General features: G+C 69.4%; 87 protein-coding genes and 2 pseudogenes (1 of these 89 running past the window's edge). 60 read left to right on the top strand and 29 right to left on the bottom strand.

The window, feature by feature from the left end; all coding sequences use genetic code 11:
• From ABZU75_RS03130 to ABZU75_RS03110, 5 genes are all read left to right on the top strand, one after another.
• Positions 1-1604, top strand: partial view of a DNA/RNA helicase domain-containing protein gene (locus ABZU75_RS03130; protein ID WP_355548926.1) — the 3' portion only. It extends 238 nt beyond the left edge of the window; the window shows 1604 of its 1842 coding nt (coding positions 239-1842); its start codon lies off the left edge, out of view; its stop codon occupies positions 1602-1604.
• A gap of 124 nt (positions 1605-1728) precedes the next feature.
• Positions 1729-3675: a DUF2075 domain-containing protein gene (locus ABZU75_RS03125; RefSeq protein WP_355548923.1), complete on the top strand. Its 1947-nt coding sequence runs from the start codon at positions 1729-1731 to the stop codon at positions 3673-3675.
• 627 nt (positions 3676-4302) lie between these two features.
• Positions 4303-6213 carry a hypothetical protein gene (locus tag ABZU75_RS03120; protein WP_355548920.1) on the top strand — a complete coding sequence of 637 codons (1911 nt, stop codon included), beginning with the start codon at positions 4303-4305 and terminating at the stop codon, positions 6211-6213.
• The gene (locus tag ABZU75_RS03115) at positions 6206-7105 is read left to right on the top strand and encodes a hypothetical protein (RefSeq protein ID WP_355548917.1); all 900 of its coding nucleotides are present in this window, start codon (positions 6206-6208) and stop codon (positions 7103-7105) included. The genes ABZU75_RS03120 and ABZU75_RS03115 overlap by 8 nt, the downstream gene beginning before the upstream one ends.
• Entirely contained in the window at positions 7102-12210 is a 5109-nt protein-coding gene (locus ABZU75_RS03110; RefSeq protein WP_355548914.1) for a DEAD/DEAH box helicase, read from the top strand. Before ABZU75_RS03115 ends, ABZU75_RS03110 begins: the two co-directional genes overlap by 4 nt.
• 309 nt (positions 12211-12519) lie before the next feature.
• On the opposite strand, the gene ABZU75_RS03105 is transcribed toward ABZU75_RS03110, so the two are convergent.
• Entirely contained in the window at positions 12520-12975 is a 456-nt protein-coding gene (locus ABZU75_RS03105; RefSeq protein WP_355548911.1) for an ATP-binding protein, read from the bottom strand.
• 367 nt (positions 12976-13342) lie between these two features.
• On the opposite strand from ABZU75_RS03105, the gene ABZU75_RS03100 reads away from it, so the two are divergent.
• Genes ABZU75_RS03100 through ABZU75_RS03090 form a run of 3 tightly spaced genes read left to right on the top strand, consistent with a single transcriptional unit; the run spans position 13343 to position 14670 of the window.
• Positions 13343-14218 (top strand): helix-turn-helix transcriptional regulator, encoded by an 876-nt coding sequence (locus tag ABZU75_RS03100; protein WP_355548908.1) that lies wholly within the window; start codon positions 13343-13345, stop codon positions 14216-14218.
• Between the two features lie 14 nt (positions 14219-14232).
• Positions 14233-14439 carry a DUF397 domain-containing protein gene (locus ABZU75_RS03095; protein WP_355548905.1) on the top strand — a complete coding sequence of 69 codons (207 nt, stop codon included), beginning with the start codon at positions 14233-14235 and terminating at the stop codon, positions 14437-14439.
• 27 nt (positions 14440-14466) lie between these two features.
• Positions 14467-14670, top strand: coding sequence for a DUF397 domain-containing protein (locus ABZU75_RS03090; RefSeq protein WP_355548902.1), 204 nt, complete (start codon positions 14467-14469; stop codon positions 14668-14670).
• 124 nt (positions 14671-14794) lie between these two features.
• Here the strand turns inward: ABZU75_RS03090 and ABZU75_RS03085 are convergent, their stop codons facing one another.
• From ABZU75_RS03085 to pglW, 6 genes are read right to left on the bottom strand one after another with little or no spacing between them, the layout of a single operon-like run.
• Entirely contained in the window at positions 14795-16933 is a 2139-nt protein-coding gene (locus ABZU75_RS03085; protein WP_355548899.1) for a DEAD/DEAH box helicase, read from the bottom strand.
• Entirely contained in the window at positions 16933-18261 is a 1329-nt protein-coding gene (gene brxD / locus ABZU75_RS03080) for a BREX system ATP-binding protein BrxD (protein ID WP_355548896.1), read from the bottom strand. Before brxD ends, ABZU75_RS03085 begins: the two co-directional genes overlap by 1 nt.
• Before the next feature lie 25 nt (positions 18262-18286).
• Complete coding sequence (gene pglZ / locus ABZU75_RS03075) at positions 18287-21184, bottom strand: BREX-2 system phosphatase PglZ (RefSeq protein WP_355548893.1); 2898 nt, start codon at positions 21182-21184, stop codon at positions 18287-18289.
• Positions 21184-25104, bottom strand: coding sequence for a hypothetical protein (locus tag ABZU75_RS03070; RefSeq protein WP_355548890.1), 3921 nt, complete (start codon positions 25102-25104; stop codon positions 21184-21186). Before ABZU75_RS03070 ends, pglZ begins: the two co-directional genes overlap by 1 nt.
• Before the next feature lie 52 nt (positions 25105-25156).
• Positions 25157-28744, bottom strand: a complete 3588-nt coding sequence (pglX, locus tag ABZU75_RS03065; protein WP_355548887.1) for a BREX-2 system adenine-specific DNA-methyltransferase PglX — start codon at positions 28742-28744, stop codon at positions 25157-25159.
• The gene (gene pglW / locus ABZU75_RS03060) at positions 28741-33393 is read right to left on the bottom strand and encodes a BREX system serine/threonine kinase PglW (protein ID WP_355548884.1); all 4653 of its coding nucleotides are present in this window, start codon (positions 33391-33393) and stop codon (positions 28741-28743) included. Before pglW ends, pglX begins: the two co-directional genes overlap by 4 nt.
• Before the next feature lie 328 nt (positions 33394-33721).
• On the opposite strand from pglW, the gene ABZU75_RS03055 reads away from it, so the two are divergent.
• From ABZU75_RS03055 to ABZU75_RS03040, 4 genes are all read left to right on the top strand, one after another.
• Positions 33722-35353 carry an integrase gene (locus tag ABZU75_RS03055; protein ID WP_355548881.1) on the top strand — a complete coding sequence of 544 codons (1632 nt, stop codon included), beginning with the start codon at positions 33722-33724 and terminating at the stop codon, positions 35351-35353.
• A 78-nt stretch (positions 35354-35431) separates the two neighbouring features.
• Complete coding sequence (locus ABZU75_RS03050) at positions 35432-35572, top strand: hypothetical protein (RefSeq protein WP_355548878.1); 141 nt, start codon at positions 35432-35434, stop codon at positions 35570-35572.
• A complete protein-coding gene (locus ABZU75_RS03045; RefSeq protein WP_355548876.1) occupies positions 35554-35697 on the top strand; it encodes a hypothetical protein in 144 nt (47 codons plus the stop codon). Before ABZU75_RS03050 ends, ABZU75_RS03045 begins: the two co-directional genes overlap by 19 nt.
• 395 nt (positions 35698-36092) lie before the next feature.
• Positions 36093-40829 carry a histone-like nucleoid-structuring protein Lsr2 gene (locus ABZU75_RS03040; protein WP_355548873.1) on the top strand — a complete coding sequence of 1579 codons (4737 nt, stop codon included), beginning with the start codon at positions 36093-36095 and terminating at the stop codon, positions 40827-40829.
• Positions 40830-41162: 333 nt separating this feature from the next.
• On the opposite strand, the gene ABZU75_RS03035 is transcribed toward ABZU75_RS03040, so the two are convergent.
• Entirely contained in the window at positions 41163-41990 is an 828-nt protein-coding gene (locus tag ABZU75_RS03035) for a class I SAM-dependent methyltransferase (RefSeq protein WP_355548870.1), read from the bottom strand.
• A 75-nt stretch (positions 41991-42065) separates the two neighbouring features.
• On the opposite strand from ABZU75_RS03035, the gene ABZU75_RS03030 reads away from it, so the two are divergent.
• From ABZU75_RS03030 to ABZU75_RS03015, 4 genes and pseudogenes are all read left to right on the top strand, one after another.
• The gene (locus ABZU75_RS03030; RefSeq protein WP_355548867.1) at positions 42066-42668 is read left to right on the top strand and encodes a TetR family transcriptional regulator; all 603 of its coding nucleotides are present in this window, start codon (positions 42066-42068) and stop codon (positions 42666-42668) included.
• A 64-nt stretch (positions 42669-42732) separates the two neighbouring features.
• Positions 42733-43110, top strand: a pseudogene (locus ABZU75_RS03025) (DUF6879 family protein); the annotation flags it as partial.
• A gap of 530 nt (positions 43111-43640) precedes the next feature.
• Positions 43641-44135 (top strand): hypothetical protein, encoded by a 495-nt coding sequence (locus ABZU75_RS03020; protein ID WP_355548864.1) that lies wholly within the window; start codon positions 43641-43643, stop codon positions 44133-44135.
• 14 nt (positions 44136-44149) lie between these two features.
• Positions 44150-44941, top strand: a complete 792-nt coding sequence (locus tag ABZU75_RS03015; protein ID WP_355548861.1) for a hypothetical protein — start codon at positions 44150-44152, stop codon at positions 44939-44941.
• Between the two features lie 371 nt (positions 44942-45312).
• On the opposite strand, the gene ABZU75_RS03010 is transcribed toward ABZU75_RS03015, so the two are convergent.
• Positions 45313-45912: an RNA polymerase sigma factor gene (locus ABZU75_RS03010; protein WP_355548858.1), complete on the bottom strand. Its 600-nt coding sequence runs from the start codon at positions 45910-45912 to the stop codon at positions 45313-45315.
• Positions 45913-46184: 272 nt separating this feature from the next.
• Between ABZU75_RS03010 and ABZU75_RS03005 the strand changes: the two genes are divergently transcribed.
• On the top strand, positions 46185-47873 hold the full coding sequence (locus ABZU75_RS03005) for a hypothetical protein (RefSeq protein WP_355548855.1): 1689 nt from the start codon (positions 46185-46187) through the stop codon (positions 47871-47873).
• The gene (locus ABZU75_RS03000) at positions 47870-48646 is read left to right on the top strand and encodes a hypothetical protein (RefSeq protein WP_355548852.1); all 777 of its coding nucleotides are present in this window, start codon (positions 47870-47872) and stop codon (positions 48644-48646) included. The genes ABZU75_RS03005 and ABZU75_RS03000 overlap by 4 nt, the downstream gene beginning before the upstream one ends.
• Positions 48647-48903: 257 nt before the next feature.
• On the opposite strand, the gene ABZU75_RS02995 is transcribed toward ABZU75_RS03000, so the two are convergent.
• Both ABZU75_RS02995 and ABZU75_RS02990 read right to left on the bottom strand, forming a co-directional pair.
• Complete coding sequence (locus ABZU75_RS02995) at positions 48904-49623, bottom strand: ABC transporter permease (protein WP_355548850.1); 720 nt, start codon at positions 49621-49623, stop codon at positions 48904-48906.
• A 35-nt stretch (positions 49624-49658) separates the two neighbouring features.
• Positions 49659-50543, bottom strand: a complete 885-nt coding sequence (locus ABZU75_RS02990; protein ID WP_355548847.1) for an ABC transporter ATP-binding protein — start codon at positions 50541-50543, stop codon at positions 49659-49661.
• A gap of 162 nt (positions 50544-50705) precedes the next feature.
• Between ABZU75_RS02990 and ABZU75_RS02985 the strand changes: the two genes are divergently transcribed.
• The 3 genes from ABZU75_RS02985 to ABZU75_RS02975 are packed head-to-tail and all read left to right on the top strand — an operon-like array spanning position 50706 to position 52685.
• Positions 50706-50918, top strand: coding sequence for a hypothetical protein (locus ABZU75_RS02985; protein WP_355548844.1), 213 nt, complete (start codon positions 50706-50708; stop codon positions 50916-50918).
• Between the two features lie 26 nt (positions 50919-50944).
• The gene (locus ABZU75_RS02980; protein ID WP_355548841.1) at positions 50945-52063 is read left to right on the top strand and encodes a histidine kinase; all 1119 of its coding nucleotides are present in this window, start codon (positions 50945-50947) and stop codon (positions 52061-52063) included.
• A gap of 19 nt (positions 52064-52082) precedes the next feature.
• On the top strand, positions 52083-52685 hold the full coding sequence (locus ABZU75_RS02975; RefSeq protein ID WP_355548838.1) for a response regulator transcription factor: 603 nt from the start codon (positions 52083-52085) through the stop codon (positions 52683-52685).
• 310 nt (positions 52686-52995) lie between these two features.
• Here ABZU75_RS02975 and ABZU75_RS02970 read toward each other — a convergent pair whose 3' ends face one another.
• The 3 genes from ABZU75_RS02970 to ABZU75_RS02960 are packed head-to-tail and all read right to left on the bottom strand — an operon-like array spanning position 52996 to position 55516.
• Positions 52996-53181 carry a hypothetical protein gene (locus ABZU75_RS02970; protein ID WP_030913265.1) on the bottom strand — a complete coding sequence of 62 codons (186 nt, stop codon included), beginning with the start codon at positions 53179-53181 and terminating at the stop codon, positions 52996-52998.
• Positions 53178-54203 carry a methyltransferase domain-containing protein gene (locus ABZU75_RS02965; protein ID WP_355548834.1) on the bottom strand — a complete coding sequence of 342 codons (1026 nt, stop codon included), beginning with the start codon at positions 54201-54203 and terminating at the stop codon, positions 53178-53180. Before ABZU75_RS02965 ends, ABZU75_RS02970 begins: the two co-directional genes overlap by 4 nt.
• Entirely contained in the window at positions 54200-55516 is a 1317-nt protein-coding gene (locus tag ABZU75_RS02960) for a cytochrome P450 (protein WP_355548831.1), read from the bottom strand. Before ABZU75_RS02960 ends, ABZU75_RS02965 begins: the two co-directional genes overlap by 4 nt.
• 250 nt (positions 55517-55766) lie before the next feature.
• Here ABZU75_RS02960 and ABZU75_RS02955 point away from each other — a divergent pair, with 250 nt between their 5' ends.
• From ABZU75_RS02955 to ABZU75_RS02910, 10 genes are all read left to right on the top strand, one after another.
• A complete protein-coding gene (locus ABZU75_RS02955) occupies positions 55767-56153 on the top strand; it encodes a hypothetical protein (RefSeq protein ID WP_350912396.1) in 387 nt (128 codons plus the stop codon).
• A gap of 108 nt (positions 56154-56261) precedes the next feature.
• The gene (locus ABZU75_RS02950) at positions 56262-57215 is read left to right on the top strand and encodes an ABC transporter ATP-binding protein (protein WP_355548826.1); all 954 of its coding nucleotides are present in this window, start codon (positions 56262-56264) and stop codon (positions 57213-57215) included.
• Entirely contained in the window at positions 57212-58063 is an 852-nt protein-coding gene (locus ABZU75_RS02945; RefSeq protein WP_355548823.1) for an ABC transporter permease, read from the top strand. Before ABZU75_RS02950 ends, ABZU75_RS02945 begins: the two co-directional genes overlap by 4 nt.
• Before the next feature lie 31 nt (positions 58064-58094).
• The gene (locus tag ABZU75_RS02940) at positions 58095-59285 is read left to right on the top strand and encodes a cytochrome P450 (RefSeq protein WP_355548820.1); all 1191 of its coding nucleotides are present in this window, start codon (positions 58095-58097) and stop codon (positions 59283-59285) included.
• A complete protein-coding gene (locus ABZU75_RS02935; RefSeq protein WP_355548817.1) occupies positions 59275-60477 on the top strand; it encodes an FAD-dependent oxidoreductase in 1203 nt (400 codons plus the stop codon). The genes ABZU75_RS02940 and ABZU75_RS02935 overlap by 11 nt, the downstream gene beginning before the upstream one ends.
• Positions 60477-61382 (top strand): Rieske 2Fe-2S domain-containing protein, encoded by a 906-nt coding sequence (locus ABZU75_RS02930; RefSeq protein WP_355548814.1) that lies wholly within the window; start codon positions 60477-60479, stop codon positions 61380-61382. The genes ABZU75_RS02935 and ABZU75_RS02930 overlap by 1 nt, the downstream gene beginning before the upstream one ends.
• Positions 61379-62173, top strand: a complete 795-nt coding sequence (locus ABZU75_RS02925; RefSeq protein WP_355548811.1) for an alpha/beta hydrolase — start codon at positions 61379-61381, stop codon at positions 62171-62173. Before ABZU75_RS02930 ends, ABZU75_RS02925 begins: the two co-directional genes overlap by 4 nt.
• A gap of 75 nt (positions 62174-62248) precedes the next feature.
• Entirely contained in the window at positions 62249-63097 is an 849-nt protein-coding gene (locus ABZU75_RS02920) for a hypothetical protein (RefSeq protein WP_355548808.1), read from the top strand.
• The gene (locus ABZU75_RS02915; RefSeq protein ID WP_355548805.1) at positions 63031-63738 is read left to right on the top strand and encodes a VOC family protein; all 708 of its coding nucleotides are present in this window, start codon (positions 63031-63033) and stop codon (positions 63736-63738) included. Before ABZU75_RS02920 ends, ABZU75_RS02915 begins: the two co-directional genes overlap by 67 nt.
• A 91-nt stretch (positions 63739-63829) precedes the next feature.
• The gene (locus ABZU75_RS02910) at positions 63830-65221 is read left to right on the top strand and encodes an NAD(P)/FAD-dependent oxidoreductase (protein ID WP_355548802.1); all 1392 of its coding nucleotides are present in this window, start codon (positions 63830-63832) and stop codon (positions 65219-65221) included.
• Positions 65222-65232: 11 nt separating this feature from the next.
• Here ABZU75_RS02910 and ABZU75_RS02905 read toward each other — a convergent pair whose 3' ends face one another.
• Positions 65233-67671 (bottom strand): AAA family ATPase, encoded by a 2439-nt coding sequence (locus ABZU75_RS02905; protein WP_355548799.1) that lies wholly within the window; start codon positions 67669-67671, stop codon positions 65233-65235.
• A gap of 252 nt (positions 67672-67923) precedes the next feature.
• On the opposite strand from ABZU75_RS02905, the gene ABZU75_RS02900 reads away from it, so the two are divergent.
• Genes ABZU75_RS02900 through ABZU75_RS02880 form a run of 5 tightly spaced genes read left to right on the top strand, consistent with a single transcriptional unit; the run spans position 67924 to position 77504 of the window.
• Positions 67924-70173, top strand: coding sequence for a TOMM precursor leader peptide-binding protein (locus ABZU75_RS02900; RefSeq protein WP_355548796.1), 2250 nt, complete (start codon positions 67924-67926; stop codon positions 70171-70173).
• Positions 70174-70188: 15 nt separating this feature from the next.
• On the top strand, positions 70189-71550 hold the full coding sequence (locus tag ABZU75_RS02895) for a SagB family peptide dehydrogenase (RefSeq protein ID WP_355548793.1): 1362 nt from the start codon (positions 70189-70191) through the stop codon (positions 71548-71550).
• A gap of 6 nt (positions 71551-71556) precedes the next feature.
• Positions 71557-72369, top strand: coding sequence for an HlyD family efflux transporter periplasmic adaptor subunit (locus ABZU75_RS02890; RefSeq protein WP_355548790.1), 813 nt, complete (start codon positions 71557-71559; stop codon positions 72367-72369).
• Positions 72370-72384: 15 nt separating this feature from the next.
• Positions 72385-74628: an NHLP family bacteriocin export ABC transporter peptidase/permease/ATPase subunit gene (locus ABZU75_RS02885; RefSeq protein ID WP_355548787.1), complete on the top strand. Its 2244-nt coding sequence runs from the start codon at positions 72385-72387 to the stop codon at positions 74626-74628.
• Positions 74625-77504 (top strand): NHLP bacteriocin export ABC transporter permease/ATPase subunit, encoded by a 2880-nt coding sequence (locus tag ABZU75_RS02880; protein ID WP_355548784.1) that lies wholly within the window; start codon positions 74625-74627, stop codon positions 77502-77504. The genes ABZU75_RS02885 and ABZU75_RS02880 overlap by 4 nt, the downstream gene beginning before the upstream one ends.
• A 44-nt stretch (positions 77505-77548) precedes the next feature.
• Here ABZU75_RS02880 and ABZU75_RS02875 read toward each other — a convergent pair whose 3' ends face one another.
• Positions 77549-77767: a hypothetical protein gene (locus ABZU75_RS02875; RefSeq protein ID WP_355548781.1), complete on the bottom strand. Its 219-nt coding sequence runs from the start codon at positions 77765-77767 to the stop codon at positions 77549-77551.
• Positions 77768-77770: 3 nt separating this feature from the next.
• A complete protein-coding gene (locus ABZU75_RS02870) occupies positions 77771-78163 on the bottom strand; it encodes a hypothetical protein (protein ID WP_355548778.1) in 393 nt (130 codons plus the stop codon).
• 368 nt (positions 78164-78531) lie between these two features.
• Between ABZU75_RS02870 and ABZU75_RS02865 the strand changes: the two genes are divergently transcribed.
• From ABZU75_RS02865 to ABZU75_RS02840, 6 genes are all read left to right on the top strand, one after another.
• Positions 78532-79275 carry an MBL fold metallo-hydrolase gene (locus tag ABZU75_RS02865; protein WP_355548775.1) on the top strand — a complete coding sequence of 248 codons (744 nt, stop codon included), beginning with the start codon at positions 78532-78534 and terminating at the stop codon, positions 79273-79275.
• Positions 79276-79577: 302 nt separating this feature from the next.
• Entirely contained in the window at positions 79578-80723 is a 1146-nt protein-coding gene (locus tag ABZU75_RS02860; RefSeq protein ID WP_355548772.1) for a damage-control phosphatase ARMT1 family protein, read from the top strand.
• Between the two features lie 260 nt (positions 80724-80983).
• The gene (locus tag ABZU75_RS02855; protein WP_355548769.1) at positions 80984-81406 is read left to right on the top strand and encodes an Rrf2 family transcriptional regulator; all 423 of its coding nucleotides are present in this window, start codon (positions 80984-80986) and stop codon (positions 81404-81406) included.
• Positions 81407-81471: 65 nt separating this feature from the next.
• Positions 81472-81840, top strand: coding sequence for a hypothetical protein (locus ABZU75_RS02850; RefSeq protein ID WP_355548766.1), 369 nt, complete (start codon positions 81472-81474; stop codon positions 81838-81840).
• On the top strand, positions 81837-82529 hold the full coding sequence (locus tag ABZU75_RS02845) for a formylglycine-generating enzyme family protein (protein WP_355548763.1): 693 nt from the start codon (positions 81837-81839) through the stop codon (positions 82527-82529). Before ABZU75_RS02850 ends, ABZU75_RS02845 begins: the two co-directional genes overlap by 4 nt.
• Positions 82530-82878: 349 nt before the next feature.
• A complete protein-coding gene (locus tag ABZU75_RS02840) occupies positions 82879-83298 on the top strand; it encodes a PPOX class F420-dependent oxidoreductase (RefSeq protein ID WP_355548760.1) in 420 nt (139 codons plus the stop codon).
• Between the two features lie 69 nt (positions 83299-83367).
• On the opposite strand, the gene ABZU75_RS02835 is transcribed toward ABZU75_RS02840, so the two are convergent.
• From ABZU75_RS02835 to ABZU75_RS02825, 3 genes are all read right to left on the bottom strand, one after another.
• Entirely contained in the window at positions 83368-83739 is a 372-nt protein-coding gene (locus ABZU75_RS02835) for a type II toxin-antitoxin system PemK/MazF family toxin (RefSeq protein ID WP_355548757.1), read from the bottom strand.
• Positions 83736-84380 carry a hypothetical protein gene (locus ABZU75_RS02830; protein ID WP_355548754.1) on the bottom strand — a complete coding sequence of 215 codons (645 nt, stop codon included), beginning with the start codon at positions 84378-84380 and terminating at the stop codon, positions 83736-83738. The genes ABZU75_RS02835 and ABZU75_RS02830 overlap by 4 nt, the downstream gene beginning before the upstream one ends.
• Positions 84381-84680: 300 nt before the next feature.
• Positions 84681-84848, bottom strand: a complete 168-nt coding sequence (locus ABZU75_RS02825) for a hypothetical protein (RefSeq protein WP_355548751.1) — start codon at positions 84846-84848, stop codon at positions 84681-84683.
• A 221-nt stretch (positions 84849-85069) separates the two neighbouring features.
• Between ABZU75_RS02825 and ABZU75_RS02820 the strand changes: the two genes are divergently transcribed.
• On the top strand, positions 85070-87091 hold the full coding sequence (locus tag ABZU75_RS02820; RefSeq protein WP_355548748.1) for a hypothetical protein: 2022 nt from the start codon (positions 85070-85072) through the stop codon (positions 87089-87091).
• A gap of 9 nt (positions 87092-87100) precedes the next feature.
• Here ABZU75_RS02820 and ABZU75_RS02815 read toward each other — a convergent pair whose 3' ends face one another.
• Positions 87101-88105, bottom strand: coding sequence for a helix-turn-helix domain-containing protein (locus ABZU75_RS02815; RefSeq protein WP_355548745.1), 1005 nt, complete (start codon positions 88103-88105; stop codon positions 87101-87103).
• A 52-nt stretch (positions 88106-88157) separates the two neighbouring features.
• On the opposite strand from ABZU75_RS02815, the gene ABZU75_RS02810 reads away from it, so the two are divergent.
• Entirely contained in the window at positions 88158-88553 is a 396-nt protein-coding gene (locus tag ABZU75_RS02810) for a cupin domain-containing protein (protein ID WP_355548742.1), read from the top strand.
• Between the two features lie 24 nt (positions 88554-88577).
• Here the strand turns inward: ABZU75_RS02810 and ABZU75_RS02805 are convergent, their stop codons facing one another.
• Entirely contained in the window at positions 88578-89213 is a 636-nt protein-coding gene (locus ABZU75_RS02805; RefSeq protein ID WP_355548739.1) for a class I SAM-dependent methyltransferase, read from the bottom strand.
• Between the two features lie 367 nt (positions 89214-89580).
• Between ABZU75_RS02805 and ABZU75_RS02800 the strand changes: the two genes are divergently transcribed.
• Entirely contained in the window at positions 89581-92484 is a 2904-nt protein-coding gene (locus ABZU75_RS02800) for a hypothetical protein (protein ID WP_355548736.1), read from the top strand.
• A 122-nt stretch (positions 92485-92606) separates the two neighbouring features.
• Positions 92607-94004: a S41 family peptidase gene (locus tag ABZU75_RS02795; protein WP_355548733.1), complete on the top strand. Its 1398-nt coding sequence runs from the start codon at positions 92607-92609 to the stop codon at positions 94002-94004.
• An 11-nt stretch (positions 94005-94015) separates the two neighbouring features.
• Here the strand turns inward: ABZU75_RS02795 and ABZU75_RS02790 are convergent, their stop codons facing one another.
• The 7 genes from ABZU75_RS02790 to ABZU75_RS02760 form a co-directional block, all read right to left on the bottom strand.
• Positions 94016-95227, bottom strand: a complete 1212-nt coding sequence (locus ABZU75_RS02790; RefSeq protein WP_355548730.1) for a HAMP domain-containing sensor histidine kinase — start codon at positions 95225-95227, stop codon at positions 94016-94018.
• 73 nt (positions 95228-95300) lie between these two features.
• Positions 95301-95954: a response regulator transcription factor gene (locus tag ABZU75_RS02785; protein WP_355548727.1), complete on the bottom strand. Its 654-nt coding sequence runs from the start codon at positions 95952-95954 to the stop codon at positions 95301-95303.
• Positions 95955-96158: 204 nt separating this feature from the next.
• Positions 96159-96551, bottom strand: a complete 393-nt coding sequence (locus tag ABZU75_RS02780) for a VOC family protein (protein WP_355548724.1) — start codon at positions 96549-96551, stop codon at positions 96159-96161.
• A gap of 206 nt (positions 96552-96757) precedes the next feature.
• Entirely contained in the window at positions 96758-97753 is a 996-nt protein-coding gene (locus tag ABZU75_RS02775; RefSeq protein ID WP_355548721.1) for a TIGR04500 family putative peptide maturation system protein, read from the bottom strand.
• A complete protein-coding gene (locus ABZU75_RS02770) occupies positions 97750-98739 on the bottom strand; it encodes an MvdC/MvdD family ATP grasp protein (protein WP_355548718.1) in 990 nt (329 codons plus the stop codon). The genes ABZU75_RS02775 and ABZU75_RS02770 overlap by 4 nt, the downstream gene beginning before the upstream one ends.
• 53 nt (positions 98740-98792) lie before the next feature.
• A complete protein-coding gene (locus tag ABZU75_RS02765) occupies positions 98793-98948 on the bottom strand; it encodes a hypothetical protein (protein ID WP_355548715.1) in 156 nt (51 codons plus the stop codon).
• Positions 98949-99152: 204 nt separating this feature from the next.
• On the bottom strand, positions 99153-99278 hold the full coding sequence (locus ABZU75_RS02760) for a hypothetical protein (protein ID WP_355548712.1): 126 nt from the start codon (positions 99276-99278) through the stop codon (positions 99153-99155).
• Between the two features lie 521 nt (positions 99279-99799).
• On the opposite strand from ABZU75_RS02760, the gene ABZU75_RS02755 reads away from it, so the two are divergent.
• The 14 genes and pseudogenes from ABZU75_RS02755 (at position 99800) to ABZU75_RS02690 (ending at position 115142) form a co-directional block, all read left to right on the top strand.
• Positions 99800-100618 (top strand): DUF692 domain-containing protein, encoded by an 819-nt coding sequence (locus tag ABZU75_RS02755; protein WP_355548709.1) that lies wholly within the window; start codon positions 99800-99802, stop codon positions 100616-100618.
• Positions 100618-101391: a hypothetical protein gene (locus ABZU75_RS02750; protein ID WP_355548706.1), complete on the top strand. Its 774-nt coding sequence runs from the start codon at positions 100618-100620 to the stop codon at positions 101389-101391. The genes ABZU75_RS02755 and ABZU75_RS02750 overlap by 1 nt, the downstream gene beginning before the upstream one ends.
• A 564-nt stretch (positions 101392-101955) precedes the next feature.
• Positions 101956-102294, top strand: coding sequence for a hypothetical protein (locus tag ABZU75_RS02745; protein WP_350966070.1), 339 nt, complete (start codon positions 101956-101958; stop codon positions 102292-102294).
• A 461-nt stretch (positions 102295-102755) separates the two neighbouring features.
• Positions 102756-103106: pseudogene (locus ABZU75_RS02740) on the top strand (transposase); the annotation flags it as partial.
• Positions 103096-104094: a sulfatase-like hydrolase/transferase gene (locus ABZU75_RS02735; RefSeq protein ID WP_355548702.1), complete on the top strand. Its 999-nt coding sequence runs from the start codon at positions 103096-103098 to the stop codon at positions 104092-104094. The pseudogene ABZU75_RS02740 and the gene ABZU75_RS02735, both read left to right, overlap by 11 nt.
• Positions 104095-104252: 158 nt before the next feature.
• Positions 104253-105128: a formylglycine-generating enzyme family protein gene (locus ABZU75_RS02730; protein WP_355548699.1), complete on the top strand. Its 876-nt coding sequence runs from the start codon at positions 104253-104255 to the stop codon at positions 105126-105128.
• A gap of 260 nt (positions 105129-105388) precedes the next feature.
• Complete coding sequence (locus ABZU75_RS02725; RefSeq protein WP_350966217.1) at positions 105389-106186, top strand: DeoR/GlpR family DNA-binding transcription regulator; 798 nt, start codon at positions 105389-105391, stop codon at positions 106184-106186.
• A 181-nt stretch (positions 106187-106367) separates the two neighbouring features.
• A complete protein-coding gene (locus ABZU75_RS02720; protein ID WP_355548694.1) occupies positions 106368-107837 on the top strand; it encodes an amino acid permease in 1470 nt (489 codons plus the stop codon).
• Positions 107834-109267: an FGGY family carbohydrate kinase gene (locus ABZU75_RS02715; protein ID WP_355548691.1), complete on the top strand. Its 1434-nt coding sequence runs from the start codon at positions 107834-107836 to the stop codon at positions 109265-109267. Before ABZU75_RS02720 ends, ABZU75_RS02715 begins: the two co-directional genes overlap by 4 nt.
• The gene (locus ABZU75_RS02710; protein WP_355548688.1) at positions 109264-110682 is read left to right on the top strand and encodes an NAD(P)/FAD-dependent oxidoreductase; all 1419 of its coding nucleotides are present in this window, start codon (positions 109264-109266) and stop codon (positions 110680-110682) included. Before ABZU75_RS02715 ends, ABZU75_RS02710 begins: the two co-directional genes overlap by 4 nt.
• Positions 110679-111938, top strand: a complete 1260-nt coding sequence (locus ABZU75_RS02705) for an NAD(P)/FAD-dependent oxidoreductase (RefSeq protein ID WP_355548685.1) — start codon at positions 110679-110681, stop codon at positions 111936-111938. Before ABZU75_RS02710 ends, ABZU75_RS02705 begins: the two co-directional genes overlap by 4 nt.
• Positions 111939-112007: 69 nt before the next feature.
• Positions 112008-112328: an endolytic transglycosylase MltG gene (locus ABZU75_RS02700; RefSeq protein ID WP_355548682.1), complete on the top strand. Its 321-nt coding sequence runs from the start codon at positions 112008-112010 to the stop codon at positions 112326-112328.
• A gap of 78 nt (positions 112329-112406) precedes the next feature.
• On the top strand, positions 112407-113372 hold the full coding sequence (locus ABZU75_RS02695) for a D-isomer specific 2-hydroxyacid dehydrogenase family protein (RefSeq protein ID WP_355548679.1): 966 nt from the start codon (positions 112407-112409) through the stop codon (positions 113370-113372).
• A gap of 84 nt (positions 113373-113456) precedes the next feature.
• Positions 113457-115142, top strand: coding sequence for a protein kinase (locus tag ABZU75_RS02690; protein WP_355548676.1), 1686 nt, complete (start codon positions 113457-113459; stop codon positions 115140-115142).
• Positions 115143-115343 lie beyond the last annotated feature (201 nt).

Below are 115343 nucleotides of genomic sequence, written 5' to 3'. Positions count from 1 at the left end.
GCCGCACCGGCGACGACGCCTACCTGGTGGTGGAGCTGAAGCAGTGGAGCCAGGCCGAGCTGTTCGAGGACGATCCCCAACTCGTGCTCGTCGGAGGCGTGTCCGGCGGCCCCCGGCTGCACCCGGTGCTCCAGGTCGAGGGCTACTGCGACTACATCGTCGACTTCGTCGCGGCCCTGGAGGGCCGGAGCGACGCGCTCGGAGGTGTGGCCTACCTGCACAACGCGGCCGACCTGGACGTCCAGGATCTGTACGCGGAGGTGCGGAGCGAGCGGAGCCGCATGTTCACCAAGAACCGCCGCGGCGCCTTTCTCGACTACCTCCGCGAGCGGTTCGCCCCTCAATCGGGTGCCGCCGCGGCCGACCGGTTGCTCGCCAGCGCCGTCCGCCCCTCCAAGCAGCTCCTCAAACTCGCCGCCCAGGAGATCAGGGACCGCGAGCAGTTCGTCCTGCTCGGCGAGCAACGGCTGGCGTACGAGATCGTGCTGAACTCCGTCGGCAGAGCTCGCGGGGCGGACTCGAAAGAGGTCGTCGTCATCACCGGCGGCCCCGGGAGTGGCAAGAGCGTCATCGCGCTGTCGCTGCTGGGCGAGCTGTCACGACAGGGCCGCGCGGTCCTGCACGCCACCGGGTCCCGCTCGTTCACCGAGACGCTGCGCCGGGTGCCGGGCAAGGGCTCCTCAAAGGTGAAGGGTCTCTTCAAATACTTCAACAGCTTCATAAAGGCCGAGCACAACGGTCTCGACGTCCTCATCTGTGACGAGGCGCACCGGATCCGGGAGACCTCGCAGAACCGATACACCCCGGCCCGGCTGCGCAGCGACCGCCGCCAGGTCGACGAGCTGATCGACGCCGCCAGGGTGCCCGTCTTCCTGCTGGACGAGCACCAGGTCGTGCGGCCCGGCGAGATGGGCACCGTGGCCGAGATCAGGGGCCACGCGGAGGCCCGCGGGTTCCGGGTGCACGAGATCTCCCTCGACGAGCAGTTCCGCTGCGGCGGCAGCCGTGCGTACGAGGAGTGGGTGCTGCGCCTCCTCGGCCTGCGAGCCGGCGGCCCCGCGCCGTGGCTCGGAGACGACCACTTCTCGGTCTCGGCGGCCGAGTCTCCGCAGGAGCTCGAGGCCCTGCTGCGCTCGAAGCTCGACAAGGGCTACTCGGCCCGGATGACGGCCGGCTTCTGCTGGCCGTGGAGCGAGCCCCGCCAGGACGACACGCTCGTCCACGACATCCGGCTCGACGGCTGGTCCCGCCCGTGGAACGTCAAGGGCGACCGGGCGGTGGGTGACGCGCCCGCGAGCGCGCTCTGGGCGACCCAGGAAGGCGGCTTCGAGCAGGTCGGCTGCGTCTACACCGCCCAGGGCTTCGAGTACGACTGGAACGGCGTGATCATCGGCCCGGACCTGGTCTACCGCGACGGCAGGCTCGTCACCGTTCGAGCGGCCAGCAGAGACCCTGCCCTCACCCGGGGAACCACCGACGAGCAGGCCGACCGGCTGATCCGCAACACCTACAAGGTCCTGCTCACCCGCGGAATGATCGGCACCTTCATCTGGTCCGACGACGCGGAGACCCAGGAGTTCATCCGGAAGCTGATGCGGGCCTGAGTGCCCGAAGAACACGACAGACAAGCAGCAACTTCTTCACCGTATCGACATCGCGGCCCGACGGGCTTCCGGCGACGGACACGCCCCCACACCGCACGAATCCTTCGTGCCCTGGGGGTAACGCATGCTCAAGCAGTTCGGGCCTGCCTACAGAGCTTCCGCCGGAACGCTCTTCACGACGCTTTCCACGCCGACCTCCGAGATGGAGAAGGCGTTCACCGCGGCACTCGCCGAATCGACGAAGCGGCAGACGGGAAGAACCGCGGGGAAGAGCCAGCTGCGGGCGTGGACCAACAGCCTCTCGGCCCTCGCAGGTGATGTGAACGACGCGGGACTCGACAGGATCGAGGTGATGATCGAGTTCCCCATGCCGCACAACAGGAGGAGCTCGGCGGACGTGATCCTCGCCGGGGTCAACCGTCACACCGGGAAAGACCTCTTCGTCGTGGTCGAGCTCAAGCAGTGGAGCGAGGCGGAGCTCTACGAGGAGGACGAGAAGCTCGTGACGGTGCCGGGGAGCCGGAACGACTACGACCCCCATCCCGCCATCCAGGTCTCCAACTACTGCCAGCAGCTCGTCGAGAACTGCAGCGCCGTCGACGGGGAGCCCGACGCGGTGGAGGGGGTGGCGTATCTGCACAACGCGACGCGGCAGAGCGTTCGGGGTCTTTTCGACCTAGCGCTGGACAGCAACGTCCGGCTGTTCACCAAGACGGAGCGGAGTGCGTTCGTCGACTACCTCAAGGACAGGTTCGAGAACACGGACGGGCGCCATGCGGCCGAACGCCTTGTCAACGGGCGGGTCCAGCCGAACCAGCCTCTTCTCAAGAGGGCCGCGAACGTCCTCAAGGGGCGCGACAAGTTCATTCTCGTGGACCAGCAGCAGAAGGCCTTCGAGATCGTGCGGCACGCGGTCGAGGGCTCCTTCGCCGCGAACACCAAACGGGTCGTCACCATCACCGGCGGTCCCGGCAGTGGGAAGACCGCCGTGGCCATCGAGCTCCTGCACTACATGGCCAGGGCCAAGCGCCGTACCTGGTACGCCACCGGCTCCCGAGCCTTCACCGAGACGATGCGCCGCTTCGTCACCGGCAGCGACAAGGAGCTCAAGAACCTCTTCAAATACTTCAACGACTTCGCGACCGCCGGGCCCAACGAGGTCGACATACTGATCGCCGACGAGGCGCATCGTGCCCGACTGAAGTCCTTCGACCGGTTCAACGCGAGCAAGCGCAGCGACCGCCCGCAGATCCAGGACCTGATCAACGCGGCCCGGGTGCCGGTCTTCTTCCTCGACGAGCACCAGGTGGTGAAACCGGGCGAGGTCGGCACCCTGGCCGCGATCAAGTCCTACGCGCAGCAGTTGAACGTCATCCATCACCACATCCCGCTCGAAGGCCAGTGGCGGTGCGGTGGGAGCGTCGCCTACGACCTGTGGGTGCGCAGCCTGCTCGGCCTCGGCGTCGAGGACGGTGAGTGGGACGGCGGCGCGGGGCCGCAGTCATGGGAGAGCGACGAGAACTTCGAGGTGGTCATCGCCGAGTCCCCGGCGGACATGGAGGCCATCCTGGCCAGCAAGCTCTCCGAGGGCTGGACGGCCCGGATGACCGCCGGATTCTGCTGGCCGTGGAGCAAGCCGAATCCTGACAAGACCCTCCACCCCGACGTGAAGATCGGCGACTGGGAACGCCCCTGGAACGCGAACAGCCCTTCCAGGGTCGGTGAGGCGCCCCCGAGCCAGATCTGGGCCAGCGCTCCCGGCGGGTTCGGCCAGATCGGCTGCGTCTACACGGCCCAGGGCCTGGAGTTCGACTGGGCCGGGGTGATCATCGGACCTGACCTGCTGGTGCGCGGCGGCAGGATCGTCACCGAGCGCGCGGGCAACCAGGACAAGGACCTGACGAAGTCGTCGGTCACCCCCGAGCAGTTCGACCGCCTGGTTCGCAACACCTACAAGGTGCTGCTGACCAGGGGGCTGGCAGGGGTGGTCCTGTACTCGACGGATCCCGAGACCCAGGAGTTCCTCTCTGGACTCGTCAACGGCTCCGTGCCCCGGTCCCCGCAGGGGTGAGCGGACCGGGGCGGCCTCCGGCAGGGATGACTCGCCCGGAGGCGTCTCCGTTCGGAGCCGCGGTTATCCGGCCTGATCCGCAGGAGACGGCCGGGCCACCGGCGCGCACCACACGATCTCGCCGCCCGAGGTCGGCCGGGAGCAGGCCGACGAGATGGAGGCCACATCCGTCCTCGTCGTCCAGGCCGGAGGTACTGAGCAGTGGCGGGGGGGGCGGCAGGTCTCCCAGAAGCGCGGCACACTCAATCAAAGGAACCTACTGTCGGACATAACCACGCATCAGGCTACAAATAGCTATGCGTGCCGCTTATCTCTCAAATAACTCAAATGATCCGAAAGATTCTCGTGTGGCGCCCTTTCGCATAGATCTTTCTACTCAAAAGCCTCACAGGTAAACCAGAACACCGCTCGCCACGTCTGTTGGTCATGGGGTCACCTACCAAAGCGGTCACACGACTACCGCTACCGATTGGCTTAGCCGAACCGTTCAACACAACTCAGCTCAGCCAATGCGCGGATCAGGCGAAGAGCGTTCTGACGTGACCTCACTGAATCCAAACGTATATCAATCCGATGGTCTCCCCAAGAGGGTGATCACATGCCATCCACGCACTACGGATAGCCCTCATGCGCTCCTATAACTGGTGGCAGAGGCGCCTCACCCAGGAGTTCTTCGGCCCCGACCAGAACGGTCACCCACTACTGTTCTTCGTCGATGACGAGAAAGCCGTGCAGTTACACGGCGATGCCAAGGCCACCGATTCCATTGATGACTTGTGCGCTGCCGTCGCGCAGGAGGCCCTCGACTGGCATAGCCACGCATACGAGCCGATCCTCCAAGAGTACTTCACCTGGAAACGGTCCACACGAGAAGATCCACCGCCATGCCTGCCGCTACTCGCGGTGTGCGTTCTGGCCGCGACTCGGATGCGCGGTGAAGGCGGAAGGGGTGCTCACCACTACTACGCTCGGCTGGCCGACTTGCTCCCTCCGCCGAGTTGGTCACACCAGACCAACCACGGGAAATATCTCCAGCGTGATTACGGAACGGTGAGAGACCTCTGGACGTATCTCCACAAGTGGCTGGAGGAACGCGGAGGAACGCGGGGGGTGAGCACGTTGCGCACTTCCACGGGACAGAAGCTCATTGGATATGCCCGCTCGCAGGCCCTCATCTGCGCCGCCGATCGACAGCGGCTGACTCCGTTCTTCGAAGAGTGCACGGTACGTGACGAGACCGCCCTCCTGCAGGGGCTGCGGATGTGGAAGAACAGGTCGCGTCTCTCCGCCCGACTCCGAGAGGCCCTGAGCAAAGGCGACCTCGACGATTTCCTCGGCCCGCTACTGGTCGCCCTCGCCACATCTGACGATCGTCCCCCTCCGGTTCCAATCGGATTGCGCCGACTACCGTTGCGGATCACCGCAGCCGACGACCCACGGGACGGCTGGACACTGCGGTGGCGGGCAGAACGCCTCGTTGGCGTCGGCGGGGACGTGCTGACACACCCCGGTGGCAGTCTCTCGGTAACCGCAGAAGGCGGAGGATCTCTGTACGCGCTCTCAGGCGACCTACCGGAAATCGGCCAGAGCCTCACCTCCGGGTTTGTCGCGCGTGGCGAGCATCTGGAAGTCAGCCTTCCATCCCAGATGAACCCGATCACCCTCCAAGAGGATCCCCTTGGCGGATGGACGGAGGTCGAAAAGGCGGCTCCCCACTTGCCCTCACTTCTCCTCTTCGATGCGCGAGGCGAGAAGAAGGCCAGAGACCTTCTGACAGAGGCAGGTATCACCTGGGAGGACCCTGAGGAGAGTTCCGTAGACGGCTGGTTCGTGGCGGCCGACGTCGAGTTCACCGAAGGTGCCGGAGCGGTGGCACGACGGCCCCGGTTCGCAGGTGGATTACGTGTCCAACACTTCGGCGAACGGCGGCACTACCTCGTAGGGGGTGAGCCGGACCTGATGGTGCCGACAGGGGTGGGCAACGTGCGGCTTGACGGTGAGCCCATCTCTTGCGACGGAGAGCGGACGGAGCTCAGAGGCCGAGGACTCACCGCCGGCAGCCATGTGATCGACACCGAGAGCGGACGGATTACCTTCCACCTGCACACCCCTCGGCAGGGCAACGTTCCCAGAAGTCTGGACCCACCGAAAACAAGTTCCCAGCATCCCCCGGTGAAAAGAGCCACGGTGATCGACGCCGAAGGTCACCACACCGACCTGAACACGGCGGAACCGCCTGCCTGGTGGCACGTGCGGCACACCGGACTGTCCGGCAGCCCTAATGCGATGGAGATCCCCGACTCCGCCGTCTGGCTCGTGATCGACCGCCCAGACGGCACTATCGAGGCCCAGATGCTCCGCCCAGAAGAACCACGGATCAGCCAGGTCACCCCGGAGATGTGGAAATTCTGGACAGTCATGTACGTGATCGAACATCGGCCATCAGCGAAACTCTGGACGCGATATTTAAAGAAGGTATGGGAAGTCCATAAGAGATATCTGCAGACGGCGTCGGTGAACGGTCGCGGCCATGACTGACAGTCTCGCTGAATTCGACCCGGATCTCTGCGTGTCCTGGCTCGCCGAGGTCGGCTCGGGGCGGCTGGACCGACTCCGGCGCGACATCGCCTGGGCTGCCTGGACCACCCCCGGCGATGCCTCCCAATGGATCGAGTTGCTGGAGGCCATGGGTTTTCTCCGCCTCGACCGGACCGCTCGCACCTGGCAGGCCCGGCCGTTGGCCCTGACGCCCCTCCCCGGTGAGACCCAGGTGACCCTGATCACCGGTGCCCGTCCCACCCTGGAGAACTGGACAGATCTCCCGGGACTGGTCGTGTGCCAGCACCGACAGGAGACTCCGATCCTGCCGCCATCGACGGTGTGGTTTCAGGGGCATGAGGAGCAGGCACAGAGCGCACTCGGCGTCGAACTCGCACGGTGTGCCGCCGAGCAAATCGCGGATGAGCTACCTCCTCTGAAACTCGGGCAGCCTGGGTCCGGTCCTGCCCGTAACACCGAGTTGACCGTTTTCGACAAGTTCTCTGGACAGTTCAGGAAGTCGCGACCGGACCCGATTCCGTCTCCGGGGCTGTACAGATATCTCCTGCACGGGCGTATTCCCCAGTACGTTCTCCTCCGCGACCGCCACTGGTATCCCATCGGCAGGGACGAGGGAATTCATCTGTCCCTGTCCTCCACCACTTACCCTCTCCGTTGGCAGGCGGATCAAGCCGAAGGCACCCGGCAGGGCACAGGACGGCTCACCATCGATCATCGGACTCCACTGCCCCGCCGTCACAGAGAGGCCGCGGTCCTGTGCACGGGTCTGCCACCGCTGCGAGTGACGGGGGGCTTGGCCTATGACGGGGTGCCGCGACAGATCGCGGAGAAGATCGCCACATCGCTGCACCGGAAAGTGGAGATTCAATGAGCGGGCTCGACGTGACGCAGACCTTCGATGCGCTGCGTGAGGCGTACCTGCGGTACTACGACACGGCGTTCCGGCTGCGGGATCCGCAGCTGCAGGCGGAACGGCGGTCGTTGCTGGACACACCGGGCGGGATGTACACCGAGCCCTATGTAGAGGTGCGGCCGGAATACACGACCACAGGCCGCTCTCTCGCCGATTCCACAGCGCTAGCCGGTGCCCCTGCGGAACTCGCCGACTTCGCCCAGTTGGGACTGCTCGGCCCAGGTCAGGAGCTGTACACCCATCAAGAGGAAGCACTGATCCACTCTCTGACCTCCGGCCGGAACGTGGTCGTAACGGCGGGAACCGGATCGGGGAAGACCGAGGCGTTCCTGTTGCCGATCATCGCAGACCTTCTCGCGGAATCCCGGTCCTGGGGTGGCACGCCAGGGACAGTGAAGCACTGGTGGGATCATTCCGGCGCGCCGTACGTGCCACACCGAGAGGGAGAACGAGGACGTCCCCGGGCTGTACGGGCCATGATCCTGTACCCGACGAACGCCCTGGTCGACGATCAACTGGTGCGGTTACGCCGGGCGCTGGACGGCGAGACGGCGAGGGCGTGGCTCGACGCGAACCGGGGCGGGCACCGCTTCTACTTCGGCCGGTACACCGGGGCGACCCCGGTACTGGGCCGACCGGACCAGACGGGTGCGGTCAAGCAACTACGGGATTTCCTTCGGGAGGCGCAGGACCGGAGCCGTCAGGCGGCGAAGGCCGACGGTGACACCCGGTATTTCGCGCCCCGGCCCGGCGGCGCCGAGATGCTGTCGCGCTGGGACATGTACCACACCCCGCCGGATCTGCTCATCACCAACCATTCGATGCTGAACATCATGCTGCTGAGGGATCGCGACGAAGGATTCTTCACGGAGACCCGGCGCTGGCTCACCAAGACGCCGGGGGCCCGATTCACCCTGGTCGTCGATGAGTTGCACATCCACCGGGGTACGGCCGGAACGGAGGTCGCCTACCTCCTCCGGAATCTCCGGCAGCGGCTGGGCATCATGGACCGTCCGGAACGGCTGCGGATCATCACCACATCGGCGTCGCTGGATTCCGAGCGGGACCGGTCCTTCCCCGAGCAGTTCTTCGCCGTCAACCAGAAGTCATTCGAGTTCATCCCGGGGAAGCTGGCGGTGGGCGGTGGCCGCACGGTCCCTCTCCGGGACGCCACGGTCGCCGCCACCGAGAAGATTCGCGCGCACCTGTTCTTCCGCAATGTCTCGGGCATGTGGGCGTGCTCGGATCCGGCATGCCCTCAGATCCCAGGCGGCGCGTACGAGGGGCGGGGCATCGGCCGTATGTACGCCCGGCCACGGACGTTCTGTGTGTGCGGCGCCCGCGTGCTGGAACTGCTCTTCTGCCGATCCTGCGGGGACGTTTTTCTCGGTGGATACGCCCCGTGGGAAGCGTTCGACCGTCCCGCCTTCGACTCGCACCTCCTTCCAGACACCCCGGACCTGTCGAGAATCCCGGACCTGGCCAGGCCGGATCGCACGGCCCACAACTATGTCGTGTACTGGCCCCGGACTCACCGGCAGCAGGCGGGCAACAACGACAGCTTCCAGCGAGGAGGCGGCGCGGTGACCATGTCCTTCCGCCGCTCCGTCCTCAATCCTCGGGCCGGCACACTCACTAACCAGGAGGAGGGCACGACCGGCTGGAGCTTCCACATCGAATCCAGCAAGAACCCGGAGACCGGTGCGTCTCGGGTCGACCTCGACAAACTCTCCCCGTTCCCGACCCGCTGCCCCTCGTGCGCCGCCGACTGGGAACGCACTAAGAACAGCACCATCGGTGTTCTCCCTCTGACCCACCCTGACCGGCAACTGTCTCCCATCAGCGCCATGCGAACCGGGTTCGAAAAAGTGAACCAGGTTCTCTCAACGGAGCTCGCGACCCAGTTCGATGATGCCGCAGACCGCAAACTCATCGTCTTCTCCGACAGCCGGCAGAACGCCGCGAAACTCTCCGCGGGCCTCGCCCTGCGCCACTACCAGGACCTGGTGCGGATCTTCGCACTACAGGGAACCAAGGAGCAGACCGTCAGCGGTGACGACATCGCCCGAGCCAGGACCTCGGGCAACCGGGCCGACCTCGATCGGCTCGCCGCGAAAGATCCGAACGCGCTGAAGGACCTACGTCTGGCCTGGCTCGACGAGGACGAAGAGGCGGCCGCGATCGCCGCGGCCAAACTCACCGCTCCACTCCGCCTTGAGCTGCTCGCGAAGACCGTCATCCACCGACGACTGATGGCGCTCGGCGTCAACCCGGCCGGTCCCCGGCCCTCCGTGCAGCAGCCCGGCGGGGCCGACTGGCACACTCTCTACGATTGGACGGTCACGCCCCCGAGGCTCATTCCCGCACTCTCCGACGCGCTGCTCGGCACCGTGCAGAGCGCCGAAGGCGATCTGCTGGAGAACACCGTGGAGGCGCTGTTCTCCGGCTCGAACCGCGACTTCGAATCGCTGGGGATGGGCTGGATCGACGCCGCCGACCAGCGGATCGACACGAAGCTTGCCGGGCTCGGCCGGGGCAGCCTGCGGATCCTCGCCGAACTGCGGCGCTTCCACGACCTCCGCGACCCCTACGTCTCGAGTGTCCCCAAGCGGCTGAACAGTTACTGGAAGAAGGTCGCCGAGGTCCACGGCCTCGATTTCCATGACGTACGCGACCAGGCGGAGACCTACTGGCGGGGGATCGTCACCGACTTCCTCCTCGATCCCGCGAAGGTCGCGATCCGCCCCGCAGGGGACCGCGCCTGGCGCTGCGGGATGTGTGGCCGACAGCATCTCGCCCCGAGCGCCCGCGTGTGCACGGGCTGCCGGGGGCGGCTCCCAGCGGAACCGGAGCCGCTGAGAGCAGCCGAAGACGACTACTACGCGTGGAAGGCCGCGACCGCGTCCGGAGCGTTCCGGCTGAACTGCGCGGAGCTGACCGGGCAGACCGGCCGGGTGGAGGCGCAGCGACGGCAGGCCCGGTTCCAACGGGTCTTCCTCGACGAGGAGGAGCGGCCTCTCGTTCACGAACTGGACCTGCTCTCGGTGACGACCACGATGGAGGCGGGAATCGACATCGGACCGCTGTCCGCCGTGGTGATGGCGAACATGCCGCCCACCAGGTTCAACTACCAGCAGCGGGTCGGTCGCGCGGGTCGTCGGTCATCGCCGGTCGCGGTGGCCCTCACTGTCTGCCGGGGGCGGAGCCACGACGAGCACTACTTCCGCAATCCGGGAGCGGTGACCAACGATCCCGTTCCCCCGCCCTACCTGGCATTGGACCGCTTGGAGATTCTGGAGCGGACCGTCGCGAGCGACACCCTTCGGATGGCGTTCGCGGCCACCGGCCTCGCCGCCGACCGCACCGGCGGTGTTCACGGCCAGTTCGGCAACGCGGCGGAGTGGCCCGAGGTCGAACCCGTCATCCGTCGGTGGTGCCGCGAGAACCCGGGCCTGATCGTTTCGAGCGCCGCCGCCTTCACCGCCTTCACGGCATTCGCCCCTGAACGATTCGATGAGGAATGGGCGGAACGGCTCCTCGACCGTATCGGAGAGCTCGCCGCTCTTCCCGGGGAAAGCGAGGACCTCGGCGAACGCCTCGCGCATCTCGGGATACTCCCCATGTTCGGGTTCCCCACCCGAGTGCGGCAGCTCTATCTGAAGGAACCCAGCCGCTCGTATCCATGGCCACCGGATGCCACCGTCGATCGGGATCTCGCACTCGCGGTGTCGTCCTTCGCCCCCGGAAGCGAGATCGTGAAGGACGGCGAAGTCTTCACGGTGGTGGGCGTCACCGACTTCGTCCCCAACTCCTACGGCAAGCCCAGGCCGATTCCCGAACCGCTTACGAACCAGCGGATGATCGGGCTGTGCTCGGCATGCAACCATCTGGGACCGGGGAAGGAGGGGCCGTGCCCACTGTGCGGCTTCGAGCGGTTCCGCGTTGTGGACCTGCGGGAGCCTGTGGGATTCCGGGCCAGCCCGCCCCGAGATTTCGACGGGAACTTCTCCTGGTCGGCCCGGATGGTGACCGCCCGTGCCACCACCGATCTGGATGCCTTGCGCCCTACGTCGTGGCGCGCCGCGAAACTCTACTCGGGGCCAGGGAAGCGCTACATCGTCAACGACAACGACGGCGAGGGGTTCGCGTTCCGGAAGGCCTCCGGCAACTGGGGCGGTTACGTCGTACCGCAGGACGTCGATCCGACGGCGAAGGGCTTCGGGGAACCGGTACGGGCCGCGCTCGGTGCCGTACTCCCCACGGACTTCCTGTTCGTCGGTCCGCGGGCGACCACGGATCCCGAGCAGGGCCTGCGGCTCGGCCTTGACCTGCCCAGGCCCCGGTTCCGCGCCGATCTCCATCAGGGGCGGCGCGCCGCCTGGTACTCACTGGCGTTCCTGCTACGCACCGCCGCCGCGGAGTTTCTCGACGTCGACCCGCGAGAACTCATCGCGGGCGTGCACCCGGGACCTCATCGTGAGGGAACGGCGCTGTACGCCTTTCTCGCGGACGCGCTGGAGAACGGCGCGGGGTTCAGCACTCATCTCGGCGAGGTCGCCGAGGAGTTCACCGGGCATGTCGCCCGCTTCCTCGCGGATCTCACCGACCCCGCGCACGCCGACGCCTGTGAGACGTCGTGCTACGGCTGCCTGCGGGACTACGACAACATGGTGTTTCACCCTTTGCTGGACTGGCGGCTCGGCGCTGATCTGTTCACAGTGCTTTCCGACGCTCCGCTCGCCCTGACCGCCTCGTCGGCGAGACGTGAGCGGGTGTCGCTGGGAGGACTGCAGGCGCTGTACGACGGCACCTTCCTGCTGCCGGACATGGGTGTCATGGGGATGAAGGCGCGGCGCGCACCGTACGCCATCGTGGTCCGCCATCCTTTGGAGGCATGTGAGGAGGACCTGACAAGCCCTCGCCTCAAAACCGCGCTCGAAGCGGCACTCACCCATGCGGGTGATCCCTCACGGGTCATCGTCACGGACTGGTTCACCGCCGAACGCAGTCCTCTCCTCGTCGTCCAGCAGGTGAACTCCCGCCCCAGACGGATCCGTGGCTGAACAGTGGCCGGTGACCGCCCGCTCCTTCCCCGAAACCGTGTCCGCCAGTGGACGCGATGTTCTTGGGGGGTTGAGTCGCTCCTGCCATATGGCTGCCGATCGGCGCGATCTCCAATAGCGGTTGGACAGGAACGACGACGCAACTACGATGCGTAGTGCGCGGTCGGGTACGAATCGCGAAGTGAGGCCGGGCTTCCCGCCGCATGACGGGCACCCGGCCATCGCGTTTTAATCACCCTCTTCGGGCCTGTCGACACTCACCGACCTCAGCACCTCTCCCAGCATCCCCACGTAGTGGGAGCGTGACGATCACTCAATCCGCTCCCCGGGAGGTGGCGGGGAGGCCAGGGTGCACCAGACGATTTTGCCGCCGGGGGTGGGGCGGTAGTAGCCCCAGTCGGTGGCGAGGAGGTCCACCAGGTGGAGGCCGCGGCCGTGTTCGTCGTCGGGGGTGGGGTCGCGGACGACCGGGGTGAGGGGGCTGGCGTCCCAGACGCGGAGTACGACGGTCTCGCCCATCCGGTAGAGGTCCATCCAGATCTGGTCCGGGTCGGCGTAGCGGATCGCCTTGGCGGCGTCAGGGCACGCGGTGTGCGCGGTGATGGCGTTGGAGACCAGTTCGGAGACGATGAGCTGGGCGGTCTCGATCAGGTCGTCCCGGTGCCAGCTCTCCAGTACGCGCCGGACGTGGACCCGGGCGTAGTAGGGCGAGGTCGGGAAGACGGAGAGTTTGAGGTACTGCGTGCTGCTGGTGGCACCGGTCATTTCACCCGCTCCTGGTCGGTACGTCGGGCATAGGACCGGCACCGTTCGCAGCCGGGGACGCCGCTCTCCCCCACGGGGGACGGGGGCACGGTGCCGGTCCTACGGGAAGTACGGCCGGGGAGCGTCGCAGATGTATCGCCGGTCGTACCGCTGGGGCCGGACGGACACCCGATACAGGGTGGGCCGCCTCGGGAGGGAAGATTGTCCGCCCGGCCGTCTGGGGAAATCATGCGTTTCGCCTTCCAGGGGGGCACCCACCTGGAATGCTTACGGAGAGAGCATGCACCATCACTCTTGGTTAATGCAAGGGACTTCATTTGTTCTCACACATGATCCAGAGATGCACCAAATGCGGGAGAGGTAGGGAATGAGCGAAAAGACACCCCCGTCATCCGGCAAGCGCCAACCTCCTACGGTGCGTCTGCGCCGCTTGGCGTCCGAGCTACGTCGTCTCCGCCAGGCCGCCGGACTCTCCCAGGATGACGTCACAGAGAAAACCCACGTCAACATCGTCACGCTCTACCGAATCGAGACCGCCAAGACCAAACCGCAGCTCAGGACACTCCTCGCCCTGCTCGACATCTACGGCGTCACCGGCGACACCCGTGCAGATCTGATAGCCCTGCAGAAGGAAGCTAAGCAACGCGGCTGGCTACACAGCTTCGAGGCGAGTCTCCCCGACCAGTACACCGCCCTCATCGGTCTGGAGGCAGAGGCCGAACAGGCCATCAACTACGAGTCACTGTTCATCCCCGGCCTATTGCAGACCGAGGACTACATCCGGGCGATGATCCGCGGTGTACGGCCGACCGCCACCGACGAAGAGATCGAGAATCGCGTCAGCGCCCGGCTGCAGCGGCAGGCTCTTTTGGAGGGAGACACCCCTCTCCGCCTGTGGGCGATCCTGGATCAGGCCGCCCTGCTCCGGCAGGTCGGCGGTGCCTCTGTCATGCGTGCCCAACTCAAGCACCTGGCCCAGCAGGCTCGACGCCCGCACATCACCATCCAGGTCATCCCGTTCTCCGCCGGAGCCCATCCGGGAATGCCCGGCAGCTTCATCGTCCTGAAGTTCGCCGAGGACAACTTCGACGTGGTCTACATCGACAGCATGGCTGGCGACCTATTCCTTGAGAAGGAATCGGATATCGAGATGTATAACCATATGTGTCAGCATCTTCGCGCGGTAGCGCTCAGCCCAGCCGACACAACCGCGCTACTCGCATCTCTACGCGAAGATCATTAGCGGAAGGAACCGAGATGCAGCCAGATCTATCCGGTGCACGCTGGCGCAAGAGCAGCCTCAGCGCTGACGGAGCAAGCTGCGTCGAGATGGCATTCGTCGGCAACGACGTCGCCGTCCGCGACACCAAGAACCGCGACGGCGGCACCCTCATCTTCCACCGCACCGAGTGGACCACCTTCATCAACGGCATCAAAAACGGCCACTACGACAACCTCGTCTGACCACCCCAAAAAGAGCGAGGAAACAGGATGCGGAAACCCGACCTCTCCCCTGCGCGCTGGCGCAAGAGCAGCCTCAGCGGCCAAGGCAGTTGCGTCGAAGTGGCGTTCACCGACGACACCGTCGCCGTCCGCGATACCAAGAACCGCGACGGCGGCACCCTCACGTTCCACCGCGACAATTGGACCGCCTTTATCGGCGGGATCAAAAACGGCCACTTCAACGGCATCTGACAGTTCCCCGGAAAACAAGGTCGTCTTCCGAGGGACTCGCGCTTCCCGGAAGACGATCCAGGGGGTATCTCGCAGTCGTCGACAGTCCGGTGTCCTGGGCCTGCCGGAGCCCCGGATGCCACCGTCAGGAGGACGAAGCGAGCTGCAGGCGCACCGGCTCGGTCAGCGCGGCGCGTGCCCCCTCGAAGTCGGCCAGCCGGGCCGCGACCGTCGCCACCGCCAGCCGTTCCGGCAGAACGGCGGAGAACTTCAGCCCTTGGACGGCACGATGGTCGACGTCCGGCAGCACCAGTAGTTCGCCGTCCCCTGCGCTGGCGCGTGCCTCGCGCCAGGCAGCGGGCGTCAGGTCCTCCCGCAACCGTACGGAGAAGTCCGTTGGCCGCTGCACCGGATCGGCGATCGACGGCAGCGTGGCGACAAGCGTCGCGTTCGCGCGATAACCGGCCCAGGTCCACCACCGCACGTCGTCGCCCGCCCGGGTTATCAGCGTCCCCCCGGGATGCACGATGTCCGGCGCCTCCTCCTCCCGCCATTCGGCGAGCCCGGCCTGAGCCCTGCGGGTCAGCGACACCGGGGGATCCGCCCCGAGCAGTACCTCCCGCATGGCTCGCGTCAGTGTGTAGGACAGCCCGGCGATGCCACCGCTCGTCCACTTCGCGATCCCGCCGCCGTCGGCAGGCTCGACGAAGGCCCTCTTACGCGTCCAGTCGATGAAGGTCACCCGCCAGCTCCGGCCGCCGAGCAGCAGCAGCCGGGGCCCCGGCCTCTCCTCGGTCAGCACCGAGGCGTCGGTCTGCCCGATCTCCTGGCGTCCGGCCAGCACGGTGAACTGCGGCGGGGCGGTGAAGGAGGCGGTCAGCTCGATGAAGTGGCGCCGTCCGAATCGCCGCTCGGCCTCGGGTCCGATGAACAACATCCCGCCGTCCTCGTTGAGGAATCCCGCATCGACCATGTGCCGCAGGATGGGGGCCGCCGAGCGGTCGAAGGGTTCCAGCCCGTTCCATTCCTCCGGCCACAGTTGATCGCCGATCGTGTGTTGCTGGAGGGTGGCGGCGAGCAGTTGCTGCGCCACCAGATGACGCGGTTCCGGCGGTGCGATGACCGGTTCCACCCAGCCGCGCCCCCACAGCAGCAGCAGACCCGCGGCCTGGAGCAACGTCTCCTTCCTCGTCGTCAGGAACAGGCAGTTCCGTACGCTGCCGGACCGCCGCCCGGTGCGCCCGATGCGCTGCAGGAACGACGCGACGGTGCCGGGCGCGTCGATCTGGATGACCCGGTCCAGGTCACCCACGTCGATACCGAGTTCGAGCGTCGAGGTGGAGACGATGACGCAGTCACGGGCCTCCGCGAAGGCCCGCTCCGACCGCGCGCGTTCCTCGGCGGACAGCGAGGCGTGGGACAGGAAGACGTTCACCTCGCGGGTTCGCAGGGCCGCACCCAACTGCTCCACCTGCCGCCGCGAGTCGCAGAACACCAGCCGCTTCTCTCCCTGGTGCAGTGTCGCAATCAGCTTCGCGGCGTTGTCCAGCGAGCCGACGTAGTCAAGTTCGACGTCCCCGGCCGGGCTGGGGCCGTCCGCGACGGCGAGCGCCAGGTCGGGCGCCACCACCTGTCCGGGCCGCTTTCCTGCACCGGCTCCCTGTAACCACTCAAGGAGATGCTCCGGGTTTCCCACGGTCGCCGACAGGCCGATCCGCTGGATGGCGTGCCCGGTCACCCGCTCCAGCCGTTCCAGCACGGCCAGCAGGTGCCAACCTCGGTCGTCGCCCGCGAAGGCGTGCACCTCGTCCACGACCACCGCCCGGACCCGACCCAGCAGGTGTGCGTGATCGGTCTTCACGCCGATCAGCATCGCTTCGAGCGACTCGGGGGTGGTGAGCAGGATGTCGGGCGGGTCGGTGCGGATCCGCCGCCGCTGCGACTCCCGGACGTCTCCGTGCCAGAGCGCGGCCCGGCGCCCGAGCCACTGGGCGTACGTGTCGATCCGGGTGACCAGGTTGTTGAGCAGTGCCTTGAGCGGACAGAGGTAGAGCACCGACGTTCCGGTCCAGTGCTGTCGCGCCATCGCGGACAGCAGCGGGAAGCAGGCCGCCTCGGTCTTGCCGCCCGCGGTCGGGGCGAGCAGCACCGCGTCCTCGCCGTCCATCAGCGGCCCGATCGCGGTCCGCTGCAGCGGGCGCAGGTCGGGCCAGCCGAGGCTGTTCACGATGTGGTGCAGGACGACCGGATCGAGCCGATCCAGGGGATCGGCACGGTCCGCCATCACAGGTCCAGGTCGACGTCGTCGGCCGAGACGGCGAGGTTCCGTTCGAGGTCGGTGAGTTCACTGCCCTTCACGGTCAGCGTGTAGTGCTGCCGGGGGTCGAAGTCCTCGAACTGGTCGATGCGGTCGAGCACGTCACCGACGAGCTTCTTCAGGAACAGCCGGGGAGCCACCCCGACCTTGCCGCCCAGTGCCCCGCCGACCGCCCCTGCCAGATCGGTGACGTACGCGTCGTCGGCGAGGGCCTCGATCCGGTCGGACGCCCTGGCCCCGGCGGCATAGAGGTCGCGCACGGTCATCCCCAGGCCCACCAGCGATTCCAGGGTGAAGCCGGACAGCCGGAGCTGCACCGCGCGCGGGTTGTCGAAGCGCGGGTCGGTGGTGAAGTCGGTCGCCAGCCGCTGGGCCAGCGGTGCGAGGCGTTGCACTCCCTGCTGCCCGTCGTAGAACGCCGGAGTCCCGGTGATCACCAGATACAGGCCGGGGAAGCGGCCCGAGTGCACCTCGTCGATGAGCTGCCGCAGCGCGTTGAGCGCCTTGTCACGCGCGTCGGAGCGCACCCGCTGCAGGGTCTCGACCTCGTCCAGCACGACGAGGAGTCCCGGGTGCCCGGAGTCGCGCAGCACGGTCAGGAGCCCCTGCAGGAAGCCGAGCGCCCCGAAGTGGTCGAGGTCCCCGCGCACACCCGCAAACCGGCGCGCGGCGGCGGCGACGTGCGGCTGCCCGCCGAGCCAGGCGAGGACCGCCGCGGCGGTCGTCTCGTCCTCCTCGGCGAGCGCGGACCGGTAGCCGCGCAGCGCGGTCGCGAAGGACGGCGCGTGCCGGGACACCTCGGTGAGCCGGGCGGTCAGCAGCCTCTCCACCCTGGCGGCCAGCTCGTCCTCGCCCGCTCCGGCGGCGAGCGCGTCCTCCTCCAGCGTGTAGAACCACGCGTCCACCACCGAACGCAGCGCGCTCGGCGGGAAGCTGGCGGTGGTGAGTCGCTCGGTCAGCCGCCGGTAGACGGTCTCCAGCCGGTGCAGCGGCGTCTCGGTCTCCGAGATCTGGATCTCGGAGACGGCGAAGTTCCGCCGTTTGGCCCGCTCCCCCAGCCAGCGGGTGAAGAACGTCTTGCCGGACCCGTACTCCCCCCGCACGGCCTTGAAGACCGAGGCGCCGGAGGCGACCGCGTCCAGCTCGGCGTCGAGTGCCGACTCGAACCGGTCGAGGCCCGTGGCGAGCAGGTCGAGCCCGCTCTCGGGTACGGCGCCGCGCCGCAGCGCGTCGATCACGGCACGGCGGCGTGCCACGCTGACCTGGATCGGACGGGACGATCGAGCGGTACTCACAGCCACCAGTTTTCCATCGTGCCGCCTATCCCAGTTCGAACTGATCGCGGAGCAGCCCCACGTTCAGCCGCAGCGTGCGCCCGTCCGGAAGGGTCTCCAGCACCTGCACCCCGTCGTAGTTGAGGAGCTGGCCCAGGACGGCGGCGAAACCGTCGGCGCGGGTCGCCGGGTAGTCGACGCGCTGAGCCAGGGCGGTGGCGGGGAGCGCACCGGTGTCGAGCAGGGCCCGCACCGCCTTCTCGACCTTGTCCATGGGGGGCTTGCGGGCCAGCAGACCCACCTGGGCCTGGAAGATCTCCGATGCCAGCAGGCCGCTGACCAATGCGTCGTCGGGCGAGACCGGCCGAAGGGTGAGAAGGGCGTCATCTCCCCCGGGGGCCAGCACCACGTCGAAGAGCGCGTCGTGCGTCTCGGCGTGAGCTCTCGCCGCCTTCGACGGTTTGCCGCGCCGCTTCGGCTCGGGCGCCGCCGGGACGACCGGGAGGACCGGGGCGGGGCGGACGGCCTCCGCTTCCAGGGACCACCATGCCGGACGTTGGTCACCGAGTTCACGCCAGCCTCTGGGCGGCTCGGCGCCGAAGGGCAGGAACGCCAGAACTGGGATAGTGAACTCGGCGAGCGAGGCGCCGCCGTGGTAGCCGGCCTTCTGCGACGTGTAGCGGGAGTCGGCGTCCCACAGGGCCACGATCCCGGTGCCCGCCTCCGCCCCCACCACCCGCGGGCCGGACAGGGCGATCTCGGTCTCACCCAGCGGTCCGCCGGGCGTCCGGTGCCGGGCGGAGGCGATGCCGTCGCCGCCGACCTTCACTCCGTGGCGGTCCACGACATGTCCGTGATCGCTGGTGAGGATCACCGCCATGCCCTGGGCCGCGGCCACCCGCAGCAGCTCCCGCAGCTTGCCGATCTGGTCGAGCCGCCAGGCGCCGTCACCGAGCTTCTGCTCCTTGGCGAGCCGGTCGTCGACGGTGTTCAGCACGACCGCGACATGCGTGCGTTCGTCGGCGAGGGCTTCGGTCAGTTCCGGCCCGAACGGGTCGCCGACGCTCTCTCCCCGCAGGTCGTCCTTGTGGAAGACGGCGGCCCCGGCTCCGCCCCAGAACCGGTGCGCGGGGAAGAGCCGCTTCTCGTCGGCCTGCGTACCCTTCATCAGTTTCCCGGCGAACAGCGACGTCCGGGAGACCGCGGTCAGCGTCGGAAGGGCGGCCGCCATGGCACGCCGCCTCGGCGGCCGATCCGCCAGGTCCGGCACCGGATCGTATTCGGCCCACTGCCGGCGTAGCTCCTCACCCAGCTCGGCGGCGATCGCCGCGCTCATCCCGTCCAGGACCAGCAGGAGCACCCGTCGTTCCGTCTTGGAGGCCACGACCGGTTTCACGACCCGCGTGAGGAAGGACTCCACGGTCAACATCGAACCGGGAGCCGTGCCCGCCGCCGTCCATCCGGCGAGTGCCCTGGTGAAGGACCGGTCGATCTCACGTCGTTTCCTGCGAACCCGGCCGCCCAACGCGTCGTACGCGGCTCTCAGCACGGGTTCGGAATCGCCACCCGCCTCGATGTGCTCCAGCGCCTGATCCACCCAGCCGGTCTCGGCGCTGTGGCGTTCTATCGCCGCCGCCACCGTCTCGCTCTCATCGGCCGGGTCGGTCGCGAGCCACTGTGCGAGCCGCTGCCCCATCCGTGCCCGCTCGATCCGCACCCGCACGTCCGGATCGGCGGCCATCTGGTGCGCGGCCAGGGCTCGTACGGCCTGCGCGATCCCACGGGGCTCGTCGCCGGCCAGTGCCTGCCCGGCCTGCGCGAACCGCGCCTCCAGTCCGGCTGCCAGCACCGGGCTGGCCTCTGTCGCGGTCTCGGCGCCGAACTGCCGCGCCAGGGCCCCTGCTCGGTCCAGCACCGTGCTGATGATCCGCCACGCCTCGCGCGCCGCCTCCTCGTCCCCGTCGGCACGGCTCGCCTCAAGCAGCGCGGTGACGAACTCCTCGCAGGATCGCCCGAAGGTGGCCACCAGCGTGTCCAGGGCCTCGCCGACCGCGGGCGACTCCTCCCCGAACCACCGCTCGGCCCGTCCTCGCACCCGGTACGTCTGGGTGTCGTCCTCGGCGTGCAGCCACAGGGCCGCGCACACCAGCCCGAACGACACCGCGTCCGCTCCATGTTCGGCTCCCACCAGCGCGAGCAGTGCCCGCCCGGTGAGCCCGGCCTGGTCCTCCTCACCGAGGAACGCCGAGAGCCCGGCGCGTTCCGGTCCGCGCAGGGCGAGCAGCCTTTCGGGCCCACCGGGGGTGAGCGACCAGCGCAGCAGGGTGTGCGTGTCGAGACTGTCTGCGTCCCGCGCCCGGTCGGTGCCCTGCTTCCCGTCGGCGTCGTAGCGGCCGAGGCGCATGCGGCGCAGCGCGAGTGCCGACAGCGCGGTACGGCGGGACAGCACTCCTCCTGCGAGCGGCGGCCAGCCGCCCGGCGGGGTGGCGTCGAGAAGTGCTTCGGCGGCCCAGCCCGCGGCCCTCAGTCGCGGGTCGACCTGCTCGGCGCCGAACGCGTCCCGCACCACGTTCCAGCTGTCGACGGTCTCGATGCGCGGTCTGTGGGCGCGGGCGAGGATCGCCGGGTCGAGTTCGGTCTGCTCCCGGTCGGTCAGCACCACCAGCACCTCGGGTCCTGCGGCCGTGGCGGCCAGATGACCGAGCACCAGCTCATGCACGGCCAGCGGCGACGGGGCCGCCGCGACCCGGGCTCGCCGCCCCTCGCCCCAGGTCAGTTCCCCGGGGCCGTCCCACTGGGGCACGGATCGCAGTAGGACGACCCGTCGCCGCCCGTCGCCCGTGAGGGAGCCCGCCAGCGACGACTGGGACGACAGGAACTGGGTGACGGTCGCGGCGGTCAGCCGCATCGCACCCGTGCCCCCGATGGTGACCGCTGTGCTCATCAGTCCGCAACCTGCCAGGTGATCTCGATGGTGACGCCCGGTTCGCTGGCCGCCAGTTCGGCCAGCTCCGCCTGCAGATCCTCGACCGCCCTGGCCGCCGTCGTACGTCTGCGGCCTGAGCGACGCACTCCGTTGGAACCGGTGCCGACGCCCTGTCCGCCCTCCTCGCGCTCGGGCAGGCGCGGGTCGCTGGTCGGCGTGTTCAGGCTCACGTCCCCCGCACCCCGGACCGGCAGTGTGGGCGCAGGCGGGGTGGGTGCGGGCGGCGCCGGAACGGGACGCTGGTTGCGCTTGACCAGCGCGGTGACCTCGCGGCGGGTATGGCTCAGCGCATCGATGAGATCGGCCGTCCGCTGGTCGGCCTGCGCCACCCCGCGCAGGGATTCCAGCAGTGCCCGGCCTTCGACCCCCTGTCCCTCGGCCAGTTCCAGCGTGTCCCAGGCCGCCGCCACCAGCGCCTGCGCGACATCATGTGCCCGCTTGATGGAGGTCCCGTACCGGTCGGCGCTCACCGATCCGAGGTCGAAGCGGGCCAGAGCCTCGACGGTCTTCTTCGCTCCGCTCGCCCCGGCCGCGCCCTGCCCGGCGGCCACCAGCGTCTTCAGCAGGTCAGACGAGCGCCGGGCGAGCGCGAGACGCCCGGCCTCGTCGGTCTCGTCCAGACCGAGGAACGCGGCATGTGTCTCCAACCGGCGGACCAGTTCCGCCGCCTGCTCCTGGTGGGCGCGGGCGGACTCGATGATCTGCCTGGCGAACTGGTTCACCATCCGCCCGCGCCGCAGCACCGGCGGCTTGGCCCCGAAGACGGTCTCGTACCGCCGCCGGGCCTCGTCCCAGTCGTCCTCGCCGGGCAGCGGCTGGCTGCGCAGCGCGTCGCCCGGCTTGATCTGGGACAGCTCGGGCGCCGGATCGAGCGGGTTCCCGCCGCGTACCCACACCCGGTCGTCCATCTCCGCGAACGCGGCGACGACCAGGTGGGCGAGGAACGGCTCCAGGCCACGACTGTCCGGCCGGTCCGTCCAGCCGACGAGGGTGACCAGGCTCAGGTCACCGGTGACACCCTCCGTCTGCGCCATCCGCCGGAAGTGGTCGGCCCAGCGGGTGGACAGCTCGAAGTACGCCTCCTTCTGCTGCCCAAGCCCGAGCGGCTGGGCCACCCGTTCCATCAGCTTGCGGTCCTTCTCCGGCACCTCGACCCGCCTGTCACGTGCCTCGGCCGCCGCCCGCAGGTGACCGAAGACGACCTTGGCGTCGGCCGGTCTGACCGCGACGCCGGTGCCCTGCGGGTCGAGGTCCGGATGCGCGGGGAACTGGTGGGCGAGTAGCTTGCCCGCGATGTCCCTGATGGCCTCGTGCATCGGCTTCGCGAACGAGACGTTCAGGCCGCTGATGTCGGGCAGCGGCGCGAGGTGGTCGTCAAAGCCCAACTCGACATCGGACGCCTTCTTGTCCGCCAGACCGTACGCCTGCTTGAAGGCGGTCTTCACCTGCTTGAGCAGGGCTCCGCACTGGGTCTCCAGCAGTCCTTTGGCGCGTGCCCGGTTGTCGGCGTTGAGATGGACCGCGTACTGCGTGGCGAACCGGTTCTCGTCGGCGAGCGCCTTGTCGATGACGACGAGCTTGCGGAAGTCCGCGAACCGCTGGGCGGAGAGGTGGGTGGGCACCCACGCGACCGTGCGGGACCGCTCGCCCTGCCGCTCGCGCAGGGCACGGATCCGGTTGACGTCGTCGACCGGACCGTACGCTCCCTCGTCGAAGGGCAGGTCGATGACGATCCGCCACCTACCGTCGATCTGCGGCTGCAGGTCGTGGTCGAGCAGGTCGTCCTCGTCGGCGATGTTGCCGAAGATCACTTCTACCGAGCGGCTGGATCCCTTCCAGACGAAGTTCAGATCGTCGGCGCCGAGCCTTCCGTCCGAGAGGTCCACCACCAGTTCCTTGGCGAGCAGCCGCCTGGCGAGCGCCATCCGGTTACCGGGGTTGTCGTTGACGGCCGCGTTGGCGATGACCGAGTCGACGTCCACACCGGAGAGTTCCAGCCGCACGCCCGCGTTGGCACCGGTGCCGGTCTCCTTGATCTCGGGGAAGCGGGCGGCCCACTCGGCCACCTTGCTCTTGATGATGCCGACCTCGCTACCCGGGATCGGCGCCGTCACCGAGCCGTGGTTGAGCGCGCCGAGCCGGCGGATCGTCAGGTCGCTGAGGGCGGGCACGCTCGGTGCGAGCGCCGAGAGCAGCAGCGTGCACACGAGGCGGTTGTCGCCGACGAACGACTTGCAGCGCTGGGCCAGCTCGGGGTCGGTGACGGTCTCGGGCCGATGTAGGTACTGCTCGACGTCGTCCTCGCTGACGTCGTAGGAGGTGAGCAGGTAGTTCCGGAGCTTGGTCCGGTACAGCTTGTCGGCGGCGTCGAAGACCACCTTCAGGCTGTCCACGAACGGTTTGTCGCCGCCGTCGGCGATCACCGGATACAGGTCGCCCACCGGGACCAGATCCCCGAGCCGCAGGTCGTCCCGGTGCTCGGCGAGCAGTTGCCCCATCAGCTTCAGGCCGGTACGGGAGCGCTGCAGCGCGGAGGAGATGTGCACCAGGGTGTCCATGAAGGCGGGAGAGAAGGGATACGTCAGCCGGAACGCCTCCTCGTCCGTCCCCGTCGTCCCCTGGTCCGAACCGAGCAGCGTGTCCCACACCTGCGGGCCGACCTTCTTGGTCTGCTCGAACGCCGCAGCGACCAGCGCCTCCTTGCCCTCCTTCGGCTTCAGGAGACGGGCGTGCGCGATCTGCGGGAGGTTGCGGTCCTCCAGTGTGATCTTGTCGAACCGTCCCGAGGCGAGGTTCAGCGTGTCCTGGATCGACGCCTCCGCCGCGCCCGACACCTCCTCGCCGACCAGTTCGCGCAGGTCGCGCTGGCGCGCGATGAACGAGACGATGGGGATGGCCCGCCGGGCGTCCCCGCCCTCCACGAAGTTCGTGATCTTACTGGCCTCGCGGGCCACGAACCTCTGGTCGTGGATGAGCGTCGCGAGCCACAGGATCAGCTCATCCATGAAGAGGATCAGGCCGTCGTAGCCCAGCGACTTGGCGTGCTCGGCGATCACGGACAGACCGGCGTCGAGGGAGACGAACCCGTGCTCGTCCTCCGCCGCGTTCCTCGCGAACCCGGGCAGCAGGTTGGTGCTCGCGTCCTGCACGAGCTTGGCCCGCAGCTCGGTCGGGGTGGTCGGGTGCACCAGGTTCAGCGACCTGCCGGTGTCGTGTGTCTCCTCGGCCGCGAGTGCCGCGTCGAGTAGCTCGGGCGTCCAGGTGAACGAATCGCCCCACTCGTCGTCCTCGTCACCGTCCCCGCCGCCGGAGCCGACGTCGAGACCGAGGCCGTTGATGACCGCCTCGTCCCCCATCCGCGCACGCATGGCCCGGATATCGGTGAACAGGGAGTCGGTCCGGTACACCTGCGGCGTCGGCGCCTGCGGATGCAGCTTCTTGACGTGGCTGACATAGCCGCCCAGCACCCGCTGCTCCAGGGCTTTCGCACCGAGCATGTGATACGGCACCAGGAGGAACCTCTTGCCGTCGGTGTCCAGCCATTCGTGCTTGGTGAGCACGGGATCGAAGTCGCGGCGCGCACGAGCCGCCGGGGCACCGCTGAGCAGCGCGTACAGCACCGCCATGAAGTGCGACTTACCGGAACCGAACGAGCCGTGCAGGTAGGCCGCCTTCGACGTGCGCCCGTCGAGAGCGGCCTTGATCAGATCGAGCGCCTCTTCGAGGTTCTTCCGCAGCCGGTCCGTGACGACGTAGTCCCTGAGCGCGTGCTCGGTCCCCTCGGGTGTCACCGCCTCGGCGAGGCTCAGCACGAAGTCCGAGGTGGAGATGGACTCCTTGATGTCGATGACATCCCGGAGGAGGGGCTGCTCTGCCATGAGGTCTCTCGCTCTCCTTCGCTTCCCCTGCGTCTACGTCGTCTCGGTCCGGCTACTTCTTCTTGGCGGTACGGCGTCCGCGGACCGGCGCGGACGGGCCCCAGTCCCGCAGGGCGTCATCGGTCAGGCCATGCTCGCCCTGGATCTGCTGCCGGTAGCTCGCGAAGAAGTCGGCGGGAGAGCCGCTGTACATCGCGTCGAACTCGTGGTGCCACTGCCGCAGCCACGGCTGAAGTTCCAGCAGACCCGCGAGGAGCGGGGCGATCTCCTCGGTGGACAGGGCATGGTTGGTGAAGTAGGTGGCCAGCGCCTGCGCCTGCTCCCGGTGGTCCCAGCCCGCCCAGCCGTACAGGTCGGGGACGCCCGAGGTGGTCGCGGGGTAGGAGATGAACCGCTCCTTGGGCACGTCGAGCTTGCCGCGCGCCCGCCAGTAGGAGGGCTTGACGAAGTCGGCCGAGGTGTACTTCGGCGGTACGGGGATCGAGTCCCGGATCTTCCGCTTGGCGGGCTCGTCCTGGGCGGCGTCCTCCTGGCGCTGGAGGTCCCAGACGTGCTCCCAGTCGGCGCGTTTCTTCAGCCCGCTCGGCTTGTAGCGCAGGGCGGCGAGGAACGGGACGTGCTCGTCGGCGAGGAGGTCGGCGACCACGGCCGCCAGCTCCCTGCGGGGGGCGTAGAGGGCCACTACGGAGACGAAGTCCTCATCACGGGAGAGGGCATCGGCGAGCCGGGCGAGCGTGACGACGGCGGGCTGGCCATTCTCGTCGTACCAGTGCTCCCGAGTCTCGACCCGGTCCAGTAGCCAGGACCGGAGAGCCTTCTCCTGGAGCACGTCCCAGCCTTCGGTCGCCCACCGGCGCTTGTATTCGGGGCGCTCGATCATGCCGATGGCGCGGGAGGACTCGATGGCGTCGATGCGCTTCTGGACAATGTGCTTGTACGGCTCGGGCCAGTGCGCAGGGATCTCCATGATCGGTGTGGACCCGTGCCGCTTGAACCATTCATCAGGCGCCTCCCCTTTGGCAACCCGGCGGGAAAGCACGATCTCAAAGGCCCGCTCCCCGAGGGCGAGTTCAGGCACGTCGACCTCATCCGGCGTACGCAGGTCCTCAGGGTGGAGGTTATAGAGCGAATAGACCTGCCAATCCAACTCCTCTTGGCGGGCGATCATACGAGCGTGGATAGATTCCCAGGCGACCTTCGCTTCACGAAGGGTAACTGCAGTGGGGACTCCCGTCGCTATGACAGCAGAAGGACTGTTGGTGGCAAGCTGCTGGGCGAGGCCGTCCAATGCCGAACCGAGGGCGATGGGGTAATCCACCGACAGAGGAAACACAGCAACATTAGTACCGTTAAACTGATAGAAACGTTCCCACATCTCGGTCTTGATGCCGGACTGATATCCTTCGCTCCCCTTGCTGTGGCAGGTCATCTTGAGCCAGAGACAAGCGGTAGAGCTGTTGAGCAGCCCGAGCAGCCGAAGGTGCTCTTCTTCGGTCGCGTTCTTCCTCAGCTTAATTACCGGCGCGGTCTGCTTGAAAACCTTCCCACCTCGGTCTAATACAAAGTGATTGTGTGTTGCCACCTCAGCGAACGAGATTGACAGCGGTGTACGGTAAGCCGAGGCGGTGTACTGCATGTAGTGCCACCACTCGAGACCGGCATCAGCCATGTCCCCTTGGAAAGTACGTCGCGTTTCAAGCACGCGGCGCAGCGGCCAAAGCTCAGTTTCTATGTCGCCGGGCTGAAGTTCTTTCGCGTAGGGGAACCAGATTACTTCATCAGGTCGAGCACCCCAATCACGGACGGCTTCGCCCACCATGAGTGGACGCAGTCCTTCCCTACTGGCAATAGTTCGATAGCTGCTGCGAAACGGCCGAATGTATGCCTCATCGGCGCCAGCCCGAATCGCACGACCAATAGGCGGTTCGATCACACTGTTCATGCAAAGCACACTGGCTTGATCGAGCTGCTCAACCATCTCAAGCCCACCGTCGACAAGAATCCAGGGCTGCTTTCCAAAGTAGCGCTCACGATCAAGGTCATCGACAGATACCCACTGGCTGACAGATTCGGGTTTGTCAATCTGATCCGCTATGGCGTTCCAGACCAGTCCGTCCTCACCGTTCTCCGGCACGGACAACTCGCCCTGAATGCTCCGGACCGTACGAACGGTCTCCGACCGCATCTTTCCTGCGCGGCACGTGCCAACAAGGATCACCGTCGGCGTCCCATGCCCGGGGATATAGGCACCCGATGTGTCGATGACCTCGGTTAGCTCGACTTTGTGCGCGAAAAACTCCTCGATCAGCTTGGTACCGAACTCCCGCTTCATGAAAGAGTTTGCCGTGATCTGTCCAACCATGCCGTACCGGCGCCCGTCGGTGTCACCCTGTTTGGCCAGTTCGAAGAACCTCTGCGCAAACGGCACCGACAACGCGTACGTTCCCGCACATGCGTCATACAGCCCCCGGTACAGCTCGTTGAGCTTCTTGTCCTTGACCGTGATGTATGGAGGGTTCCCCACCACCACGTGATAACGGCCCGACTCCAGGATGCGCGGGTGCTCGTGCACGTCCTCTGTGGCGTACGCGAACTCCGCCAGCGGGTCGTGCGACGCCTCGTCGCCCAGTTTCAGCTCAAGCTGCCGCTCCTTGATCAGCGAGTCGCCCACCGCGAGGTGGATCGGCCAGTCGTACTTGGCCGCCTCCGCCATCGTCCGCACGCCCGAGGCGGCCATCGCGGCGACCAGCAGGCGGAAGCGCGCGATCGCCACCGCGAACGGGTTCAGGTCCACCCCGTGCACCGAGTCCAACGCCGCCCGTACCCGCTCGTGCCGCTCAACGTCCGGCCGGCGCTCGGCCCAGAGCCGCACCAGCCGCCGGAACGCACCCAGCACGAAGTGACCAGACCCGCACGTCGGGTCGATCATCCTCAGCTCTTCGTAACCGAACTCCCGCACCGCCGGGTTCATCGTCCGGTCGAGGATGAACTCCTCCACGAACTCCGGGGTCTGGAGCAGCGCGTACGTCTTGCGCGCCGCCTCGGACAGGTCCTGGTACAGATCCCCCAGGAAACGGGTGTCCCAGCCTGCCGTGCCGTCCTCGTTCAGCCGGTCGGTGAAGTCGTGGACGAGCACGCCCGCCTCGTCCCGCTCGCGCCAGAACTCGACCAGCCCGCGCGCCCCGTCATGCGAGAGCGGGATCTGGAAGAGCGGGTTGTGCGCCGGGTCGAACAGCAGCTTTCCGGCCTGGCCCGCGCCCAGCTCCGCGAAGGCACGTTCCAACCAGCCTCGGTAGGTCGGGTCGGGGTCCTCCTCGACGTACGCCTCGTACCGGGTCTGGGCCAGGTCCCGGCGCTCGGCGTCCGGAGCCGTCAGGTAGGGCTCGGGGACCAGCTCGTTGTCCTCGCAGAAGCGCACGAAGACCGTGCCCAGCACCCATGCCACCGCGACCTGGGTGACGCGCTCGTCGAGCCAGGAGGTCCAGGTCGCCGCCGTACGCCCCAGCTTGCGCGCCTGGTCGTACTCGGCGCGCAGTCGCGTCCCGACCTCCGGCAGGGCTTTGACCTGCTTGGCGAGATCGGTCTCGACTGCCTTGACCTGCCGCTTCAGGTCGTCCAGCAGAGCCTTGCGGTTGATCACCTGATGTCTCCCAACGCCTTCTGCCTCTGCTCGCCGGCCCGGTGCGTGTTGGTCACCCACGAGTCCGGAAGCTCGATCCACTCACCCAGGCCCGCCTGGTACGGCACGGCGACCGCGCCCAGCCTCGGCTCGCGCGCCGGGTCGCCCTGCGGGCAGAGCAGCCACAGGCCGCGCCTGCCCTGCCGGGCCGCCGCCGCCAGCCCGTCCAGGACGCCCATCGCGTCGTACCGGGCGAACGCCGCGGCATCGATCAGCAGCACCGGGCCGGTACCCGTCTCCAGCAGGTCGCGCACCTTCGGCTCGATCCGCCCCCAGGCCGTGCGGGCGTACTCGGCGAACTTCAGTGCCGCCCTCGTGCCGGGCTCGGCGATATCCGCGCGCAGCAGGGTGTCCCAGGTCGGCTTCGTCCCCGGCGGCACCAGCTCGTGCATGACCTGAAGGAAGAGCTCGGTCACCGAGACCACCTCGGCCTCGAACCTGCCGGACTCGGCCGCGAGCTCGGCGACCGCCTGCCGGCTCAGTCCCGCCCGCACGGTCAGCACCCGGAACCCGTCCCTTCGCACGGAGGCGGAGAGCCGCTCCTCCGTACGGACCGCACCCGCGATCTGGGGGTCGTCGGCGTACCTGGTGGCCCCGCTGCTGTACGTGGTGTGGCGCCAGGCGCGCACGGTCAGGTAGCTGGAGGCGATGTCCATGCGGGTGGGCAGGTAGCGCAGGGTTCCGGTGTCGTCCCGGGTGAACAGGGTGAGATCGAAGCCCGCGTCGCGGAGTGCCTTGGTCAGCGCTCCCCCGGTGGGCAGAGCGCGCCCACCCCGGCCGTCCGTCAGCTCGGGGAACCGGGCGCGTAGCCGCTCGTGAACGTCCTCGCCGGTCAGGCCCGGCTGCCGCCCCTCGGGCACACCGGGGATCAGCCGCACCAGCCCCGCCTGGGTGAGCCGCAGGGCCCGCACCAGTGGCAGGTCACGGGGGTAGATCTCCAGCCTCGGTGTGGCGGCGGCGTTCCTGGACGCGGTGACGGCGAGCTCGACCATGCGCCGCTCATCCCACTCGATCGCGCCCGGCGGCGGAGTGATCGCTCCCAGCTCGGCCAGCACGGTCGTCGCGGTCGGCAACGTGTCGAGCTTGGCGAGACGGTCGGCGACCCGCCCCAGGCGGTGCGCGTAGTCCAGCAGGCCGGGCGCGGACGGGGTGTCGGGCGCGTCGTTCTCGCCGACCTCCAGGGCCAGCAAGCCCGCGCCGATCACCTCGTCCCTGGCCTCGCGGTTGGCTGCGTGCCGGAACTCGCTCTCCTCGGGGACGAGCTGTTCCACCTCCACCACGGCCCGTACCGCGGCCAGGGCGAGTGCCCGGCGCTGCTCGTGCCCCTGCAGGCGGGTGCCGCGCCGTACCGTCAGCGCGTCGGCGATCTCAGCGGCGGAGGCGACCCGGCCAAGCCCAGCCAGGAGATCCAGGATCTCCTGCCGCAGCGTCCGCACCGCCGGGAGCTTCTTCCAGCGGGTCCGCTGGGTCTTCAGCATCTGCGGGATACGACCGGCGCTGAGGCCCAGCGTGTCGGCGATCTTCCGCTGCTTCGGCCAGACGTCGATGTCGGGCAGTTCGCCGCGCTCGTCGGGCAGGCGCAGCAGCAGCCGCACCATCTCGACCTCGTTACGGTTCGACTCGTTCTTCCTCAGCTCCGGCACCAGCAGCGTGACGAGGGTGTCGAGGCTGACGGAACGCAGGGCGCGTCGCGGTAGGTCGTCCGCCCCCTCACCGACGGCGAGGGCGTTCACCAGCGCGGACTCCGCGGCACCGAGCAGGCCCAGTTCCTCCGCGGCGGCGCGGCGGCCCTCCGGGGTGAGCGGGGAGACGGGTGCCTGGCGGAGGCGCTCGCCCCACTCACGCTGGCGGCGCTGGATCTCGTTACGGGTCTTGGCTCCGAGACCGGGGGCGTTGACGAGATTGCGCTGGCTGTAGTCCAGCAGCTCACCCACCGTCGTCACGCCCAGCCCGTACAGGAACGACTCGGCGGCCGGGGTCAGACCGGCGGCCGACAGATGGGTGTCACGGGTGACCTCCGCGGCGAGCCGGTCGCGCTGCCGCTCTGCGGACTCCGGCTCGGCATCGGCGATCGCCGGAGCGACGTCCGCCGAGTCGGCCTGCTCGGACACGGCGGGTGCCGGGTGCCGGGAGACGCGCGGTCCGGACGGGACCGTCTCCGCCATCTCCAGGAAAATCCTCTTCCAGGCATCCCGCATCGGCTTGAGATCGCTGAAGCGCCGCGCGACGTCCCGGTGCAGAGCCTTCCTGAAGAAGGCGACAAGCCCGTCCCGGACGGCGGGGTCGAACGCGTCGGCGGCGACCGCCGGGACCGGCCATTCCTCGGGGTCGGTCTGGCGGGGCGACACCTTGCCGTCGCCCCACTTGGGCAGCTCCCCCGAGGCCATCTCGTGCAGGGTGACCGCGACCGCGTACCGTTCGGCGTGGGCGTCGTACACCGAGCGCGTCAGCGTCCCGATGAACGGGTCGAGGTAGCCGTCCGTGCCGGCCTCCGTCTCCTGCACCGGGTATCCGGCCAGCGAGAAGTCGATCAGCACCAGTTCACGGGTGCGGTTGGGGCGCACCCGGATCGCGATGTTGTCCGGTTTGATGTCGCGGTGCCAGACTCCCTCGCCCTCCAGGAAGTCGACCGCCCCGAACAGGTAGTCGCCGTACGCCTCCAGCTGGTCGACCTGGAGTCTGCCGCCCTCGCGCAGCTGCCGCGCCACGGTCTCCGCCCGGCGGCGCGTGCCGTTGCCCGGCTCCCCCTGCTCGTCGGTGTCCCGTTCGTCGCCGACGTACTCCAGGACCAGGACCGTACGGCCGCCGATGACCAGCGGTTCCGGCTCGACCAGCCGGATGACGCGCGAGTCGGCGCGCAACTGCCCCATCACCTCGGCCTCTCGGGCCAGGACCTCACCTCGGCTGTCGGAGAAGGCCACCTTCAGCACAGCGAGGGAGCGGGCACCGCGCACCGTCGGATCGGCCCGCAGGTCCCGTACCAGGAAGGCGCGGCTCGTCGATCCGGTGGCCAGCCTGCGCCGCACCTCCCACCGACCGGCAAGCACGTCACCCGCGACGGCTTCCAGGCAGTCCTTCTCCGGTGCCTGCGTCGGCGCCGCACCGATATCGGCCGGGTCGGAGGCCGGGGAGGTCAGCGAGTCCTCGACGCACTCCAGCATCTCCAGGAACTCGTCGACCGTGGCCAGTCGCCGGGCCGGCTGGTAGGCGGTCGCGGCCTGCACCAGCTCGTCGATGTCCTCCGACAGACCGTCCACGATCGCACTGGGGCGCAGCCCTTCGCCGGCCTCCAGCCGAGCCAGCAACTCGGCCTGGCTCGCGGCCGGGGCCCGGCCCGTCGCCAGGAGATAGGTGAGCACCCCGAGCCCGTACACGTCGAGGGCGATCAGGTCCGGGTTCACCGCGGTCAGCTCGGGGGCGAGATAGGGATCCGAGTCCTCCGCCAGATGGATCGCCGACAGACTCGTCGGGGCGAACCGCGCCGTGCCCTGCGGCTGGACACTGCCACTGCGCTGCGTGGCGATCTGCCAGTCCGATATCTGCAGGTGCGGGGTGAGCCAGGCGGCCTCCTCGCCGACGGCCTGGCCCTCGCGTCCTCGGTTGCGGGGAATCACATGCACGGAGCGGGCGGCCAGCGCACGGTGGTGGATGCGGCTGGAGTGCGCAGAGCGCATCGTCTCGGCGAGTTGCCGCACCATAGCCATTCGACCAAGAATGTCTAGTTTGTTCCCATATTGGACTAGATATTCGTCGAGGCGCAGGGTCTGCGGGTGATAGTCGAAGATAAGGGCGGGACCGGCCGAGTGCCCGGAGGGGTGGTACTGCTTCAACTGGACGACGCCGGGGTGGGGGAATCGGCGCAGTACGGCCGCCTCACGCCGGGCGGCATTCTCCACCGATTTACGGACAGAAGCATCCGAACCTCGCTCCCGCAGATAAATACGGACACGGGCCGATTCGGGTAACTCGCTGTGGCGGGCCAGATAGTCGGCCCAGGTCGGACCGGTATCAAAAGACTTACGCTCCAGTAAATACGGGCCGACCATAAACTCGGCATCGCTACGCCGAATACCGATCCGTTCCAGCGCGGCCTTGATCTCCCGGGAGTCGGTGGGGGTGATCCGACGCCGCTCGTCACGCGCGGGCCGCCGCAGCATCTCCACGAGCTCGTCCACCGTGTGGACACCGTTCTGGTCGTGGACCGGCAGGCGCACCCGCAGCGAGGAGTCGGTGAAGCAGACGGCCGCGCCGACCCACACGCGTTTGCCGTTCTGCTTCAGCAGCCCGGCCAGCTCCTTCGCCTTCTTGTTCACCAGGTGGAGCGGGTTGCCGTGCGGGATACGGCGACCGCTTGGAGTGGTCTGCACCCAGGTGCCGTTTTCGGTGGTCACACTGCCGTGCCAGGCCTTGAGCTCGACCATGCACATGCCGCCGGGGCTGATGACCAGCAGGTCGACTTCCCGCACGTGACCGGTATGAGCGGTGAAGGTGAAATTCGACCAGGCCCGCCAGGGCTCGGCATCCGGCAATTGTTCACGGATGGCTTCCAGGCCGCGGCGCTCGTGGTCGAATTCTGACTCGGTGACCGTTTCCCACCGGCCTTCACGCATGCGCCTACTCCGCCTGTCACCACCGCGTCTCATCGGCCGCTGATCCGAAGCCGAACTCTCCGCACCAGATCGTATCGGCGAGATGCGATATTTGGACAACTTTTAACCAACAAGGGTTGCGAGGTGTACGGTTGGAAATTTTCCGTCAGATCGGGGCTCCGGTAGAGGTGACCAAGAATTTCCAAAAAATGCGGTCGATCAGCGCGATGCCGGGTATCTTCGAGGAGTCGCGAAAGCGAGCACAGGCTTATCCGGGGCTTCATGCCCCCGAGGGCGCGGTCTTCGGACCGCGCCCTCTTTACTTCCCCCGACCCGAGGCTGCGCCGCCATGAACGCGATCCCCATCGGGCGTGACCCCCGATCCGCCTACTCCCGGCACGTCACGACCCGCCTGCTCGACTTCAGCAGCGTCACCACCCCGTGGACCCGCCGGCTGTGGGACGTGAGCTCCATCCTCGCCCTGGAGGAACTGCACGAGGCGGGAGTCTGGGTCGACCGCAGGGTGCTGTCGCAGAGCGCGGTCGACTGGCAGCGCCACACCATGGAGCGGCTCCTCGGCAACGACCCGGCGATGGGATCATCGACCTACCGGCGCGAACTACAGGAGTGCGTCAAGACCACCCTGACACTGGCCAGCGACGGCCGCCGCAAGCTGCGCCACCTCATCGACCTCGCCCGCCCCGGCTACCTGAACCGCTGGGCCGACTGCGTCGCCGTCGACTCCCCGCCCCCGCCGGAGCGGGTCGCCAGGGCCGTCGCCTCCCACCTGCTCGACAGCGGGCACAGCCTCTCCGGCCTGCAGCGCTGGCTTCGCGACGGGCGGCAGAACCTCGCGGTCACGGACCTGCTGTCGGAGGCGGCGGCCCTGCTCGCCGCGCCGCCGCAGGACTGGAGCGTCGTCGTCCCGTTCCAGACCCTGCACCGGCACGAGGAACTGGCCGGGCACCTGCCGCACTGGCGGACGGTGGCCGAGACCCAGATGCTGATCGCGGAGGCAGGGCTCAAGCCCCCAGAGCGGATCGTGGGCTCGCTGATCTTCACCGTGGAGGCGCGAGACTCCACGCTCGCGGTGGAGATCGTCTCCGACCTGGTCGAGCGGATGCAGGCCCGGGCCAGGTTCGCCACGAGCGGACCGGTGCTCCCCCTCGGGGACGCGTACGTCATCGGAGAGGCCAAGCCCGTCCCGCTGCGGCCGCCCGCCCGGGGAGCCCAGGTGCTGTCGCTGGCCGCCGAGCGCCAGCTCTACGTGGTCGGTGGTGAGGTGCAGCGCTTCGGCGAGCAGTCCCGGAGCACGGTCGACGACGCCCTGGAGATCGCCTCCGCCCTCAACCAGGGGCCGCTCGCGCCCGCGATCGCCGGGGGCTGGGCAGCCCTGGAGTCACTGCTCACCGAGGCCCGCGACCCCGACGAGCGGGAGAAGGTGGTGGCCGCCGCCCGTGCCGCCGCCCTCGTGGCCGCCTCCTGGCCACGCGCCGAGCTCACCGCACTCTCCTACCGGATCCGCGAGGTGAAGGACGGCGATCTCGTCGCCCGTCTCGAAGCGTGCGAGTCCAACCGGGGCCGAGCCTCGGTGGTCGCCACCGAGTTGAGGGCCGAGGGTTCCCTCCCCCTCGTCCGCTCCTGGCGGACCGGCAGCGACGCCGCCTCCATCCTGCGCCTGCGTGAGCTGCTCGCCGACCAGAGGCGCGTACTGGATCGGGTGCGGTTCTACCTGGAGGTCTCGCTCCGGCGGCTGTACCGCTGCCGCAATATCGTGCTGCACGGCGGCTCCACCGGGGGCGTCGCGCTGCCCGCCGCTCTCCGCGTGACCGCTCCACTGGTCGGAGCGGCCCTGGACCGTCTCACCCACGCTCACCTGGTCACCGGGGTCTCGCCCATCGCCCTCGCCTCCCGTGCCGAGACCGCCCTGCGCATGGTCGGCGACGACCTGGGGCCGGACCTCTGCGACCTGCTCGAATAGCCTCGGCCAGAGGCTACGAGACGGCATGGACTGCTCATCGGACCGGAGGCCGAGCAGCGCTTCGGGCACCGCCACTTCATGGACCTGACCGCGGGGTTCGCCGCACCGCCGGAGTTCACCGTGCTGCACGGCAGCGTCGAGATCGGCCGTACCGACCACGGTCTGCCGACCTCCGGGCTCTCCACCTCCGGCACCCGCAGGTGGACGACAGGGCGCTGAACGGACTCAAGTTCAACACCGCACTACCGCGCGAACTCGCCGTCGAGACGCTGGCCGCTCGCTTGGCCGACTTCCCCGCCGCGGTCTCGGTCCTCGCCGAACCGACCCGTCTCCTGGTCCGATGACCGAGGCGGTCGTTCTGACTGCTTGAACCTGCCCACACCGGGGTGCGGCAACACACGCGCTCCGGCTACACGACTCCCCCTTCTCCGGCGGTGTCACCGTCGCCCTGAACGACTGACCACGCGCCCCTTTTCCGATCGAACCAAAGGAGGCCGCTCGGCGGTTCAGGCGCGAGGCCCGGATCATCGGCGTCCGTACCGCGCGGAGCCGCGGAGTCATCTCATTACGGGAACGATCCATTCCTTCACCACCCGGCGACCACTAAAGTCTCGTCCACTCGGAATCGTCCCTCCGAGGAGAAGCCTTGCTCGCGCCCGACCGCTGACGTCGCTCGTATTCCCAGGCGCCCATCACCTCGACTCAAACTCCCCCACGACTCGCAGGAGAAGGAAACCGCGTGAGTGCGCAGCAGTCCCGGGCACGTGATCCGCAACTGGTCGACTCCAGCACGCGCCTGGTGGAGTTTCTCCGCCACCTCGCGTCGGCCCGCCGGGCCCCGATCCGGGATCTCCGCCACCACAGTCAGGTGCTCTGGCTGGCAGACCTGCCGAACGAGGTCAAGCCGGATCGCGAGGCCGGGCTGGGCGAGGTCTTCCTCTCCGTCGATCCCGTCCGGAGCGCGCCACACCCGGCTCCCCCGGACAGGCTAGACGGCTGGCTGCGCCACGAGGAGCTCATCGACGCCGAACTGGACGCTCCGGAGCTGTCCGAGACCGGTCCGCGCCGCATCGAGGAAACGGACGAGAACGGGCAGACGACGTCCCGCCGGGAGACCCGGCAGGACCGGCCCGAGGTGGTCAGGGCCTATGGCGACTGGCTGCCTTCCTGGCAGGCCTGGGCGGAGGCGGAACGGGAGCGGCAACGGCAGCAGCACTGGTACCGCGACCTCTACTCGATCTCCAACCAACTGGACCAGGTCGAGGACCAGTTGGAACTGGTGCTGGCGACCGGCCTGCTCTCCTGGGAGGTGCCTGGCGGCCCGCGCGTCCGTAACCATCTACTCGCCACCCGCCTCCATCTCCGGGTCGACCGGCACACCCAGCGGGTGGACGTCCTGCTGGGCGAGACGGCGACCGTACTTCAGGACCGTGAACTGCTGGCCGACCTGGATCGGTTCGCCCCGCAGCGGACCGACCACCTCCGCCGGCGTGTCCGGGAGGGCGAGGGCGTCGGCCTGCGGGATTCGATGGCAGAGATCCTGGAGTCCTGGTGTGACCGGGGCCTGGACACCAACCCCGGCCCTCGATACCGGCACGACTGGTCTCCGGGCGACATGTCCGCCAGAGACGCCGAGGTACGGCCGGCGCCCGCGCTCGTGCTCCGGAAACGGGACCACGGTTCCCTGATCTCCTACTACGACCAGATGATCTCCACGCTGACCGGACCGGCACCCCAGACGCCCCTTGGGCTGGCGCAACTCGTCAGCCCTCTCGAACCGGCGGAGCGGATGGCCTTCATGCGGGACGAGGGGATCGCCTCAGCGGATACTCTCGGCCAGGATCCGCTCTTCCCGCTGCCCGCCAACCCCGAGCAACGCACGATCATGACTCGGCTGCGCTCGGACAACGGCGTCGTCGTACAGGGTCCACCGGGAACCGGGAAGACCCACAGCATCGCCAACCTGCTGTCGGCGTTGCTCGCGCAGGGACAGCGAGTGCTGGTCACCAGCCAGAAGGCGCAGGCACTGCGCGTCCTGCGGGATAAACTCCCGCAGGAGATCGCCGCGCTCTGCGTCTCCATGACCGACATCGGCCGTGGCGGCTCCGCGGAACTCGAAGGCGGCATCAAAGCGCTGTCGAGCCGTTTCTCCTCCTTCGACCCTGCCCGGCAGGCCAGGGCCATCACCGAGAAACGGCACCAACTCGACTCCGCTCGTCGTGCGACCGTCGAACTGACCGAGAAGATCCGGGCGCTGCGCGAGTCCGAGACTTACCAGCATGCCGAGATCGCGGCCGGCTACTCCGGCACTCTCGCCTCCGTGATCCGGCGCCTGCGGCAGGAGGAGCCGGAGTGTTGCTGGATCCCGACCCCTCTTCCCGCCTCGGCGACGGCCATGCCGCCCATCTCAACCGGTGAAGCCGCAGAACTCATCACCCTGCTCGCCGGAGAGACCCCCAGGCGCAGGGCGAGGCTCTCCCAGCGCCTCCCCGACGTGGCCGCACTGCCCGGCACGGAGACGCTCAAGGCCCTGATCGCGGCGGAGAGCAGCGCGCACAGTATGGCCCGGCACGCCCAGACGAGCATCTCCGCACGCCTTGAACATCTTGGCCTCGATCTGCTCTCCCGGCTTGAGGTGGCGGCAACCGATGTCACCCTCCGGCTGCGACAGCTCGGCATGCCCGAGGAGCCGTCGGTTTGGGATCCGGCCGACTGGACGGTCCGTGCGCTGGCCGATGGATTCGGCGGTCGTGAGACGGCCGTATGGAACCAACTGGCGGCGCACACCCACCGCCTTGACGCGGCCCAGGACGCGATCAGCCGCATCGGCTTCCGTGAAATCCGGTACCCGTCGCTGGACGCGCCGGGCGCGGCGGGTTCGTACCTCCAGTCCATTCAGGCATTGCGCGACTACCTCGCTGCGGGCAACCAGCTCAAACGCGGCCTGTTCAGGCCCGCCGTGCAGAAGCAGGCCGAGCCGTGGCTGGCCGGCACGTCAGTCGACGGAATCACACCGTCCAACGCGGAACTGCTGTCACTGGTCATCGCCGAATTCGAAGGCCAGGCCGCCGTCGGAGAACTCCTGCGCGGCTGGCGGCTGGTCGGAGTGGAATTCCCGCAGGACCAGCCCCTGCAGCGTACGGTCGCACAGCTCGCCGATGCCTTCGATCGGCTCGATCAGGTGCGTCAGATCGTGTCGGCGGTGACGGAGACGGCCCACCTGCTCGCCTCGACCGGCGCGTACGTCGCCCTCGGCACTCCCGCGCAGTGGGCGTCGTACGTGGCGGCTTTGCACGCCGTACGGCTCCAGGTCGAAGCCGAACAGGCCACCTCGGAACTCCAGGGCCTGTACGAGAGGATCCAGCGGGAATCCCAGCTTGGCCCTCCGCCCCCCGAGCTGCTGGAGGCCGGACACGCGGTGAAATCACGTGACGGCACCACCTACCAGCTCTGTCTCGGCATGCTTGCCGACGCGCACCGCGAGCAGGCCGAACAGCGACGCTGCGACGAGCTCGCCAGCCGGGTACGCGACGCGCACCCGGCGTTACTCGGCCTGCTCGCCGAAGCAGGAACCTGGCAACCACACTTCTCCACTTGGGACCGTGCCTGGGCATGGGCCAAGGCACGGACGTTCTTCACCGAGCAGCGTCGGCCGGGCCTCGAACAGCAGCTGGAGTCCGACCTCGAAGCCGCGACCGCCCGGGAGATGCGCCTGACCGCGGAACTCGCCGCCGAACAGGCCTGGCAGGCGGCGCTGAGCCGGATGAGCTCCCGCCAGACGACGGCGCTGCGGGCCTACCAGGATCACATCGGCAAACTGGGCAAGGGCACCGGACGGTACGCCGACAGGTTCCAGTCCCGCGCACGCGAGGCCATGCACGACGCGCGCGACGCCGTCCCCGCCTGGATCATGCCCATCCAGCAGGTGCTGGAGACGATCCCGCCGACCCGCGACTCCTTTGACGTCGTCATCGTCGACGAGGCCAGCCAGGCCGGTATCGAGGCGCTCTTCCTGCTCTGGCTCGCGCCTCGGGTCATCGTCGTCGGCGATGACAAGCAGTGTGCGCCCTCGACCGTGACTCACGGCGAGCTGGAGCCGATCTTCGCGAAACTGGCGACCTATCTCCCGGACATGCCCGCCTACCTCCGGGACGCGTTCACCCCCAAGTCCAGCCTCTTCGACCTGCTGGCGACGAGGTTCGGCACGGTTCTGCGGCTCAAGGAGCACTTCCGCTGCATGCCGGAGATCATCGACTTCTCCTCCCGGCAGTTCTACGCGGACGAGCCGCTGGTGCCGCTCCGGCAGTTCGGCGCCGATCGGCTACCGCCGCTGCGGGTGGTGCGCGTCACCGGCGCGCTGAGCGAGGGAACGGCGACCCGGCTCCGTAACGTCGCGGAGGCCGAGGCGATCGTGGATCGGATTCTCACCTGCGCGGAGGATCCGGCGTACCACGACAAGACCTTCGGCGTCGTGGTCCTGCAGGGCACCTGGCAGACCCAGCTGATCCACAACATGCTGCTCGATCGGCTGGACACCAAGGAGTGGGAGCGGCGGCGCCTGCGGGTCGGCACACCCCCCGACTTCCAGGGCGACGAACGTGACGTGATGTTCCTGTCCATGGTGATCGCCGAGAGGCGTTCGGCGGTGACGAGCACCGAGTGGCAGCGCAGGTTCAACGTGGCCGCCTCCCGGGCCAAGGACCAGATGTGGCTCTTCCACTCTGTCAGCCCCGACCTGCTCTCCTCGTTGTGCCTGCGCCGATCGCTCCTCGGCTACATGCTGAACCCGCCGACGACACCGCTCAGCAGCTCGTTGAGCGATGTGACCCCCGACAGCCGTCATCCGGAGTTCGACTCGCTCTTCGAGCAGCGGGTGTTCCTCCGCATCCAGGAGCGCGGGTACAACGTCGTTCCCCAGGTGGAGGTCAACGGCCGCCGGATCGACCTCGTGGTGAGCGGGGCCGAGGGGCGACTCGCGGTCGAATGCGACGGCGACTTCTGGCACGGCACCCCCGAACAACGCGAGGCTGACCTCGACCGGGAGCGCGAGCTCAAGCGCGCGGGGTGGCGGTTCTGGCGCATCCGCGAAAGCGAGTTCTACTTCGATCCGGCGACGGCCATGGAGTCGCTCTGGGCCGAACTCGACCGCCGAGGCATCTCACCGGGCACGACCGTCGACGAGGGGAACGGCTTGCCAATGTCCTGGAGCGCCCTGGCCCTGTCGGAGAAAATCGGCTGGGACGGGCTTGAAGACGGAGACTTCAATGAGATGGACGAATCACCGATCAGGATGGTGACGGCGGCCCGTCTCGGTAGCCCCTCCTCAACCGGGGTGCCCACCGCGCAGATACGCACCTGGGCCCGCAACCAGGGGTACTCCATCGGCGACCGCGGCCGCCTTCCCGTAGAGGTGATCGAGGCATACCGGCAGTCGATGAACCCGGAACGGGCTTTCCCCGTTTCAGAACATGGCTGACACTGAACGCATGTCGAGACGCACACTGGTCTGGTTGGGCGTGACTGGGGTGCTACGAGGGTCCCGGACAGATCCGGATGATGAGGGAAGATCTCCCGGTAGACGAGGGGTGTGGAACCGGCGTCGAAGAATATGGTCGCGGCCCATTTGCTCTGCGCGTTGGGCGAGTCCAGGTCGCGTTGGCCACCGTGCTGATCGGATTGGCGGCTTCGTGTTCCATTGCAGCAACCGCGTTTTCAGCCTGGCCACAAGGCGAGCGTCCTAGGGCAGGCCTCGGCGTCCGGGTCTGGGCCGGCGTCCTGCCCGCGGCGCCGGATACCCCGGAAAGCCGGGTCAGACGGCGCTGGTTCGCGCCGCGGTGACCGCCATCGTGGTGTAGGGCATCGTGAAGCCGCCCCCGATCGCGTCGATGGCGGCCCCGACGCCTGCCAGCACTTCGGCCAGCTTGTCCGCCGGGAGCCGGGTGAGGCCACCGGTCGTGGGCAGCAGATCCAGCCACTCGTCGCGGGTGTAGAACTGCTCCCAGTCGAATCGCCACTGCTCCGGGTCGCCGAACTCATCCGCCTTTCGGATTCCGTCGGCGAACATGGCGAACATCGCCTGGTAGATGTCCTGGGTCTGCTTCGGCGGTTGGCCGTTGAACGGCGAGTCGGGCACCACCCGCCGATAGACCGTCGTGAAGGCTTCAGCGATGGCGGGCGGAGGCTCGAAGACATGCGCGAACACCGCCAGCCGGCCGCCGGGCCGCAGGACCTGGGCCGCCTTCACGGCGCCCGCGACCGGGTCCACCCAGTGCCAGGCCTGGCCCGCGATGACCGCGTCGAACGTTCGACCGGCCGGATCCCAGGCCTCGAACGTCGCCACCTGCACCTCGACCCCGCTGCGCCGCGCGAACTCGGCCATTCGCTCATCGGGGTCGACGCCCAGCACCGTGCAGCCGGCCGCCTGGAACTGCCGGGCCTCTATGCCGGTGCCGCAGCCGACGTCCAGGACGTCAGGCCCGGGGCTGGCGGTGACGATCCGCTCCACGAGGGCGCCGGGATAGCGGGGCCGGGCCCGGTCGTAGCGTTCGGCGTCCGCCCCGAACGACTCCGCCACCTGTCTGGCCTTGTGCGGCTCATTCTCGGAAGGGTGCGATTGTCCCTGCGGTATAGTGGGCATGCGCCCACCATAGTGGGCACGTGCCCACTCGCCAACAAGGTAGCGATTCGCGATGAGCGTAAGGAGGAACGCACGGTGCCGACCGGGGTGCACATCCGTGACGCCCGCCGGCAGTTGTTCGACGCCGCCGAGCGCGTCCTGCTTCGGGACGGGCCGAACGCGTTGACCAGCCGTGCGGTCACCACCGAGGCCGGCGTCGCCAAGGGCGTCCTGCACCGGCACTTCGCCGACTTCGACGCCTTCCTCGCCGAGCTCGCGCGAGACCGTATCGCCCGGATCGACGACCAGGCCGCCGCCTTGCGCGAGTCCGCCGGGACCGGCACCGTCGCCGGCAACCTCACCGGCGCGCTGATAGACCTGTTCGACCCGGTCGCGGTGGCGATCGTCAGTCTCGTCATCTTCCGGGACGAGCTGCGCGTCCGGCTGCGCCACGCCAGGCCGGGCCACGGTATCCCGGTCATGACGGAAGCCGCGGCCATGATCGCCTGCTACCTCAACGACGAATGCGAACTGGGCCGTATCGCGGTCGACGCCGACGTCGACGCGCTCGCGCTCTCGCTGATCGGGGCCGGGCACCTGCTGTTCGCCGGCCGGGAAGGCGTCCCGGTGGAGGCTGGAGCCGTCGGCAAGGTCGTGACCACGGTCATCGCCGACGTCGTGCAAAGACGGCTGCTGTGAACCCCCAGCATGCAAGGCGTCACGGGGGGGCGGTTCCGCGAAGCCCGCGTCCCTTCGTCCGGACAAACGTCGCGGTTCCTTCTTCCATCGGGTACGCGTGGTCGAGACGCCGCTCACGCCATATATGCGGTGGGAGCTGCACTCGCTGCGGCTGCGTGCCGAATGCGGTGAGCGGGTCCGCGTGATCGGCGTGGAAAAGGTGGCGGCCTCGGAGAGGACCGCTCCACTGCCGGAAGTGGTCATCCTCGGCGGCCGAACTCTCTACCACGTTCTCTACACCGAAACCGGCGTCCCGAACGGTGCGGTTCGCTACACCGATCCCGGCCTCATCGGCGGTTGGGAAAAATACATCAAAAGCCTCTACGAGGCCGGTGAAGATGTGATGTCCTACTTCGATCGCGAGGTGGCCCCCCTTTCCTCGCCCACGACGAAGACGGAGTAGGCGGCAAAAAGCCCGGAGAAGACGAGAAGCGCCCCGGCAGTTCGCATTCCGAACTGTCGGGGTCTTCGCGTGATGTCGTACAGGCCAGGGACGTCAGTGCCGGCACCAAGCCACCCCTCAAGGTGGTACGGCCCCACCGCCTCCAGATCCGAGGGCAGCAGAGCCGTCCACTCCGGCACATGTCCTCCAGCGTCGAGCAGGCGAGATGGGCCATTGGCGGATTTTGGTGAAAAATAAATAATTATTCGATGAATTGTCCACCTATGGTGGTGAATCGCAGATCGAGTAGCCATCGAAACGCCGTCAATAATTCTTTTTCCGTTGACACGGAAGAGCGGAAATGACACGTTTATCAATGCCTGGTGCCATTACCTGAGATCAGCACCGCGCACATTTCCAACCGCCAGACAGGATTCGCACGACAGCTCCTGCCCCTGCTCGACTCGACTCAGCACGGAGGTACGATCATGCGTCAATCACTCCGCAAGATCTCCATGACGGCTGGCATCGTAAGCGCAGCGCTCCTCGGGATGTCGCAGACCGCGGCGATCGCGGTTCCGTCGGCGTCCGTCCTCGCACCCCCTCCCACCCCCGCTCCGGCTCCCGATACCGGCCGGGCTCCCGCGGGGAGCGAGGCGAGCCTGGAGAACACCGGTTCCGCGACGAACACCCGGGCGCTGTGCGTCTTCAACACCGCGGGGGACTACGTCCACGTCTCCTCGTCCGCCTTCGAGGCCTCCGGGCACGGCTGGTGGGTCAACGGCAACTGCAACGCCACCCTGGCGGTCGTCACGGTGCAGCTGCAGCAGTACTACTCCGACGGCAGCTGGAGAAACGCCGGCACGGCGGGCAGTGCGACGGTGCGGTCCGGCGGCGGCGCCGGCAACCGCGCGACCGGACGCGGCGGCTGTAACAGCAACAGCCTGACGGGATGGCGTAGCGTCGTCGACGTGGACCTGGTCGGCCTGGCCGACGACCCGGGCAAGCTCTACACACCGAGCCGGAACATCTACTGCAGGCGATAGCGGAAGAGGGCGACGTGAGCATCAGACCCGACAGCACCATGTTCGCGGCTCTGCACGGCGAGCTGGCGTTGCATCCGTGGCGAGATCCTCGCGTCGCCTCCTCGGACGCGTACAGTCTGTTCGTCGCGAGGTCGTCCGCGATGGGATGGCTCACCGAGGCCATCGAGAACGCGTCCGGCGGCCTGTGGGGGATGAACGACGCCGGGCAGGGCCCGGAGCCGTCACGCATCGCGTGGTTTCAGGTGTCGTTGACCGAACCGGTTCCCGACCGCCGGCCGTTGCCGGTTCAGGCGTTCCTCTCGTGTGCGGGCGACGTGGTGGCGCGTATCGGCACTCCGCGCCTGCGAGCGGTTCAGCTCCTGCTGCCGGTGCAGAGCCTTGACGCCTCGTCGCGGGTGAGCGCTGTGCTGCCCCTGTTCCAGGACGCCGGCTGGTTCGCCGACGTTGACCCGCGGTGGAGAACACCGGTGCGGGTGACGTTGGACGGCGGACAGGATCCGTCCATCCACTCGGCGGCGCCCGAGATGCTCCGGTGGATACGGAGTTTCACGCAGGACGTCTTCGCGTGCGACTCGTTCTCCCTGACCGACGACGGCACGGTCCTGGAACCCGCCGTCATCGACGAGCTGTGGCGCGGGCCCGCCCGGCACCGGGCCACATTCCACGGTGTCCTCACCGAATGGTCGTTGGACGCGCTGGGGTGGCTGGCCGCCTTCCTCGCCGAGGCGGCCTCCCGGAACGGGGTCGGCACCCCATTGATGCTCACGGCCGACCGACCTGAAGGGTCGCGCTCATACGTTGATTGAGTCCGGTGGCGCTTCCCCCGGGTCTGCCCGGGGGAAGCACCGTCGGGTCGGCCGGGGAGAAAGCCGTGAGCACGACCTTTCCACCCCGATACCGGGCCGACGTTGTCCGCCTTGGCGCCTGAGGAGCCTGTTGTGCGATTCAGGCCCGCTGATCGCCCCCTTCGCCCCTGCTGACAGAGCCCTTAGTGCTCCGTTTCCCAACGGAGGTTGCGAACGCGCTGCAGGGAAACCGAGATTGTCGGGCCTGTCTTCCTGATGCCGGGACCGGGGTGGAGCCGTACTTCCGGCATCAGGGGATCTGTCCGGGTTCGTCGACGACTCCCGCCGCGACCTCGGCGGTCGCGAAGAAGCTCCCCTCCGGGAAGACCACCTCACCGTTGATGAACTGGTCCCGCAGGTAGTCCGTCCGCGAGCCGAGATAGCGATAGGTCGTGCTGTCGAGGATGACGTAGGACCGCTCGGTGACCTGACCGTTCTCGTCGCGCCGCGTGCCGAAGCCCGGAGCGCCGACCTCGTAGGCGATGCCCCTGCCCGGCCTGCCTCAGCATGACCTCGCGATCCTTCGACGCCAACGCGGCGAGTGCCCTCACCAGATCGCGCTGCGCCGCCGAGGCCGTCACCCGGGCCTCCACCCGGTCGGCGTAGCTCTCGGCCACCTCGTCCACCCCGGTCCTGGCCAGCGAGAGGTACGCCCTGACCTCGGCGCGGTGGTGCTTGCCGATGAGGTTGGCGGCGATGCCGTACAACCAGGGGCGGGCATCGCGGTAGTCGGTGTCGTAGCGCCCGAGCCGCCGGAAGGCGGTGAGGAACGTCTCGGCCACGATGTCGTCGGCCATCGAGTCCCCCAGGCGCCGCGTCACGTAACGGTGCAGGGCGGGGGCATGTCGGTCGAACAGCACCGAGAAAGCGGCGGAATCACGCCGGGCACGCCTGATCACCTCCGCGTCGTCCAGATCTGTCTCCGCACTCAAGCGTGAACTCCGTTTCCTGGGTCCGGTCACTCCCTTTCACCCGATGCCGCGGATCGAGTTCTCCACACCTCCGTTTCACGGACCTGACCCACCGTGCCGCACGGCACCGTCCGCGCCCGCCGTCGTCGGTCCGGCGTGCTCTCCTCCGCAGTGGACCGTTCTTTCCGCCGACATGCGCGCCATATGCCAAAATGATCACGCCTCTCGGAGGCGTGAATCGGTCCATCCGGATTGCCGAAAAGGCGCTCGGCGCCATCAGGAGAGGATGTCGGTTGTCCGTGACGGATCTGGAGCTTGCCGGCGAGCTTCGCGAGCTTGCCGATCACCCCCACCTGGCGGCCCGTCAGGACCAGCTACGTGATCTCGCGGACGCGGTCACCGATCCCGACATGGCCGGACACTGGTGCGAGGTCGATCTGTTCGCCGCCTTCTCCCCCGACGACACCATCCTGGTGGACGGGGAACCGGCGGGAACCACGTCCTCGCCGAGGAGACCGGGATGGCGACGAGGGCTCAGCGGCGCCATCGGTCCCGCCCTCGTCTTCGTACCGATCTTCATCACCTGGCTCGGCCTGATGATGGCCACCGGTGCCTACGGCGACGTCCTCGCGGCCGGCGGCCTGGACGCGGCCCGACGGCCCTTCCTGGAGATGTGGCAGCAGGGCTTCGACGGCAGGTTGCCCGGGTTCTTCGAGTTCGACAACATCGCGCTCTGCACCCTCGCGGCCATCTTCTGCCTCATCTGCTGGACCGTGTTCGACAACATCACGCAGAACAGCAGGGAGGAGGCCGCGGAGCGGGAGCTCCGCGGCCTCCGCGTCCGGCTCCGCGGGGCGCTGACCGAAGCGAGCCTGGTACTCGGCCAGGTCCGGCTCTCCTCACCGGAGCGGTTCGGCGCCGAGCTCAACAAGGCGGCGGCCGACATCGGCTTCGTCGGGACCACGGCGCGCAAGGTGCACACCGAGCTGGTCGAGGCGCTCACCCTGACCCTGGAGGCCACCCGCAAGACCACGGACGCGCTGGCCGGCAGCGCGATCGACGTGCGCGACGCCGTCGAGCATCTGGGCGGGCACCTGGCGGCCGTCAACAACACCTGTGACGACCTCGCCTCGGCGGTGGCCCGGTTCTCAGCCATGATCGACACCGCGGGCTCCACGACCGGCCAGGCCGTCACCGATGCCGGGAACCAGTTGTCGACGACCATCTCCCGGACCACCCTCGACATGCGCCAGGCGTTCAACGACGAACTCGTACGGTCCATGAAGTTGGTCCAGGGCAGCGTCTCCGGCCTGGACCTCCGGATCAACGAGCTGGTCGGCGCGACGGCGGGCATCGGCCACGCCGTCGACCGCGCGGCCATCTCGATCGATTCGGTCGGCTCGTCGACGGAGAAGGCGGTCGACCTGCTCGGCGCACGGGTCACCGACACCATCGCGGGCACGGCCAGGGAGTTTCACCGGACCTTCGAGGGCGCCGGTACGGAGATCCGGGAGGCCCTTGAGAGCTGGTCCGCCGCCACCGGGATGCACGCCTCCCGGATCGACACCACCGTCGAGACGGTCGCCTTGCTGGAGCGGACGCGGGAGGTGCTCGACCGGCTGCCCACCACGCTCGCCGGCGCGCTGGCCGACCTGCCTTCGAAGGAGCTCGCCGAGCGCGAGGCCACCGACTCGGAGCGGGCGAGCACCAGGCTGCGGCTTCCGGCCGACGGCCTCTGGGCTCTCCCGGCCGGCGGTCCCGGCAAGGACGGGGAGAGCGACAAGGGCAGCGGCGACGGCGAGGGCCCCAGCGGCGGCGGGGACAGCGAAGGCGTCCGGGCCGACGGCGGCGACAAGGACCAGGCCAACGGCAACGGCAACGGCAACGGCAACGGCAACGGCAACGGCAACGGCAACAACGAAGCAGACGACAGCGGTGACGACGAGCCGGACTCACGCCGGAGAGCTCGGACCCCGCTGTGACCGCCCGCCGAAGAACCTCCAGCACGACCATGATGGCCGGCTGGCTCTTCGCCGACCTGCTGCTCGGGCTCACGATCATCATGTTGGGAGCGCAGGCACCACCCCCCTCACCCACCGACCCCGTGACGGACACCGCCCGGTTCCAACCGGACCCCTTCCAGCCTCTGCCTGACTCCACCCGGCCCCCGTCCGAAGAGCCCTCGACCGAAGAGCCCTCGACCGAAGAGCCCCCGGCCGAAGGGTTGCCGGCCAAAGAGCCCCTGGCCGAAGAGCCTTCAACCGAGAAGCCGCCGGGGAAGAAGGCCCCGGAGAAGGAAACCTCGGAGAGAGAACACCGGCCCGAGGAGCCCACGGAGAAGAAGAGCCCGGTCAAGGAAAAGCCCGGCCCCTCGCCGTCCCCCTGCACCGGCCTCGTCGGAGGCGTCCGGGCGAAACCGGTCACGCTCTCGTTCCGGGTCACCCCCGGCGCCGCTGACGGCGTCCTGGCCGCACGGGTCCGCCAGGAGCTGCGCAGGCACAAAGGCAACCTGGCCGGACGGCGCGTCGGCATGGTGCTGACCTTCGGCTCCGACTCCGACGGCGGCGCCAGCGGCGGCGTTCAGCTGGCCACCCGGGTCAACACGACCATCCGCGAGACGTACCCGCGCATCTTCGGAACGGCCGTGACCCGGAACTTCCACGACCTCTCCGCCCCGAGCGGGTCGATCTCCATGGAGATCTACTTCGTCACCCACGGCTGCTCCGCCACGTCTCCGGGGACACCCGGTCACTAGAACTCAAGCTACGTGACTGCCGTGATCACGGAGACACTGACGGCGGCGGCGAGAACGGTTATGAGGATTTCCGCATCTGTTCTCCTCCTCGGGGAACGATGTTGAACAGGCCACAGACGCTGTCTCGCTTCTGGCCGAGCTCGTCTGGATAGGAACCGTGCCGCCACGGCGCAGCCGAATCGAACGACACATGATCCACAGCACTCACCCAGTCGGTTGCGTCCTCCGCACCCATGGATGACCCACGCCGGGCGTCGTCATCGGCGCGGCTCCCAGCGGAAGATCCGGGAAGCCAGCGCGACGGCGACAACGACCCAGCTCAGCGTGGGCGCCAGGAGCACCAGGGACTCCGTGACGGGAACGCCGCCGTTCCAGGCGTTGACGACCAGTTCGGTGGCCGAGCCGCCGGGAAGCAGCCGCTTGAGCAGGGTGAGCTCCTCGGTGCCGGTGATCCCCACCCAGCTGGTCACGGCGATGGTGCCCAGGCTGATGGGCAGCGTGGTCACCTGGGCGTGCTCGGGGGAGTCCGTCAGTCCCGCCGTGGCCAGTCCCAGGCCGAGCATCATGATCACCATCGAGAGGACGGCCGCCGCCAGGAGGAGAATGTTGTCCGGCCGGCCGGTGACCACGGCCAGCACGGTCATGATCACGACCACCTGGACCAGCGAGATGACGGTGACCGGGAGCAACAGCCCGGAGAGGATGCCGGCGTCGCTCGCCGCGGTGGAGCGCAACCGCTTGAGGAAGAGGTTCTGCCGGCGGGAGGCCAGCGTGGTCACCGCGGTGGTGTAGAGCCCGAACGCCCCCACGGTGAACATCACCACCGCCGCGATGTATCCGAGGCTGCCCAGGGCCGCGAAGCCCTCGTGCTGGTAGATGAAGAACGCGCTGACCACCGCGGGCATGACGACACTGGTGACCAGAACCAACCGGTTCCGGAAGATCTGGACCAGCTCACTGAGAGCGATCGAGAGCATGGCGAAGGTCCTTTTCCTGGAAGTCGGGGAGTGGTCTAGTCGCTGTCGAGGGCGCGGAAGACATCGTCGAGCCGGGTCGGTCCGGCTTGGAGTTCCCGCAGCTCCACCGCGTGGTCCTGCGCCCAGCGGAGCAGGGTGTACAGGTCCTTCTGCAAGCCGAAGGTCTCGATGAGGAACTTCCCGTCACTCTCGCGCGTGGCCTGCAGCGGCAGCGCCGGTGCGGGGGCCACAAGGGAGAAGCGGATGGCGGCCGGCAGGGTCCGCGTCAGTTCGGAGACGGTCCCCTCCCGGTGGAAGGTGCCCTTGTGCATGAGACCGATACGGTCGGCGTACTGCTGCGCCTCTTCCAGGTAGTGCGTGGTGAGAACGACGGTGGAGCCGTCTTCGCGCAGCTTGTTCACGGTGTCCCACAGATCGTCGCGGGACTGGATGTCCAGGCCGGTGGTGGGCTCGTCCAGGAAGATCAGCTCAGGCGTCCCGTACACGGCGGTGGCGAAGTCCAGACGCCGCTTCTCGCCGCCGGAGAGCTGGGACACCTTGATGCCGGCCTTGCGAGTGAGATTCACAACGCTGAGCACGCGTTCGACCGTGTCCGTGCGCTGGGTGAGTTTTCCGATCAGCCGGACCGATTCCTTCACCGTCAGGTCCGGGGAGAACCCGCTGTCCTGCAGCATGATGCCCATCCTGGGCCGCACGGCGCGCCGGTCTCGTGGGCTCTGCCCGAAGACCCGCACGGTGCCCGAGGTGGCCGTACGGTGGCCTTCGATGGTCTCCAGGGTCGAGGTCTTCCCCGCCCCGTTCGTGCCGAGCAGAGCGTAGAGCTCTCCGCGCTCCACCTGGAAGGACAGATCCTTCACGGCATGGAAGTCGCCGTAGGTGAGGTTCAGACGTTCAACGTCGATGACTGGTGTCGAGGACATGCTGTTGATCCCAGCAGCCGCCGCGCTCACCGGGCAGTGCGACCACGTCATGACCTCGCCATGACATTTCTTGGGTGAACGTATGACGCAGCGTCACTGGTGCCGCCACGAGACCGGAAGAATACTGGACAGACTCTGCTGTTCGATCCCGGAGAGCCACCCATGGGCACCGAACCCCTGCGCCTGGTCTGCGCGGCGTTCTTCCTCCACTACCTCGGCGTCGGTCTCTTGCCTGACGGCGGGGAGTCGTGGTTGGAGAACAACCAGTGGCTGATGTGGACGGCCGCGGTCCTCACTGTGGCGAGCGCTGTGGCGAGCGCTGTGGCGGTCCCGCTGTTCAGCCTGACGGCTCGGCGGCCAGGTGAGGACCGGTGAGGCCGGCCCGGGCAGCGGCACACCCGATGTCCGAGCACACCGAGGCGACGCGGAGACGGCTGCGCAGACTCAATCTCACCATGTTCCTCCCGCTGCTCGCTGTCGTAGGGGCGCTGCGGGTGGCGACCGATGCCCAGACCTGGTGGCACGTCATCGTCCTGGGTCTGGGCGTGGTCGCGGCCCTGGTGGCCTTCGTGTGGTGGGCGGCGCGCGACATCTCCCGCGTCGCGCTCCCCTGCCTGATCATCGCTGCGGCCGTGTGGCTTCTCGGAGTGCTGGTGATGGACAGCAACTCGGCGTTCTACGGCATTTTGATCGTGGGCTCCCTCGCCGTCCCCCAGCTGCCGCGCCATCGAGGCTGGGCAGCCCTGGGGCTGATCGCCTACGTCGCCGTAGTAGGCGCGGCGAGGCTGTTGGTCACCCAGGAAGATCTCTCCGGTGTTCTGATCGGATACGTCATCGTTCCCGCGGGCGCCACAGCGGTGCTGACCGGCCTCATGTTCCCCAACCAGAGGTTCTACGGCCTCGTTGCGGAGCTGGAGGAGGCACGAGAACGCGAAGCGGAGCTGGCCGTCATCCGGGAGCGCATGCGTTTTGCCAGTGATCTGCACGATATCCAGGGCCACACGCTGCATGTGGTGAAGCTGAAGATCGCGCTGGCCCAGAAGCTGGTGCACAGCGACGCCGAACGAGTGGAGCAGGAACTGCGCGAGGTGCATGCCTTGGTCAGCGACACCATCACCCAGACCAAGGAGCTCGCCTACGCGCAGCGGCGGCTCAACCTGTCCGCTGAGCTGGAGAACGCGAAGAACCTCTTCGAGGCCGCGGGCATCCGCGTGCGCGTCGACCGTGAGGCCGAGGTCGACGCGCACGCAGGCGAGCTGCTCGGCCAGGTCCTGCGGGAGACGACGACCAACATCCTGCGGCATGCGCAGGCCGAGCAGGTGCGCATCACCCTGTCGGAGTCGGGCATCACCATCGTCAACGACGGCGTGCAAGAGGGTCCGCTGCCCGAACTGCGGGGGCTCGCCACGCTCAAGGAACGAGTGGTGGGCAACGGAGGCGAGCTGATGGTGGAACAGAAAGACGGGCGTTTCCTGACGGCTGCGGCATTCCCGCACGGTCGTTCGGACGCTGCCCTCTAAAAGCGGGAAAGGACGACTGATGACCACCGTGGTACTCGCCGACGACGAGGCACTCCTCCGCAAAGCGCTGGCGTCGTTGCTCCCACTCGAGGGCGAGATCACCGTGCTCGCCGAAGCGGAAGAGGGTGCGGCGGCCGTCCAGGCCACGCTGCGACACCGGCCCGATGTGCTCGTCATCGATCTGGAGATGCCCGGCGTGGACGGACTCGGCGCCGTCGCGGAGATCCGCCGCGAGCGGCCGGAGCAGGTGATCCTCATGCTGACCCGCCATGCCAGGCCCGGCGTGCTGCGCAGGGCACTGAAGCTCGGAGTCCAGGGTTTCGTCAGCAAGTCCGCGGAACCGGCGCACATCGTTTCGGTCATCAAAACCCTGCACGAGGGCAGGCGATGGATCGACCCGGATGTCTCCGCACTCGCCGTCGTCGACGACTGCCCGCTCACCGACCGCGAGATCGATGTGCTGCGGGCGACCGGCGAAGGCTATTCGGCCGCCGACATCGCCACCCGACTTCACCTGGCAGAGGGCACGGTGCGTAACTACCTCTCGAATGCGATGCAGAAGACTCAGACCCGGACCCGGCACGAAGCGGCGCGGTACGCGCGTGAACACGACTGGCTGTGAGCGCCGATGGCGGGGATTTGGAGATCGAGCAGTGGGTCTTCCTGGAGCGCTTTGCGGGAAAGGGGTACGCGTCCGTGCTCGATATCGACGTCGAGGATTTCGGCGGTGACCTCTTGGCCGATGGCCGATATCAGGCCCCTCGGCGGCGAATCCGACGCGTCCGTGACGGAGCGCGAACTCGCCGCCGATCCCCACCTGGCGTCCCGTGGAGATGAGCCGGGTGACCTCGCGATCACCCGCTCCGGCAGGACGGCACACCGGGACACCTCCCTGCTGCCGGCCGCCGGCCGCAGAGAGGTGTCGTACGCGGCTAGTAGCGGGGTTTGCGGCTCAGGGCCACGCCGGCTACCAGGAAGATGCCGCCGACGACTCCGGAACCGATGGCTCCGGGGGTGTTGGCGGGGGTGGTGCTGGCCTGGATGACGGCGGTGACGAGGCCCATCACCGCGCTGATGTAGCAGAAGATCGTGATGAAGATCTTGACGTTGGTGTTCACTGGATTCCTTCGGTGGGGTGACGGCCGTTCTGAGAGGCGTCGGGGGCGGTACCGGCTGCGGTGAACCCGAGGAGCATCACCCAGGCGTTGGGATCTGCGCGGAACCGGTTCCAGCGGTCGGCGGCGAGGGCGAACTCGCGGAGCGACAACACTCCGGCGGTCACGAGCGGCTGCAGCCGTCCTGGGCCGAGGTGGGGGGCGAAGTCATCCGTGGGCCGGGTGTCGTTGGTGGTGGCGAACGGGCGAAGGGCGACCTCCGTGAAGCCGGCGTCACGGAGCAGGCGGGTGAGACGGCGGCCGATCGTGCGATCACCGCCGGCGGCCTGCTGGGTCGCCGCCATCTTGGCGTGCACTCCCACCAGTTCCGGGTAGACCGGGTCGGCCAGCCCCCAGCAGGAGGCGTCCACCTCGGTGACCAGGATCCGGCCACCGGGGCGGAGGATCCTGCGTGCCTCGGCGAGGGCCGGTCCGGGATCGGGAAGGTGCTGAAGGACGTACCTGAGGAGTACGTACTGCGCGCTCGCCGTCTCCAGGGGCAGGTCGGCGGCATCGGCGACGATCAGTTCGGCGTCGGCGCCCTCGGCATGGGCGAGCAGGTCCGGGTCGATGTCCACGGCGACCAGTGACAACTCGGGCAGCGCCCGCCGCAGCCGCCTGGTGATCGCGCCGGACCCCGCGCCGATCTCGACCAGCGGGCCGCCCGACGCGGTCAGGCCCAGTTCGCGCAGCAGGCTCAGCTCCTCGTCGAACGAGAGCTCCGCCTGTGCCTCCAGCCGCGCCAGCTCTCCCGCCAGCCCACCCGCGGTGGTGGTGGCGGGGTTGTACGAACCGGCGTTCGGGGTCGGGGTGTTGGGATCCGGCCGGTCGGCGGGGCCGGGCGGACCCGCGTACGGCGGGGTGGCGGGGTCGTACGGACCGGCGTACGACCTCGGAGTACCGGAGTCCGGGGCCGGGGTGTCGAGAGCGGCGCCACGGCCGGTGACGGTGGCCGGGGGGTGCGGGGGTGTGGGGAGAGTGGTCATCGGGGGCTCACGATCATGTGCATGCCGTGCTTCGGCCGTAGCGTCACCAGCGCCTCCGGTTCCACCGGGAAGCCGGGTTCCAGCGTCAGCCGTACCGTCTGAGACAGCATCGCCAGGACCAGCGTCGCCTCGATCAGCGCCAGGTGCCGGCCGATGCAGACGCGCTCGCCGCCGCCGAACGGCAGGTACAGATGACTCGGGAGGTCGACGCCGTCGAAGCGGTCGGGTACGTACGCATCCGGGCGGTCCCAGTAGCGGGGGTCGCGGTGCAGGACCCACTGGCTGACGCAGACGAGCGTGCCCGGCCGTACCGGATGGCCGTCGAGCTCGTCGGGGCCGGTCGCACGGCGGGAGATCAGCCAGACCGGGGGGTACAGGCGCATCGCCTCCTGTACGGCCCGGCGGCAGAGCGGCAGGTCGGGCAGGTCCGCGGCCGTGGGCGGGCGTCCGCCCAGCACCCGGTCGACCTCGGCCCGGACCCGTTCCGCCTCTTCCGGATGGCGGTCCAGTAGATAGAAGGTCCAGGTCAGGGCCTTGGCGGTGGTCTCGTGACCGGCCATGATCAAGGTCAGCACCTGGTCGCGGAGGTCCGCGTCGGACAGGGCGCCGAGCATGGTGTCGAGCAGGGTGCCGGTGGCGGTGGGAGCGGCCCGGCGGGAGGCGATGACGGTGCGCGTCATCATGTCGAGCAGGGCGCGGGCGCGTGCGTACTCCCGCCGGCGGCGGCTCGTGTCCGCCGGGTCGGGGTCGGGGTCGGGTACGTAGTGGCCGATGAAGCGATTGACGGCGTCCACCGCGCGGCCGAACCCGTCGCCCGCCGCGCCGAGGTCCACGTCGAGCACCGCGCGGGTCAGGATCGACAGGGTCAGCGAGGTGAGGTGGTGGTCGATCGGCTGGGGTGCGCCGGTCTCCGCGGCGGCACGCCAGCGGGCCAGCAGCGCCGAGGTCTCGTCGGTGATGATCTGGTCGAAGGAGGCGACCGCGCTGCGGCGGAAGGCCGGGGCACAGAGCCGGCGCTGCCGCGCCCATTCCGCGCCGTCGCTGGTGAGCAGGCCGTTTCCGAGTAGCGGGCGGAGCATGTGGTCGTCGGGCGTGTTCTCCTTCGTGTAGTTACCGACGTTGTCCTTGAGGATGTGCCGGGCGAGATCCGGGCGATGCGCCATGAACACGGTCTCGCCGTTCGCGTGGTGGCCGGTGACGTCCCCGTAGCGACGGGCCAGGCCGGTCACGAACCCCAGTGGGTCGCTACGCATGCGTTCCATGTCCACCGGGCCGGGCGGTCCCGGGGGCAGCTGCGTGCTGGTAGTCGTCACCGACGCCTCCGCTTAACGGTGCTTAAGTATCTCTGATACGTATTCACGAGTACCGGATATACGTATTGAATGTCATTGATGAGCACATCCGTACTGTGGCATGCTGCTAATGTAACACTGCGTTGATGAACGTATCAATACTTACATCAATGGCGAATAACTTAAGTCTTGGTATGTGCCGTGCGCCATGCGACAGTCCTTTCAGTTGCCGACGCAGAAAGCAGCGGTAAACAAACAGAGGGAGAATGACATGGCGCTCGAACCGCAGGAGCGGGCGGAATTCATCAACGCCTACACCCGCACCCTCATCACCGCCTGGTCGGACGAGGAGTACGCGGCCCGGCTGAACGCGGACCCGCGCGCCGCGCTGGCCGAGTCCGGTCTGACCATCCCGGAGGACGCCGAGATCGTCATCGTGCGCCACATTCCCGAGGGGCACGAGGAGGGCAACCTGGACGTCCAGGTCGGCCTCTGGGAGGTCGGTCTGGCGACCGGCCAGTACGAGCTCCACATCCCCGAGACCCCGGTGGTCGACGCGGCCGAGCTCAGCGAGGGCGACCTGTCCGACATCGCGGCCGGCGCCGCCGACGCGGCCGCCTGCTACTACTGCTGCTGCCCGTGCTGCTGCTGCACCTGATTCACCGCATCTCCAGCATTCACTGAATTCACTGAATTCACTGAATTCACTGGATTTCCAAAATCGCCATGCCGTTCCCGTTCCCGTCTCCATCGGAGGAGTAAGTCGATGCTTTCCGCCGCCGCGGAAAACGACCCGGTCGCCGTCACCGGCCTGAACAAGCGTTATGGAGAGCACCTGGTGCTCACCGATCTGAGCCTGCGGGTACACCGCGGCGAGGTGTTCGCCTTGCTCGGGCCGAACGGCGCGGGAAAGACCACGACCGTCGAAATACTGACGGGAGTACGGCGGCGGAGCGGTGGAGACGTGGAGGTCCTCGGCCAGGATCCGGCCAGGGACCCACGGGAATGGCGGGCGCGTATCGGGGTGGTCAGCCAATCCACCGGCGCCTACCCCGATCTCACCGTGGGTGAGGTGGTCAGGCAGTTCGCCGCCATGTATCCCAGGCCGCTGCCGCCCACGCAGGTGCTCGACATGGTCGGTCTGGGAACGTACGAGAAGAAGAAGACCACGGAGCTCTCCGGCGGCCAGCAGCGCCGTCTGGACGTGGCCGTCGGCGTGATCGGCGACCCCGAGTTGATCTTTCTGGACGAGCCCACCACCGGGCTCGATCCGGTCGCCCGCCGCGAGGCGTGGGACCTGGTGCGGTTCTTCGCCGCGCGCGGCTGCACCACGGTGCTCACCACCCACTACCTGGACGAGGCCGAGACGCTGGCCGCGCGGGTCGGTGTGATCGCGGGCGGCCGGCTGGTGGCCTGCGGACCGCCGAGCGAGCTGGGTGGGCGTGCGACGACCTCGGCCGCCGTGTCGTTCCGGCGCTCCGAGTCGCTGGCCGGCCGGGAACTCCCCGAGCTGCCCCGTGGAGCGGTGCTCGAACCGGGACCGACGGGCGCGGGTGACCTGGTCACCGTGCTGACCTCGGAGCCGACCCGGCTGGTGAGCCTGCTGGCGTCCTGGGCCGAGGCCGAGCTGCCCGAGCTGATCGTGCACCGTCCCACCTTGGAAGAGATCTACCTCAACCTCATCGACCGGCATCGACAACAGCCGGAGGAGAACAAGTGAGCCTCACCGATTCCGTTCGCGCCCCCGGCCGGGAACTCGGGGAGGGGTTGCTGCCCGGGCTGTGGCGGGCCAGTGTCGCCCGGTCGTCGGTCGAGCTGAAGTCGTTCTTCCGCAACAGGCAGTCCCTGGTCTTCACCCTCTTCTTTCCGGTGATCCTGCTTGTGGTGTTCGGCGCGATCTTCACCGGCAAGGTGGAGGGCACCCAGACCGATTTCCGGCAGGTCTTCATGGCGGGCATCGTGGCCGCCGGTGTGATGAGCACCGCCTTCTCCGGGCTGGCCATCAACATCGCCATCGAGCGGGACACCGGCCTCATCAGCAGGCTGGCCATGACGCCGATGCCCAAGCCCGCCTACTTCATCGGCAAGCTGGTCAAGGTCGTGGTGACCACCGTGGTGGAGACGGTGCTGCTGCTCGGCATCGCGGTGACCGCGTTCGGGTTGCCCTGGCCGAGCACCGCGCACCGCTGGTTCACCCTCGCCTGGGTGCTGACGCTGGGTACCGTCACCTGCGCGCTGGCCGGGATCGCCTACAGCGCGGCCATCCCGAACAGCCGGTCCGCCGCGGCGATCGTGACGCCGGTGTTCATGGTGCTGCAGTTCATCTCCGGGGTCTTCTACCCCTTTCACCAGCTTCCCGAGTGGATGCAGAACACGGCCGCGCTCTTCCCGGTGAAGTGGATGGCGCAGGGGTTCCGTTCGGTGTTCCTGCCGGACGGCTTCACCGTCGTGGAACCGGCGGGCGGGTGGGAGCTCGGCCGCATCGCGCTGGTCCTCGGACTGTGGGCGGTCGGCGGCCTGCTGCTGACCGCGCTGACGTTCGGCTGGCGCAACGCGCGTGTGCGCTGATCAGGTAAGCGATCGCAAGGGAGACTGACGCGTGACGGTAGGCACCCAGATCCGGTTCCCTGCCCACCTGGCTCACCCCTTCTCCCCCGCGGGACGGGCCGATCCCTATCCGGCCTACGACTGGCTGCGCGCCCGCGCTCCGGTCCACTACGACGCGGCGTCGCGGCTCTGGCTGGTGACCGGGCACGCCGACTGCGCCGCCGTACTGCGTGACCAGGGTTTCTCGGCGAGTGCCGGGCAGCAGGGGCGGGCGCGCGACGAGGAGTTGCCGCCGTCGATGCTCACCACGGACCCGCCCGATCACACCCGGTTGCGCGCGCCGGGGCTGCTGCTGCTCGGACCCGCGGCGATCGCGTCGGTGGCCGAGGCGATCGCCGCCGACGTGGACGGGCTTCTCGACCGGCTGGCGGAGCGGACCGTGGTCGACGCGGTCACGGAGATCGGGAGCCCGCTGGCCACCTCGGTCTTCCTGCGGCTGTTCGGGCTGGCGGAGAGCGGCCGGAAGGTCTTCGCGCAGCTCGCCCAGGCGGCCTCGATCAATCTGGATCCGCTGGCCGGGCCGCAGGTGGCGGCGCTGGGCAGGTCGGCCATGGGAGAGCTGACCCGGTTCCTGGACGCGCACTGCGCGTCCGCGCCGCCCAGCCCGCTGGCCCGGCTGGCCGCCGACGACCGGCTGAGCAGGCGGGAGATGCTGGGGGTGCTCGGGCTGGCCGTGGTGGGCGGGTGGCAGCCGCTGGCCGAGGCGATCGGCAACGCGCTGTACTGGCTGCTGCCCCGGCCCGAGGCGCTGGCCGTACTGCGCGAGGGCGGCCGGGAGCCGGCGCGTACCGCGATGGATGAGTTGCTGCGGCTGGAGGCGCCCATTCCGTTCACGGCCAGGGTCGCGATCCGGAACGTGGCGCTGCCCGGGGGGCAGGTGCCCCAGGGGGCCAGGGTGCTGGCGATCGTGGCCGCCGCCAACCGGGATCCGGCCGTTTTCGAAAAGGCCGGGGAGCTGGTGCTCGACCGGACGCCCAACCCGCATCTGGCCTTTGGCGGAGGGCCGCACTTCTGCCTGGCGGCGCAGCTCGTCCGGCAGACCGGGGCGGTGCTGCTGGCCCGGCTGGCCGAGCGGTTCCCCGCCGCGTCGCTGGCCGATCCGGAGCCGGTCTGGGCCGCCACGCTGATCCCCCGGCGGCTGCGCGCCCTTCCGGTGCGGCTGGGAGGCGGGGATGCGTGCTGAGGTCCTCGTGATCGGCGCCGGCGTCAGCGGGCTGACCTGTGCCGACCGCCTGGCCAGGGCCGGGGTGCGCACCGTGGTCCTTGAGGCCAGGTCACGGATCGGCGGGCGGATACTGACCTTCCGTCCCGCGGACGGCGGACCCCCGCTGGAGCTGGGCGCGCAGGTCGTCCACGGTGACCGCAACCCCGTCCACGGGCTGGTGGAGACCGGGACGGCGCCGCGGCCGACCGCGGCCCGGGTGATCAGCGGGCGGGTGGGCCGTCCCATGGGGGCGCTGGCCCGCACACCGCATCCGCCCTGGCTGCTGGAGGCCAGGCTGAACGCGGAGGGCGCCGAGGCCGGCGGGTCGGTGCACGGCTGGCTCGGCGACGTCGGCGGGCCTTACCCGGTGGCGAGCGAGTGGTTCCGGCAGAGCTGGGCCGCGGACCCGGAGCGGCTCAGCGCCGCCGGTGTGGCCGCGGCCCAGCGGGGGGACGACGCCGGGCAGGGAGAGTACGTCGTGTCCGGCGGGTTCGACCTGCTGCCGCGACGGCTGGCGGCGGGGCTGGAGGTGCACACCGGACACCCGGTCCAGGTGCTCGGCTGGTCGCCGGGACGGGTCGCCGCGCTGACGCAGTCCGGGACCGTGGAGGCGGAGCGGGTGGTGGTGACCGTGCCGCCCGCCGTGGTGACCCACGGCACGCTCACCATCAAGGATCTGCCCGAGCACAAGATCGAGGCCGCCCGGGAGCTGGCGGCGGGTGACGGCTGCTGCGTGGTCGCGACCCTGTCGGTGCCCGCGCCGGAGACCGCGTCGGTGTTCGACGCGGACGGGGTCAGCGGCTTCGTGAGCTGCCGCGAGGGGCGCCCCGAGGCGTTGATCGTGGCCAAGGACGCGGCGGCCGCCTGCGTGCGGGCCGCCACCGGTCCCGACCTGTCGGCCATGCTCACGGTGGCGCTGCCCTGGGCGGCGGGGGCCCGGGTGCTGGGCAGGCGGATCGCCGACTGGGGGGCCGACCCGTGGAGCCGGGGCGCGTTCACCGCGCCGCTGCTCGGCGCCGAGCGGGCTCCAGCGCGCTGGGCCGAGCCGGTCGCCGACACACTCTTCTTCGCGGGCGAGGCCACGGTCTCGGGAACGCGGCTGCCGTGGGTTCAGGGGGCGATCGCCAGCGGGGTGCTCGCCGCCGACCGGCTCCTGGAGGCGATGGGCTGATGACAGCGCAGTTGGGGACACCGCATTCCGGCTGGTACCTACCGGCCTTCACCTCCGAGCTGACAGCCGAGGTGACCCCTCTGGAGATCGGGACCCGGCGGCTGGTGGCCGTGCGGGACGAGACGGGGATCCGGGTCTTCGACGCCGACTGCCCGCATCGGGGCGCGCATCTCGGCTACGGGGGACGGCTCTCGGGTGACTGCCTGGTCTGCCCGTTCCACGGCCGCCGGATCGCGCTGGGCGACACCACCAGGCGGTGGTCGGTACGCGAGCACCACGTGATCGTCTCCGGCGAGGCCGTGTTCGTACGGCTCGCGGACACCCCTGACGACGACCGGGGACTCACCCGGGCGATCAAGGAGCTGGGCGGGACCCACCCGCTCACCGCGGCCGTGGTCAGGCCGGTGGACGTCGATCCGGCGATGATCGTGGAGAACGCCTTCGACATCGACCACTTCACCGAGGTGCACAAGGTGCCGCGGCTCCGCGGGATGGCGCATCGGGACGGGGACGAGGGCGAGCTGGTCATCGAGGGCGAGTTCGTCATGGGGGCCAAGCCGGGGAGCACCTCCGGTCCTTCGGTCACCCGGGCGCGCTTCCTGGCATGCGCCTACAGTCCCGGGGTGGTCGTCACCCGGTTCGGGCCGCCGGGGTGGGAGCAGGTCATCGTCACCGCCGCCGTGCCCCGGGAGAGCGGCGGGTGCGTGGCGCGGGTGGCGATCGGCGTCCGCCCCGAGCAGCAGGGCGAGCTGCCGCTGCTCATCAGCGGCAGCGAGCGGGCGCTGGCCGAGGACGCGGTGGTCTGGGAACGGTTGAATCCGCAGGTGGTGCCCCGCTTCGACGGCGGGGACGCGGCCGTGGTGGCCTACCGGAGGTTCTGCGCGGGCTTTCGGGAGCCGGCGTGAGCGGGCTGCGCGTGGTCGAGTCGGGGACGGGTCCGGCGGTGCTGTGGGTGCACGGCTACACCATGGACCTCACCCTGTGGGAACCGCTGTGGAGGCTGCTGCCCGGCTGGCGGCACATCGGCGTGGATCTCCCCGGTCACGGCGGCTCCGAGCCGCTGCGGCCCGGTGTGACGCTGCCCGCCCTGGCGGTACGGCTGGCCGAGATCGCCTCGGCCGAGCGGGCGGACCGGGTCGTGGGGCTCTCCTTCGGCTCCTGCGTCGCGCTGCAGATGGCCCTGGAGGCGCCCGAGGTGGTGCGGCACCTGGTGCTCGCGGCGCCGACGCTCGGCGGTGCGCCACCCGACCCCGCGGCCAGGCGGCGTTACCTGGAGCTCATGATGTTGCGCAGGGCGGGCGGCGCGCGGGAGCAGATGGCCGAGCTGTGGATGAGCTCCCCGCCGGACATCTTCCGCGGCACCGAGGCTCATCCGGAACTGCGTGCCCGGCTACGGGAGGTGATCGGCAGGCACTCCTGGGCCGAGCTGGACAGCGGGGCGATGGCGGGGCTCACCACGCATCGGCACTCGGCCGAGGATCTGATCCGGATCAGGGCCAGAACCACGGTGATCATCGGAGATTCGGACATGCCGGTCTTCATAGACAATGCCAAAATGCTGGGAAAGATGGTGGCACAATGCGATATTCGTACGATTCATAACTCCGGACACCTCCCCCTGCTTGAGTGTCCGAAAATGTCGGCAAAAGCGGTATTTGCGGGGCTGGCGTTATCTGAGAGAGTAGACACTGCTTGACCTGATTGTAAGAATTCCTAGATTAGGACACCCGTAAGGGGGGGATAGTTGCCCCTGTTATTGAGTTTCTTCGGTATGACCATCATGGTGCTGACCAAACTCGACCCCACCGACCTGGCGTTCCTGTTCGGCCCCCATCTGGTGGAGGCCGGCGAAGCACAACTGGTCGTGAAGCTTCTCACCAATAAGGCCGCAGAGGGAGAACTGCTGGTCCAGCGTCCCGACGGGATGTTGCTGCAGCGTCGCGTGTTCCGGGGATGGAGCACCATGCCGCCACCGCTTCCTCCGTTCGCCGTACTCGACCATCTCTACCTGGTGATGCGTGCCGTCGTCATGACCAAGGACGACGTGACGGTCGCGCTGATCGGCAGTGCCTGCTCGCCCGGCGCCGGCGTGGCGGCCGCACTGGCCGGCCGGTCCTGGCGGCCGGTGTCGGGGCAACTCCTCGTGGTCGACCGGACCACCGGGCACACGCTCCCCTTCCACATCCCGCTGGACCTGCGCGGCGGCGCCCTGGAGTCGGCGAGGAGCGGCGGGCTGATCGGCCAGGAACCGGACCCGGCGACCTGGCGGCAGGCTCATCCCGCACTGGCCGGGGAGTCCGTTCTGGTCCGCCCCGAGCGGCTGGGCCCGCCCGTCCCGATCACCGCCAGGCTCGCCCCGCCCACGCTGGTCAGGCTCTGCCAGGGAGACGACGACCGCTGCAGGCTTGAGCCCTGGTCGTTCCAGCCGCACATCTGGCCGCCGGCCGCCACGGAACTGGCCGACGCGCCCCGCTACCGGCTGCTCATGCCGGAGTTCGGCGGCGCGGAGGAGGCCGCGGCACTCATCGACGACAGGATCCAGAAGGAGCCCCCATGCCCCGGCGGACCGCGTACGGCCCGGGAACACCGTGCTGGGTTGATCACATCACCGTCGATCTGACCGGCGCGAAACAGTTCTACGGCGACCTCTTCGGCTGGGAGTTCACCAGGGAGAACAGTCGCGGCTACCACCTGATCACGTTGCGCGGAGAGATCATCGGCGGCCTCGGCCCCAGCCCGATGGGCCCGGCCTTCGGCTCGTCCTGGAACGTCTACCTGGCCGCCAAGGACCTCGGCCACACCCGGGCGGAGGTCGGGCGCCTGGGCGGCCGGATCGTGATGGGCCCGGTGCCCGCGGGCGGGAACGGCCGCCTCTGCCTGGCGGTCGACCCCTCAGGTGCGGCGGTTGGCTTCTGGGAGGGCGGCAGGGACGAGGGCGTGGTCCTGGTGGACGAGCCCGGCGCCCTGTGCGCCTGCGAGCTGCACACCTCCCGCCAGGAGGCGGCGACGGAGTTCTACCGGAGCCTGTACGGCGACGCGCCCCTGGTGATCCGCCCCTCCGCCAGGACCGGCTGGGTGCCGTTCTTCGGCGCCGGTGCCGGTGCCGGTGCCAGTGCCAGTGACGGCGACGGCGACGGCGACGGCGACGGCGACGGCGACGCCGCCGTCGCGGCGGCCCTGGCGGCCGGGGCCCGCCCGCTGGAAGGCGGCCTGCTCGCCGACCCGCTGGGCGCGGTCTTCGGCCTCACCAACCTGAATTAATCCATAAATGCGTATAAATACGTATTAACAATATTCGCTGCACTTTGCGAGGATTCAACGGTTAGCAGTTTTCCTGCGGGAGGGGTATTCCATGGCGCCTGACGTGGTGGTCATAGGAGGGGGCCCGGCGGGAGCGATCTCCTCGGCGCTGCTGGCCCGGGCCGGCGCCCGGGTGCGCCTGCTGGAACGGGACTTCTTCCCCCGCTACCACATCGGCGAGTCGATCTCCTCCTCCTGCCGGGCCATCATCGACCTCGTCGGCGCGCGGGAGAAGGTCGAGGCCCGCGGCTACCAGGTCAAGGAGGGCCTGCTGCTCCGCTGGGGCGCGGAGCGCGACTGGACGATCAACTGGCCGGACCTCTTCGGCGACCAGGTTCGATCCTGGCAGGTGGACCGCGCCGACTTCGACGACGTCCTGCTCAAGCACGCCGCCGAGCAGGGCGTGCAGGTGGTCCACGGGGCCCGCGTGCGGAAGGTCGGCTTCGACGACGGCCGCGCCGTGGGCGTGGAATGGGTACACGAAGGGCACCGCCAGGAGACCGCGGCCGACTTCGTGGTGGACGCCTCCGGCCGCGCCGGCGTGCTCTCCGCACAGCACTTCCGCAACCGGCGGCCGCACGACGTCTTCCGCAACGTCGCCATCTGGGGCTACTACCGGGGCGGCGCCCTGCTGCCCAGCACTCCCAGGGGCGGCATCAACGTGATCTCCTCCCCCAACGGCTGGTACTGGGTCATCCCGCTCAGCGGCGACGTCTACAGCGTGGGCTTCGTCACCCACAAGGACCAGTTCCTGGCCCGCAGGTCCGGGTTCTCCTCGCCGGACGAGATGTTCCTGACCCTGGTCGCGGAGTCGGAGACGGTGACGGAACTGGTGGCGAGCGGCGACTTCCAAGGCGAGGTCCGCGTCGAGCAGGACTTCTCCTACTCGGCTGACAGCTTCTGCGGCCCCGGCTACTTCCTGGCGGGCGACTCCGCCTGCTTCCTGGACCCGCTGCTCTCCACCGGCGTGCACCTGGCCATGTACAGCGGCATGCTGGCGGCCGCGACCATCCTGTCCGCACACGCGGGGGAGGTCGCCGAGCGCGAGGCGCTGGGATTCTACGAGTCCCACTACCGCAACGCCTACGGCCGGATGTTCTCCATGGTCGCCGGCTTCTACGAGCAGTACCGGGGCAGGAACAGCTACTTCTGGCTGGCGCAGCGCCTGGCCAGAGGCCAGTATCCGGAGCTGATGAGGAAGCGCGTCAGCGGCGCCCAGGCACCCCCCGACGGCGCCTTCGCCTCGATCACCGCGGGCCTGACCGACCTGGACGACGCCACCCGCGTCGGCGGTGCGGCCCCGCTGGACGCGATGGTGCTGGCCGGCGAGCTGACCGCGGGCCAGGACCGCGAGAACACCGACGGCACCGCCGACAGGCTGTACCTGGTCACCGAGCCGAGGCTGGGCATCGGACGGTCCACCGAGCCGGTGTCACCGCACTGATCAGGGGCCGGTCACAGTCCGAGGGCGGCGGCCAGCTGGTGCCGTCCCCGGATACCGAGCTTGCGGTAGATGCGGCCCAGGTGAGTGTCGATGGTGCGCTTGCTCAGGCAGAGCCGCTCGGCGACCTCCATGCTGCTCATGCCCTGCCGTACCAGCTCGACGACCCGCTGCTCGGCGGGGGTGAGCAGGATCTGGGCCTGCGGCGGCTGCGCGTCCGGCGCGTGCTCCGGGCTCGCCGACGGTTCGGCGGCGATCGTACGGGCCGCGGTGTGCTCGCCCAGCGCGTTGTACGCCTTGGCGGCGTGCGCGCGCCAGGGCAGGCAGGCGGGGTTGGTGATGCCGCGGGCGGAGAGCCGGTGCCCGCAGTCGAGGAACAGGCTCAGCGCGGTGACGTGGTCGCCCGCCGCCGCCGCGATCAGTCCCTGAACCTCCAGGATCAGGCTCTTGATCAGCGGATGGGCGTCCGCGGGCATCGTCATCTCACGTACCAGCTCCGCGGCGTCCTGCGCGCGGCCCATCCGGATCAGGGCCCGCGCGCCACAGGCGCGCGCCGCCGTGGTCAGCACCCGCGCGCCGATCCGCTCGGCCCCCTCCCGCGCGTCGAGCGCGTCCCGCAGGCTGTCGGCCGAGTCGCCCCGCCGGTGGCCGATATCGGCCCGCAGGAGCAGCCCGAGCGCGTGCAGATCCGGCTGGTCCCAGGTGCGGGCGTCCTGCAGGATCCTGCCGCACACGGCCAGCGCCTCCTCCGGCTGCCCCGTCCAGCCGAACGCCAGCGCGGCGCCCACCAGCCCGGTTCCCGCGGGCCGATCCCGGCGAGAGCGTTCCCGGGTGGCCCGCGTCGCCAGCCGCCTGGCGGTGCCCGGGTACCGCCCGCTCGCCGCGACCATCGCCGCCAGCGCGCCGGCGAGCTCCTTCGCGGCCGAGTCCGGCACGCCCGAGGAGGCCATCCGCACCGACCTGCGCAACCCGGCGCGGTACCCGGACAGCACCCCCTGCGCGGTCAGCCGGAGCAGCGGCTCCCTCGGCGGGTCCGCCATGGCCGCCAGCTCGTGGGCCACGGTGACGAACGGCCGGACCCCCACCGTGCTGGCGACCAGCGCGGGGCTGGCCAGGTTCAGCAGCGACCTGGCCCGCCTGACGGGGTCGGGCGCGGTGCTGACCAGTGTCTCCGCGTGCCGGACGCAGGCGTCCAGGTCATGGCGGAGCTCGACCGTGCCGAGCTGCAGGGTCAGCTCGTGAATGGTGGCCGGATCGTCGGAGCAGGCCAGCGCGCGGCGCAGGTAACGGGTCGCGTCGTCGTACTCGCGGGCCGCGACCGCCTCGGTGGCCGCCCTGCGCAGCACCGGAACGCCCCAGTCGGAATCGGTGAGCATCAGGTGCTCGGCGGTCTGGGCGGCCGGCGCGCCCAGCCTGGCCAGCAGCGCGGCCCCGCGTTCGTGCAGGCCGAGCCGGGTCTGGTTGTCGATGCGCGACAGTACGGCCGTGCGGATCAGGGGGTTGTGGAACCGCACGGGCGACCCCGCCGTGATCAGACCCGCCTGGGCGAGGGCCCGGCGGGCCTGCCGGATCTGCGGCTCGCCCTGACTCAGCAGGATCGCCGCCACGGTGACGTCGGTGTCCGGTCCCATGACGGCGAGCTGGGTGAGCAGTTCGTAGGCCACCGGGTCGTGGTCGTGCAGCCATTCGAGCACGGTGGCGGACAGGGCCGCCGTGCCGATCTCCAGCACCTGGTCGGGGTCGGGCTCGCCCGGGCTGATCCTGGCCTGCCGCATCCGGCTGGTCAGCTGGCGCAACACCAGCGGGTTCCCCTGCGAGAGCGTGTGACAGAGCGCGGCCAGCTCCACATCGGGCGGCGCACCCAGCGCCTCGGCGACGAAGTCGGCCGTGCAGGTGGCGCAGAACGGTCTGAGCTGGACGAACCGCGCGTACGGCAGCTTGGCCAGATCCGTGCCCAGCCCGGCCGGGGGGCTGCCGGGCAGCGTGGCGATCATCATCACCGGCAGGTCGTCCAGGCGGCGCGCGATATAGGAGAACCAGCGCAGCGACGGCATGTCGGCGAAGGACAGGTCGTCGATCGCGATGACCACCGGCTGCTCCGCGACCAGGTCGCGGGTCATGTGGAACAGGCTGATCAGCAGGTCCTGGGTGGCGGCGCCGTCATCGTCGGCGGCGCGGTCGAACTGCCCGCGGGGCCGCTCGCCGGCGGACATCACCGGGTCGAAGAGCTGGCGGACCATACCGTAGGCGAAATGGCTCTCGCTCGGATGACAGCGTGCCCGCAGCACCAGACTGCGCGGGGGAAGCATTTCAGTCATGGCGCCGAGCAGGGAACTCTTGCCCATTCCGTTTCCGCCCAGGATCGCCGCGACGGTAGGGCGGCCGGCCCGTAGTTCGTCGAGAGCCTCTCGGAAGACAGCCAGTTCTCTGTCTCTGTGAAGAAGCGGTGCCATGCTTCATCGTCCCATTCTCCCGATACGGATCTCAACGGGTTCGGTGCCCGTCTTTCTCGGCGGTACCGGTTCAGAAGTGGGCCACGGGCGCCGATCCCGGGCGTCCGGCGTGGTGATACCGAGGCGAATACGTCGGCGCCCTAAGTATCGGCCGCGCGATGCGTACGATTTTTTGCGCATTCACCATCCGGGTCCCCCCGTGTTTAAATCCGCACTGAAGAGGGTTGTCGAGAGCTTGTTATAAAAAGGCGGATGCTGATGGAGAGTCCACGACTAAAGGCCCATTTCCATGTCGAGGTCGTGGACGGATCCCGGGTCTTCCTGTTCGCCGAGGGGAAGGACTTCCTGGTGCCGGGGAAGGCCGCCGTGGCGGTGCTCCCCTACCTTGACGGCCGCAGGAGCGTGAGTGAGATCGTCCAGGAGCTGTCCGGGAGCGTTCCATTCACCACGGTGCTGACCACGCTGCGCCGCTACGAGGCGGCGGGGCACCTCGCGGAGGGCAGGCCGGACCTGCCGGAGAAGGTGCTGGCCTACTGGGACGCGCTGGGCATCGATCCGGCGGCCGTCACGAAGGGCACGCCGGTCACCGTCGCGGCCGCCGAGGGGGTGGACGCCACACCGGTCACGGCCGCCCTGACCGAGCTGGGGTTGAAGGTGCTCACCGGCGCGATCGACGAGGTGCCCGCCGAGGGGGTCTCGGTCGTGCTCGTGGACGACTACCTCGACCCGGCCCTGGAGCGCCGCAACGCGTCGCAGCTGGCATCCGGGCTCCCCTGGCTGCTGGCCAAACCGGGCGGTGTCAGCCCGTGGCTCGGCCCCTTCCTCGATCCCGACCACACGGGCTGCTGGTCGTGCCTGGCGCAACGGCTCAGCGGCAACCGCCAGCTGGAGCGCTACCTGGCGGGGAAGCGGGGCGAGCGGACGCCGTTCCACCCGGTGCGCGCGCAGATCGCGGCCGGACCGCTGGCGCTGGCCGGGATGCTGGCGGCCGAGGTCGCCAGGATCGTGGCGACCGGCGAGCCGGGTGCGCTCTGCGGTCAGATGGTCGCCCTCGACCTGGCGACCATGGAGACCAGCAGGCACATACTGATCCGCCAGCCGCAGTGTCCCTCGTGCGGCACGCCGTCCGACGGCAACCCCAAGATCGTGCTCGCCCCGCGGCAGGCCAACCACGTCACCGACGGCGGTTACCGGGTCAACCAGCCACAGGAGACGTTCGCGCGGCTGGAGCGGCACATCAGCCCCCATCTGGGCGCGATCACCAAGCTGGTCTCGATCGGTGCCGACCCCAGTGGCCTGACCTACAGCTACGCCGCCGGCCACAACTTCGCCATGGTCAACGACAGCATGGACCTGCTCCGCCGCAACCTGCGCGGGCAGAGCGGCGGCAAGGGGCGCTCGGAGATCCAGGCGAAGGTCAGCGCGGTCTGCGAGGCGATCGAACGGTACTCGGGGGTCTGGCGGGGGGACGAGGTGGTCATCCAGGCCGCCTACGCCGACCTGGATCCGGCGACCGCGGTGCACCCCGACCGGTTGCTGCTCTTCTCCGACGAGCAGCGGGCCGGGCGCAAGGAGTGGAACGCCGACCCGGCGCACCGGCTGCAGCAGGTGCCCGACCCGTTCGAGGAGAACGTGCCGTTCGACTGGTCGCGGGCCTGGTCGCTGACCCGCGACGAGGAACGGCTGGTCCCCGCCGCCTACGCCTGGTACGGCCACCCCGACCTCTACCGCCACTTCTTCTGCATCGCCGACTCCAACGGCAGCGCGGCGGGCAACACCCTGGAGGAGGCCATCCTGCAGGGCATCTGCGAGCTGGTCGAGCGCGACTCCGTGGCGCTGTGGTGGTACAACCGGCTGCGCCGCCCCGCCTTCGACCTCGACTCGCTGAACGACCCCTACGTGGGCGAGCTGCGGGACTTCTACGGGGCCATGGACCGTGACCTGTGGATGCTCGACCTCACCACCGACGTGGGCATCCCGGTGTACGCCGCGGTCTCCCGGCGCCGCCACGAGGTGGAGGACATCATGGTCGGCTTCGGCTGCCACCCCGATCCGCGCATCGCGGCGTTCCGCGCGCTCACCGAGCTCAACCAGTTCCTGCCGACCGTGGAACGGCGTGACGAGCAGGGCAACACGCTCTACCGGGTGGACGACCCGGAGATGCTGGCCTGGTGCAAGGAGGCCAGGCTGGAGGGGGAGCCCTGGCTGCTGCCTGCGGAGGACCTCGCGCCGGTCACCGTCGGCCCGCCCGCCCCCACCGACCTGGCCGTGTGCGTGCGCCGATGCGTGGACTCGATCGAGGCGGCGGGATCCGAAGTGATCGTCCTCGACCAGACCCGTCCCGACCTGGACCTGAACGTCGTCAAGGTGATGGCGCCCGGCCTGCGGCACTTCTGGCGCCGCCTGGCACCGGGCCGCCTCTACGACGCACCGGTACGGCTCGGCTGGCTCGACCGGCCGACCCCCCAGGACGAGATCAACTCCTGGAACGTGTTCTTCTAAGTGAACGGTCCCCCCATGAACCCCATCATCGTCTCCCGGCTGCGCCGGGACGCGTCGTTCTCCGGTGAGCGCATCCAACTGACCAGCACGGCTCTCGAACTGAGGAACCTGTCACCGGGACAGGGCACGGCCCTGAAGCTGCTGGCCGAGGGCGACCACGATGACGCCGCCCTGGCAGGCGCGGTGACCACGGCGGACGGCGAGGCGGGACTGCTCCGCTGGCACCTGCTGTTCCGCGGGCTGAACACCTCCGGACTGCTCGAACACGCCGCGGCGGTGGACGGCACCGTGGTGGCCAGGCTCTTCTCCGTCGGCCGGGGCTCGACGCTGCCGGCGGCGGCCCCCGCGGGCCCGGTACGGCTGTCGCGCTTCGCCGAGGCGCGGGTGGTGGACGGCACGCTGACCCTGCAGACCCCCGGCCGGCACCTGGCCGTCGAGCTGACGCCGCAGGCCGCCGGGCTGCTCGGCGAGCTGGCGACCTGGAGCACCTCGGTGCCCGCCCCGGTGCTGCGGCTGCTGGCCACGGCCGGCCTGCTGGCGCCGGGCGGTCCCGATGAGGACGTGGAGGTGGCCGAGCGCCCCTACGCCCAGTGGCACCCCGCCGACCTGGCCTTCCACTCCCGTACCCGCTTCCCCGCCTCGGTCGGCGGATACGGCGGGACCTATCCCATCAAGGACCGCTTCGCACCGGAACCGGTCTCCCCGCCGCCAGCCGGTACCCGGACCGTCGCGCTGCCGGTGCCCGACCTGGACGAGATCGCGGCCGGGGACCCGTCGCTCACCGAGGTGCTCGAACGGCGCCGCTCGATCCGCGCCCATGACCAGGACAGACCGATCACCCTCGCCCAGCTCGGCGAGCTGCTCTACCGGAGCCTGCGCAGGCGGGGCACCATGACCGGCGGCGACGGCCAGGAACTGGCCGACCGGCCGTATCCGAGCGGCGGCGCCGTACACGAGCTGGAGGTCTACCCGCTGGTGACGGCGTGCGAGGGACTGCCGCCCGGCCTGTGGCACTACGCGACCGACCGGCACGAGCTGGAGCTCGTCGCCGAGCCGGGCAAGGCCACCGAGGCGCTGGTCGGCCAGGCTCGGGGCGCCGCCATGCTGGAGGCGGATCCACAGGTGGTGCTGCTGGTGGCGGCCCGGTTCGGCCGGGTGATGTGGAAGTACGAGACCGTCGCCTACCCGCTGGTCCTCAAACACGTGGGCGTGCTCTACCAGACCCTCTACCTGGTGGCCACCGCGATGGACCTGGCCGTGTGCGGCCTGGGCGGCGGGGACGCCGCGGCCTTCGCCACCGCCTCGGGACGCGACCCGCTCCTTGAGGGCACGGTCGGGGAACTCGTACTCGGCTCCCGGCCCCGGACGGAGGAGTAGACCGCGATGAGATTCCGCTACCAGGCGCTGCAACGGATGCGCGAGCCCGACGAGCTGGACTCCCCCACCCTGCTGGCCACCCCCCGGGGCTGGATCGCGGTCTTCGTCGTGATGATCGTGATGGCGGGCGGGCTGGCCTGGGCGTTCGTCGGCGAGTTGCGCATCTCGGTCGCCGCCCCGGGTGTCCTCACCCACCCGGGCGGTACGGCCCGCATCCAGAGCCACTACTCGGGGCTGGCCCGCCGCGTGCTGGTCCGGCCGGGCGACCGGGTGATCGTCGGCCAGTCCGTCGCCGAGCTGCAGGACGCCGACGGCAAGACCCAGGAGGTGGCCAGCCCGTTCACCGGCCAGGTGGTCGGCACCACGGTCAGCGACGGCCAGGTGGTCGCCGTCGGCACCACGGTCGCCACGGTCGAGCGGACCGACCTGCCCGACGACCGCCTGGTCGCCATGGTGTTCGTACCCGCCGACCGGGCGGCGTGGATCGCCCCCGGCCGCCCGGTCGACCTGGAGGTGTCCACCGCGCCCGCCGCGGCCTTCGGACTGCTGCGCGGCCAGGTCACCTCGGTCAGCCGCTACCCCCTGACCGGTGAGGCGCTGGCCGGGCTGGTCGGCGGCGAGCTGGCCGCCAAAAGATACGCCGCGGTCCAGGCCCCCCTGATGATCATCGTGGACCTGATCCCCGACCAGAACTCGCACTCGGGATACACCTGGTCGACCGCGCAGGGACCGCCCGTGCAGCTCGACTCCCAGGTGACCGTGTCGGCCTCCATCCACCTGGGCGAGCAGACGCCGTTCGACCTGGTGCTCGGGCGCTGAGCGGAGGAGGCACCGATGACGAACACGACATTGAACCCCGCGGAGCCCGCCAAGCCCGCGCCCAAGAACCAGCCACGCCCCCCGCGCCCCCGCAGGAAGAACCGGCACCGGGTGCCGACCGTGATCCAGATGGAGTCGGTCGAGTGCGGCGCGGCCGCGCTGGCGATGGTCCTGGGCCACTACGGCAAGCACGTGCCGCTTGAGGAGCTGCGGGGCCGGTGCGGGGTGTCCAGGGACGGGTCCAAGGCATCCTCGATGCTCGCGGCGGCCCGCTCCTACGGAATGATCGCCAAGGGGTTCCAGCTCGAGGCCGAGCTGCTCCGCGACCAGAGCGGGCCGGTGATTATTTTCTGGGCGTTCCAGCACTTCATCGTGGTCGAGGGACTGGTGACCCGGTTCGGCCGCACCATGGTCGCGATCAACGACCCCTCCTCGGGTCCGCGGCTGATGGAGTGGTCGGAGTTCGACTCCGGCTTCACCGGGATCATGCTGACCTTCGAACCCGGCCCCGATTTCAAGCCGGGGGGCGAACGCGCCAAGCTCAGCAAGGCGCTGCTCCAGTGGCGGCTGCCGTCCGGACGCGCCCTGCCGCTGGTGCTGCTGGCCAGCGCGCTGCTGCTGCTGCCCGGCATCGCCGGGCCCGCCTACTACCGGGTGTTCATCGACCGGGTGCTGAGCGGCAACTCCCCTGACATCCTGCCGCCGCTGCTGATCGTCATGGTGTTCACCGCGGCGGCCACCTTCGTGCTGACCTCGGTGCAGCAGTACTACCTTCTGCGGCTGGAGATCAGGGTCGGGCTGGTCGGCTCCGCCCGCTTCTTCCGTCACCTGCTCCGGCTGCCCATCGAGTTCTTCCTGCAACGCCGACCGGCCGAGGTCGCCAAGCGGATCTCCACCAACGACACGGTGGCCGAGATCCTCTCCCGCGACCTCGCGCTGACGGTGATCAACATGGTCCTGGTGGCGTTCTACGCCGCCCTGCTGGTCCGCTACGACGTGCTGCTCGGCGTCATCGGCGTCGGCATGGCGGCGCTGAACATCCTGGTGCTGCGCTGGGTCGCCCGGGCCCGCAAGGACGCGGTCACCGCACTCCGCACCGACCGCGGCAACCTCACCGGCACCACCTTCGCCACGCTCAGCATGATCGAGACGGTCAAGGCCACCGGCGCGGAGCCCGACGCCTTCACCCGCTGGGCGGGTTTCCTGGCCAAGGTCGTCTCCGCGCAGCAGCGGCTCGGCGTGCCCACCGCGGTGCTGGTCGTCGTCCCGCCCCTGCTGGCCACGGTGAACACCGGCCTGATGCTGCTGATCGGCGGGCTGCGGGTGGTGGAAGGCGTGCTCAGCATCGGCATCCTGATCTCCTTCCAGACCCTGCTGGCCGCGCTGAGCAGGCCGGTCACCCAGCTCACCAACCTCGGCGGCCGCCTGCAGGACCTCAGCGCCGACGCCAAGCGCATCCACGACGTGGAGCGGCACCCGATCGCCCGCTGCTTCGAGCGTGCCGGCGGCGGGGCGGAACTCGGCACCCGCCTGGAGGGCCGCCTGGAGTTGCGGGAGGTCACCTTCGGGTACGGCCCGCTGAGCGATCCGGTCATCAAGAACCTCTCGCTGAGCATGACACCGGGCAGCCGGGTCGCGATCGTGGGCGGTTCCGGCAGCGGCAAATCCACCCTGGGCCGCCTGCTGACCGGCCTGTACGAGCCACGCGCCGGCCGGATCCTGCTCGACGGCCACCCGCTGGACGAGATCCCGCGCACCGTGCTCGCCAGCTCGATGGCCTACGTCGACCAGGACATCGTGCTGTTCGCCGGGACCGTACGCGACAACCTGACCCTGTGGGACGAGGCGGTCCCCGACGAGGTGGTGCTCGACGCGCTCCGCGACGCCGCCGTCTACGACGCCGTGCTGGCCCGTCCCGGCGGGATCAACTCGTTCGTCCGCGAGGACGGCCGCAACTTCAGCGGCGGCCAGCGGCAGCGGCTCGAACTGGCCCGCGCCCTGGCCGCCGAGCCGACCCTGCTGATCCTCGACGAGGCCACCAGCGCCCTGGACCCGGAGACGGAGTACGTCATCATGGACAACCTGCGCCGCCGCGGCTGCGCCTGCCTGCTGATGGCCCACCGGCTGTCCACCATCCGCGACGCCGACGAGATCATCGTCCTGGACCGCGGCGAGGTCGCCGAGCGCGGCATCCACGAGGAGCTGCTCGCCGCCGACGGCATCTACACGCGGCTGTTCAACACCGGAGGAGGACTGTGAGCCCCGCTGCTCTCGCCGGGATCGCCATCCCGCTGGACCTCGGCACCGAGCGGTTCACGATCCTCGACAACCCCGGGCGGATGCTGCTGGTCGAGGCCGGCGCGGTGGACCTGTTCGCGGTCCGGACCGCCGACGACGAGCTGGACGGCCGCTGGAACTTTCTGGGCCGGGCCGAGGCGGGCACGGTGCTGGCCTGCGGGGTGCGGTCGGGGCCACGCCACGTGATCGTGGCCCGCCCGGTGCCCGGCGCCGTACTCTCCGACGTCCCGGTCGCGGTTCTGCACGACCTGCCCGCCGAGGCCGCCGCCTGGCTGGTCAAGGGGCTCAGCCGCGGCATCGAACTGCTGGCCCAGGCGCTGCCCGCTCCCCTGCCGCCCCGCCAGTTCGTCCCGCTGCCCGGCAACGGGACGGCCGAGCTGGACGCGGGCCGCGCCGTGCGATCGGTCGACGGCGTGCGCTGCGTGCGCGTCGAGGCGGGTGACGTGGAGGTCGGCGGCAACGATCTGGTGCTCGGCGCGGGCAGCGACATCTGCCTGACCGAAAGGGACTGGCTCGTCGCCCGCACCAGGACCCGGCTGCGGACCCGCTCGCTGCACTCGGTCTTCGACGAGGGCCTGCTCTGCGAGTTCCTCGCCGCCCACGCCGTCCGGCTGCTCGACACCGTCGACGAACGCCTCGAACGGCGGCGCGAGGAGGAGCGCGCCGCCCTGACCGGCCTGCGTGAACGCGAGAGCACCGTGCTGACGCAGGCCGTACGGAGCTTCGACGCCGTGCTGCGGGACACCGAGGTCCAGGTGAAACTGGCCGACGTGGCCAACGATCCGCCCGCGCTGGCCGCGGCCCGGCTGGTGGCGGCGCACCTGGGGTTCGAGGTCCGGCCGCCGGTGCGGCGCGGCAGCCAGGACCGCCCGGTGGGCGACCTGCAGGCGATAGCGCTGGCCTCCGGCGTCAGGACCCGGCTCGTACGGCTGGACGGCCCGTGGTGGACGCAGGACCTTGGGCCCATGGTGGGCAGCAACTCCGCGGGCCGCCCGGTGGCGCTGCTGACCATGGGTCGCGGCTACGTCATGGTGGACGACGGCGTGCTCACCCCGGTCACCGCGGCCGTCGCCCGCAACCTGGAGAACCGGGCGCACGTGCTGTACCGGCCGCTGCCCACCTCGATCAAGACCGTCGGCGCGCTGCTGCGCCTGGGGCTCCTGGACAGCGGCAACTACCGTGACCTGCTGCGGTTCGCCGCCATGGGGGTGCTGGTCGCGCTGCTCGGACTGCTCGTCCCGATCATGACGGGCAAGGTGCTCGGCGTGTTCACGGTCCGGGCCGAACTCGACCTCATCGTGCAGGGCTCCCTGGTGGTGATCGGTTCCGGGTTCGTGATCGCGGCCCTGTCGGTGGTGCAGAACATCGCGGTGCTGCGGGTCGAGAGCCGCACCACCTCGGCCCTGCAGTCGGGCCTGTGGACCCGGCTGCTCTCCCTGCCCGCCGGGTTCTTCGCCCGCTACTCCACCGGTGAGCTGGGCACCACGGTGCTGGGCATCAGTTCGGCGCAGGAGATGCTCTCCGGGATGCTGACCACGGCCACGCTGGGGCTGCTCACCGGATCGGCCAACCTGGTCCTGGTCTACTTCTACGACGTGCGCCTGGCCCTGGTCGCCACCGGGCTCATGCTGTTCGGGCTCGGGTTCGCCATCGTCGCGGGGCGGATGCAGCTCCGCTGGCAGCGGCAGTCCTACGAGCACGAGCGGACCATGTCGGCCCGGGTCTTCCAGATGCTCACCGCGATGCCGAAGCTGCGGGCCGCCGCCGCCGAGGAACGGGCGTTCGCCGAGTGGACGCGCGAGGTCACCAGGGGCCGCTCGCTGACCGCCTCGGCCCGTCGCATCCAGAACGCGGTGACCACGTTCAACGCCGGATTCCCGCTGGTCTGCACCGGGGTCGTGTTCGCGGTGGTGGCGGGACCGATGGCGGGCCAGGTCTCGGTCGCCACCTTCCTGCCGTTCTTCACCGCGCTCAGCCTGCTGCTGGCCTCCAGCCTCCAGTTCACCGCCGCCGCCGTCACCGCGATGGGCGTCGTGCCGATGATGGAGAACATCAAGCCGATCCTGGAGGCCCGGCCGGAGACCGACGGCACCAAGGCCGACCCCGGCGACCTGTCCGGACGGCTCGCGCTCAGCCAGGTGTCGTTCCGCTACGGCCAGGACGGTCCGCTGACCCTGGACGGGGTCGCCCTGTCGATCGAGCCCGGCGAGTTCGTGGCCCTGGTCGGCCCCTCGGGCAGCGGCAAGTCCACGGTGCTGCGGCTGCTGCTCGGCTTCGAGATTCCGCTGTCGGGCACCGTGCTCTACGACGGCCAGGACCTCGCCGAACTCGACGTCTCCGCCGTCCGCCGCCAGTGCGGGGTGGTGCTCCAGAACGGCGCGCTGCAGGCGGGCAGCATCCAGGCCAACATCGTCGGCAGCAGCATCCACACGGTGGACGACGCCTGGGCGGCGGCCGAGATGGCCGGGCTCGCCGACGACATCAGGGCCATGCCGATGGGCATGCACACCGTGCTCTCCGAGGGCACCAGCACGCTCTCCGGCGGCCAGCGGCAGCGTCTCATGATCGCTCGGGCGCTGGTCGCCCGGCCCCGCATCGTCTTCTTCGACGAGGCCACCAGCGCGCTGGACAATCCCTCCCAGAGCCGGGTCGCCGAGAGCACCCGCCGGCTCAACGCCACCCGGGTGGTGATCGCCCACCGGCTCTCCACGGTGGTGGCCGCCGACCGCATCGTGGTCATGAACGAGGGACGGATCGTCCAGCAGGGCACCTACGACGAACTACTGGCCGTGAAGGACGGCCTGTTCGCCCAGCTGGCCACCCGTCAGCTCTCCTGAGTGCGGCTCGGCGAGGATCGGCGAGCCGCCGCGGCACCGTGATCTCACTGATGGGCGGCCGGGCCGTTCTCCGCGGGTTCGGCCAGCGCGTCCTCCATCTGGTCGTGCAGGGCGTCCCAGACCGGCCGGTGGTACTTCCGGAACCACCCCAGCGTCCCCTCCTCGAAGGCCGCGTCGAAGCGGGCGAAGGCGTCGCGGTCCGACGCGTCCAGGTAGCGCAGGACATAGTCGTGAGAGCCGGGGAAGTCGTCGATGACGCCCATTCCTCAGCCCCCGACCAGCGGAACGAGCTTGATGAAGGACACCACCGGGTCGACGGTCAGGTCGATCATCTCGGACAGGTCGTCGATCTGACGCTCCCCGACGAGCAGCAGGAACCCGTTGCGCTGGAACGCCCGCTCGGCGGTGTCCGCCTGCCGCTCCCAGTCGATCCGCCGCTTCGCACCCATCCGGTAGCCGTTCAACTCCACCTCGGCGTCCTCGGGACGGACCAGGCCGTTGAACCGGGCGGCGGGGGCCGCGTTGTACCGGGCGACCTCCTCGCGGACCCTGAGCCGGACCAGTTCCCGCGCCGAGATTCTCTCCGGCAGGTCGGGGAGGGTGAACTCCTCTATCGGCTTTCCCGTCGCGGTCTCATCCCTGAAGGTGACCGTTGCCATCTGGCAGCTCCACAAGTAATTGGAATCACTGTGATGGCCATCAGTAGCATTTCAATCCGACAGAAACCGATGTCACCGAACCGGGGGCCCGCCCGGTCGGCCGTGTCCAGCCTGATCCCGTCGGCCCTGAGCACCTCGTGGGTGTCGCGCGTGTCATTCGTTACGCGAAGCGGCAGAGATCTGAATTCATCGCGGATGACGGGTGACCGAAAAAGCGGAACTCGGTGAGCCGGTGGAGCAGGGGGCCACTGCCATGCGCGGCCCGTTACGGTATCGCGATCAACGACACCATGTGTCGGCGTACGGGCTGACGTGCACAGCTCGTACGGGCGCGCCATGATTGGTGAGCCGGCCGTTAGGGTTCATGGATGCTGCTGACAATCCTTGGCGGATGCGGTGCGTGGCCGGGGGCGGGCCAGGCCTGCAGTGGTTACCTCGTGGAGCACGGTGTGTTCAGGCTACTCGTCGACCCTGGATATGCGACGGTGCCGCGGCTGCTGGAACGGATCACCGCCGATCAGGTCGACGCGGTGTTCATCAGTCACGGACATCCCGATCACTGTGCCGACCTGAACCCGCTGTTGCGGGCGCGGGCATTGCGTGATGACCCGCCGGCACCGTTGCCGGTGTACTCGCTGCCCGGCGCCCTGGATGCGGTACTCGCGCTGGACCGCCCGGGGATGCTGACCGACGTCTATGTCCTGCACGAGTTCACCGCCGGCGACTCGCTCGACATCGGCCCGTTCCGCGCGCGGACCCGTCTGCTGCCGCACTCGGTGCCCAATGCCGGCATACGGCTGACAGCGGGCGAGCGGGTGCTCGCGTACACCGGTGACACCGGCCCGAGCCCCGATGTGGTGGACCTGGCACGCGGCGCTGATCTGCTTCTGGCCGAGGCCACCTATGTGGACCGGGTTCCGGAGGATTCGCGGCGCCACCTGTCGAGCGCCCGCCAGGCAGGCCGGCAAGCCAAGGAAGCCGGCGCCCGACACCTGTTACTGACTCACCTGCAGCCAGGCACAGACGCCACAGCCGCGCAAGCCGCCGCCGGGGCCGAATACGACGGCGAGATCGGCATCGCCACTTCCGGTCTCGCCATCGATCTTTCCTGAGCAAGGCCTCCTCCGGCTTCGACCGCGTTTACGCCGATGCGGCATGAGGTGCGCGTCTACGATCGCATCGATCCTCGCGCGCATGGCGGCCGGACTGCTTCGGTGATCGACCTCGACCGACATTGCAGGGGCGAATCGCTGTGCATGTCAGCCTGTACACCGGCACCATGTGTCCGAAGCTCTCGATCTCACCCTGAGTCGCACGATCATCGAGGGTGGATCAGAGCCCACTCTCGTGTCGCTTGGCACGACGCGTACGGTTGTCATACGGACGCCCGCCGACGAGGAGCCAGAGAACTTCCGTGAATGACGAGCTACCGCCCGAGCTGCTGAACAGCGATCCGAAGGGCTACGCCTGGCAGGTCTGGCACGATCGCACTCCGAAGCTGGTAGCGAAGATCAAGGACACGAATTCGTACGGTCCGAAAGAGCACGATGCGCTGGACGCGTTGCTCGCCGAGATCTTCTCCGGGGTGATGGAGCCGCTCGGCGCGCAGGCCCATGATCGGGAGGTGTGGGCGGGCTGGGGAGCCGAGCATTTCGGAAAACCCTGGTCGGAGGCCCCTTTTCTCTGGTCGGAGTCGTACTTCTACCGGCGGGTGCTTGACGCGGTCGGGTTCTTCGAGCCGGGACCGTGGCGGGGAGTGGACCCGTTCGCCCCTCTCAAGCGGGCCGAGCTGGCATCCCTCGACGACCTTGAGTGGCCGACGGCCGGCGCGTCCGGTCAGGCGAAGCTGCTGGCCGCGCTCTGGGGCAACCGCGCCGACCTGAGTTTCGCAATGGGCACCCTCACCGAATCGTCGAGTACCGAGCTGGTCTGCGACGACAGCACGAAGATGTGGAACGCGCTCGCTCCCGGGGCCGAGGTCGTGGTGGTGGCCGACAACGCCGGGCGCGAGCTGCTCGCGGACCTGATCCTCATCGACCATCTCCTGGAACACGGGCACGCGGCCTCGGTCGCTCTTCATCTGAAGCCGCATCCCTACTACGTGTCCGACGCGACCACCACCGACCTCGCGGACACCCTGGACCGCCTGGCCGAAACAGACGGCGCGCCCTTCCACCGGCTCCGGAAGGCGACCGCGGACGGGAGACTCTCGCCGTACGTCCACGACTTCTACTGCGCGCCCTGGTCCTTCCGCCGGCTCCCCGCCGACCTCGCGGTTCTGTTCGAGCGGGCATCGCTGACCATCATGAAGGGCGATCTCAACTACCGGCGGCTGGTGGGTGACCGGGCCTGGCCGGCCACCACCCCGTTCGCCGACACGGTCGCGTACTTTCCCGGCCCGGTCGCCGCGCTCCGCACCCTCAAATCCGACGTGGCCGTCGGCATCCCCCCGGCGACCCTGAGAAACCTCGACGCGGACACCCCGGACTGGCGCGTCACCGGCGGCTACGGGCTCCTCCAGGCCGACCTCCGGGAAAGGGTGCCCGGGAGCGGTTCCTGACGTGCTTCCCGATCCGGTCCTCGACATTCCCGCCGTCCATCGTCACGGCCCTGAGCAGTTCCCGACGGCCTCGACAGGTGTCGTTGTACCGCGCCCCGTCACCCCGATCCGCCGGGCGGGGCCGCGCTGGTTTCGGACCGTAAACCCCTCCCGAACCCCGCGAACGAAGAAGTTCCTGCCCGCGCCTGGCTCCTTCGCCCGGCATCGGTTCGGTGTCGGCCGTCTGGATGTAACATACATTGTTACAGGCAAGGAGGACGATGGCTGCGAACAGCCGGCTGACGATCGCCGTACACGCTCTGACCTGGATCGCGCTCGCCCAGCGGCGCGGGCAGGAGTGGCTGACCTCGGAGCAGGTCGCCGCCAGCGTCAACACCAATGCGGTGATCATCCGGCGCAGCCTCGGCGATCTGCGCCGGGCGGGCCTGGTGGAGGTCCGTCACGGGGCCGGGGCCGGCTGGAGCATGGCCCGCGCACCCGAGGACATCACCCTGCTCCAGGTGTACGACGCCGTGGAGCGAGAACCGCTCTTCGCCATGCACCGCACCGAGCCCAACCTGGAGTGCCCGATCGGCAGGGGCATCCGGCCCGTGCTGGGCGTGGTCTACGAGCAGGCCGACCAGAGCCTGCGCCGCGAACTCGGTCGCACCTCGATCGCCGATGTGCTGCGGGACTGCCTGTAGGCGCGATGACGCACGCCTTCAGTAGTAACAATGTTTGTTCCAGCAACACGGAAGGATCTTCGCCGGTGAAGGACAGCCGATGCCCGATCGTCGAGCTCAGGCAGTACACCCTGCACGAGGGGGGACGTGATGTGCTGATCGACCTCTTCGAGAGGGAGTTCATCGAGTCCCAGGAGGCGGCGGGGATGACCGTCATCGGCCAGTTCCGCGACCTCGACGCTCCGAACCGGTTCGTTCGGAAACGCTCACCGGCACTCCCCAGCGGCTCCGGCTGGCGCCCACCGCGCGATCACTGCTGCGTTGAGACGCGGTCGCCCTCGGGTCAGGCTCAAGCAGGACACGCGTGTGACGTGGGGCGCCTGGTAGCGTTCGCGAACGGGTGTGTCCGCATGTCGTTCACCCGGACCGATCGAGTGGAACGGGACCTGCGATGAGCTCCGAGTCGACGCTGCGCCAGGCGGTCGCCGAGCACCTGGTCGAGATTCCCGCCGGGAGCATCTTCCTGCGGGACGAGGGCACGAAGGCGATCTGGAAGGTCGAGGTCGGGGCCTTCTGTCTGGCGCCGTATCCGGTGACCCGCGAGCTGTACCGCGCCGTTCGAGGCGAGGTGCCCGCGAGTCCGGCGGGGCCGTGGACGCCGGTGACCGAGATCTCCTGGATGGACGCCGTCCGGTTCTGCAACCTGCTCTCACGGACGACGGGGCTCGAACCCTGCTACGCGATGGGCGACGACCCCGACGGCCAGGACGTGGTCTGCGACTGGGCGGCCGACGGCTACCGCCTCCCGTCCGAGGCGGAGTGGGAGTACGCGTGCCGGGCCGGGACCTCCGGCGTGCGCTACGGGGAGCTGGACGAGATCGCCTGGCACCGCGGGAACTCCGGCGGCGAGGTGCACGACGTCGCGACCAGGGCGCCGAACGCGTGGGGCCTGCACGACATGATCGGCAATGTGTGGGAGTGGTGCTGGGATGTCTACGATCCCGAGGTCTACGGCCCGTACCGGGTGTTCCGGGGCGGCGGTCTGTACGATCACCCCCGAGGATGCCGGGCGTCGTGCCGCCGCAAGAGTCACCCGACCTTCCGCATCGACGACCTGGGGTTCCGGCTCGCCCGATCGCGGTGAGTGGGCGCCCCGCTCGCCGTCCATGTCCTGAGGGCAGGGCTTGCCCTTTGTGACGCCGCGGCGGCTTGGCGAGAAGCCGCTCCCTTCGGGGAGCGGAGGAGTCACGAAGGACAGGTATTGCCCTTGATGAGCCCCGCACCGGCCTTGGTCCGGGAAAAGTCCCAAGGTCGAGGGTTTGCGGCTCGACCCGAGATGGGCACTCTCACTCCTGCGGCCGGTTGTCCGGGGCCGGGGATTCCGGCCTCGACAGGCGTTCCCTCGGTGTCCCAGCACGGAACGGACCGCGTACGGAAGGTCGCGTAACCGTCACCGTCCGGGACGTGAGACGCCGACGCGAAGAGGAGAGATCATGTCGAACCCGCCGCTTCCCGAGGAAGCAGTCGCCATGCTGAAGAGGCCGAATCCGGCCGTCATCACAACGCTCCAGTCCGACGGCCGGCCGGTGTCCACCGCCACCTGGTATCTCTGGGACGACGGCCGGATCCTGGTCAACATGGACGAGGGCCGCAAGCGGCTGAACCACCTACGCGACGACCCCCGGGTCGCCCTCACCGTGCTCGAAGAGAACAACTGGTACACGCACATCAGCATCATCGGGCACGTCTCCGACATACACGACGACAAGGATCTGACCGACATCGACCGGCTGGCCCAGCAGTACCTCGGGAAGAAGTACCCGCAGCGGGACCGCGGCCGGGTCAGCGCCTGGATCGAGATCGACCGCTGGCACGGCTGGGGCAAACACAAGGACAGCAGCCAGCCCGGCTGACACCCGCAATCGACCCGGAGTTCGGCAACGCCCCCGTGCCGGTGAGTGTCCAGATGGACGGCCTTGCCCTTAGTCGGTTGTGCCCAGGTAGGCGAACAGGTTCTCCTCGATCAGGAGGAGGACCTGGGGTGACAACTGTCCGAGGTAGTCACCGAGTTCCTCCTTGAGGAAGGGTTGGGCGCAGATCGCCCTCGCCCAGCATTTGCTCGGTAGGTTGCCGGTGCCCTGGGCGAGCTTGACACAGTATTCGGTCCTGAGCGTGGTCGACGTCGATGTGGGGACGACGTAGACCAGAGACCAGGTGGCCTGCTCGTTCTTCGCGTCGCCGCTGAGAATGATTACCGGCCGTTTGATGTGGTAGTTGCGTTGATCGTTGGGGGGCATCGTGAGCGACCGGTCGGAGACGAGGTAGACGCCACCCTTGCGGATGGATCCCTTCATCGATCATCCAGCGTCTTCGTGTTGGCCCGTCGGAGACTGGCCCTCATCTCCAGAAACTCCGCCCTGAGCGCGTCATCCACTCCGGGATCGTCCTCCACCGGAGGCCGTGCCGCACGCCGCGATCGGAACCGCTCAAGACGCGCCCTCACCTGCTGACGGCGCCGTGCCCGGTTGAGATCGAGCAGCACCCCCCGATCCCCCGCCACCTGGGCCTCGATCACGGGCGCGGTCTCGGCGGACGACTCTTCCAGGTCAGCCGCGCTCTTGCCCCCATGGAGGCGCAGCACACTCCGGACGCACTCCATGTCCGCCGCGCTCAGCGGATCCTCGATGTCGACGGTCACGGTGAGCACGTACGAATCGCGATCACCATACGGCGCCTCTCCTCGCTCCACCAGCTCGCTCTCGACCACCCAGTCCTCGGCACGGGTGAGCGCGTGATCGTAGAGACCGGAGTCGTCCCATCGCCAGGTGGCCCCACTGAACTGCGTCCGCCCCGACTCGATGGCATCCAGGTCCGCGAGATAGAGGAGCCTCGCCAGCGTCTCCGGGGTGAGCTCGACGTCCGTCTCACGAGCCGCCTTCAGCATCGCGAGGATCGCACTGGCCAGGGGATTGGGCGACTCAAGGGGTCTGCTCATCACGGCGCCTCCCCGAATCCGTCCCAGTACCACGCTACTCCTATCAGTCGTTTTCAGCTCTTATCGTTGTTCGCCCGCCACCAGGGATAGTTAATGGCGGTACGTGAGGCCATCATTACACTCGGCTATGACAATGTCAGCGGATCACGACAACGCGTCCCGTTCAGAACGGCCAGTCCGCGTTACGGCCGGAGTCCAGCAGCGGGATCACTCGGAAGGCCGCATCGGTCAGGCCACCGAAGGTGTGCCGGTTCTCCTTTCCCGACGGAGTGGCGCCGTGCCGGATCGACGGCGACCGGTCTACCAGCACAAGCGTGCGGCCAGCGAGTGCGCCAGTGCCCGCTTCAGCGGGTAGGCCCAGCGCAGCGAGGGCGCGGCCCGGTAGGCGGCCAGGAACCGGAAGGGGAACTGGCGCGAGCGGGCCACCGGCTCGGGATCCGCCGGCTGGGCGGCGACGCGCGCGGCCACCTCTGAATCCGTGAGGGCCGGAGATTCCGCATCGCCGAAACATCCAATACCACCCTATTAACCACCGATATTGCGGAACCCCCTCCCAAATAAGCGTTCATGCCGCACTATGCGCACCTGCGGGAACCTTCGGGCCTCGCTGACATCCAACCTCGTACGCGCCGACGTCCATTCACCGGACGCGAGCCGTACTCCCCGATGTTGATGAAGGTGTCGTGATCATGACGTCGAATGTGACGCGGTTATATCAGGCGGTGCTACGCGACCCCACCCCTCCGATCTCGATCCGGCTGCGCCGCAGCTTCTCCGACTGGGTCGTACGGAAGGGGTTCCCGCCGCCGAGCGCCGCGGTGGTGAAGGACGAGGCCGAGGCCGGCGGGGCCCGGCTGGTGATGGAGCGGCGCGGCGACTGCGGCCGTTACACGCTGGACGAGCCGTACGGGCAGGGGCGCCTGCGGACCCGGGTGACCTACACCGAATCGACGCCGAACATGACCGGATGGGTGGTCGTCACCGTGGAGCAGCACGGGGGAGCTGACCCGGTCGCGAGACGGGAACCGGACCGGACCGGGAGACGGAGCGCGAAGCAGCGCGGGAAACAGGGAGCCGAACAGCAACCGGAACCGGCGATGGTGAAGGCACCGGGTTTCCTCCCGGCGTACCTGAACACCGCGCGAATCAGTGACGGCGCCGTCCAGGTGGAGGGCGCCGCGGTGCTCCTCACCGAGGACGACGTGCAGCGGTTCGTCTCGGTGATGACCGAGCCCCGACGCCGGGTACCGATACTGGTCGTCTCCTCAGACCCTCGCGACCCCGAGGTGGCGCGGGAGCGCGCCGATCATCTGGCCGACGGCGTCGCCGGCGCGGGCCTGGTCGTACGGCTGGCCGACCTGCGCGCCCAGGACCGGTTCAACGAGGCGATGGGCCCGGAGCTGGGCGTGTTCGGCGGGGCGATCCGCACCTACTTCGCCCCCTTCGATCCCGCCGGGGAGCACTATCCCCGCCGGCACCCGCCCATGGGCGACGCCGCGATCCGCGGCCGGGGCGCCACCGCCCTCGACCGGATCGTCGACGGGACGATCGGTGAGACCGCACATCGCAAGGTCCCCGACGACGTGCGGCGCACGCTCGACGTCGTCCACCGCGTACTCGCCGGACGGGCCGAACTGGGCAAGATCGCCGACGCCGCCGCACCCCGGCCCTCGAAGGTCGATTTCGCCCGTGAGGAGATGCGGCGGCGGATGATGGCCATGACCAGGCGTCCTACCGTCCCGAAGGCCGAAACCGTCACCACCGCGAAAACCACCGCGGAAACCACCGCGGAGGCCACCGCGGAGGCGGCCGGGGGGACCGTGGAAACCGGGCCGGTCTCCGCCGCGGCGGAGATCGCCCAGAGTGTCGCGGACATGGTGGTCAAGGAACTGCGCGGGGAGTTGGAGACGGCGCTGGGACTCGCCACCTCGTCGCAGATCGCGGGCGACTCCGGCCAGGTGCTCCGCGAGATCCGCGTGCTCGGCGCGCACCTTTCCGGCCTGCGTGACATCGTCGCGGAACGGCGCGGCGACGGGCCTGCCACCGAGGCGGAGAAGAACCTCCGCGACGAGCACCGGTTGCTCAACGAGGAGTACGCCGAGACCGTCACGAGCGCCAGGAAGCTCGCCGAGCGGGTCCGCTGGCTGGAGCGCAGGCTCGCCGAGGCGGGCCAGCCGGTGTACGGGGTGACCGAGGACGATCCGGTGTTCGAACCCGGCGGCCTGGTCGAGGTTCTGGCCAAGGCCCGCGAGAGCCTGCATCACATCGGTGTCGGCGACACCGACGGCGCCGCCGCCCGGCTGGACCTGGAGCATCACATCCAGTGCCGTACCTGGGCGGCGAAGGCGTGGGACGCGCTGCGCGCCCTGGACGACTTCGCGGGGGCGCGGTCCAGCGGGAGGTTCGCGGGCGGCTTCTACGACTGGTGCGCCGGTGACTCTCCCGGTCGCCGCACCATCCCCACCGGGATGCTCTCCATGCGCGAGTCGAAGAGCGTGGTCACCCGTTCCAAGTTCAGCGCCCCCCGCAGGTTCGCCGTCCCGCCCGAGGTGCATCCGAGCGGGCAGGTCCTGATGGAGTCGCACATCAAGCTCCGGTCCGTCGGGTACCCTGCCCCTCGGATGTACTTCCACGACGACTCCGCCGGCACCACCGGCAAGATCTGGATCGGCTACCTGGGCGAGCACCTCCCCAACACCCGTACCAACTGACCGAGGAGCTCATCCCGCCGGGGCCGGCTCGGCGTCCGGCCCGAACCGCCGCCGGTAGGCCAGCGGGCTGAGCCCGGTCTGCCGCCGCATCCGGGCCCGCAGGTTCGACGCGGTTCCGAGCCCGCTGAGCCGGGCCACCATGTCGAACCGGAGCTCGCCTCGCTCGATCAGCCGGCAGGCCAGCGCCACCCGTTCGGCCGTGAGCCAGGCCAGGGGGGTGATGCCGAGCTGGGCGGCGAACCGCCGGTGCAGGGTGGCGGGGCTGACCGCCGCGCGTGCCGCCAGGTCCGCGACGGTCAGCGGCCGGTCCAGCCGCTCCTGCGCCCAGGCGAGCACGGAGCCGAGGGAGGCGTCGGGGACGGCGGGAACCGGCCGTTCGACGAACTGCCGCTGACCACCGTCCCGATGCGCCGCGAACACCAGGCGACGGCTCACCGTGTTGGCTACCTCCGCGCCGTGGTCGCGGCGGATCAGGTGCAGGCCGAGGTCCAGCGCCGCCGCGCTGCCCGCCGCGGTCAGCACGTCGCCGTCGTCGACGAACAACACGTCGGGCTGGAGCCGGACCTCGGGGTAGCGGGCGGTGAACGACTCCGCCCAGCGCCAGTGCGTGGTGGCCCTGCGACCGTCGAGGACGCCCGCCGCGGCCAGGGTGAACGTGCCGGTGCAGAAGCTCACCAGCCGGGCGCCCCGCCCGGCGGCGCGCCGGATGGCGTTCAGCACCTCCGGGGCCGGCTCCACCAGCGGATCCGGCCGGTTGGGCACGATCACGGTGTCTGCCCCGTCGACCGCGTCAAGCCCGGCCACGTTCGACAGCGTGAACATTCCGGCGTGCATGCGGACGGCGGGCAGCGCGGCGCTGAGCGTGAAGTCGTACCACGGCACGTCGATCTCGGGGCGGCGCAGCCCGAACAGCTCGGTCGCCACGCCCAGCTCGAACGGGTTCGAGCCGTTGTCGACGATCACGGTCACCCGGTGAGGCCGGCCCGCCGTTCCCTGCGAGAATCCATGCGACATGTGCGATTCCTAGCACTCGCGCCGCCTGGACGCCACCCGCCACGATGGCCCCATGAACGCTGAACCAATCCTCCTGCGGACCGCGCTGGCCGGCTTCGACAGGCTGTGGAGCCCGCGAATCGTCACCCGGGTGAACGACTACGAGGTCCGGATCGCGAAGGTGTCCGGCGAGCACATCTGGCATGTCCACGAGAACACCGACGAGTTCTTCATGGTGCTCGACGGCGAGTTGTCCATCGCCCTGCGCGATGCCGACACCGGCGAACGCGTCGTCACGCTGCCACAGGGTGCGGTGTTCGTCGTACCTCGCGGTGTCGAGCACCGGCCGTCGTCGGCCCGGGGTGCCTCGATCCTGATGTTCGAACCGACCGGCACCCCATCGGTCGGCGACCGGCACGACCCGATTCCCGGCCACATCGACGCCACCACCGGCCACGCACTCGGCTGAGCCGACGCGGCCGGGCGGAAGCCGCTACCCGGCGGCCGGTTTCCTGGCCGCGAACCGCTCGATGGTGCCGAGTTTGAAACGCTCGTGCCGCTCCACCGCGAATCCCATCTCGCGCACCCCGATCAGGGGCCGGCGGCAGTAGTGCTCGCCGGCCGCCGGCACGCTGAAGAGGTCGACCAGCCGCTGCCCCATTCGCAACGGCCAGGACGACGAGGCCACGTGGTCGGCCAGGAGCAGCAGGCCGCCCGGTTTGAGCACCCGGGCCATCTCCTCCAGCGCCGCCCGCTCGTCGGAGATGCCGCAGAGTGAGAACGTGCAGACGACCGTGTCGAAGCGCTCGTCGGGAAAGGTCAGTGCGCGCGCGTCGCCCTGCCGCAGGTCGGCCGCCCGGCCGAGAGTCTCGGCCCGGTGCCGGGCCACCGCGAGCATGGCGGCGCTCCACTCCACCCCGGTCAGCCGGACGTCTCCTGAGTAGTGGGCGAGGTTCATGCCGGTGCCGACCGCCACCTCCAGGGTGTCGCCGGACGCCTGCCCGCACAGCCACGGACGGCTGCCGGCGAAGAAGCGGCGCTCGACGAACTCCATCCGCCGGTCGTACGAGTCGGCCTGCCTGTCCCAGTATCGACGCGACCGCGTGTCCTGCATTGAGGAGTTCGTCATGATTTCAAAGTAACTCTCCGGCGGCTGCCACGCGGCTGAGCGACCCGGCGGTGGACGACCACGGCCGTTTCGCGGGTGGACGCCGCACAACCGGTGTCCGTACGCCACCGGCGCCTGGCCGGGGATGCTCTCCCGGGAAGAGTCCATCGCGAAGACCACACTCAGGACTAAGGTTCACATAAAAAATATTTGTGCGTTCAGTTCACATTTCCTGGAAGATGGTCTACGGTCCATGAGTGTGACGCGGCGCACACTTGATCGGATTACCGAGCGGAGTCCCCTCGCTCCGGTCCGGTTCGGGCCGCGCGTCCCGTCGAGGGAAACCCCCAGTCCAGCAGTGCCGCCGGGCACCGACCTCGGAGGAAACATGGGCAGCGTCGACCGTGCCACCCTGACCCGGGGCGGCAACCCCGTCGCCCTGGCGGCCAGTGGTGACCGCGCCGCCGGAGCGGCGAGTGGCGACCGGACGAGCGGGACGGGCGCGGGCATCCGTGCCCTGGTGATCCCGCACGAGGAGCGCATCGCCGTGATCGCCGAGGAGCAGCGCGCCGTCGACCACGCGTACGACTGCGTCGAGCGCAGACGGCTCGGCGCCGACCGGGTCAGGAGCACGCACGGCCAGGAGCACCCCGACACCGGCCTCCCCTTCGTCCCGGACGTGCCCCCCGAGTTCGGGGTGGAGGACGACCTCGGCGAGCAACCGCTCGTCTTCATGCGCGTCGACGTCGCCGACGACCCGGACGGCCGGGAGAGCTGGCGCATCGGACGCCGCGCGGTCCGCGACGCCGAGGGCGATCTCGTCGTGATCAGCTGGACCACCGAGCAGGCGGTCCGCTGGATGAAGGCCCGTGCCTCCCGCCCCGGCGAGATCCGGCTCCGCCGCAAGCTGCGCCTGCACGGGCGCACGGTGACCGACTACCTCGACGACATCCGGCCCCGGGTCGCGAACCGCAGACTCCAGGAGGTCCCCGAGGCCGTCTCCCCCATCGAGGAGCCACCCGGCGAGAACGCCGACGCCTTCCTCCTCGCCGACCTCGACCGGGCCCGCGACGGGCTGATGCGCGACATCGTGGAGACCATCCAGCGAGACCAGCTGGACCTGGTCTCCGACGGACGGCCGGGGGTGCTGGTCGTGCAGGGCGGCCCGGGGACCGGCAAGACCGCGGTCGGCCTGCACCGCGTCGTCTGGCTGCTGGACCCGACGAACCGGGGGCTCACCCCGGACGACGTCCTGGTGATCGGACCGCACCGGGGGTTCCTGCGCTACGTCAGCCAGGTCCTGCCGAGGCTCGGCAGCCGGGGGGTGGCGACGGTGGAGGTGGCGCGGCTCTGGGACGGCGAGGTCCGCGCCGTCGACACTCCCGCGGCGCACCTGGTCAAGTCGGACGAGCGGATGGCCGAGGTGCTGCGCCGCGTCGTCGAGAGCGGCATCCGGCCCGAGGCGCCGGCCTCGCACATCAGCGACGACGTCTTCAGCACCCCGTACCGGGGAGCCGCGCTGACGCTTCCCGGCACCGAGATCGAGGCGCTCGCCGTCGAGGCGCGCGACTCCAGCGGCCCCTACCTGGTCCGCCGCCGCAAGTTCGTCGACACGTTCGTCGACCGCCTGCTGAGCAGGTACGCCAAGGCGCTTCCCGGGCAGCGACCGGACGGCGCCCTGCGGTCCGGGATCGAGAAGCACGGCCGGGTGGCCTCCCTGATCAACGCGATGTGGCCCGCGCTCAACGCCGAGACCATCCTGCGCAGGACGTTGAACGACCCGGACGCGATCCACGCGGCGGCTCCCGGCGTGCTGACCGAACAGGAGCAGGAGGCGGTACTGCGCCCCCGGGTGAGCCGTGCCTCCGAGGAGCCCTGGACTCCCGACGACCTCGTCTGCCTTGAGGAGCTGCGCCACCTGTTGTCCGGGGACGAGCCGCGCCGCTACCGGCACATCGTGGTGGACGAGGCCCAGGATCTCACCCCCATGCAGGCGCGCTCCATCGCCCGCCGCTGCCCCGGCGGTTCGATGACCGTGCTCGGCGACCTCGCCCAGACCACCGGCGCCCGCCAGTACGACGTGTGGGGACGGCTCGCCGGAATCCTGAGCGGGCGCGACGGCTGGCACCTGGCCGAGCTGGCCGTGGGCTACCGGGTCCCCGACGAGGTCATGCGGTTCGCGGCGCCGCTGGCCAGGGCCGTGTCCCTGTCCACCACGGTCCCGGTGTCGGTACGCCCCGCCGACGAGACCTCGCTGACGATCGCGCGCACCGGACCCGAGCGGTTGGCGGACGAGGCCCTCGCGCGGGCGCTGGATCTCGCCACGGCCGACCTGGAGCGGTCGCGGTCGGTCGCGCTGATCGCCCCCGACGGCACCGCGCTGCTGGAGGAGCTGGAGCGGAAGGTCGCGGCGCTGCAGGGAACCGTCGCGGCGGACGACGTACCGCCGGTGAGCGTGCTGCCCGCGACCATGGCCAGGGGCCTGGAGTTCGACCACGTCGTGGTGGTCGAACCCGCCGCCATCGCCGACCAGGGGCCCGCGGGGCCGCGCCGGCTCTATGTGGCGATCACCAGGTGCACCCAGTCGCTCACCGTCGTCCACGCGGCGCCGCTCCCCGCGGTGCTGGGCGGACCGGAGGCCCCGGCGCTCGCGGCGCCCGAAGAACCGGCTACTACCACGATCACGGTGCAGAACGGGTCGGCACACCCCGTACCGAAAGAACTCGCCACCTCAACGCTCACCGTGCCCGGGAAACCGGCCACTGCCACGATCACCGCGCAGAACGGATCGGCACACCCCGTACCGGAGGAATCCACCAGCGCCGAGGAGAACACCACGATGAGGCCCGACACCCCGGCCACGGATGAGAGCTTCCGGTCCTTCGTCTCCTCGCTGGAGGAGCGGGTCGGCGCCGACAGGCAGTGCCACGTCCACGAGCAGGTGCGTTACCGGCTCATCGCCGAGCTGCACGGGGCCAGGCTCGCCCCCTCGCAGTCCCCTCTCGCCGACATCACCTGCAAGGGTCCGCGGGGAGCGGTCCTGTACGAGGTCCTGGGAGAGGGCGGGCACACCTACGAGCGGATGCGCGAGGCGGTACTGCGGATCATGGAGGTCGAGCACGTCGGCGGGGACCACGCGGAGCACCTCTTCCTCGTGCTCCCCCAGGCCCCCGAGCCCGCGTGGGCGCCGGCGATGCTGACCACCGCCTTCGGCATCACGACGATCTGGAGAGACGGCACCGGATGGGCCGGGGAGGATCTGGCCACCGCCCTCGGCCAGGCTCCGGGCTGACCCGCCGCGGCCGGGTGGATCACCCCGCCCGAGCGCCGTGCTCCCTACCGGAGGGACCGCTACGGCGGTGTTAACGTTCGCGTTCACATCCCGGCAACGGCATGATCGCGATGCTCGGCGGCATGAGAAACAGGAAATCGTTCGTCGTCGCGGTCGCGCTGGCCGCCCTCATCGGTTCCGGGGCCACCGGCGCGAGCGCCGACCGCGCGGCCGGCGGCCGGCCACCGGCGTGCACGCCCCCGTCCGGCCCGTCCGGACCTCCGGCGCTGAAGCCGACCACCGTCACCACCATCGAGCAGGCGTACCGCTGCGTCTTCGCCAACTACTACAGCGGTCCGGTCCTGGACTCCCGCGCGCTGCTGGTGCCCGCGTTCACCGCGCTCACCCAGGAGTTGCAGCGCCGCGGGCTGGACCGGCCGAACGCGACGCTGCCGGCGCTCACCGGCCGCAAGGACGCCGACTGGGCCGCGTTCCGCACCGTCTACCAGAAGGTCGTCGACACGTTGCCGGCCGACCCCGAGGTACGGCAGGCGGTCGCGGAGGCGACGATGCGCGGCATGGTGCAGAGCCTCGACGACAACCACGCCCATTGGGATCGTCCGACTCCTGGCGGAGTGTCGCTCGGCGCCCGCCTCTCCGGCATCCGTCCTCCGGGAGTGGCCGATCCGGCGGCCACCCCGCCGGCCTTCATCACCGACGTTCTTCCTGACGGCCCGGCCGCCAAGGCGGGGATCCGGCCGGGCGACGAGCTCGTCGCGGTCGACGAGGTGCCGCTCTTCGTCAACGGGGTGCTCTCCCAGGGGGTCCTTGACGGGCTCATCAGGCCCCCGGCGGGGAAGGCGATCCGGCTCACCCTGCGCCGTCCCTCCACCGGCGGCACCGTCACCGCCTCGGTGACGCCCGCGCCCGTCTCGGGACCGGAGCCGAAGGTCGAGTCCAGGCTGCTGTCCGGCGCCGTCGCCTACGTCGCGCTGCCGGCTTTCTTCCCCGGCGCGGCGGACAAGGTCCTGCAGGCCATCGCCGCCCTGCGCGAGCAGGCGACCCTGCGCGGGGTGGTGCTGGACCTGCGCGGCAACGGCGGCGGCAGCCCGCAGGAGGTCGCCAGGCTGCTCGGTGCCTGGTCGCACGGCAAGGCCACCAGCTACTGGTGCGACGTGCGCGACCGCTGCACCGCCAACCGGAGCGACGACACCGTGCCACTGCTGGGCCTGCCCCTGGTCGCGCTCATCGACCGCAACTGCGCCTCGGCGTGCGACTCCTTCACCAGTACGGTCAAGGATCTGCGCCTCGGCACCCTGGTCGGCACCCGTACCGCCGGCGGGGTGTCCGGCCCCGGAGCCGGCTATCTGCTCGACGACGGCAGCGTCCTCGTCCTGCCCAGGGTCCACGAGATCGGAGCGAACCGGGAGGTCGTCAACACCATCGGCGTCGCCCCCGACCACCAGGCCCCGATGACCGCCGCGGACCTGTCCGCCGGACGCGACCCGGGCGTCGCGAAGGCCCTGACCCTGCTGAAGTAGGCCCTCCTCGATCACGGAGCCCGGCGGCCGCCGGGCTCCGTTCCGGTGCTGGGGACGGGGAACCTCACGGTCAGCTCAAGGCCGCCACCGGGGTTGGGCCGGGCGGCGAGAGCGGCGTGGTGGGCCTGGGCGATCGAGGCCACGATGGACAGGCCGAGACCGGCGCCGTCGGCGCTCCGGGTCCGGGAGTGCAGCCTGCGGAACGGCTGGAACAGCTCGGCGATCCGTTCGGCGGGCACGTCCGGGCCGGTGTTGCGGACGGTCAGCACACCCGCCTCGGTGAGGCCGACGTGCACGGTCCCGCCGGGACGGTTGTAGCGGACCGCGTTCTGCAGCAGGTTAGTCAGGAGCCTGCCGAGCAGCACCGGGTCACCCGCGACGACGACCGGCCGGGTGCCTGAGGTGATGACGACACCCATGACGACACCGTCGGCGGCCGTCTCCTCGACCGTCTGGCGGATCAGCGCGTCGAGGGCCACCGGCTCCATACTGTCCAGGCCGTGTTCCGCCTGGGAGAGAAGGAGCAGCGAGTCGATCAGCCGCTCGGTCCGCCGGTTGGCGGTCAGCAGTTTCTCCCGTACCGGGATCAGCCGGCCCGGCAGCGGGTCGTCCAGCCCGATCTGGATCGCGGCCCGCTGGACGGCCAGCGGGGTCCGCAGTTCGTGGGCGGCGTTGGCGATGAAACGGCGCTGGCTGTCCACCGACCGTTCCAGCCGTTCCAGCATCGCGTCGAAGGTGTCGGCGAGATCGGTGAGCTCGTCGCGGGGACCGGCCAGCGCGATCCGCTCGTGCAGGTTGGACAGGGAGAGACGGTGCGCGGTGGCGGTGATGTGCCGCAGCGGGCTCAGCACCCGTCCGGCCAGCCACCAGCCCGCGGCCACCGAGACGACGGTGAGCACGGCGATCACGATCGCGCTGGCGGTCCACTGGTACCGCAGCACCGCACCGGACAGAGCGTTCATGGTGTCGACGACCTCGAGCCGCACCGGGCACCCGGGGCACCCGGGCGCCCCGGGCGCCCCGGGCGCCCTCGGCGCGGGGAGTTCACCGAAGGGCGGAAAGTCCTCCGCGATGGAGCTGACCCGGCTCTCCAGCGCGCTCGTGAGCAGCAGGTTCACCACAGTGAGCAGGATCGTCGAGGTGACCAGGAACAGGCCGGTGTACAGCAGGGTGAGGCGCGCTCGTACCGTGCCGAAAGGTTTCCAGGCCGCGTGCCGGGTCACGGCGGAGTTCCCAGACCGTACGCCGGGTCACGGCGGACATCCGGCACCGCACGTTCCCAGGCCGTACGCCGGGTCACAGCAGGTACCCGGCGCCCGGCACGGTCCTGATGCACGGCGGGTCGCCGAGCTTGGCGCGCAACCGGCTGATGATGACGCGCACCACGGTGGTGAACGGGTCGACGTGCTCGTCCCAGGCCGACTCCAGCAGCGTCTCGGCGCTCACCACGCTCCCGTTCGCCCGCATCAGCACTTCAAGCACCGCGTACTCCTTCAGCGACAGCCTCAGGAAGCGGCCGTCGCGGGAGACCTGCATCCGCTGGGGGTCCAGCACGATCCCGTGCCGTTCCAGCACCGGTGGCAGCGGCGCCTGGCTGCGCCGTCCCAGGGCCCGCACCCGCGCCACCAGTTCGGTGTAGTCGAAGGGTTTGGGCAGGTAGTCGTCGGCCCCCAACCCCAGCCCCGCGACCCGTTCGGGCACCGACGCGGCCGCGGTCAGCATCAGGATGCGGGTACGTGCCCCGGCCCGCACCAGATCCCGGCAGATCACGTCGCCGGGTATCCCGGGCAGGTCCCGGTCCAGCACCAGCACGTCGTAGTCGTTGACGGCCAGCCGTTCCACCGCGGCCTCGCCGTCGTAGACCACGTCCACCGCCATCGCGTGCCGCTGCAGCCCCATGGCCACCAGGTCGGCCAGATCCCGCTCGTCCTCCACCACCAGTATCCGCATGATCGAAGTCGTATCCGACCACCGGTAACAGCGGCGTTAACGCCCGCGCCACACCTCTGTCGTCACCGCTCCGGCCGTACCCGCCGATGATCGTACGGGCTCATGCCCCGGTCCGTACCGTGTGGTGGTACGTCGAGTTCTCCTCGTCGAGCCGGTCGAGACCCGGGCCTCGGTGATCTGCCCGCCGGTGGGTCAGCGGTGGGTTCACCCGCGTTTCTGCAGGGTGTAGAGGCGGATTTCGATGCCGTCGGGGTCGGTCACCCCGCTGATCAGCCATCCGATGCTGGCCTCGGTGATTCCGGAGTGGGCGGCGCCGACGGCGTCGAGGTGATCCGACCACTCCACCAGCGCGTCGTAGGTCGGCACGCCGAGTGCGACGGGGTCGAACCCGCGCAGTTCCCCGGCCAGCCGGGGCTCCTCGCGCAGCGCCAGCATGAGGGTGCCGTCCCGGTCGCGCAGCGCCACACCGCGCAGTACGCCCGCCTCGACGAACTCGATCGCCACGTCAAGGCCGAGCACCCGCCCGTACCACTCGATGCTCTTGCGCACGTCCGAGACCGGCAGTTTGACGTGGTGGAATCCGCCCAGGGCCGTCATCGGTCACCCCTTCCCGGCCGACGGGGGGCGCCGACGCGGATCTGAAGACATTGGAGTCACACTTTAAAGCGTGGCTCCGGTTCGGTGTCGGATGTCGACGGCCGGAGCCGAAGGTCCGCGTGGACCGGGCTCCGCGTCCATCGAGGTGGGACGCCGGCCCTGGGAACCCCGTCCCCAGGACCGGCGCCCTCAACGAGGCGCCGCGCTCAGAGCCAGTACCACTCGATCTTCGCCTTGGCTCGCCGGTCGGCCATGAAGGCGGAAAACGCGGCTCGCCCCGCCACGGCGAGCGTGGCGGCGTCGGGCTGGGCGGGGCGGCGGTGACGTACGGCGCCGAAGAGGAACGAGTCCCGGTACGGCACGGGGCCGACCGCCACGCCCTCGGCGACGTCGCGCAGTGGCGCGGGCAGCTCGGCCGCCACCCGCTCGGCTACCTGGACGGCGAGCTCGCCGGAGGGACTCGCCACCGCGGCGCCCAGCGCCGCGAAGGGGTCGTCCTGGACGGCCAGCTCGCCGAGCCTGGACTCCGGACCGACCGCCCACGCGGCCGACACGTGGTCGAAGTCCGCGGTGTGGTCCTCGAAGTAGGCTCTGGCCGACTCGGTCTCCTTGCGGCTCCTGAACCGGCCCGTCCTGGCCAGGGCGAACAGGTGGTTCTGGTACGCCTGGGGGGTCAGGCCGACCTCCTTCAGCCATCGCAGCATGTCGGCGCGGCTGTGCAGCCCGCGCCGCCGCCGGAAGTGGTCGGACGCCCGCTGCAGCTCCTCCTCGGACGGCGCCTCGTCGTCCCAGGTCTCCAGCGTGAGGAGGCAGTAGTCGATCAGGTCGTCGTGCAGGGTCCGGTCGCGCTCGCCGTACGCCCGCATCGTGAGCAGGGCCGTCTGCACCGACAGCTCCTGACCGTCCACGCTCAGTACCTTGCTCGCCGCCCAGTGCGCGGAGTGGTCGATCGTCCATGGGACGCCGTCCTCGACGGACGCGGTGACCGCGACGGTGCCGCCGTCCGGATGGTCGACGAGCAGATCGTAGTCGACCAGCGGCGTGCCCGGCCGTACGTCCACGACGAGCTGGGCGCGGGAGCCGGGGTTGGCGGCGCGCCAGGCGGCCACGGTCGTGCGCGCCTCGGGCACGGCGTCGCGGTGGCGCGGCAGCCCGCGCAGCAGCTCGACGGCTGCGGCGAGCGTCTCCGGGTAACCGGTCACGCGGTCACCTCCCGGACGGCCGGCTCTCCGGCGGCCAGCCAGTCGGCGACCGCGTCGGAGATGCGCAGGTCGGTGAACTCCTCCAGCCATCCCCACTGACCGTTGGGGTTCAGCTCCAGGTACACGTACTCGCCTTCCGGGGTGACGATCACATCGATGCAGCCGAAGGCCAGGTTCAGCGACCTGACCAGCTCGACGCAGCGCCGCTCCACGTCCTTGGGCAGGTCGTGGACGGCGTACTCGGTGAAGTTGCCTTCGTAGTGGCGGAAGTCCTCGCGGGTCATCCGTGACCCCTGGGAGTGGATCTCCACAGTGAAGACCTGCTCGCCCACGACGGTGATCCGCAGTTCCGTGGCCTTTTCGATCCTCGGCTGGAGGATCACCGGGGCGTGCGCCAGGCGGTGGCGGCTGGTGAGGTGCCGCCGGGTGAGCGGCGTGGTGTAGAAGCTGTGGCCCCTACCGTCGAGCTGGTACGGCACGAACTCGACCTCCTTGGCGATGAGCCGGCCCTCCGTCTCCGCCCACGCCTCTGCGAGCCCCTCGGGGTCGTTGGTGAAGGTCGTCTCGGGCACGGTGAAGCCGAGCCTGGCCCCGGCGGCGAGGTTGACCAGCTTGTTCTGGGCATGCATCAGAACGCTCATTCGAGCGGGGAACCAACGGGCGTCGAGCGTCTCCTCCCAGCCGTCGAGGTAGATCCGCCCGATCTTCTTCACGAAGTCGCGGTAGTCGGGATTTTCGACGGTCGACGCCGCCTGTGGCTGCTCGGGGCGGCGCACCCAGACGGTGCTGATGTCCGACGAGTCGATCTCCGCGTCATCCGTCACCAGCGTGTGCCGCCACGTTCCGTTGACCAGCCGGGAGGTGATTCGGGTAGCGGAAGGATAGTCGCCGGGGTCCCACCAGTACACCTCGAGGCCGCGCTCGACGAGCTTGGGCAGAACGAGGTTGACCCCCGCGTCGCTCTTCGCACTGAGTATCAGGATCACCAGGTTCTCCAGGGGGAACGGGCGGCACCCGCGCGGGCGCCGCCCCCGATCGATCAGAAGTCGTAGCACCTGTCCGGCTGGCCGTTGTTGATGGAGGTGCACACCCTGGGGCTGGGCGGGGTCATCGGCTCACGCCCACCGATCACGCTGTCCATTGCGTCGTCGGACAGCTCAGCGGCACCGTGCAGATCGTCGATACGAACGGTCACTACTTCAACCTCATTCTCTGTGTCACGAACTTTCCTTGCGTTTCCCGATCATGATGATGTGCTCTTGCAAAGAGCTTGTATCCAACTTGGATCTTGCAGACACGGCCTACCGGCGACCACCCGGGCCGACGTCCGCGGGTCGGCCCCGGAAGTCGGGGAAGCCCAGGCGGAGGCCGCTCGTCGAATCGCCGAGCGGGCCGCCGATCAGGCCCGCGGCGGTGTCCTGGCCGTGTTGGATCGGTTCGTCGAGTCGGGGGTGCGGTCGGTCAACGTGCCCCCCACCTGGATCGCGCCGACCGGCTGGACGAGATCGGGGTCGACGCCGGTCACCCTGATCCTGCCGATGACCTTGGCTTTCCTGTCCGGTCGCCGACGACAGCCAGGGCGGACCGTCGCTGTTCTCCTGCCGGCGTACTCATCCGAGCTCAACCCGGACGGGTGGGTGCGAAAGAACGTCAAGCATGACCGGAGCGCCCCGCTTCTTGGCCGGCGGCGTCGAAAAGCTCAAGACCCCGACGCTGGGCGCGCCGCGGCGTCCATAGAAGACGCCCGCTCTGGTGTGGTCCTTCTTCGCCGATCCACATCTCACCTACATCGGCGATCGCCATTCCTGAGTCCAGGAACCTACGAACTGATTAGATCCTTCGAATACTAGATCTTGGCGGACGCCGGGAAATCATCATCAAGGATTTTCATATTTCTGTGCATATCCGCTTTTTTCGGCATAATTCAGCATTTGTCTGCCGGGGGAGTGTGGCGGAAACGGGCTCGGGAATTATTCGGGAGTACTGGCAACGCGAGATCCCTGGATGGCGACACACGCTGGATCTTGGGGGTGCACGGTGTTCGGATTGCGCGAGTTGGGCTCAGGCCTGGGTTACCGGGCCGAGCTCGCAGAGATGATCGACCAGCATGCCGACCGGATCGACTGGCTGGAAGTGATCACTGAGCACTTCCTGTTCGCCCCGGCCGACAGGCGGGAACGGTTGCGCGCGCTGGCCACCCGATTCCCGATCGTGCCGCACGGGGTGGAGATGTCCATCGGGTCGGACCGCGAGGTCGACGGGGACTACCTTGAGGCGCTGGCGGCTCTGGTCGCCGAGGTCGACGCGCCGTGGTTCAGCGACCATCTCTGTTTCACCCGGACCGATCAGGTGGCGCTCGGGGTGCTCGTACCGCTGCCCCGTACCCGGGAGACGGCACGCCGGCTGGGACGCCGGGCGCAGAAGGTGCAGGACGCGGTGGGGGCGCCGTTCCTGCTGGAGAACATCACCTACTACGTGGATCTGGCCGGCCCGCTCAGCGAGGCGCAGTTCATCGCCGAGGTGATGGAGAACTGCGAGTGTCATCTGTTACTGGACCTGACCAATCTCGACATCAACGCCCGCAATCACGATTTCGATCCGCTGGAGTTCCTCGGCACCATCCCGGTGGAGCGGGTGGCGCAGGTGCACCTGGCGGGCGGTGAGGACTCAGGCGACGGCGAGCCGTCCCTCGACACCCATGGTGAACCGGTACCGCCCCGGGTGTGGGAGCTGCTGGCCGAACTGGTGGGCCGCACCACCGTTCAGGCCACCCTGGTGGAACGGGACCGGAACTTCCCCGATGATCCGTACGAGCTGCTGGCGGAGATCGACCGGGCCCGGACCCTCCTGGCAGGGAGCGTCTGATGGGCCTGCTGGAGGCCCTGGCCGCGGTGCTGACCCGCGAGGCCGAGCTGGCGACGTTGCGTGAGCACCCTGCCCGGCTGCGGCACCGTTACGGGCTGAGCGACGCCGAGCTGGCCATGCTGGCAGGCGCCTCCCCCACGGGATTCCGGGTCACCGGCGAGAGCGTCCGCGGCAAGCTGGTACAGAAGGTGACGGCCTGCCTGCCCGCCACCGCCGCCGAGCTGAAGGCCCACCATCCGGAGCTGCTGGACGGGTTCGCCGCCGCCACCGTTCGCCGGCCGCGGCCGGGCGAGGGGGTTGTGGATTCCGGGGAGGCCGGGCAACTGGTGACGTGGATCGACGGCCGGGTGCCGGCGCCACTGGTCGACTTCGCCCGCTATGAACTGCTGTGCGGGCAACTCGCCGGTGACCGGCGGGCCGCCCAGGCAGCCGGAGAACCGGTCCTCGCGCCGGACGGACCGGTACGTGGGATGCTCGACGTCTCCCCCACCGTCCGGACCGCCTCCTTCGGTCACGACGTCACCGCCGAGGTGCCGCCCTCGCGACTGCCCGCCCGGCACACGTCGATCCTGCTGCAACGCCAGTGGGGTGAGCCGGCCGTCCGGGTCTACCGGATCAACGACGCCACCGCCGCCCTGCTGAGCCGCTGCGACGGCACCCGGAACGTCGCGGAGGTGATCGCGGCGGTCGGTGCCGACTCCGACCAGGTCACCGGCATGCTCACCCGGTTCGCGGCGGCCGGCGTGCTGAACCTCGCCCCTGACCGTTACTGAGCGGCTCCTGGAGGGCCATCCCCATCAGGCTCCGCGCCGACCTCACCGAGGTCACTCGAACGGCGCGGAAATCGGCCCGGCAACGGGTCGTCGAGCTGTGGCCCGCCCACAGCGGGTCACACTGTGAAAGGAAGCCCATGAGCACAGAGACACCGGTCGATGTCATCACCGATCAAACATTCGTGTTCGAGCCCATCGTCGATCTCACCTCCGACCAGGCACCGGACCACTGTGGTGGGAGCAGCTGCAGCCGATGTGGTCATTAGCCATAACCACGGCAACGGCTAGAAGAGGAGCGGGGCGTCGACAACCCCGCTCCTCTTCCAGTTGCCGTGGCCGGCCGGTTCACGTCCTGGGGGATCTCGTGGCCGAGTCCAGTACGCGGTTTCCCGGAAGTCGCCGGAACAAACAGAAATCGCGGGGAAATTGGCTTCGCCCATACCTACTTCAAGAATGAGAAAGCGAGCAATCAGATCCCTTGCCGCAAACGGTTCGCCTTATATCGTGCCTGGTGCCCATGGCCGCCAAGTGATTCACACTCGCGGCCATTCAGAGGAGGAACCCATGTACGGCAAGCGACAACTGATGGTTCTCGGTCCGGCGCTTCTCGCGGTCCTGGCCCTCGGACCGGTCTCGATCTCACCCGCCTCGGCCGCGCCGGATCCCGCGTCACCAGCGGTGAGCACCCTGCCGGCCAGGGTGACGGAGCCGACCCCACCGGCCAGGGACCCGAGGGGAGGGTACTGGAACGGCTACCGAGACGGCTACCGGGCCGCCGGCCAGGACTGCTCAAGGCCACGGGCTAAATCAGGAGAATTGCCCGGCCTCGCACTAAGAATAAGTGACTACGACAGAGGCTGGCTGGACGGCTACGACGACGGCTACGACAGGTTCTGCCGATAACCACGAACAAAACACCGGACGGCAGAACCGTGCGGTCAAACGCGTTTCACCGGTCGGACCGGCCGTGAACGAAGAAGCGGAGCTCCAGCCCAAGGACTTTCAGGGGCTGGAGCTCCGCTGTTCGCGTACTCTGCCGTCGCTCGCGAAATCCCCCTGGCCAAAGGGCCGTTCGCCTCGATGCACGCGGGCACGAAACGGAGACCGGCGCCCCTCACGGCACGGCCACACCGGCCGTGATCGCGCGAGGGAGCGGGGCGGACCTCATCGGGGCATGCCCGGTCGCCCCCGAGGAACGGTTCCGAGGGACCCGGATCGCCATCGGCGCGCACGACGTTCCCATGCCCGTTCGTGGGTGCGGTGTCGCGGATCGGCACGCCGCCCGGATGGATCCGCAGGTTCGGACCGCTCATCGCCGCATCAGGGACACAAAGTCCCCACGAAACCCGGCGCGGTTCAGGTCACAGTTCGTGAACATGCTGGAGTACAAGGCGAAGCGGTACGGCCGCCACTTCGCGAAGATCGACCGATGGTTTCCGTCCTCCAAGCTGTGCTCGGAGTGCGCCACCATCACCGAGACGATGCCGCTGAACGTCCGGGAGTGGACCTGCCTGTGTGGGGCGGTCCACGACCGCGATGTCAACGCCGCACTCAACGTGCTGGCCGAAGGACGACGAATCGTCGCCGCTGGACGGAAACCTGCCGCTGAGACGCGGCAGGAGGCGGAGACGTTAAACGCCTGTGGAGGTGACGTAAGACCACCGCTCGCGGTGGCAGACACCGACGAAGCAGGAAGCCTCAGAGGTGCCGCGTGACGCGGCACGGGCTGAATCCCGGCCTTCAGGCCGGAGAGCGCGTCAAAACCGGCACGGCGTCACCGACCGGGCGATCGACTTCCTGCGCGCCCGCGACGAGGAGAAGCCGTTCTTCCTGCACGTCGGCTACGTCGGCACGCACAGCCCGTGGGAGGGCCGCCCCGAGCGGCACGTGTCCCGCTACCGGCAGAGCACCTTCGCCGACGTTCCGGACGAGGCCAGCCACCCCTTCGGGCGGATGGCCTCGGAGTCGCTGATGCCGAGCCGCAGGAACCGGCGGGAGGCGCTGGCCCAGTACTACGCCTCGGCCTCGGAGGTGGACGAACAGGTCGGCCGGCTCGTCGACGAGCTGGAGACCCAGGGCCTGCGCGAGAACACGCTGATCGTCTACACCTCCGACCACGGCCTGAACATGGGTCATCACGGCATCTGGGGCAAGGGAAACGGCACCAAGCCGTACAACATGGTGGAGGAATCCATCCGGGTGCCGCTCATCCTGAACCGGCCGGGCGCGCTGCTCGGCGACCAGTCCAGGTCGGAGATGGTCACCCACTGCGACCTGTTCCAGACCATCCTGGAGCACACCGGCGTCTCCCTTCCCGAGGAGACGCTCGGCGAGCGCAACTACCCGGGCCGCAGCTTCGCGCCGCTGCTGGCCGGGGGGCACGTGGCCGAGTGGCCCGAGGAGGTGTACGGCGAGTACGGGAACCTGCGGATGATCCGCACCCGGACCCACAAGCTCACCCTGCGCTACCCCGGCGGCCCCGCCGAGCTGATCGACCTGGTCGCCGATCCGCGCGAGACGGTCAACCTCTACGCGGACCCCCGGCACGCGGATCTCGTCGCCGACCTGACCGGGCGGGTGGAGAGATACTTCGGCCGGTACGAGGACCCGGTGAAGTCCGGGCTCCGGGTCACCGAGCTTCCCCAGCACAACACGGAAGAGGTCTGGCGTTTCCCGGACACCGACAGCACCTGGTGGGAATGATCTCTCTCCCACCGGATGCCGTCGAGGGGTGGCCCCGTCTGCCCGGGGCCACCCCCTTGGCTTCATCGATCGAGACACCGCAGGGAGGAACGCGATGAGCGGACACTGCTGCGCGCCCCGGCCGCAGCGGAGACGAGGAGGGCCGTGAACCGCGGCCGGTGGCCGTCGCCCCCGCGCCCCGGCGGCCGAGCGGGCTCATCCGGCTGGACGGCGGCGCGTTCCGGATGGGGACCGACGACGCCGAGGGGTTCCCCGCCGACGGGGAGGGGCCGATCAGGACCGTGACGGTGCGGCCCTTCCTGCTGGCGCGCACCGCGGTGACCAACGCGCAGTTCGCGGCGTTCGTGAAGGCGACCGGATACGTCACGGACGCCGAGCGGTTCAACTGGTCCTACGTCTTCCACCTGCTGGTCGCGCCGGACCTCCGGAGGCGGGCGCCCTCCCCGGCCGAGACTCCCTGGTGGCTGGTGATCGAGGGCACCAGCTGGCAGGCGCCCCAGGGTCCCGGCAGCACGATCAACGGCCGGCAGGACCACCCGGTGGTGCACGTCTCCTGGCGGGACGCGGCGGCCTACTGTGCCTGGGCGGGCGGCAGGCTGCCGACCGAGGCCGAGTGGGAGTACGCCGCTCGGGGTGGCCTGGACCAGGCACGATACCCGTGGGGCGACGAGCTGACCCCGCGTGGGCAGCACCGCTGCAACATCTGGCAGGGCCGCTTCCCCACGCACAACACCGGAGCGGACGGCCATCTCGGCACCGCGCCGGTGAAGTCGTACCGGCCCAACGGCTACGGCCTGCACAACATGGTCGGCAACGCCTGGGAGTGGTGCGCGGACTGGTTCGGCACCGACCATCTCTCCCGGCCGCTTGAGGATCCTCGCGGACCCGAGACCGGAACCTCGCGGGTGATACGGGGCGGCTCCTACCTGTGCCACGACTCCTACTGCAACCGCTACCGGGTCGCCGCCCGGAGCTCCAACACCCCGGACAGCAGCTCGGGCAACACCGGCTTCCGCCTCGCCGCCGACCTGTGATCCGGCAGCCGGCGCGGTGGTGAACCTGTCATCGTCCGGCCCACGCCCCCGGTCGAATGGCCCCGATGCCCGCGGATGACCGGGAACGCCCGAGGCGGTCGCCCGGTGAGAGCCCCCCAAGGGCTTACGGTCCGCTTATGAGCCGAGGTCAGCGGGTTCCACATCGCCCGCCGGCAGACGGAAACCTCAGTAAAGGTTTCCAACCCGATAGCGCAATGTATTGACGCGATAACCACACCAAAGCATAATTCCCCTCATGCATGCACAAACTTCCACAGAAGTGGGCAGTCGTGCTGCCCGCTGAGCGGCATGCGCGCATCGGGGAGGCACTGCGGATCTCCCGCGTCGTCAGCACCGACGACCTCGCGCACGAGCTCGGCGTGTCAGCGGAGACGATCCGCCGTGACTTCGTGGCGCTTGAGCGCCAGGGGAGGCTGTCGCGCGTGCACGGGGGCGCGACCATCACGCTCGGGCAGGCCGCCGGCGAGGAGGCCCCCTTCGCCGAACGCACCGGGACCGCCGCGGACGCCAAGACGCGCATCGGCCGTGCCGCCGCCGGGCTGGTGCACCCCGGCCAGACCGTGGTGATCGACGTGGGAACCACCGCCGTCCAGGTCGCCCGTGCCCTGCCGCTCGACTTCACCGGGACCGTGGCCACGTGTTCCCTGCTGGTCGCGGCGGAACTCTCCGAGCGGCCCGGCATCGAGGTCCTCGTCTGCGGGGGCAGGCTGCGCGGCGGAGACCTCGCGCTCTCGAACTCGGTGGCCCAGGCGTTCTTCGCGGACCTCAACCCGGACGTCGCGTTCCTCGGGTCGGGCGGCGTCGACGCCGCGGCCGGCCTGACCGACTACTACCTGGACGAGATCGCGGTCCGGAAGATCATCCTCAGGAACGCGACGCGTTCGTACGTACTCGCCGACTCAAGCAAGTTCGGCCTGGTCGCCAGGCACCGGGTCGCCGAGCTGGGCGAGCTCGGCGGCCTCATCACCGAGGCGGAACCACCCTCCGGCATCCAGGACGCGATCACCCGCGGGGGCGGGGTGATGGTGCTCTCTTGAACGTTCTCCACCGTCGAAGGAGCCGGGCGGCGCGGCAACGCCACCCGGCTCGGACCAGCACGCCGATGCACCATCTGACAGGAAACACAGGAGTTGTAGGTCCATGACCCAGTATTCACCACCCGCGCCGGGCAATCAGGAGAGCGGCGCAAGTGTTGCGGAATTCGGTTACAAGCAGGCGATGAAGCGCGGCACCGGGCGTTTCGCCTCGTTCGCCGTGGCATTCGCCTTCGTCTCGATCGCCACCGGCATTTTCACCACCTACGGCTCGGTGCTGAACACCTCGGGCCCCGCGGGCATCTGGACCTGGCCGATCGTGATCATCGGTCAGCTCGCCGTCGCGTTCATCTTCGGCTCGCTGGCCGCGCGCATCCCGGTGACCGGATACTCCTACCAGTGGATGTCCCGGCTGGCGAACCCCGTGCTCGGCTGGATCATCGGCTGGGTCTCGTTCTCGTTCCTCGCGGTCGTGGTCGTGGCGGTGGACTACACCATCGCCTCCACCGTGATGCCGGTGCTGCTCGGCTACGAGGGCACCGCGCTGAACGCCTGGGTGATCACCGGTGTGGTCATCATGTGCCAGGCGCTGCTGGTCGGGCTCTCCACGAAGTGGACCGAGCGGGTCAACAACTTCGCCGTGACGGCGGAGCTGATCGGCATGATCGCCCTCGTCCTGCTGCTGCTGATCGTGGGTTTCATCGCCAAGGAGGTCAACTTCGCCAACCTGTTCAGCACCGGCGCCATCCCGTCCGAGGGCTACCTCAGCATGGGCACGCTCACCTCGGCCGGTCCGTGGATGCTGGGCTTCCTGCTCGGCGCGTTCACGATCGTCGGTTTCGAGTCGGCGGCCAACCTCGCCGAGGAGACCAAGGACCCGGCCCGGGTCGTCCCCCGCGCCATGTGGCAGGCGGTTCTCGCCTCCGGTGTGCTCGGCTTCCTGTTCCTCGTCGCCGTCACCCTGCTCGCCGGCGACCCGGTCGAGCTGGCCAAGTCGGGAACCCCGGTCGCGGACGTGATCAGCCGGTCGCTCGGCCCCGTGGTGGGTACGGCGCTGCTCGTGCTGGTGGTCATCGCGATCTTCGCCTGCGGCATGGTGATCCTGATGACCGGCGTGCGGCTGGTCTGGGCGATGTCCCGCGACCAGCGCTTCCCCGGCTGGCAGGGCCTGCACAAGGTCTCCCCGCGCTTCGGCACCCCGCTGAACGCCACCGTCTTCATGTTCGTCATCGGCGAGCTGATCCTGGCGGTCTTCTCCACCCGGACCGATGCCCTCTTCGGCCTGTTCGCCGCCGCCACCCTGCTGCCGGCGATCATCTACACCGGAACCGTCATCATGTACGTGGTCAAGCGGAAGTCGCTGCCGCCGAGCAAGGGGTTCGACCTGGGTCGCTGGGAGATCCCGGTGATCGTCGTCGCGCTGATCTGGCTCGCGTTCGAGCTGCTGCTCTTCCGTGACGCCTCGTTCGTGGAGCCGTGGGTCTACGTGCTCATCATGCTCGCCATCGGCGCTGTGTACTTCGCCTACCTGCTGTTCACCAAGGGCACGAAGGGCCTGGTGATGCCGGACATGCACTCCATCGACGCGGAGCTGACCGCCGATGCCGCGGGGGCGGCCAAGGACAGGCGCACGGAGGGGACCCACCGGCGGTGACCACGGTACTGGCGATAGACCAGGGAACATCCGGCACCAAGGCGATCGTCGTCGACGCCCGCGGCGAGGTGCTCGGCCTCGCCGAGGTCCCGGTCCGCCCCACCTACCTGCCCGGAGGCGGAGTCGAGCAGAACCCCAGGGAACTGCTCGACTCGGTACTCAACGCCGGCCGCCAGGCCGTCGCGCGGGCCGGGGTGCGGATCGACGCCGTCACGCTGGCGAACCAGGGCGAGACCGTCCTGGCGTGGGACCCCGTCACGGGCGAGCCCCTCTCGGCCGCCATCGTCTGGCAGGATCGCCGCTCGGAGGGCGTCTGCGCGGAGCTGGAGGAGTTCAAGGACCGGATCGCCGCGACCACCGGGCTGATCCTGGACCCGTACTTCTCCGCCCCAAAGATGGCCTGGCTGCGCCGGAACGTGACGGGTGAAGGGGTGGTCACCACCTCCGATTCCTGGATCATCCACCATCTGACCGGGGAGTTCGTCACGGATGTCGCCACGGCCAGCCGGTCGCTGGTCACCCGGCTCGACGACGCCGAGTGGGACCCGGAACTGCTGGAGCTGTTCGGGCTCGGCACCGAGCGCCTGCCGCGCATCGTCTCCTGTGACGAGGTGGTCGGCCACACCTCCGCGTTCGGCGGGAACGTCCCCGTCGGCGGGCTCGTGGTCGACCAGCAGGCCGCCCTGCTCGCCGAGAACTGCCTGAACTCCGGAGAGGCGAAGTGCACCTTCGGCACCGGCGCGTTCCTGCTGGCCAACACCGGCACCTCCGCCGCGCGCTCCACCGCCCACCTGGCCGCCTCGGTCGCCTGGCGGGTCCGGGGGGAGACCTCGTACTGCTTCGACGGCCAGGTCTACACGGCCGCCTCCGCCGTACGGTGGATCCAGGATCTCGGCTTCATCCGTAGCGCCGCGGACCTGGACGTGGTCGCGGCGGCGGACGCCGAGGGGGTGCTGTGCGTGCCGGCGCTGGCCGGCCTGGCGGCCCCCTGGTGGCGTCCCGACGCCAAGGCCTCGTTCTCCGGGCTGACCCTCTCCACCGGTTCCGGGCACCTCGTGCTCGCCGTACTGCAGGGGATCGCGGCGCAGGTCGCCGAGCTCGGCGACCTCGTCGCCGCCGACCTCGGGCAGCCGCTGACCCGGCTGCGGGTGGACGGCGGGCTCACCCGGAGCAGGGTCCTCATGCAGGCGGTCGCCGACCTGATGCGGATCCGGATCGACGTCTACCCCTCCCAGCACGCCACCCCGATGGGGGCGGTGGCGCTGGCCCGCGCCTCGCTCGACCCGTCGCTCTCCCTCGCGGACGCGGTCCACCCGTGGGAGCCCAGCACGACCTACGAACCCCGATGGTCCGCCGATCAGGCGGCCGACTTCCGCTCCCGCTGGGCGGAGGCGGTCAACGCCACCCTGGCGCGGGAGGGAACACGATGAACACCACGTTCGACGTGGCGGTGATCGGTGCCGGCATCGTCGGCTCGGCCATCGCCAGGAAGCTGGCCGGCTACGAGCTGAGCGTCGCGCTGCTCGACGCGCGCGACGACGTCGGTGACGGTACGAGCAAGGCGAACACCGCCATCCTGCACACCGGTTTCGACGCCAAGCCCGGCACCCTCGAATCCCGGCTGGTCGGTGAGGGCTACCACCTGCTGTCGGAGTACGCCGAGCTGACCGGCATCCCGGTCGAGCACACCGGGGCGCTGCTGGTGGCCTGGACCGCCGAGGAGCTCGACGCGCTGCCGGGCCTGCGCCGGAAGGCGGAGCAGAACGGGTACGGCAAGACGGAGATCGTCGGCCCCGAGGAGGTGTACCGGCAACTTCCCCACCTCGGGGAGGGCGCCCTGGGCGGTCTGACCGTTCCCGACGAGTCGATCATCTGCACCTGGACCACCAACCTCGCCCTGGCCACGGACGCGGTCGGCCGCGGCGTGACGCTGCTGCTGAACCGGGCGGTCACCTCGGTCGAGGACCTCGGCGACCGCACGGTGCTGCGCGCTTCCGGCGGGGATGTGCACGCCCGCTGGGTGGTCAACGCGGCCGGGCTCGGCGCCGACGTCATCGACCGGCTGTTCGGCCACGACCGTTTCACGGTCACGCCGCGCCGCGGCGAGCTGCTGGTCTACGACAAGCTCGCCCGCCCGATGGTCAACAAGATCATTCTGCCGGTGCCCAGCTCGCGCGGCAAGGGCGTGCTGATCAGCCCCACCGTCTACGGCAACGTGCTGCTCGGTCCCACCGCCGAGGACCTCGTCGACCGCACCGACACCGGGACCTCGGAGCAGGGAATCGAGTTCCTGCTGGGCAAGGGCGAGAAGCTGATGCCCGACCTGCTGCTTGAGGAGGTCACCGCGACCTACGCGGGCCTGCGCGCGGCGAGCGACCACCCCGACTACCTCATCGAGGCCGACGCCGGGCGGCGCTACGTGCTGGCCGGCGGGATCCGCTCGACCGGCCTGACCGCCGGCATCGCCATCGCCGAGCACGTCGCCGACCTCGTCCGCGACGCCGGACTGGCGCTCGTACCACGGGAGAACCTGCCGGAGCCGCCCCGCATGCCCAACCTCGGGGAGGCGTTCACCCGCCCGTACCAGGACGCCGCCCGGATCGCCGCCGACCCCGCCTACGGCAAGGTGGTCTGCTTCTGCGAGCGGGTGACCGCCGGTGAGATCCGCGACACCTTCCGGTCACCGATCCCACCGGCCACCCTGGAGGGGCTGCGCCGCCGTACCCGGGCGATGAACGGGCGCTGCCAGGGGTTCTTCTGCGGCGCCGAGATCAAGAAGCTGCTGGAGAGCAGGGGCGAGAGCGCCTGCGAGCAGCGCCACGCACCGCTGGAGGCCGGCCGATGACACCCGGCGACATCACCACCCTTACCCCTGCCGTCGTCATCATCGGCGCCGGCCCCTCCGGGCTGAGCGCCGCCCGTGAACTCGCGCCGAGGATCAACGGTGACGTCCTCGTCCTCGACCGGGAGAGCACGGCCGGAGGCATCCCCCGGCACAGCGACCATCCCGGCTACGGGATCAGGGACATGCGGCGCTTCATGAGCGGTCCCGCCTACGCCAGGAGGCTCGTCCGGCAGGCCGAGGCCGCCGGTGCGAAGATCCTGACGAACGCCACCGTGACGAACTGGGCCGGTGACCGGACGATCGAGGCCACCACCCCACGGGGCCGCATCCGCGTCGAGGCGCGGGCCGTCATCCTGGCGACCGGTGCCCGGGAGCGCCCACGACCGGCCCGTCTCATCCCCGGAGACCGCGCCCACGGCGTCTACACCACCGGGCACCTGCAGAATCTCGTCCACCTGCAGCACGGGAAGGTCGGCAGGAGGGCCGTCGTCGTCGGCGCCGAGCTGGTCAGCTGGTCGGCCGCGCTGACCCTGCGCGAGGCCGGTTGCCGGACCGTCCTGATGACCACCGAGTATCCCCGGCCGGACTCCTACTCCCTGTTCAGCGTCCCTGGCAGGATCCTCTTCCGTACCAGGGTCGCCACCCGCACCCGGGTGACGAAGGTCATCGGCCGGCCGGAACTGCGGGCCGTCGAGATCGAGGACCTCGACACCGGCGCCAGGCGGGTCGTCGAGTGCGACACACTCGTCCTCACCGGCGACTGGATCCCCGACCACGAGTTGGTACGCGCGGCGGGAATCACCATGGACCCCGGCACGAACGGCCCGCTGGTCGACAACGCGCTACGTACCGACAGGCCGGGCGTGTTCGCCGTGGGCAACCTGCTCCACCCGGTCGACACCGCGGACATCGCGGCGATCGACGGCGCCCATGTCGCGCGCTCCGTCATCGACTGGTTGCGCGGCAGGAGCGCACCGGCCGAGCAGGTGCGTCTCGTCGCCGACGCGCCCTTCCGCTGGGTGGCGCCGGAGATCTTCCGTCCGGGGGATCCGGCCCCGGCCCGTCGCCGCCTGCTGCTGTGGAGCGACCGCTACATCCCGTTCCCCCGGATCGTCCTCCGGCAGGAGGGAAAGGTCATCGCACGGAAGCGGCTGTGGTGGCCGGCGGCACCCGGCCGGGTGTTCCGCATCCCGACGAACGTCCTCAGCGCGGTCAGACCGGATGCCGGTCCGGTGCACATCGGCGTGGAGACCTGACACATCCCCAGCGAGCGGCCCCCGGCCACACCGGTCGGGGGCCGCTCACGTATCCGGCGTCGCCCGAGAGTGAAGGTCGGGGGTGCGCCGGGGGCGGGCGGCCTGGCACCGCTCACCCGGGTGGCGTCGTACGTGCCCACCGCGTTCGGCGTCGGTGCCTCGACCAAGGATCTCCAGAGCACGTCGCGGTACAACACCTACGTGCGCCCCGGCCTGCCGCCCGGCCCCATCGGCAACCCGGGCGCCGATGCCATCGAGGCCGCGCTGAGACCGGCGACCGGCCCCTGGCTGTTCTTCGTGGTGACCGACCCGGAGAAGGGCGTCACGAAGTTCGCGGCCTCCGAGCGCGAGTTCTTCAAGCTGGTCAGGGAACGCAAGAAGCACGGGTGATCGATCCCGTCCGGCACCCGGTGACGAGTGCGGGACGCCGAGGTACGCGGCCGGTGGGCCACGTACAGAATGTCGGTTATGGAAGCCCGAATCGCGATAGCCCCGTCCCCGGAGGCGGGGGCGGCCTACGACCGTCCCAACTCCCCCGACCTCGACCGCCTGCGCCTCAGGGTCGAGGAGGCCGTGTCCGGCGGCGGTGGCGTCAATGTCCCGCTCGCCGAGGCGAACGGCCTGGTGTGGCTCATCCCCGGTGAGCCGGAACTGCTCCGCTCGGCTCTGGACGCCCACCCCCGGATCAACTGGGTGCAGTTCCCCTGGGCGGGGGTGGAGAGATTCACCGCCTCCGGCGTGCTCGACCGGCCGGTGGCCTTCAGCTGCGCCAAGGGGTCGTTCGCCGGGCAGGTCGGCGAGCACGCGCTCATGCTGATGCTGGCCTGCCTGCGCAACCTCGCCCGGCAGGCGCGCACCCCCCGCTGGTGTTCGGTCGATCCCGGCTCCCTGCACGGCCGGCGGGTGACGATCCTCGGCGGCGGCGGTATAGCGACCGAGCTCATCCGGCTCCTGCGGCCGTTCGGGTGCCGGATCCGGGTGATCCGCCGCCGGGCGGAGAGCATCGAGGGCGCCGAGCAGACGCTGCCGCCCGAGGCCCTGCCCGCCGTGCTTCCGGAGACCGACATCCTGGTGCTGGCCCTCGCCCTGACACCGGAGACGACCCACGTCATCGGTGCCACCGAGCTGGCCCTGCTGCCGGCGCACGCCGTCGTCGTCAACGTCGCCCGTGGCGCGCACGTCCAGACCGACGCGCTCGTCGAGGCCCTCCGCGCCGGAACGATCTCCGCCGCCGGGCTGGACGTGACGGACCCGGAACCGCTCCCCGAGGGGCACCCGCTCTGGGCCGAGGACAGGGTGCTCATCACCTCGCACTGCGCCGACTCCGCCGAGTACGTCACCCGGATGTTCTGCGAGCGGGTCGAGCGGAACGTACGCAACCTGCGGGCGGGCCTTCCGCTGGAGGGGGTCATCGATCCCGCCGCGGGATACTGACGGGCTCCGCGATCGCCTGCGTCCCGGACCGCGGAACCGGCATCGCGGTGGATCGGGAGCGAGGAAAGCGATAGGTTCGCCCGCATGCCGGAAGAGCCGTCACGCGTGCTGGCAGGCCGGTACCTCCTGCGGGCCCCTCTCGGGGAAGGCGGCATGGGCGTCGTCTGGCGGGCCAGGGACGAGCTGCTCCACCAGACCGTCGCGGTCAAGGAGGTGCGGCCACCCGCCGGGCTGCCCGCCGAGGACCGCGAGCGACTGCTGCTGCGGACGCTCCGCGAGGCCCGTACCGCGGCGACGCTGAGGGGCCATCCCGGCATCGTCACCGTCTACGACGTGGTCGAGGAGGACGGCCGTCCGTGGATCGTCATGGAGCTGGTCGAGGGACCGTCCATGGCGGAGGTGCTCAGGGCGGAGGGGCGGCTGGCCGAGGCCAGGGTCGCGGAGATCGGGCTGCGGGTGATCTCCGCGTTGGCCGCGGCGGAGGCGGCGGGGATCGTGCACCGCGACGTCAAGCCCGCCAACATCCTGCTCAGGGGCGACCGGGCCGTGCTGACCGACTTCGGGATCGCGGCGGCGGTGCACGACACCACGGATCTGACCGGTGCCGGGCAGTTGCTCGGCACGATCCCCTACCTCGCGCCGGAACAGCTCGGCGGCGAGCGTGCCTCGGCCGCCTCCGACCTGTGGGCGACGGGCGTGACGCTGTACGAGGCCGTGGAGGGCCGCAGGCCGTTCGAGCGGGAGAGCCCGATGGCCACGATCACAGCGATCATCAGCCGCCCGGCGGCGCCGGCCCGGTACGCGGACCGGCTCGGCCCGGTCATCGAGGGCCTGCTCAGGAAGGATCCCGCCGAGCGGCTGACGGCCGGCCAGGCCGAGGCGCTGCTCGCGCCGGTGGCCGCCGGAGCCGCACCGGACCGGGTGGACGCGCGTTCGCCGGAGGACGGACGTTCCTGGCAGATCCCGGGTCCGACCGGGTACGCCGGACCCGCCTGGCAGGCCCCGGGTCCGGCCGAAGGCGGCGGACGGGCCGGGAGCGCCACTCCGGCCGGGACCGGGCCGACCTCTTCGAGCGATCATGCCCGGTCCGGCGCCTCCCGGTGGCCTCGCCCCCAGGTGATGGTGGCCGCGGGGGCGGCTGTACTGGCGGTCGCCGTGGCCGCCGCGGTGATCTGGGGAGTCCAGGGCGGCTCCGCCACGCTGGAGAGCGCCAGAACGCCCGGTCCCGGCGCAGGTTCGACGGCCTCCACGGGCTCCGGCCAGAACTCGCCGTCCTCCCCGCTACCTGGCTCGCTGCCGCGCGGCTTCACACTCCACAAGGATTCCCGTGGATTCTCCATCGCGGTGCCCGACGGCTGGACCAAGGACGAGGCCGAGGACCAGGTGAGCTGGAGCCGGCCGGAAAGCTCGATCCTCTCCTCGTCCTCCTGGTACCTGGGAGCCTTCGCGAACCTCAGCCGGAAGGAGACCCGGGCCCCTGCCGCCATCCTCGACGAGCTGCGCGACGCGCTCAGGAAGGACACGTTCGCGCCCGACTCCTACCGGGAACTCGTCCGGCGCCCGATCTCCTTCGCCGGGGGCGACGGTGCCGAGCTGGAGTTCGGCTTCGCGCACAAGGACGCGTCGGGCATGCCCTTCCGGCTGTACGCCCGATGCGTCATCCGTGACTCCGGCGGCGTCGGGATGTTCTGGTTCTTCGCACCCGCCGGGCAGTGGGCCGAGGCCAGCGGGCACGTCGACACGTTCGTGGAGACCTTCCGGCTCGACTAGGCGCTTCCGGCCGGCGGTGTGTCGCCCCCGCGCTGCCCGGCTCCCGGAGATGGCGCCGGTAGGCCGCCGTGACCGGGAGAACGGTCCCGCGACCGGATCAGTGGCCCTAGGCCCTGTCCTGCGGATCTTGCCGTGGCGAGGATCGGTCAGGTGGTGTCTCGCAAGGCGGAGGAGGGAGCCGCAGCGTGCTGCGGTGACCGA

The sequence above is a fragment of the Streptosporangium sp. NPDC005286 genome (assembly GCF_040607515.1).
Classification (GTDB): Bacteria; Actinomycetota; Actinomycetes; order Streptosporangiales; family Streptosporangiaceae; genus Streptosporangium.
Note: the sequence above shows the minus strand (reverse complement) of the source record. Positions and strands in the feature narration are given on the sequence as shown.

Bases quoted from the DNA above. Each gene is read 5' to 3' on its own strand.
- ABZU75_RS03125 (WP_355548923.1), top strand. From the start codon at position 1,729: ATGCTCAAGCAGTTCGGGCCTGCCTACAGAGCTTCCGCCGGAACGCTC.
- ABZU75_RS03120 (WP_355548920.1), top strand. From the start codon at position 4,303: ATGCGCTCCTATAACTGGTGGCAGAGGCGCCTCACCCAGGAGTTCTTC.
- ABZU75_RS03115 (WP_355548917.1), top strand. From the start codon at position 6,206: ATGACTGACAGTCTCGCTGAATTCGACCCGGATCTCTGCGTGTCCTGG.
- ABZU75_RS03110 (WP_355548914.1), top strand. From the start codon at position 7,102: ATGAGCGGGCTCGACGTGACGCAGACCTTCGATGCGCTGCGTGAGGCG.
- ABZU75_RS03105 (WP_355548911.1), bottom strand. From the start codon at position 12,975: ATGACCGGTGCCACCAGCAGCACGCAGTACCTCAAACTCTCCGTCTTC.
- ABZU75_RS03100 (WP_355548908.1), top strand. From the start codon at position 13,343: ATGAGCGAAAAGACACCCCCGTCATCCGGCAAGCGCCAACCTCCTACG.
- ABZU75_RS03095 (WP_355548905.1), top strand. From the start codon at position 14,233: ATGCAGCCAGATCTATCCGGTGCACGCTGGCGCAAGAGCAGCCTCAGC.
- ABZU75_RS03090 (WP_355548902.1), top strand. From the start codon at position 14,467: ATGCGGAAACCCGACCTCTCCCCTGCGCGCTGGCGCAAGAGCAGCCTC.
- ABZU75_RS03085 (WP_355548899.1), bottom strand. From the start codon at position 16,933: ATGGCGGACCGTGCCGATCCCCTGGATCGGCTCGATCCGGTCGTCCTG.
- pglZ (WP_355548893.1), bottom strand. From the start codon at position 21,184: ATGAGCACAGCGGTCACCATCGGGGGCACGGGTGCGATGCGGCTGACC.
- ABZU75_RS03070 (WP_355548890.1), bottom strand. From the start codon at position 25,104: ATGGCAGAGCAGCCCCTCCTCCGGGATGTCATCGACATCAAGGAGTCC.
- pglW (WP_355548884.1), bottom strand. From the start codon at position 33,393: ATGCGTGAAGGCCGGTGGGAAACGGTCACCGAGTCAGAATTCGACCAC.
- ABZU75_RS03055 (WP_355548881.1), top strand. From the start codon at position 33,722: ATGAACGCGATCCCCATCGGGCGTGACCCCCGATCCGCCTACTCCCGG.
- ABZU75_RS03050 (WP_355548878.1), top strand. From the start codon at position 35,432: ATGGACCTGACCGCGGGGTTCGCCGCACCGCCGGAGTTCACCGTGCTG.
- ABZU75_RS03035 (WP_355548870.1), bottom strand. From the start codon at position 41,990: ATGCCCACTATACCGCAGGGACAATCGCACCCTTCCGAGAATGAGCCG.
- ABZU75_RS03020 (WP_355548864.1), top strand. From the start codon at position 43,641: ATGTCGCAGACCGCGGCGATCGCGGTTCCGTCGGCGTCCGTCCTCGCA.
- ABZU75_RS02995 (WP_355548850.1), bottom strand. From the start codon at position 49,623: ATGCTCTCGATCGCTCTCAGTGAGCTGGTCCAGATCTTCCGGAACCGG.
- ABZU75_RS02990 (WP_355548847.1), bottom strand. From the start codon at position 50,543: ATGTCCTCGACACCAGTCATCGACGTTGAACGTCTGAACCTCACCTAC.
- ABZU75_RS02985 (WP_355548844.1), top strand. From the start codon at position 50,706: ATGGGCACCGAACCCCTGCGCCTGGTCTGCGCGGCGTTCTTCCTCCAC.
- ABZU75_RS02980 (WP_355548841.1), top strand. From the start codon at position 50,945: ATGTCCGAGCACACCGAGGCGACGCGGAGACGGCTGCGCAGACTCAAT.
- ABZU75_RS02975 (WP_355548838.1), top strand. From the start codon at position 52,083: ATGACCACCGTGGTACTCGCCGACGACGAGGCACTCCTCCGCAAAGCG.
- ABZU75_RS02965 (WP_355548834.1), bottom strand. From the start codon at position 54,203: ATGACCACTCTCCCCACACCCCCGCACCCCCCGGCCACCGTCACCGGC.
- ABZU75_RS02955 (WP_350912396.1), top strand. From the start codon at position 55,767: ATGGCGCTCGAACCGCAGGAGCGGGCGGAATTCATCAACGCCTACACC.
- ABZU75_RS02950 (WP_355548826.1), top strand. From the start codon at position 56,262: ATGCTTTCCGCCGCCGCGGAAAACGACCCGGTCGCCGTCACCGGCCTG.
- ABZU75_RS02935 (WP_355548817.1), top strand. From the start codon at position 59,275: ATGCGTGCTGAGGTCCTCGTGATCGGCGCCGGCGTCAGCGGGCTGACC.
- ABZU75_RS02930 (WP_355548814.1), top strand. From the start codon at position 60,477: ATGACAGCGCAGTTGGGGACACCGCATTCCGGCTGGTACCTACCGGCC.
- ABZU75_RS02920 (WP_355548808.1), top strand. From the start codon at position 62,249: ATGACCATCATGGTGCTGACCAAACTCGACCCCACCGACCTGGCGTTC.
- ABZU75_RS02915 (WP_355548805.1), top strand. From the start codon at position 63,031: ATGCCCCGGCGGACCGCGTACGGCCCGGGAACACCGTGCTGGGTTGAT.
- ABZU75_RS02910 (WP_355548802.1), top strand. From the start codon at position 63,830: ATGGCGCCTGACGTGGTGGTCATAGGAGGGGGCCCGGCGGGAGCGATC.
- ABZU75_RS02905 (WP_355548799.1), bottom strand. From the start codon at position 67,671: ATGGCACCGCTTCTTCACAGAGACAGAGAACTGGCTGTCTTCCGAGAG.
- ABZU75_RS02900 (WP_355548796.1), top strand. From the start codon at position 67,924: ATGCTGATGGAGAGTCCACGACTAAAGGCCCATTTCCATGTCGAGGTC.
- ABZU75_RS02895 (WP_355548793.1), top strand. From the start codon at position 70,189: ATGAACCCCATCATCGTCTCCCGGCTGCGCCGGGACGCGTCGTTCTCC.
- ABZU75_RS02890 (WP_355548790.1), top strand. From the start codon at position 71,557: ATGAGATTCCGCTACCAGGCGCTGCAACGGATGCGCGAGCCCGACGAG.
- ABZU75_RS02885 (WP_355548787.1), top strand. From the start codon at position 72,385: ATGACGAACACGACATTGAACCCCGCGGAGCCCGCCAAGCCCGCGCCC.
- ABZU75_RS02875 (WP_355548781.1), bottom strand. From the start codon at position 77,767: ATGGGCGTCATCGACGACTTCCCCGGCTCTCACGACTATGTCCTGCGC.
- ABZU75_RS02870 (WP_355548778.1), bottom strand. From the start codon at position 78,163: ATGGCAACGGTCACCTTCAGGGATGAGACCGCGACGGGAAAGCCGATA.
- ABZU75_RS02865 (WP_355548775.1), top strand. From the start codon at position 78,532: ATGCTGCTGACAATCCTTGGCGGATGCGGTGCGTGGCCGGGGGCGGGC.
- ABZU75_RS02855 (WP_355548769.1), top strand. From the start codon at position 80,984: ATGGCTGCGAACAGCCGGCTGACGATCGCCGTACACGCTCTGACCTGG.
- ABZU75_RS02845 (WP_355548763.1), top strand. From the start codon at position 81,837: ATGAGCTCCGAGTCGACGCTGCGCCAGGCGGTCGCCGAGCACCTGGTC.
- ABZU75_RS02840 (WP_355548760.1), top strand. From the start codon at position 82,879: ATGTCGAACCCGCCGCTTCCCGAGGAAGCAGTCGCCATGCTGAAGAGG.
- ABZU75_RS02835 (WP_355548757.1), bottom strand. From the start codon at position 83,739: ATGAAGGGATCCATCCGCAAGGGTGGCGTCTACCTCGTCTCCGACCGG.
- ABZU75_RS02830 (WP_355548754.1), bottom strand. From the start codon at position 84,380: ATGAGCAGACCCCTTGAGTCGCCCAATCCCCTGGCCAGTGCGATCCTC.
- ABZU75_RS02820 (WP_355548748.1), top strand. From the start codon at position 85,070: ATGACGTCGAATGTGACGCGGTTATATCAGGCGGTGCTACGCGACCCC.
- ABZU75_RS02815 (WP_355548745.1), bottom strand. From the start codon at position 88,105: ATGTCGCATGGATTCTCGCAGGGAACGGCGGGCCGGCCTCACCGGGTG.
- ABZU75_RS02810 (WP_355548742.1), top strand. From the start codon at position 88,158: ATGAACGCTGAACCAATCCTCCTGCGGACCGCGCTGGCCGGCTTCGAC.
- ABZU75_RS02805 (WP_355548739.1), bottom strand. From the start codon at position 89,213: ATGACGAACTCCTCAATGCAGGACACGCGGTCGCGTCGATACTGGGAC.
- ABZU75_RS02800 (WP_355548736.1), top strand. From the start codon at position 89,581: ATGGGCAGCGTCGACCGTGCCACCCTGACCCGGGGCGGCAACCCCGTC.
- ABZU75_RS02795 (WP_355548733.1), top strand. From the start codon at position 92,607: ATGAGAAACAGGAAATCGTTCGTCGTCGCGGTCGCGCTGGCCGCCCTC.
- ABZU75_RS02785 (WP_355548727.1), bottom strand. From the start codon at position 95,954: ATGCGGATACTGGTGGTGGAGGACGAGCGGGATCTGGCCGACCTGGTG.
- ABZU75_RS02780 (WP_355548724.1), bottom strand. From the start codon at position 96,551: ATGACGGCCCTGGGCGGATTCCACCACGTCAAACTGCCGGTCTCGGAC.
- ABZU75_RS02750 (WP_355548706.1), top strand. From the start codon at position 100,618: ATGGGCCTGCTGGAGGCCCTGGCCGCGGTGCTGACCCGCGAGGCCGAG.
- ABZU75_RS02745 (WP_350966070.1), top strand. From the start codon at position 101,956: ATGTACGGCAAGCGACAACTGATGGTTCTCGGTCCGGCGCTTCTCGCG.
- ABZU75_RS02725 (WP_350966217.1), top strand. From the start codon at position 105,389: ATGCACAAACTTCCACAGAAGTGGGCAGTCGTGCTGCCCGCTGAGCGG.
- ABZU75_RS02720 (WP_355548694.1), top strand. From the start codon at position 106,368: ATGAAGCGCGGCACCGGGCGTTTCGCCTCGTTCGCCGTGGCATTCGCC.
- ABZU75_RS02710 (WP_355548688.1), top strand. From the start codon at position 109,264: ATGAACACCACGTTCGACGTGGCGGTGATCGGTGCCGGCATCGTCGGC.
- ABZU75_RS02705 (WP_355548685.1), top strand. From the start codon at position 110,679: ATGACACCCGGCGACATCACCACCCTTACCCCTGCCGTCGTCATCATC.
- ABZU75_RS02695 (WP_355548679.1), top strand. From the start codon at position 112,407: ATGGAAGCCCGAATCGCGATAGCCCCGTCCCCGGAGGCGGGGGCGGCC.
- ABZU75_RS02690 (WP_355548676.1), top strand. From the start codon at position 113,457: ATGCCGGAAGAGCCGTCACGCGTGCTGGCAGGCCGGTACCTCCTGCGG.